The sequence below is a fragment of the Streptomyces sp. NPDC032940 genome (assembly GCF_040636935.1).
Lineage (GTDB): Bacteria > Actinomycetota > Actinomycetes > Streptomycetales > Streptomycetaceae > Streptomyces.
Genome location: NZ_JBEZVJ010000010.1, coordinates 111231 through 210613, shown reverse-complemented (window position 1 = coordinate 210613; position 99383 = coordinate 111231). Strand labels below are relative to the sequence as shown.

Here is a 99383-nt window from a genome sequence, read left to right as displayed (position 1 = left end):
AAACGCCCGGTTACATTCCGAACCCGGAAGCTAAGCCTTTCAGCGCCGATGGTACTGCAGGGGGGACCCTGTGGGAGAGTAGGACGCCGCCGAACTCCTTTTAGAGCTCTGGCTCCTGGGCATGCAGCCCAGGAGCCAGAGCTTTTTTGTGTTGAGGTAGGGTCGGGGAGCATCATTGGCTCGTTTCTTCCAGGAGGCCCCCGCGTGGAGGTCCAGGAGACCCGCGTGCAGACTGACCGGGTCCTCACCATCCCGAACATCCTCAGCATGGCGCGCCTCGCCGGCGTGCCCCTCTTCCTGTGGCTGATCCTGCGTCCCGAGTTCGGCGGGCCGCAGAGCGACGGCTGGGCGCTGTTGGTGCTGGCCCTCAGCGGAGTCAGTGACTACCTGGACGGAAAGCTCGCGCGGCGTTGGAACCAGATCAGCAGCCTGGGTCGGCTCCTGGATCCCGCGGCCGACCGGCTCTACATTCTGTCGACCCTGGTCGGCCTCACCTGGCGGGAGATCCTTCCGCTCTGGTTGACCCTTGTACTGCTCGCTCGTGAAACGGTCCTGCTGGTGATGGTGGGCATCCTCCGGCGCCACGGCTATCCGCCGCCGCAGGTGAACTTCCTGGGGAAGGCCGCCACGTTCAACCTCATGTACGCCTTCCCTCTGCTGCTGCTCAGCGACGGCAGCGGGTGGATCGCGTCACTGGCCGCAGTTTTCGGATGGGCGTTCGCAGGATGGGGTACAACCCTCTACTGGTGGGCAGGTGTTCTCTACGTGGTTCAGGTGCGCCGCTTGGTCCGTGCGGACACCATGGCCGATTGAACTCGCCCTTTGCACGGCCGCTCCGGCCGGATGGCCCGCGCTGCAAAAGTGCGCGACCCTGGACGGGTGAAGTCGGCTTAACCGTCGTCTCTTAGAGGAGGACGCTTCCGACATGAAGGCCGTCGTGATGGCCGGAGGCGAAGGCACGCGCCTTCGCCCGATGACCTCGAGCATGCCCAAGCCGCTCCTGCCGGTGGCCAACCGGCCGATCATGGAGCACGTTCTGAGGCTGCTCAAAAGGCATGGGCTCAACGAGACCGTCGTCACCGTGCAGTTCCTGGCTTCCCTGGTCAAGAACTACTTCGGTGACGGTGAGGAGCTCGGAATGGAGCTCACCTATGCCAATGAGGAGAAGCCACTCGGTACTGCCGGAAGCGTGAAGAACGCCGAGGAGGCGTTGAAGGACGATGCCTTCCTCGTCATTTCCGGCGACGCCCTGACCGACTTCGACCTCACCGACCTGATCAACTTCCACAAGGAAAAGGGCGCGCTCGTCACCGTGTGTCTGACACGCGTGCCCAACCCCCTGGAATTCGGCATCACCATCGTCGACGAAGAGGGCAAGGTCGAGCGCTTCCTCGAGAAGCCGACCTGGGGCCAGGTCTTCTCGGACACCGTGAACACCGGCATCTACGTCATGGAGCCCGAGGTCTTCGACTACGTCGACCCCGATGTGCCCGTCGACTGGTCCGGCGACGTCTTTCCGCAGCTGATGAAGGAAGGCAAGCCGGTCTACGGCTATGTCGCCGAAGGCTACTGGGAGGACGTCGGCACGCACGAGAGCTACGTCAAGGCCCAGGCCGACGTCCTCGAAGGCAAGGTCGACGTCGACATCGACGGATTCGAGATCTCTCCCGGCGTGTGGGTCGCGGAGGGCGCCGAGGTGCACCCCGACGCCGTGCTGCGCGGACCGCTCTACATCGGCGACTACGCCAAGGTCGAAGCCGGCGCCGAGATCCGTGAACACACCGTCGTGGGATCCAACGTCGTCGTCAAGAGCGGCGCTTTCCTGCACAAGGCCGTCGTCCACGACAACGTGTACGTCGGGCCGCACAGCAATCTGCGGGGCTGCGTCGTCGGCAAGAACACCGACATCATGCGCGCCGCGCGGATCGAGGACGGCGCGGTCATCGGCGACGAGTGCCTGGTCGGTGAAGAATCGATCGTCCAGGGCAATGTGCGGGTGTACCCGTTCAAGACGATCGAGGCCGGTGCCTTCGTCAACACCTCCGTCATCTGGGAGTCGAGAGGACAGGCCCACCTCTTCGGTGCCCGCGGGGTGTCCGGCATCCTCAACGTGGAGATCACACCGGAGCTGGCCGTGCGGTTGGCCGGTGCCTACGCGACCACGCTGAAGAAGGGCTCCACCGTCACCACGGCCCGCGACCACTCCCGCGGCGCCCGCGCGCTGAAGCGGGCGGTGATCTCCGCGCTGCAGGCCAGCGCCATCGACGTACGCGACCTGGAGAACGTGCCGCTGCCCGTGGCACGGCAGCAGACCGCGCGCGGCAGCGCCGGCGGCATCATGATCCGGACCACGCCCGGGGTGCCCGACTCGGTGGACATCATGTTCTTCGACGGGCAGGGCGCCGACCTCTCACAGGGCAGTCAGCGGAAGCTGGACCGGGTGTTCGCGCGGCAGGAGTACCGGCGCGCGTTCCCCGGCGAGATCGGAGACCTGCACTTCCCGTCCAGCGTCTTCGACTCGTACACCGGGTCGCTGTTGCGGAACGTCGACACCACCGGGATCGCCGAGTCCGGGCTCAAGGTTGTCGTGGACGCCTCCAACGGAAGTTCGGGGCTCGTCCTGCCCAGCCTGCTCGGGAAGCTCGGCGTCGACTCGCTGACCATCAACCCCGGTCTCGACGAGTCCAGGCCGACAGAGTCGGCGGACATGCGGCGGTCGGGCCTGGTACGCCTCGGGGAGATCGTGGCGTCCTCGCGGGCCGCGTTCGGCGTGCGCTTCGACCCGGTCGGCGAGCGGCTGTCGCTCGTGGACGAGAAGGGCCGCATCATCGAGGACGACCGGGCACTGCTGGTCATGCTCGACCTCATCGCGGCCGAGCGGCGCAGCGGGCGGGTCGCGCTGCCGGTGACGACCACCCGGATCGCCGAGCAGGTGGCGGCGTACCACGGCACCCAGGTCGAGTGGACGACGACCTCGCCGGACGACCTCACCCGGGTCGGCGGTGAGGAAGGCACGATCTTCGGCGGTGACGGCAAGGGCGGTTTCATCGTCCCGGAGTTCAGCAGCGTCTACGACGGCACGGCGGCGTTCGTGCGGCTCATCGGACTGGTGGCGCGGACGCAGCTCACGCTCAGCCAGATCGACGCGCGGATTCCGCGGGCGCACGTCCTCAAGCGGGACCTGGCCACCCCGTGGGCCGTCAAGGGACTGGTGATGCGGCGGGTCGTCGAAGCGGCCGGAGACCGCTTCGTGGACACCACCGACGGCGTGCGCGTGGTGGAGACCGACGGGCGCTGGGTGATGGTGCTTCCCGACCCGGCCGAAGCCGTCACCCACCTGTGGGCCGAAGGACCCGACGACGCCTCCGCGCAGGCCCTGCTCGACGAGTGGTCCGCCGTGGTGGACAGCGCGGGCCGGTAAAACACACCGCACGCGCGCGTGCCGGACAAGTGCCCCCAAGGGGGCCTGTCCGGCACGCCGGTGGGGCCGTTCGGAGGTAGCGGCCGGGGCGTGCGACGATGTGCGGCATGCCGCAGCAACCCCCCGTTCGGAGCACGTCCACGCGGCCCGCACGCCCGGACGCGTCCATGTCGTTGCTCACCAACGTGATGGACCACAGCCTCGACGACGGTTACGCCGAGGCCGCCGCGCGGAAGAAGGCCGAGGGCGCCGGTGGGATGCCCCGCACCCTGCGCGCCAAGCTCGCCCTGGCGGCGGGACTGGTGCTCGCCGCCCTCGTGGTCACGGTCGGAGCGGCGCAGGCACGCGTCGCGGCGCCCGTCGTCGCCAAGGAGCGCGAGGAGCTGATCGACCGCATCGAGGACGAGACCTCGGCGGCCGACAAGCTCGAGAAGAGCGTCGACGAACTCCGCGACGAGGTGAGCGCGCGACAGCGCGAGGCGCTGGACCAGAGCGGCGACGGTGAGCGGGCCGACCTGGTGGGCGTGCTGGCCGGGGCCGTCGAGGTGCACGGACCCGGCGTGAAGCTCGTGGTGGACGACGCCAAGGACGCCGGCACCGGCAGCGACGGCCGGCCGCGCGGCACCTCCGGCTTCTCCGACACCGGCCGGGTGCGTGACCGGGACATGCAGCGCGTGGTCAACGGGCTGTGGGAGTCGGGGGCCGAGGCGGTCTCCATCAACGGGCAGCGGCTGACCGCGCTGTCGGCGATCCGTGCCGCGGGGGACGCGATACTGGTCGACAACAGGCCGCTCGTGCCGCCGTACACGGTGCTCGCGGTGGGGGACGGCAAGCAGCTCGGCAGCAGGTTCCAGGACAGCGCGGACGGGCTGTATCTGCACGCCCTGCAAGAGAGCTACGGCATCCGGACCGCCCTCTCCACGGAGGACGACCTCCGGGTTCCGGCCGCACCGAGTGTGATCGTACGAACCGCACAACCGATATCCGAGAAGGGCACATCGTGATCGCCGTACTGGGCCTCGTCGTGGGAGTCGTGGCCGGAATCCTGGTCCGGCCCGAGGTGCCGGCGGCCGTCGAGCCGTATCTGCCGATCGCCGTCGTGGCGGCGCTCGACGCCGTCTTCGGCGGGCTGCGCGCCATGCTCGACGGCATCTTCGACGACAAGGTCTTCGTGGTGTCGTTCCTGTCGAACGTCGTCGTGGCCGCACTGATCGTGTTCCTCGGCGACAAGCTGGGCGTGGGCGCCCAGCTGTCCACCGGTGTCGTCGTCGTCCTCGGCATCCGCATCTTCTCCAATGCCGCGGCCATCCGCCGGCACGTGTTCCGGGCGTGAGGCCGATGAGCGACCACGAGGAGCAGTCCGCGAACAGGCTGCGCAGGGAACTGCCCGAGGAGGTGCCGCCGGCCCACCCGTCCGCCGCGGACGCGTCCCAGGCGGAGCGGACGCAACCGGGAAACGGGCTCACCGGTCGGCAGCGGCTGGTGAAGGGGCTGTGGCCACCGCGCGTCACCCGGGCACAACTCATCGTCGCGCTGCTGCTGTTCGGCCTGGGTTTCGGCCTCGCCGTCCAGGTCGCGTCGAACAGCGACAGCGACAGCGCGCTGCGCGGCGCCCGGCAGGAGGATCTCGTCCGCATCCTCGATGAACTGGACGACCGTACTCAGCGTCTTGAAGACGAGAAGCAGGGCCTCGAGAAGCAGCGCGACGAGCTGGAGAACAGCTCCGACCAGGCCGAGGAGGCCCGCAAGCAGACGCTGGAGAAGGAGCGGCAACTCGGCATCCTGGCGGGCACGGTGGCCGCGCAGGGACCGGGCATCACGATGACGATCGAGGACACGAAGGGGACGGTCGAGGCGGACATGCTGCTCGACGCGATCCAGGAGCTGCGCGCGGCGGGGGCGGAGGCGATTCAGGTCAACGGAGTCCGGGTCGTCGCGGGCACCTATCTCTCCGACGCCGACAAGAGCGTGAGCGTCGACGGGAACAAGATCAACGCGCCCTATCGTTTCCAGGTCATCGGCAAGCCGCAGGACCTCGAACCGGCGCTCAACATCCCTGGGGGCGTGGTGCAGACTCTGGAGAAGGAACAGGCCACCGTTACTGTTGAGCGGTCGAGCAAGATCGTCGTCGACGCCTTGCGAGCGGCGAAGCGGCCTGACTACGCTCGGTCGTCCTCCCGGTGAACCGGCGGTGCATGGGGGGCGTCCGGCGAGGGCATGAGGTTGCGGGGGGTCGGCGCACCGATTGGGTGGTGCGTGGTGGAAACTGTCCGGTGGAGACGGACGTTGTAAAGGTGTCCGGGTCGGCCAGTAGGTTCAGTCAGGGTTCGTCCTGCCCCACGGGCGGGTCTGTTTCGGTCAAGGGGAATCGCCCGTGAAGTTGTTTGCGAAGTTGTTCGGCAAGAGCGCGCGAGAGGGCAGCGACAACGCGACCGCTCGCCATCGCGCCCAGCCCGACGCAGAGGGCCAGCGCCCGATGTTCCGGGACCAGGTGGCTGGTCCGGGCGGTGACATTTCCGGTGGCCAGGGCGCGCCGTCTGTTGACCCTGCGCAGTCCGGCGGCATAGGTTTCGGCCAACCCTCAGCCTCAGGTGCAGGTGGAGGGTTCAACCCCGGCCCGTACGCGTCGAACGCCCCGGCGGGGCAGCCGCGGCAGGAGGATCCGTCCATGTCGGCCCTGGTGTGTACGAGGTGCGGCAACCGCAACGCGGAGAACAGCCGCTTCTGCTCCAACTGCGGTGCCCCCCTGCGTCCCGGGGCGGTCCCGGAGCGTGCCTCCGAGACGACCTCGACGATCTCCATCTCCGGCCTGGAGGCGTACGACGCCGAGATGACCGGCCAGACGGCGGTGCCCGCGCTCTCCCCGGAGGCGCAGGCGGCCGTGGATGCGCTGCCGCTGGGCTCGGCGCTGCTGGTCGTGCGCCGTGGCCCGAACTCCGGCAGCCGCTTCCTGCTGGACGGTGAGCTGACCACGGCCGGACGTCACCCGCAGAGCGACATCTTCCTGGACGACGTGACGGTCTCGCGCCGGCACGTGGAGTTCCGCCGCAGCCCGGACGGCTCGTTCACGGTGGCCGACGTCGGCAGCCTGAACGGCACGTACGTCAACCGCGAGCGGATCGACCAGGTCGCACTGTCGAACGGCGACGAGGTGCAGATCGGCAAGTACCGGCTGGTCTTCTACGCGAGCCAGCGGGGCTACTGACCGTCCCCGGACTCGTTCCGGGGGAGTCCCAGGGAAGGTCCATGCTTCGAACACCGAGCGGCGGTGCCGTGCCCGGCACCGCCGCCGCGGACAGTCGGCTGATGAGCATCGGCTCGGTGCTGAACACGCTGCGCGACGAGTTCCCCGACATCACCATCTCCAAGATCCGCTTCCTGGAGTCGGAGGGCCTGGTCGAGCCACGGCGTACCCCGGCGGGGTACCGCAAGTTCAGTACGGACGACGTCGAGCGTCTCGGTCACGTGCTGCGCATGCAGAGGGACCACTATCTGCCGCTGAAGGTGATCCGGGAGCATCTGGACGCCATGGAGCGCGGTGAGGCGGTGCGTCTGCCGACCGTGGGCCGGCAGCGCGACGGGCAGGCCGTGCCGGAGGCCGACGAGGGACCCACGGCGGCCCGGATCGGCCGGGACGAGCTGCTCGCCGCCGCCGGCATCGGCGAGCAGGAGCTCACGGAGTGGGAGTCGTACGGGCTCGTCACTCCCCTGGCCGACGGGGTCTACGACGCCGAGGCGGTCACCGTCGCCTCGCTCGTGGTCGAGCTGGGGCGGTTCGGGATCGAGCCGCGGCATCTGCGGCTGATGAAGGCCGCCGCCGACCGGGAGGCCGGGCTGGTGGACCAGGTGGTCGCTCCGCTCAGGCGCCACCGCAACCCGCAGACCAGAGCGCACGCCGAAGCCCGCACCAAGGAGCTGGCCGCACTGGCGGTGAAGCTTCACGCGGCACTGGTGCAGACCGCCCTCGGGGTGCGGCTGCCCTGAAAGGGCCCGGCCGGGAACCCGTATCGCCCACCCGTTCCCGGCCCGACTACCCAAACGTCCCGGGCACGGCCTAGGGTTGCTGTGTGAACGAGCTCGATGTCGTAGGTGTCCGGGTCGAGATGCCCTCCAACCAACCGATCGTGCTGCTGCGCGAAGTGGGAGGCGACCGCTACCTCCCCATCTGGATCGGGCCGGGGGAGGCGACGGCGATCGCCTTCGCCCAGCAGGGCATGGCTCCCGCGCGGCCGCTGACCCACGACCTGTTCAAGGACGTGCTGGAGGCCGTCGGCCAGGAGCTCACGGAAGTACGCATCACGGACCTGCGTGAAGGGGTCTTCTACGCCGAGCTGGTCTTCGCCAGCGGCGTCGAGGTGAGCGCCCGGCCGTCCGACGCCATAGCGCTCGCGTTGCGCACCGGAACGCCGATCTACGGCAGCGACACGGTGCTCGACGACGCGGGCATCGCCATTCCCGACGAGCAGGAGGACGAGGTGGAGAAGTTCCGCGAGTTCCTCGACCAGATCTCGCCCGAGGACTTCGGCACCAGCAACCAGTAGTCACATCCACGGGCCGGGACGGGAGGCGCCGTCGCACGGTCCCGTCCGAGCGCATTCGGCTAGCCTTTCCCCGCGACGGGGCACGCGAAACCACTCTTAGGGTGATTATCACTCGGCGTGCCGAGTGTGGCGATCGTTGACGCACCGTTGGTGACTGCCTACCGTCGAGGAGGCAGGTCAAGGACGGAGGTCGGCGTGAGAATGAGCGGCGACGGTACGGCCGGGGGTGGCCCCGGACGCGGCCTCGGGGTGGGCGGCTCGCACCCTTCCCCGGGCTCTCGGTTCCGCTCGAGCGGGGGCTACCCCCAGCACGGCAGCGCGGCCGATCATGCTCCGCAGCGGCCGGCGGCCGTGCCGAGCAGCGGAGGGGCGACGTCCATGGCGTCCGAGCAGATCGGCTACCGCGGGCCGACGGCCTGCGCCGCCGCCGGCATCACCTACCGGCAGCTCGACTACTGGGCCCGTACGGGTCTGGTCGAGCCCAGTGTGCGGCCCGCCCACGGGTCCGGCACCCAGCGCCTCTACAGCTTCCGCGACGTCGTCGTGCTGAAGATCGTCAAGCGGTTCCTCGACACCGGGGTGTCGCTGCAGAACATCCGCACCGCCGTCCAGCACCTCAGGGAACGCGGCTTTCGCGACCTGGAGCGCATGACGCTGATGAGCGACGGCGCCACGGTCTACGAGTGCACCTCGCCCGACGAGGTCCACGCCCTGCTCCAGGGCGGCCAGGGCATCTTCGGCATCGCCGTCGGCGTGGTGTGGCGGGACGTCGAGAGCGCGCTGTCCCAACTGCACGGGGAGCGGATCGACACGGGGGAGACCCTGGTCGGACCCAACCCCGCGGACGAACTGGCGCGGCGCCGCAACCGGGCGGTCTGAGACACCGACCGGACCCACGGGGCACGGGCGGCGCATTGTCAGTGGCGTAGGGCAGCATCGGAGATGTGAGAACCGCGCCCACGATCCTGCATCTCGACATGGATGCCTTCTTCGCCTCGGTGGAGCAGGCGTCCAAGCCGAGCCTGCGCGGGAAGGCCGTCGTCGTGGGCGGCCTCGGACCGCGGGGCGTGGTCGCCACGGCCTCCTACGAGGCGCGGGTCTTCGGTGTCCACTCGGCCATGCCCATGGGCCAGGCCCGCCGGCTCGCGCCCAACGCCGCCTATCTCGTCCCGCGCTTCGAGCTGTACCGGTCGATCAGCGAGCAGGTGATGCGGCTGCTGCGGGCCCTGTCGCCGCTGGTGGAGCCGCTGAGCCTGGACGAGGCGTTCGTGGACCTGGAGGCCGGCGGGGCGGCCTGGGACGCGGACTCGGCGCGGCTGGCGGGAGCGAAGCTGCGCGCGGACATCCGGGCCGTCACCGGCCTCACGGGTTCGGTGGGGCTCGCCGCGTCCAAGATGCTCGCCAAGATCGCCTCGGAGGAGGCCAAGCCGGACGGGATGGTGCTCATCGAGCCCGGGACCGAGCGGGCCATGCTCGGCCCGAAGTCCGTCCGGATCCTCCCCGGAGTGGGACCGGCGACGGGCGACCATCTGCGCAGGGCCGGGATCACCACGGTCGAGGAGCTCGCCGAGGCGGGCGAGGACGAGCTGGTGCGGCTGCTCGGCAAGGCGCACGGACACGCCCTGTACGCGATGGCGCTGGCACGCGACGAGCGTTCCGTGGTGGCCGAGCGGGAGACCAAGTCGGTGTCGGTCGAGGACACCTACGACGTGGACATCCACGACCGGGTGCGGGTGGGCGTGGAAGTGGCGCGGCTGGCCGACCGGTGCGTGCGGCGGCTGCGGGGGTCGGGGCTGTCCGGCCGGACCATCGTGCTCAAGGTGCGGCGGTACGACTTCTCCACGCTGACCCGCTCGGAGACCCTGCGGGGACCCACGGACGACCCGGCGGTGGTGCGGGAGGCGGCGGCCCGGCTGCTCGACTCGGTGGACACCACGGGCGGTGTGCGGCTGCTCGGGGTCGGCGTCAGCGGGCTCGCCGACTACACGCAGGAGGACCTTTTCGCGCAGGCCGCCGGGGAACCGGCCGAGGAGCACGCGGAGGAGCCGGCGGGCGAGGAGCCCGCCGAGGAGTACCGGCCCGGTCCGGTCGGGCGCCGCTGGCCCTCCGGGCACGACGTGCGGCACGCGGAGCTGGGGCACGGGTGGGTGCAGGGCAGCGGCCTGGGGCGGGTCACGGTGCGCTTCGAGACGCCGTACTCCGGGCCGGGCCGGGTGCGGACCTTTCCGGTGGACGACCCGCAGCTGACGCCGGCCGATCCGCTGCCGCTGGTCGAGGCGCCACGAAGACCCGGGGAGGGCGGGGCGCCGGCGGCCTCCGCCGGGGCGGGGGTCGCGGAACCGCCGGCGGGTGCCGAGGGCGTCCCCCCGGCCTCCGCCGTCCCTTCGGCTGCCGGGGTCGCCGAGCAGGAGCAGGAGCAGGAGCAGGAGCCGGGGAGTGCGGGTGCGGCGACGCCCTGACCCGCGGCCGTCAGGGACGGCGGGTCTCGTGTACGAGGTGCCCTGAGCCGGCGTTCGCCTCAGCTCTCCTCGTTGCCCGTGCCCGCCAGCTTGCCGAAGTCGTGGTCGGGAAGCGGTGGAGCGGCGGCCACATCGAGACCGTAGTGGTGGTAGAGCTGGAGCTCCTGTTCCGGCGAGAGGTGACGGCCGACGCCGAAGTCGGGGGCCTCCTTGATCAGGGACCGGTCGAAGGGGACGCGCAGGGTGCCGTCGACCAGCTCGCTGGGCTCCAGGGGCACGAAGGCGTCCCTGCTGAACAGGCCGGTGCGTATGGCGGCCCACTCGGGGACGCCGGTGGCATCGTCGAGGTAGACCTCGTCCACGGTGCCGATCCTCGTGCCGTTACGGTCGAACGCCTTGCGGCCTATCAGATTGCGCGGATCGATGTCGGTACGCACGGGCCCTCCACTTGGTCGCACTCCGGTCGCAAACCAGCCGGCGAATCATCCGTCAGTACTACAAAAAGGCACATCGGGGAGAGCGGCCACTCGAAGGTGCGCTCAGTCACTCGAAGACCTGTGCGCCCGCCTCGCTGGTAGGCTGGCAAACGGCTGCTGACCCCGTGCGGGAGAGTCCTCCAGACGTCATCGCAGACATCATCGGAGGCGCCGAAGGAGCAAATCCTCCCCGGAATCTCTCAGGCACACGTACCGCACGGACGAGGTCACTCTGGAAAGCAGAGCGGGTGCCGACGGCCCCTGCTCTCACCGACGGTGAAAGCCGGCAGCTCTCGGGCGGCCCGGTGAAGCTCTCAGGTCGAGATGACAGAGGGGGAGGCCGTCCGGGCACCCGCGCCGTGGTGCCCCTCGAAGGTCGTCAGACCAGGAGGCCTCCGCAATGACCGCCCATCGCATTCCGCTCTCCGAGCTCGAACAGGCAGCACCCTTCGAGCAGCGCCACATCGGCCCCGACCGCGAGGCCCAGGCCAAGATGCTCGCGCAGGTCGGCTACGGCTCGCTCGACGAACTGACGGCCGCCGCGGTACCGGATGTGATCAAGAACGCCGACGCCCTGGACCTGCCGGGCGCCCGCTCCGAGGCCGAGGTACTGGCCGAGCTGCGCTCGCTGGCCGACCGCAACCAGGTCCTCGACTCCATGATCGGCCTGGGCTACTACGGCACCTTCACCCCGCCGGTCATCCTGCGCAACGTCATGGAGAACCCGGCCTGGTACACCGCGTACACGCCGTATCAGCCGGAGATCTCCCAGGGCCGTCTGGAGGCCCTGCTGAACTTCCAGACCATGGTCGCCGACCTCACCGGCCTGCCGACCTCCGGCGCCTCGCTGCTCGACGAGGGCACCGCCGCCGCCGAGGCGATGGCCCTGTCCCGGCGCATGGGCAAGAACAAGAAGGGCCTCTTCCTGGTCGACGCGGACGCGCTGCCGCAGACCATCGCCGTGATCCAGACCCGCGCCGAGCCGACCGGCGTCGAGGTCGTCGTCGCCGATCTGAGCGACGGCATCCCGGCCGAGGTCGCCGAGCGGGAGATCAACGGCGTACTGATCCAGTACCCGGGCGCCTCCGGTGCCGTCCGCGACATCAAGCCGGTCATCGACCGGGCGCACGAGCTCGGCGCGCTCGTCACCGTCGCCGCCGACCTGCTCGCCCTCACGCTGCTCGCCTCGCCCGGCGCGCTCGGCGCGGACATCGCCATCGGCACCACCCAGCGCTTCGGCGTGCCGATGGGCTTCGGCGGGCCGCACGCCGGCTACATGGCCGTGCACGAGAAGTTCGCGCGCAGCCTGCCCGGCCGCCTCGTGGGCGTCTCCGTGGACGCCGACGGCAACAAGGCCTACCGCCTCGCCCTGCAGACCCGCGAGCAGCACATCCGCCGCGAGAAGGCGACCAGCAACATCTGCACCGCGCAGGTGCTGCTCGCCGTCATGGCCGGTATGTACGCCGTGTACCACGGGCCGGACGGGCTGCGGGCCATCGCCCGGCGCACCCACCGGTACGCCTCCGTCACCGCCGCGGGCCTCGCGGCCGGCGGCGTCGAGATCGTCCACGGCGCCTACTTCGACACGGTCACCGCACGGGTGCCGGGCCGGGCCGGCGAGATCGTGCACGCCGCCCGCGGCAACGGCATCAACCTGCGTCTCGTCGACGCCGACCACGTGTCGTTCGCCTGCGACGAGACCACCACGCGGGCCCAGGTCAGCGGCGTGTGGAACGCGTTCGGCGTCGCGGGCGACATCGAGGCCCTGGACGCGAGCGCCGAGGAGACGCTGCCCGAGGCGCTGCTGCGCACCGACGACTTCCTGACCCACCCGGTCTTCCACCAGCACCGCTCCGAGACCGCGATGCTGCGCTACCTGCGCCGCCTCGCCGACCGCGACTACGCGCTGGACCGCGGCATGATCCCGCTGGGCTCCTGCACCATGAAGCTCAACGCGACCACCGAGATGGAGCCGGTCACCTGGCCCGAGTTCGGCGCGCTGCACCCCTTCGCGCCCGCCGAGCAGGCGCAGGGCTACCTCACCCTCATCCGTGAGCTGGAGGAGCGGCTCGCCGAGGTCACCGGGTACGACAAGGTCTCGCTCCAGCCGAACGCCGGCTCGCAGGGCGAGTTCGCCGGTCTGCTCGCCGTCCGCGGCTACCACCGTGCCAACGGCGACGACCAGCGCACCGTCTGCCTCATCCCGTCCTCCGCGCACGGCACCAACGCGGCGAGCGCCGTCATGGCCGGCATGAAGGTCGTCGTCGTCAAGACCGCCGAGGACGGCGAGGTCGACGTCGAGGACCTGCGCGCCAAGATCGAGAAGCACCGCGACGAGCTGGCCGTGCTGATGATCACGTACCCCTCGACGCACGGCGTCTTCGAGGAGCACGTCGCCGACATCTGTGCCCAGGTGCACGACGCGGGCGGCCAGGTCTACGTGGACGGTGCGAACCTCAACGCCCTGGTCGGCCTCGCCAAGCCGGGCCACTTCGGCGGCGACGTCTCCCACCTGAACCTGCACAAGACCTTCTGCATCCCGCACGGCGGCGGCGGGCCCGGCGTGGGCCCGGTGGCCGTGCGGTCGCACCTCGCGCCGTACCTGCCTAACCACCCGCTGCAGCCCGCGGCCGGTCCGAAGACCGGTGTCGGCCCGATCTCGGCGGCGCCGTGGGGCTCGGCCGGCATCCTGCCGATCTCCTGGTCGTACGTCCGCCTCATGGGCGGCGAGGGCCTCAAGCGCGCCACCCAGGTGGCCGTGCTGTCCGCCAACTACATCGCCAAGCGCCTGGAGCCGCACTTCCCGGTGCTGTACACCGGCCCGGCCGGGCTGGTCGCGCACGAGTGCATCGTCGACCTGCGTCCGCTGACCAAGGCGACCGGTGTGAGCGTGGACGACGTCGCCAAGCGGCTGATCGACTACGGCTTCCACGCGCCGACGATGTCCTTCCCGGTGGCCGGCACGCTGATGATCGAGCCGACCGAGTCCGAGGACCTGACCGAGCTGGACCGGTTCTGCGACGCGATGATCGCCATCCGCGCGGAGATCGAGAAGGTCGGCTCCGGCGACTGGTCCGCGCAGGACAACCCGCTGAGCGGCGCCCCGCACACCGCCGGTGCGCTGGGCGGCGAGTGGGACCACGCGTACACGCGCGAGGAGGCCGTGTTCCCGGCCGGGGTGTCGGTGGCCGACAAGTACTGGCCGCCGGTGCGCCGCATCGACCAGGCCTTCGGTGACCGGAACCTCGTGTGCTCCTGCCCGCCGCTGGACGCCTACGAGGACTGAGCGGGTCACGAGGACCGGGCAGGCCCGAGTGGAGGCCCCGCCCCCTTTCCGACAAGAGGGGGGCGGGGCCTTCGCCCTCGCTATGCGGTGGCGAGCGAGACCTCGGTCGCCTTGATCAGGGCGACCACGTCGGACCCCACGAAGAGGCCCAGCTCCTCGGCCGCCTCCTTCGTGATCACGGCGGTGAGTTCGGCGTCCTTCATGGTGACGTGCACGAGGGCCATCGCCTCGCCGGGCACGAGCCGGGTGACCGTGCCGGGCAGCCGGTTGCGGATCGACAGGCCGTCGGTCAAGCCGGTGGCGAGGGAGACCTCCGTCGACTTCACCAGGGCGCGGACGGCCGCCCCGGTGCCCAGACCGAGGTCGTCGGCGGCCTCCCGGGTGATGGCCGCGGTGACCTCCTGGCCCCCGGCCAGGCGGACCTTGACCGTCGCCATGGCCTCGCCCGGGGTGACGCCGGTGACGGTGCCGGGGAGCTGGTTGCGGATGCTCAGGCTCATGCAGGCACCGTAGCCCGGCGACGCCGTCACGCCGGGTATGCGTGGGTCTGCGTCGCCTTGACCGTCGCCCAGACCGGTGCGCCCGGATGCAGGCCCAGCTCGGCCGCGGCCACCGTCGTGAGGTCGGCGGCGAGGGCCAGTTCGCCGGTCAGGTCGACGCGGATCTGGTCGCCGTGGGTCTCCAGGCCCGCGACCTCGCACCGCCACAGGTTGCGTGCGCTGGAGCCGGCCGGGCGCTCCCCGTACAGGGTCACGGCGCTCGGCGGGAACGCCACGAAGACCGGTCCGGAGAGGTCCTCCGTGGTCGTGACGGCCGGGCCGGCGCCGAGCCGGACGGTATGGCCCTCGGCCCGCCCCCGGTAGAGGTTCAGGCCGACCAGCTGCGCGATGTAGTCGGTGCGGGGCCGGCGGGCGATGTCGGCGGGGCTGCCCTCCTGGACGACCGTGCCGTGCTCGACGACCACCAGCCGGTCGGCCAGCACCATGGCGTCCAGCGGGTCATGGGTGACCAGGACCGCGACGGCCTCGAAGCCGGCCAGATGACGGCGGAGCTGGGCGCGCACCTCGAGCCGGGTGCGGGCGTCCAGCGCGGCGAGCGGCTCGTCGAGGAGCAGCAGCCGGGGATCGGTCGCCAGGGCGCGGGCGAGGGCGACGCGCTGCGCCTGGCCGCCGGAGAGACGGCGGGGCTTGGCGCCGGCGTGGCCGGCCAGGCCCATGCGGTCCAGCCACCCGGCGGCCAGGGCTCTGGCCTCGGCCTTGGTCGCGCCCCGGCAGCGCGGGCCGAAGGCCACGTTGTCGAGGGCGGTCAGGTGCGGGAAGAGCAGGTAGTCCTGGAAGACGACGCCCACCGGCCGGGACTCGGGCGGCGTACGGTCCAGCGCGATGCCGTCGAGACGCAGATGACCGCCGGTGGGCGGCAGCAGGCCGGCGAGCGCGCGCAGCGCGGTGGTCTTGCCGGCGCCGTTGGGGCCCAGCAGGGCGAGGACCTCGCCGGGCGCGGCGGTCAGTGACACGTCCAGGCGGAAGTCGCCGCGGTCCACGACGAGCCGTGCGTCGAGGCCGCCTCCGGGCACGGTGCGGGTGGCGGTGGGCTCGGGTGACTTCATGCCGTCCTCATCCATCGGTCACGCAGTCCGGCCAGTACGGCGATGGAGACGGCCAGCAGCACCAGGCTGAGGGCGATCGCCGCCGCCGGATCGGTCTGCAGCGCGAGATAGACCGCGAGCGGCATGGTCTGGGTCCGGCCGGGGAAGTTGCCCGCGAACGTGATGGTCGCCCCGAACTCGCCCAGCGCCCGCGCCCACGCCAGGACGGAGCCCGCCGCGATGCCCGGTGCTATCAGCGGCAGCGTGACCCGGCGGAAGGCGGTGAAGCGGGAGGCGCCCAGCGTCGTGGCGGCCTCCTCGTACCGGGGGTCGGCGGCCCGCAGGGTGCCCTCCACGCTGATGACCAGGAAGGGCATCGCCACGAACGTCTCCGCGAGGACGACGCCCGTCGTGGTGAACGGCAGCGTGATCCCGAACCACGCGTCGAGCCACTGCCCGATCACCCCGTTGCGGCCGAACGCCAGCAGCAGGGCCACGCCGCCCACCACCGGGGGCAGCACCAGCGGCAGCGTCACCAGCGCCCGCACCAGGCCGCGGCCGGGGAAGTCCGTGCGCGCCAGCAGCCAGGCCAGCGGGACGCCGATCAGCAGGCTCAGCAGGGTGGCCGAGGTGGCGCACACCAGCGACAGCCGCAGCGCCTGCCAGACCTCGGCGCTGGTCAGCTGATCGGGCAGGCTCCGCCAGGGCGCCCGCACCAGCAGGGCGACCAGCGGGAGCAGCAGGAACGCCAGGCCGACGAGGGCGGGCACGAGAAGGGGGACCGGCACGATACGCGCGGACCTGCGGGAGCGCTCGCGGCGCTGCCCGCCCGCCGCGGTGTCCGCCCCGGACCCCGGGGACTTGGTCGTCACGGGCCGCTCCCTCGGTCACGGTCGGGAGCCGGACGGGCCCGGCCGCCGGGCGCGCGTCGGGGCTCCCCGAATGCGCCGATCATACTTCCGCACCTGCGAGGCGTGAGTCTCCTGTCTCATCGCATGAGCGGGCCCCTGTGATCACAGGGCTTGCATGTGCGTTCGTACGGGGGCCGGGGCGTCCCGCCCGGGGTGGGGTCACGCCTTGTCGATATGCACATTCGTCGACTTCACGCGGGCGGTCGCCTCCATCCCGACCTCCAGGCCGAGTTCCTCGACCGCCTCGCGGGTGAGCAGGGAGACCAGCCGGTGCGGGCCGGCCTGGATCTCGACCTGGGCGGCGATGTCGCCGAGCTTGATCGCGGTCACGATGCCCGGGAAGGCGTTGCGGGCCGAGGTGTAAGCGGTGTCGTCGTCGGCGCCGGCCGACCGGGCCAGGTCGACCGAGAACGCGGCCAGGTCGCGGCCGTCGACGAGCCGCCGTCCGCCCTCGTCGCGGTGGGTGGTGATCCGGCCCGCGTCGGCCCAGCGGCGGGCGGTGTCGGGGCTGACGCCGAGCAGCCGCGCCGCCTGGCCGATCGTGTAGGACTGCATGCCGGTCACGATAGGCGGCGGCGGATGACCGGTGCGTGCAGGGGGCTCGCGGGGAGCCGCGTCGGACCGGACGGGGCGCGTCCCTGGGTCCGGCGAACGTTCGCAGCGACAGTCGAATGTTTCGGCCATTTCCCCTGCTTCGGATGATCTCAGCGGTGTCCGCAGCGGGACCTGGCGCAGATTCCTTCGGTACAAGGGCTTGCCACCGTTTATGGGCTGTCTCTAGGGTGCGGCATCAACGCAGCTTTCTGGATTCTGTCCGAAACTTTCGGAAAACACTCGAGGAGCGCAAGATGGGCGACCCGGCACTGTCCCGCCGCGGCTTCATGGCGGCCTCCGCCGCGGCCGGTCTGGGAATGACGGCACTGAGCGGCTGTGGCGGCGACTCCGAGGAAGGGTCCTCGGGAACGACCACGATCGAGTGGTGGAACATTTCCACCACCCAGCCGACGAAGGACGTCTGGGCGGCGCTCGCGAAGCAGTTCGAGGCGCAGAACCCCCAGGTGAAGGTGAAGATCGTCCAGCTGGAGAACGACGCCTACAAGTCCAAGATGACGGCGCTCACCGCCTCCGGGAAGCTCCCCGACATCTTCCACACCTGGGGCGGCGGCGTCCTCGAGCAACAGGTCGAGGCCGGTCTCGTCGAGGACCTCACGGACCGGACGAAGGAGTGGAGCGACGGCCTGCTGCCGGTCGCCAAGGAGCCGTACCTCATCGACGACAAGATGTACGGCATCCCGTTCGACATCGGCATGGTCGGCTTCTGGTACAACAAGGCGCACTTCAAGGCGGCGGGCATCGCCGCGCCGCCGACCACCTGGAGCGGCTTCCTCGACGCCGTGCGCGCGCTGAAGGCCGCGAAGATCACGCCCCTCGCCCTGGCGGGCAAGGAGAAGTGGCCCGGGATGTACTACTGGGCGTACCTGGCGATGCGCACCGCCGGTGCCGATGCCCTGGAGAAGGCCAACGACGACAAGGACTTCACCGGGGACGAGTTCGTCCAGGCCGGGCAGCACCTGCAGGAGCTGGTGGACCTCCAGCCGTTCCAGAAGGGCTTCCTCGGCGCCGCCTACTCCACCCCCAGCGGCCAGGCCGCGGCCGTCGGCAACGGCAAGGCCGCGATGGAACTGATGGGCCAGTGGGCCCCGGTGGTGGAGGCCGACGCGGGCAAGGGCCTCGGGAAGGACCTCGGCTTCTTCCCGTTCCCGGCCGTCGAGGGCGGCAAGGGCACGATCACCGAGGTGTTCGGCGGCGGCGGCGCACACGCGCTGCGCCGGGACGCCCCGCAGGCCGCCGTGGACTTCCTGAAGTTCTTCGCCTCGGCCGCCACCGACCGCGAACTGGTCAAGAAGACCGGCGTCCTGCCGGTGGTCCCCGCCGCCGAGGACGCCCTGGCCGACCCCAATCTGCAGGCCGTGCAGAAGCAGCTCAAGGAAACCACCGGCTTCCAGCTCTACCTCGACCAGGCCTACGCGCCCGCCCTCGGCCAGGAGATCAACGACAGCGTCGCCGCGCTCGTCGCCGGCTCCAAGTCGCCGCAGCAGGTCGCCGAGTCGATCACGAAGACCGCGAAGGAAGAGCAGTAGGCCCCGATGACCTCCACGTTTCTGCCGGACAAGCGGACCGGCCCCGACGCCGACCGCCCGCCCCCGCCCGCCGGCGCGGCCCGGGGCCGGGCCCGGCGCCGTACGTACCACTGGCTCACCGCGGTGGGCTTCCAGGTGCCCGCGCTGGTGCTGTTCATCGTCCTGGTGCTGCTGCCCATCCTGTTCGCGCTGTACGCCGCCTTCTTCCGCTGGGGCGGCTTCGGGATGCCCTCGGAGTACATCGGCACCGAGAACTTCACCCGCGCCTTCGACGACCCCGTATTCCTCGGCGACCTGTGGCGCTGCCTGTTCCTGGTCGTGCTCTCCCTCGTGGTGCAGCTTCCGTTCGCGCTCGCCATGGCGGTGCTGCTGAACCAGAGGATGCGCGGCCGGGCCGTGTACCGGATGCTCTTCTTCGCGCCGTACGTGCTCTCCGAGGCCATCACCGGCGTGCTGTTCGCGATGATCTTCGCCCCCGGCGACGGCCTCGCCGACCGCATCCTGGGCGGCATCGGCCTGGAAGGGCTCGGCGGGGAGTGGTTCGCCGATCCGTCGATGGTCATGGCGACCCTCTTCCTGGTGATGACCTGGAAGTACTTCGGCTTCCACATGATGCTCTACCTGGCCGGGCTCCAGTCGATCCCCAAGGAGCTGAACGAGGCGGCGCTCATCGACGGCGCGAACGCCTGGCAGCGCTTCCGAAGCGTCACCCTGCCGCTGCTCGCCCCCACGCTGCGCATCAGCGTCTTCCTGTCGGTGATCGGCGCGATCCAGCTGTTCGACCTGGTGTGGGTGATCACCCAGGGCGGGCCGGACCACCACTCCGAGACCATGGCCGTGACCATGTTCCAGTTCGGCTTCAAGCGCTACCAGGTCGGCTACGCCAGCGCGATCAGCGTGGTCATGTTCGGCATCAGCCTCGTCTTCGCCCTCGCCTACCAGCGGTTCGTGCTCCGGCGCGATCTGGAGGGAGCCACCACGACCATGCGAGGAGGCGGGAAGTGACCGTCCGTTCCAAGACCCGTGCGCGGCGGGCCCTTCCCGTGCACGCCGTCCTGATCGCCGTCGGCGCGGTGATGGCCGTACCGCTGCTGTACGCGGTGCTGTCCGGCTTCAAGTCCACCGACCAGCTGTCCAGGAACCCGGTCGGGCTGCCCGACCCGTGGGTGACCTCCAACTACACCGGCATCCTGGGGTCCGGTTCCTTCTGGCGGCTGGTCGGCAGCAGCACGCTGATCGCGGTGGCGACGACGGTCCTGGTGGTCGCGGTGTCCGCGCTGGCCGCGTTCTCCTTCGCCCGGTTCGCCTTCCGCGGGCGGGAGTTGCTGTTCACCCTGTTCACCGTGGGGCTGATGTTCCCCTTCGCGGTCGCCGCCCTGCCGCTGTTCCTGCTGCTGCGCTCGCTGGGGCTGCTCGACAATCCGCTGGGCGTCATCCTGCCGCAGGCGGCCTTCGGACTGCCGATGACGATCATCATCCTGCGCGGCTTCTTCCGGGAGATCCCCGGGGAGCTGGAGGAGGCGGCCACGCTCGACGGCTGCGGTCCGTTCGGCTTCTTCTGGCGGGTGCTGCTGCCGATGGCCCGGCCCGCGCTGGGCACCGTCTCGGTCCTGGCGGTGGTGACCAGCTGGAACAACTTCTTCCTGCCGCTGCTGGTGTTCACCGACTCCACGTGGTGGACGATCCCGATCGGCGTGCAACAGTTCCAGGGGCAGTACTCGGCCGACACGGCCCGTGTCTTCGCCTACCTGGTCCTCGCGATGGTGCCGGCGCTCGCCTTCTACTCCGTCGCCGAACGTCAGCTCGTCGGCGGGCTGACCGCGGGCGCCACGAAGGGGTGACCGGCGCCGGGCCGGTGCGCGGGAGCGTCCGCGGGCCGGCCCGGTGTGCCGGGCGGAGCGGTGCGTACCGCCCGGCGGGTGGTCAGGCGGCGGTCATCAGCCCCGCGCCGAGCGGACGGTGCGGAGCGATGACGCGGCCGTCCGGCAGCAGTTCACCGGTGTCCTCGAACAGGACGACGCCGTTGCACAGCAGGCTCCACCCCTGCTCCGGGTGGTGCGCCACGAGACGGGCGGATTCCCGGTCGGCGGAGTCGGCTGGTGGGCACGGTGGCTGGTGCTGGCACATGAGTGGGGTCTCTCGGTCCGTCGTGATGGATGAGTGCGCTGTCTTGTCTGTCCCGCGGCGTGAAACGTCGTCCATGGCCGCCCCCCGTTGCTAAGTCGGTCCGAACCCAGTGTTGCCCCACGGGCGTCGATCCGCAGGGATTTCGCAGCACCGCTTCTCATCGGTTGGAGACGCGTCACTCGCGCGGACGGTTCAGCGTCATCGCACTGTCACTTCGGGTGATTCGCATGGCCGGATGGGACTAGTCCGCCCGGGCCGGGGCCCGGGCGGAGGAGCCGTCAGACGGGGGAGCGGAGCAGTGGCGCGGGCGTCACCCGGTGGGTCAGCACCGGGAGCAACTCGGCGACCTGGTGCGGCCGGTGGGCCGCGATGCCGGGCGGGGCCGGCGCGAGCGGCACCAGCAGGTCGCTTCCGTCGGGGTACCCCTCGGCCGGGTCCGCGGCGCAGTCCCCGTGCAGCCACAGCGTGAGCATGTAGAGGCCGGGCACCGACAGCAGCCGCGGCTGGTAGGCCCCGGGCAGCGCCTCGGCCTGGCGCAGGGCCCGTTCGGTCGAGGCGATGTAGGGGCCCTCGAAGAAGCGGGAGAAGGTCCACCCGTCCGGGGTCGGCATGGTCTCCGCCGCCGCCACCGCCCGCTCGCCGGAGCGGATCAGGAACCGCCAGCCGGTCAGCCGGGTGGCCGTCACGCCCTCGGCGGACACTCCCTCCAGCACGTGCACGGGCAGGGGCAGTTCGGGTGTGGTGGGCCCCTGGGCGACGAGCAGGGACGGGGTCCTGGCCTCGCGGACCGCAGTGGGGGACGAGAGTGCGGTCAGGACGGAGCGCAGGGCGGGCGCGGGAGCCGGGGGGACATGCAGCGGCATGGTGGACGCCTCTCATTCGAAGGCACGGTGGCGCGAGGGCGGTGCGACAGGGCGGGGCGGGGCGTGCGGGGCGGACGACGCTGTCAGCTCACGGGGTGGGAAGGCAGGGGCCGGGGTCCGGAACCGAGAAGTGGGGTGAGGCCTGCCGTGCGTCAGCTCGGCGGCAGGATCCATCGACCGTGGGCGCCGGTCATCTGCCTTGTGGGCGGAGTTTATACGACATGTGTTCAGACTGTGTTTCAACTAGCCGCTCGCGGCAGGCGAAACAAGGGCGCATTCGGTCGCGTATATGCGAGAATCCTCCGCATTTCACGCCCGGCGCACGCCCCTGACCTCCGGGGGTTCTCACCGAGCGGTCGGCCAATTCTCGTCGGCGTTTTTCACGACGCGCCGGGCCCTGAATCTGCTGGAGGCACCATGCCCGGTGAATGTGCCACCGGTCACAGCGCTTCAGCGTAGCGGGTGCCGGGGTCGCGCGGGGACGTTATCGATCGCTTCCGCGGGGCATCATCCCACCTGACCGGCACACCGGCTGCCGGATCTTCCACCCACCGCCCCGAGAAGGGACTCTTCCATGGGGGAGAAGGTCGTGGCAGGTCAGTTCGACCTGTCCGATCGCCAGCGCTACCGCGACAAGCTCCAGCGGTGCCTGACGGGACTGGAGCGACTGCTGGCGGAGAAGCGGTTCGACCGTCCGAAGAACCTGATGGGGCTGGAGATCGAATTGAATCTCGTCGGTGCCGACGGGATGCCGAAAATGTTGAATGCGCAAGTCCTGGAGCGCATCGCGAGCCGCGATTTCCAAACAGAACTCGCCATGTTCAACCTGGAAGTCAACATCGCGCCGCACCGGCTGGGCGGCCGGGTATTCGACCGGCTCGCCGAGGAGATCCGCACGTCCTTGGCATATGCGGACCGGAAGGCCGGAGAGGTCGACGCGGGAATCGCGATGATCGGAATTCTGCCGACCCTCGACCGGGACGACCTGGTCTCGTCCAACCTCTCGGCCGTCGACCGCTACGCGCTGCTCAACGAACAGATCGTGGCGGCCCGCGGCGAGGACTTCACCCTCGACATCGAAGGCGTCGAGCGCCTCACGTGCACGTCCAAGTCCATCGCCCCGGAGGCCGCCTGCACCTCGGTGCAGCTGCACCTCCAGGTCACCCCGGACCGCTTCGCCGACGTGTGGAACGCCGCCCAGGCGGTCACCGCCGCGCAGATCGCCCTCGGCGCCAACGCGCCGTTCCTGTTCGGCCGCGAGCTGTGGCGCGAGTCCCGGCCCCCGCTGTTCCAGCAGTCGACCGACACCCGCCCGCCCGAGCTCCAGGCCCAGGGGGTGCGCCCGCGCACCTGGTTCGGGGAACGGTGGGTGACCTCGGCGTACGACCTGTTCGAGGAGAACCGGCGCTACTTCCCGGCGCTGCTGCCGATCTGCGACGACGAGGACCCGCTGGAGGTCCTGGACGAGGGCGGCGTGCCCAGGCTCGCGGAACTCGTCCTGCACAACGGCACCGTCTACCGCTGGAACCGCCCCGTCTACGACATCGCCGACGGCGTCCCGCACCTGCGGGTGGAGAACCGTGTCCTGCCCGCCGGCCCGACCGTCGTCGACGTCATCGCCAACGCGGCCTTCTACTACGGTGTCGTCCGCGCGCTCGCCGAGGAGCCCCGGCCGGTGTGGACCCGGCTGCCCTTCGAGGCCGCGGCCGCCAACTTCGAGGCCGCGTGCCGCCACGGCATCGACGCCCGCTTCGAGTGGCCCCGGCGCGGCAGGCTCGGCGGCACCGCCGAGGTCGACGCCGCCGTCCTCGTGCGCGACGAACTGCTGCCGCTCGCCGAGGCCGGGCTGGACGCGTGGGGCGTGGAGCCCGCCGACCGGGACTTCTATCTCGGGGTGATCGAGGAGCGGTGCCGCCGCCGGGTCAACGGAGCTTCCTGGCAGGCTGCCACCTTCCACCGGGCACTGGAGGCGGGGGCGTCGCGGGAGGCGGCGCTGGCCGCGACGACCAGGCGCTACGTCGAGCTCATGCGCCAGGGTGACCCCGTGCACCTGTGGCCGGTGGGCCTGCCGGAGCCGGCGCCGCTGGGCTGACACGCACCGGATCCGCCCCGCCGCGCGCACCGTCCACCGGGACCGCCCCCGCCGCGCGCCGCCTCATACTGATCGGGCAAGCTGTGACGTCCCAGCTGGAGGCAGGTGTGCATGGCGGAGGCGGGCCCGGTGGACGATGCGTTCCCTCAGCAGCCACTCGGCGAGGAACCCCCTCGCGAGCGGCGGCTCACGCGACGGATCCTGCGTGACGAGACGCTGCTCGTCCTGGCGCTGTCGTTGGGGGCCAGCGGGGTGTCGGCCCTCATCAGCTTCATCGGCTCGCTCACCCGCCCCGGTGGCCTCAAGGACCAGGCGGCCACCCTCAACGCCTCCGCCGCGCCCGGCCGCCCCTGGCTGGACCTGGCCTGGCAGCTCTTCGGCATCGCCACCGCACTGGTCCCGGTCGCCCTGGTCGCGCACCTCCTGCTGCGCGAGGGCAGCGGCCTGCGCGCCCTCGGCTTCGACCGCAGCCGTCCCTGGCCGGACCTGGGACGCGGGGCCGCCGTCGCCGCCGTCATCGGCAGCAGCGGCATCGCCTTCTACCTGGCCGCCAGGGGGCTCGGCTTCAATCTGACGGTGGTGCCCGAGGCGTTGCCCGAGGTGTGGTGGAAGTACCCCGTGCTCATCCTCTCGGCGGTGCAGAACGCCGTCCTGGAGGAGGTCGTCGTCGTCGGCTATCTGCTGCGCCGGCTCGACCAGCTGGGCTGGAGCCGGGGCGCCTCGATGGCGGGCAGCGGGGTGCTGCGCGGTTCGTACCACCTGTACCAGGGCGTCGGCGGCTTCGTCGGCAACATGGTGATGGGAGTGGTGTTCGTGTACCTGTACCGCCGCTGGGGCCGGGTCGGTCCCCTCGTGGTGGCGCACTCGCTGCTCGACATCGGCGCCTTCGTGGGTTACGCGCTGCTGGCCGGGAAGGTCGGCTGGCTGCCGACGGCGTGACGGGGACCCGGGCGGCCCCCGTGCCCCCGTCGGACCCGGCCTAGGCCAGCAGCTCGCCCTCGATCACCGTCACCGCGCGCCCGCTCAGCAGCGTGCGGTCGCCGCGCAGCTCCGTGCGGACGCGGCCGGAGCGCGGCGAGGCCTGGAGTCCGGTGAGGTCGGGGCGGCCCAGGCGTCCGGCCCAGTACGGCGCGAGAGCCGTGTGCGCGCTGCCGGTGACCGGGTCCTCGTCGATGCCGACGTTCGGGAAGAAGCAGCGGGATACGTAGTCGTAGCCGCGGGCGGGGTCCTCCGCGCGGGCCGTGGCGATGATGCCGCGCCGCGAGTGGGCGGCCAGGGCCTTGTGGTCCGGGGACAGGCCGTGGACGGTCATCTCGTCGGCGACCTCCACCAGCAGGTCACCGACGTGGGGACCGGTGTCGAGGGCCGCGTGCGGCGTCGCGCCCAGCGCGTCGGCGAGGCCCGCGGGGACCTCGGCCGGCGTGAGCGGGGCGGTCGGGAAGTCCAGGGTGATCGAGCCGTCCTCGCGGGGCACGGCGATCAGGACGCCGCTGCGGGTGGCGAAGCGCACGGGACCCTCGTGAGCGCCCGTGGTGTGCAGGACGTGGGCCGTGGCGAGCGTCGCGTGGCCGCACATCGCGACCTCGGTGGCCGGCGTGAACCAGCGCAGCGCCCAGTCGGCCTCGCCGCCCGCGGGCAGCGGGTGGGCGAACGCGGTCTCCGCGTGGTTGACCTCCAGGGCGATCTTCTGGAGCCGGTCGTCCTCAGGGAAGGCGTCGAGGAGCAGTACCCCGGCGGGGTTGCCGGCGAAGGGCCGGTCGGTGAAGGCGTCGACGATTCGGATGCGCATGTCCCTGACGTTAGGCGCCCGGCGAATCCGCGGACCAAGGCCAATCCGCGAGCCCTGGCCCCACTTCCGGCGGAACCGGACGGGTCCGGTCAGGTCAGGTAGTCCGCATGCCCCTCGTCGTCGAGCTCGAAGGGGCCGTCGGGGATGATGCAGAACTCGTTGCCCTCGGGGTCCGCCATCACCAGGAACCCGCCGGAGTCGTACTCCCGCAGCCGGCGACCGCCGAGCGCCTCGACGCGTGCCTGCTCCGCGAGCGGATCGGGGGCGGTGACGTCGACGTGCATCCGGTTCTTGCCCGCCCGGGGCTCACCGGTGTGCTGGAAGCCCAGGCCCAGGCCGTTCTCGCGCCGCAGCCACACATAGGGCCCCGTGCGGCCCACGACGGGCCGGCCGAGTACCTCGGACCAGAACGCGGCGAGCCGCTCGGGGTCAGCGGCGTCGACGATCAGGGCGTTGATCTGCACAGGTGAGTCCGCCATGCCCCGATCCTCTCAGGAAGTCCTCCCCAGGCTTGCCGTCCGACACGTTCCGATATATCGTTGAGGTATCGCGACAGATCAACGACTGAATGGAGTGATGGCGATGCGTACCCACGGATACGAGCGTGGACATGGTGGACACGGACGCGGCGAGGGCGGTCCCTTCGGGCGCGGCGGCTTCGACGGCCGGCGTGCGGCGTTCGGACCCTTCGGGCCGGGTGGCCCCGGCGGCCCCGGCGGTCCTTTCGGGCCGGGCTTCGGTCCCGGGCCGTGGGGTGGCCGAGGACGGGGTGGCCCCAGGGGGAGGGCGCGGCGCGGCGACGTGCGGGCGTCGATCCTCGCCCTGCTCAAGGAGCGCCCGATGCACGGCTACGAGATGATCCAGGAGATCGCCGAGCGCAGCGGCGGGGCGTGGAAGCCCAGCCCCGGCTCGGTGTACCCCACCCTCCAGCTGCTGGAGGACGAGGGCCTGATCGCGAGCGAGAGCGAGGGCGGCAAGAAGCTCTTCTCGCTCACCGACGCGGGCCGTACCGCGGCCGAGGACGGTCCCGAGGCGCCCTGGGAGGAAGCGTCCCGAGGCGTCGACTGGGAGGCGCTGAACGACATCCGGCAGGCCGGCTTCGGGCTGATGGAGGCCTTCGGCCAGGTCTGGAAGACCGGCAGCAAGGAGCAGCGGGAGAAGGCGCTCGCCGTCATCGGCGACGCCCGCAAGAAGCTGTACCTGATCCTCGCCGACGAGGACTGACCGGTACGGCACGGGGAGGCGCCCCGCGGAGTGGTCCGCGGGGCGCCTCCCCGTGCGTGGCGGTCAGTCCATCCGTCGTACGACCGCGGCGTCGAAGAGGTCCCACGCACGCGGGAGCGCGCTCTCGTCGTGGCAGTGCCAGGCCTCCCAGAACAGGTCGGCGGCCAGCGCCTCCTCGGGCGCGTACACCCGGTACACGTACTGCCGGCCGTCGACCGCCGGCAGCTCCACCAGCCAGCACTCGAACCTGGTCCTCATGTCCGTGTCGGACCCGCGACGGCCCGCCGGGGTTGTACCGGGGGGCGCACCGCAAGGCGGCGCGCGCCGGGTGGGGAGGAACGGCGTGATCTCATCCGTAAGGAGGAGATTCCGGCCCGCCGGGTCCACTCTGCGCGGGACGCCGAAATGCTTCCCGCCGGGGATGCCCCGGGTCGGAAGGGCTGATGTGCTGGGCGGTGTGCAACCCCGTATCCCCCGGCAGTCGGCCGGTGAGCAAGGCGACCGGCGCCCGGACGGTGCCGACGTCGGCACCGGCCTCGGCGCGCACCTGACGCCGGTGGTCTCCGGTGCCCGCCGCAGGGCGGTACGGGACGGGGACCGGCAGATCGACACGGCCCATCTGCTGCACTCGCTCCTGGAGTACGACCCCGATGCGCGGGCCGTCCTCGGCGAGGGGCCGCGCCTGGCCCGTCTGCTCGGCTACCTCGTGCAGCGCAGCATCGGATACGGCCTGCGCTGGCAGAGCACCGTCGAGGACTCCGGCGCCGTGCCCGAGGTGACCGGGGCCGCAGGGTTCTCGCCGCTGGCCGCGACGGCGATGGCAAACGCCCGTGCCCGCGCCGCCCGACGGGGAGCGGCCGAGGCCTGCGGGATCGACCTGCTCGCCGCCCTCGTCGCGGATCCCGGGGCCAGGGCCGTCGAGGTGCTCGGCCGGGCCGCCGTCGACCCCCGGGAGGTCCTCGCCCGGGTGGAGAACCACTTCGAGCCGACGCCCTGACCCGGCACCCCGCCCTCACTCCGGGGGCGGATCCGGTGTCCAACCGATGAGACAGGTGTCATCGGGGGTGACGGTCATGTCGTCCCCTGTCATCATGTGCCGGTGCACACGACTGACAGCCCTCGCGGCAGCCATGGCAAGGGTGCCGGGCTCGGACTGGCGCTCGCCTCGGCGGTCGCCTTCGGAGGTTCCGGTGTCGCGGCGAAGCCGCTGATCGAGGCGGGTCTCGACCCGCTCCACGTGGTCTGGCTGCGGGTGGCCGGCGCGGCCCTGGTGATGCTGCCGCTCGCCGTCCGGCACCGCGCGCTGCTGCGCCGCCGCCCCGGACTGCTCGCCGGCTTCGGCCTCTTCGCCGTCGCGGGCGTGCAGGCCTGCTACTTCGCCGCGCTCTCCCGCATCCCCGTCGGCGTCGCCCTGCTCGTCGAGTACCTGGCGCCCGCCCTGGTCCTCGGCTGGGTGCGGTTCGTGCAGCGCCGGCCGGTGACGCGGGCGGCCGCGCTCGGCGTGGTCCTCGCGGTCGGCGGGCTGGCCTGCGTCGTGGAGGTCTGGTCCGGCCTCGGCTTCGACGCCCTCGGGCTGCTGCTGGCGCTCGGCGCGGCCTGCTGCCAGGTCGGCTACTTCGTCCTGTCCGACCAGGGCAGCGACGCCGGCGACGACGCGCCCGACCCGCTGGGCGTCATCGCGTACGGGCTGCTCGTCGGGGCCGCGGTGCTCACCGTGATCGCCCGTCCCTGGAACATGGACTGGTCGCTCCTCGCGGACACCGCCCCGATGAACGGCACCCCCGTCGCCGCCGCCCTGCTGCTGGCCTGGATCGTCCTGATCGCCACCGTCCTCGCCTACGTCACCGGCGTGCTCTCCGTGCGCCGGCTGTCACCGCAGGTCGCGGGCGTCGTCGCGTGCCTCGAGGCGGTCATCGCGACCGTGCTGGCCTGGATCCTGCTCGGTGAACACCTCTCGGCACCGCAGATCCTCGGGGGCGTGGTCGTCCTCGTGGGCGCCTTCATCGCCCAGTCCTCGGCGCCCGCCAAGGGCTCCGCGGACCCCGTGGCGAGCGGCGGGCCCGAAAGGGAGTTGTCCACCCGGGGCACGGCGGCCTAAGGTGCCGATCATGCACGCGACCGCACTCGTCCTTCCGCCTCCGGCCGCCTGAGGCGGGCCCCCGGAAGCCGTCCGGCGCACGTCGCCGGGCCGGTGGGTGCTGCCCGCAGACGCCGTCCTGACCACCCCCCGTCCGAGGGGGTGGCCCCCGACGTCCGCGCCCTGTGCGCGTCTGCGGAGAGAAAACGTGTCGAAAGCCGTCTCCGGCCTGCCCGTCGGGCGTGGCCTCCTCTATCTGATCGTCGCCGGTGCCGCCTGGGGCACCGCCGGTGCCGCCGCCTCACTGGTCTACCGGACCAGTGACATGGGGCCGGTGGCCCTGTCCTTCTGGCGCTGCGCCGCCGGTCTCGTCCTGCTGCTCGCGGCCCGCCCGCTGGGCCCGCGGGTGCGGCCCGCCGTACCGGAGCCGCTGCGCCGCAAGGTGGTGCGGGCCGTGCTCACCGGTCTCGGCCTCGCGGTGTTCCAGACCGCCTACTTCGCCGCGGTGCAGGCGACCGGGCTCGCCGTGGCCACCGTCGTCACCCTCGGCGCCGGCCCGGTGCTCATCGCGCTCGGTGCGCGTCAGGCGCTCGGGGAGCGGCTCGGCCGGGGCGGGGCGGCGGCCGTCGTCGGTGCCCTCGCCGGGCTCGGGGTGCTCGTCCTCGGCGACGGCAGGACGTCCGTCGAACCGCTGGGCGTGCTGCTCGCCCTGGTGTCGGCTGCCGGATACTCCGTGATGACCCTCCTCACCCGCTGGTGGGGGCGCGACGGATCGGCGGACGCGGCCAGTACGTCCGTCGGGGCGTTCGCCGTCACGAGCCTCGGCCTGCTGCCCTTCGCCCTCGCCGAGGGGCTGGTGCCGCACACCGGCGAGCCGGTCCGGCTGCTGGGGCTCCTGGCGTACGTCGCCGCCGTCCCGACCGCTCTCGCCTACGGCCTCTACTTCGCCGGGGCGGCCGTCGTCCGGTCGGCCACGGTGTCCGTGATCATGCTGCTCGAGCCGGTCAGCGCGGCGGCGCTCGCCGTCGTCCTCCTCGGTGAGCACCTCACCGCGGCGACCCTGGCCGGCACCGTGCTGATGCTCGGCTCGGTCGCGGGGCTCGCGGTCGCGGAGGCACGCCAGGCGCGGACACCGGCGGCGCCGGCCTGACGGCCAGGTCACCCGCGCGGGGGCGCCCCCTCAGGCGTCCCCGCGCGGCGTGTCACATCGGCGGGCCGGCGTCACCGCGCGGCCAGGTAGTCGGGCAGCCCGGTGCCCGGTGCCAGGCCGGGGTCGGCCACCGGAGCGTCGTAGCCCTTGCGCAGCGGCAGGAGGCCGGCCCAGTGGGGGAGGGCGAGGTCCTCCGGCTCGTCGTTCACGCCACCGGTGCGGAGCTTGGCGGAGACCTCGTCCAGGTCGAGGCGGATCACGGCGGTGGCGGCCAGTTCCTTCTTGTCGGCGGGCCGCGAGTCGCGGGAGCGGCCGGGGACGACGTGGTCGACCAGGGCGTCCAGGGCCGTGCGCTTCTCCTCCGGATCCGTCACGTCGTACGCCGTGCCGTGCACCACGACCGACCGGTAGTTGATCGAGTGGTGGAAGGCCGAGCGGGCCAGCACCAGCGCGTCCACGTGCGTCACCGTCAGGCACACGGGCAGCCCCGGGTCCGCCTTGCCGGTCATCCGCAGCGGGCGCGAGCCCGTGGAGCCGTGCACGTAGAGACGCTCGCCGACCCGGCCGTACAGCGTCGGCAGCACGACGGGGGCACCGTCGCGGACGAAACCGAGGTGGCAGACGTAGCCCTCGTCGAGTATCGCGTGCACCAGTTCCCTGTCGTACGAGGCCCGGTCGGCGGAGCGGGTGGGGACCGTGCGGTCGGTGGGCGTGTAGGCGGTGGCGGGCTGCGACGGCGTCTGCGTGGTCCCCTGCATGGCGCTCTCCATTGCACTAGTGCATAATCATGTTTGTGCTAGGAGAGTATCGGATCACGGGACGCGGCGCAGCGGAGATTTCCGCGAGCGTCGAACGCGCGGTGGGTGCGGGCGAGCTGCAACCGGGCCAACCCCTGCCTCCGATGCGGGAGTTGGCCGAGCGGCTGGGGGTGAATCCCAACACCGTCGCCGCGGCCTACCGCACACTGCGGGAGCGCGGTGTCATCGAGACCGCCGGGCGCCGGGGCAGCCGCGTGCGGGCGAAACCCGCCACCACGGGGCGCGAGTTCATCGGCGTCGAGGTGCCCGAGGGCGTGCGCGACGTGTCCGGCGGCAATCCGGATCCGGCGCTGCTGCCCGCGCTCGCCCCCGTGTTCGCCGCGGCAGCCGGACAGGGCGACCGGGAGCCGGTGCTGTACGGGCACGAGCCCGTGGAACCGGAGCTGGCGCGGCTCGCGCGTGCCGAACTGGACGCCGACGGGGTGCCGGACGGGCCCGTGGCGGTCACGTCCGGCTCGCTGGACGCGATGGAACGGGTGCTCGCGGCCCATCTGCGGCCCGGCGACGCGGTCGCCGTCGAGGACCCCGGCTGGGGCAGCCTGCTCGACCTCGTGCCCGCGCTCGGCCTGCGCACGGTCCCCGTCGGCGTCGACGACGAGGGCCCGCTGCCCGACGACGTGCGCCGCGCCCTGTCCGCCGGTGCCCGCGCCCTGGTCGTCACGGACCGCGCGCAGAACCCGACGGGCGCCGCCCTGAGCGCCACGCGCGCGCGTGCCCTGCGGTCCGTCCTGCGGGAGCACCCTCAGACGCTGCTCATCGAGGACGACCACGGCCACCGCATCGTCGATTTGCCGCTGCACCCGCTCGCCGGGACGACGCACAGCTGGGCCTTCGTCCGCTCGGCGGCCAAGGCCTACGGGCCCGACCTGCGGCTCGCCGTGCTGACCGGCGACGCCGTCACGCTCGACCGGGTCCGCGGCCGGCAGCGGCTGGGTCCCGGCTGGGTCAGCCGCATCACCCAGCGGGCCGTGGCGCTGCTGTGGACCGAGGACGCGGTGGACCCGCGGGCGGTGGCGGCGGCGTACGGGCGGCGCCGGGAAGCGCTGCTCGGCGCGCTCGGACGGCGCGGGGTCGCGGCGCACGGACGCAGCGGCATGAACGTGTGGATCCCCGTGCCGGACGAGACCGGCGCCGTCGCCCGCCTGCTGGGCGCCGGCTGGGCCGTGGCACCCGGCGCCCGCTTCCGGGTCGCCGCCCCGCCCGGCATCCGGATCACCGTGTCGACCCTGGCCGAGGGCGAGGAAGGACCTCTGGCGGACGCGGTCGCGACGGCGCTGGGGCCGGGGCCGGGGCGGCGTTACGTCTGACGTGTCCGGACCGTTGCGGAACGGCGAAGGGCTGCGTCGCCCCGCGCGGCCAGACCGTCGCCCTTCGCGGCTCCGCGGCCGGACGGGCCGGCTCGGCGGGGCGGGGGGTCCGGGGCCGTGCCTGGGTCAGTGCCGCGCCGGCGAGGATGACCACCGCCCCGACCGGGGTCGACCAGGACAGCGACTCGCCCAGCAGCGTGACGCCCGCGGCCGTGGAGACGACCGGGGTGAAGTACGTGACCATCTGGGCCGTCGTCGGGCCCACCTCGGCGACCAGGTCGTACTGGATCAGGAAGGCGAGCCCGGTGCCGAGCGCGCCCAGTGCCGCGACCGCCAGCACGGGCAGCACCGGGAAGTGCGCAGGCACCGAGGTGAACAGCGGGGTGACGACCGCCAGTTGCACCGTCGCCAGCAGCAGCTGCGCACCCGTCAGGGACACGTGCGAGTGGCTGGACCCGGCCAGGGTGCGGCGGACGTAGATCCAGCCGACCGGATAGCTGAGCGAGGCGAGCAGGGCCAGCGCCGTGCCCGTGACGTCGAGGCCGTGGAAGCCCTGCCAGACGCCCAGCACCGTCAGGACCCCGAGGAAGCCGACACCGAGGCCGGCCACCCTCACCCGGGTCGGCCGGTCCTCGGACAGGGCGACCAGTGACAGGGCCATGCCCCACAGCGGCGAGGTCGCGTTGCAGATGCCCGCCAGGGACGACGGGATGGTCAGCTCGGAGTAGGCGAACAGGGAGAACGGCAGCGCGTTGAGCAGGAAGCCGGCGACCGCCAGGTGCGTCCACGTCCGCGCCCCGCGCGGCAGCCGCTCCCGCTTCACCGCCATCACCACGGCGAGCACCGCCGTACCGAACGCCAGCCGGCCCAGCGTGACCTGGAAGGGGGCGAAGCTCTCCGTCCCCACCTTCATGAAGAGGAAGCTGAAGCCCCAGATCAGGGCGAGGCCCCCGAACCGCAGCCGCCAGTCGAGGACACGGCGGACCCGGCCGGGTGCGGGGGAGGAGGTGACGCTGCTCATGGCTCAACGATGCGGCACCTTTTCTCGTAGCACAATCGAGAATTCGCGGCCGGTATCTCGTAGCATCGCTTACATGTTGAACCTGGAGCGCCTGCGCACCCTCGACGCCCTCGCCCGGCACGGCTCGGTCAGCGGCGCAGCCGAGGGCCTGCACATCACCACCTCGGCCGTCTCCCAGCAGATGTCCAAGCTGGAGCGCGAGGTCGGCCAGCAGCTCCTGGCCAAGAACGGCCGGGGCGTGCGGTTGACCGACGCCGGCCGCCTCCTCGCCGAGCACGCGGCGCGCATCCTCTCCCAGGTCGAGCTCGCCCAGTCCGATCTCGAGGCCCACCGCGGACAGGTGGTGGGCGAGCTGCGGCTCTCGGCGTTCCCGACCGCCGCCCGCGGGCTGTTCCCCGGCGCCCTGTCCGCCCTGCGCGCCGAGCACCCCGCGCTGCGCATCCGCTCCAGCGAACTGGAACCGGAACGCGGCATCCGCGGGGTGGTCCGCGGCGACCTCGACCTCGCCGTCGTGCTCGACTGGTACAACAAGCCGATGCCGCTGCCCGACGGCCTGGTCAAGGCACCCCTCCTGGACGACCCCGCGGACGTGGCCATGCCGGCCGGCCACCGGCTCGCCGGGCGGGACGAGGTGGACCTCACCGAGTTCGCCGAGGACGAGTGGATCACCTGGGCCGAGGGCGAGTTCTGCCACGAGTGGCTGATGTTCACCCTGCGTTCGAAGGGCATCGAACCGATCATCGGGCACCGCGCCGCCGAGACCCACACCCAGCTCGGCCTGGTCGCCGCGGGGCTCGGCGTGTGCATCGCGCCGCTGCTCGGCCGTGATCCGATGCCCTCCGGGGTCGTCACCGTGCCACTGCGCCAGCGGGCCCGCCGGCACGTGTACGTCGTCTGGCGCGCGGACGCCGACCGCCGTCCGTCGATCCGGGCGGCGGTGGGGGCGCTGCGGGCGACGGCGGGCCGGCTCGGCTGACCCCGCCGTGCGCCCTCAGCGGGACGACAGTTTGCGGAAGTCCCAGGAGACGACCTTCTCCGGCGTCAGCCGCAGCCAGGCGTGCCGCCCGTCGTGCGGCAGCTCGTCCAGGCCGAAGTTCTTCCGCGCGAACAGCGTCTCGGGAAGGTCCAGTTCGGCACAGAGTTCGCCGGTGCGCGGCGCCTCGCCCACGAACTCGGCGCGGCCGGACAGCTCCACGCCCCGCAGCTCCTCGTACTCCTCCCCGGTGTCGACCACGACCGCCACCCGGGGGTCGCGCCGCAGGTCCGCCCAGCGTCTGCTGCGCACGACCGAGTACAGCCACATCGACGAGCCGTCCCAGGCGAACCAGAGCGTGCTCACGTGCGGCGCGCCGTCCGCCGAAACCGTGGCCACCCGGCAGGTGCGCTGGACGGTGAGGAACGCGTCCAGCTCGCCGGGCGTCATCATGATCTTCCGGCCCCGGCGTTGAGCGACGGTCATGCGGCCCCTTCTCCCCACGTCATGCCGGTCGGCCGTGTCCTCCCCGCTTCCCTCCCACGAGTCACGCGAGCTCGATCGAGTCCCCGCTGACCGTGATCTGCACGGCGGGCAGCGGCTTGGGGGCCGGACCGCCCTGCACGCTGCCGTCGGTGATCGAGAACGTGCTGTTGTGACAGGGACAGTGGATGACGCCGTCGGCCACGTCCTTCACGGCGCACCCCTGATGGGTGCAGGTGGCCGAGAAGGCCTTGAACTCGCCCGCCGTGGGCTGGGTCACCACGACCTTCCGGTCGGCGAAGACCTTCCCGCCCCCTTCGGGGATGTCCGCGGTCGCCGCGAGCGCGCCCCCGGCGTCCTGCGGCGCGGCGGCGGACCCGCTCGACGCGCCGTCGTCCGAACCGCCGCACGCCGTCAGGGCGCCGGCGAGCCCGGCGGCTCCGGCCGCCGCCACGACCGTACGACGAGCCGGTCCCGACGTGGGGTGAAACGATGCGCTGGTCATGCTGATGGCGTTCCTTTCGGGGGCTGGATTCATGATCTGCCGAGAGGTACGGCCGCGGGGCGCGCGCCGTTCAGCGGACCGGTGCCGAGGGCAGGTAGCGGGGCGCCCGCCAGGCGTCCAGCCGGTGCTCCACCGCCGCACCCAGGGACAGCAGCTCGTCGTCCTCGTGGTCGCCGGCCATCAGCAGCAGCCCGACCGGCAGCTCGTCGACGAACCCGGCGGGTACGGACAGCGAGGGGTACCCGGCGACGGCCGCCGGGGTCGAGGAGGGGATCACGTCGTTGTCGCCGCGCGCGCAGTCCGTGGTCCACGCGGGCGGATTCGCCGGGGAGGCGATGGCGTCCAGGCCGTGCGCGTCCATCGTCTCGTCGATGGACCGCCGGGACAGGTCCCGCAGCTCGGCGCGCATGGCCCGGTAGCGCGGGTCGGTGGTCGGCGGTGCGGCCAGCGCCTGCTCGAACAGCTCCTGGCCCGCGAAGCAGCTCCGCTCGGCCTGGTGCGTGCGGTTGAACTCGATCAGCCCGGCGAGGTCGCGAGGCCCGCTGCGGGTGGCGAGATAGGCGTCGATGTCCCGGTGGAACTCGCTGAGCAGCGCCGGGAACTCGAGCGCGGCGAGCCGGTCCTGGTACGGGGGCGTCACCTCGACGACCTGGGCCCCCGCCGCACGCAGCTCGGCCGCGGTGCGGGTCATCAGGGCGTCCACCCCGGCGCCGAGCGACGGCAGCCGCCACAGCCCGATCCGCTTGCCGCGCAGGGCGCCGGGGCGCGCTGCCCCCTCCGCGAGGCCCGGGGTGCCGGCGCTGCGGCGGCCGCTGAGCACCGAGAAGGTGAGCGCGGTGTCGGTCACGTTCCGCGCCATGGGGCCCGCCGTGTCCTGCTCGGCGGAGATCGGGACCATGCCCGACTGGCTGACCAGGCCGAGGCTCGGCTTGTGGCCGACCACGCCGTTCATCCCGGCCGGGCACACGATGGAGCCGTCCGTCTCGGTGCCGATCGCCACCTGCGCCAAAGACGCGGCGAGCGCGGCGGCCGAGCCGGAGGACGATCCGCACGGATTGCGGTCCAGGACGTACGGGTTGTTCGTCTGGCCGCCCACGGCCGACCAGCCCGAGGTCGGCTTCGCCGCGCGGAAGTTGGCCCACTCGGACAGGTTGGCCTTCCCGAGGACCACCGCGCCCGCCTTCCGCAGCCGCACGACCAGCTCCGCGTCCGAGTCCGGCGGACTCCCGGCGAGCGCCGTCGACCCGGCCGTCGTCGGCATGTCGCGGGTGTTCACGTTGTCCTTCAGCAGGACGGGGATGCCGTCGAGCGGGCCGAGGGTCCTGCCGAGCCGGTGCCGGACGTCACTGGCGGCCGCCTGACGCAGGGCCGTCGGACTCGTGCGCAGCACCGCGTTGATCTTCGGGTCGACGGCCTTGATCCGTCGGAGATACTCCGCGGTCAGCGCCGTCGAGGTCAGTGATCCGCGCTTCATGCGCACCTGTAACTCGGGAATGGTGACCGTGTCGAGGTCCACTCCGCGGAGCAGGGGCGGTGCGGTGGTTTCCGGGGAGTCGGCGGCCGCCGGTCGGGCGGCTTCGGCACGGTGTCCGGGCGCACCCGCCACCAGGGCGGGCATCAGCAGGGCAGTGGTGAGTAGCGCGAGGCTTCTTCTGCTCATGGGGGACAGCCCACTGCATGGGTTCGTCGTGGCGCAAGAGGCCGCCACGGTGGCGGGGTTGCGCCGTGGCGGGCCGGTCAGCGGGTCCGGCGCCCGCGCACCGCCCTTGTCGGTGATCACCCTCGGCTACTCTTTTCACCTCCGGCCGAGGCCGGAAGCAAGGGGCCGACGGCCCGTGACGGCGGCACGGCTGAAGAGACGGATGGTCCGGGGACATGCTGGAAGAGGTCACCGCGACCCGCTACATCACGCCCCTGCGTGAGGGGGGTTCGCTGCCGGGACTCGTCGAGGCCGACGACCTCGGGACGTACGTCCTGAAGTTCACCGGCGCCGGGCAGGGCCGCAAGACGCTCGTCGCCGAGGTGGTCTGCGGCGAACTCGCCCGCCGCATCGGCTTCCGGGTGCCCCGGTTGGTGACCGTCCGACTCGACCCGGTGCTGGGGCTCGGCGAGCCCGATCAGCAGGTGCAGGAACTCCTCAAGTCCAGCGGCGGCACCAACCTCGGCATGGAGTTCCTCTCCGGCGCGCTCGGTTTCGACCCGCTGGCCTTCGAGGTGAGCCCCGAGGAGGCCGGGCGGATCGTCTGGTTCGACGCGCTCGTCAACAACGTCGACCGGTCCTGGCGCAATCCCAACCTGCTGCGCTGGCGGGGCGACGTGTGGCTCGTCGACCACGGCGCCACGATGATCTGGCACCACAACTGGCCCGGCGCCGAGGCCTCGGCCGCCCGCCCCTACGACGCGCGCGACCACGCCCTCGCCCCGTTCGCGCCCGATGTCCGCTCGGCGGCCGCCGCGCTCGCGCCCCTCGTCACCGAGGAACTCCTCGCCGAGGTCACCGCCGAGATCCCGGACGTCTGGCTGACGGACGAGCCCGGCTTCGCGACGCCCGACGACGTGAGGCGTGCCTACTCCCGGCCGCTGCTCGCGCGGGCCGCCACGATCCACGACCGCATCGAGGGGGCCCGGTGAACGACCGCCACGTCCACGAGTGCCGGGCCGGCGACCGGCACGTCTACGAGTACGCGCTGCTGCGCGTCGTGCCGCGGATCGAGCGCGGGGAGTGCGTCAACGCCGGGGTGCTCGTGTACTGCCGGGCCGCGTCCTACGTCGGCGCCCGCACCCATCTCGACGAGGGACGGCTGCTCGCCCTCGACCCGCACGTGGACCTGCCCGGCGTGCGTGCCGCGCTGCGTGCGGTCGAGGGCGTGTGCGCGGGCGGGACGGCGGCGGGGCAGGCGGCCCCCGACGACGCCGGCCGCCGCTTCCGCTGGCTGATCGCACCCCGCTCCACGATCGTCCAGCCGGGCCCCGTGCACACCGGCCTCACGGCCGACCCGGCTGCCGAGACGGAACGGCTCCTCGAGCTGCTGGTGCGGTAGGCCCGCCCGCTCGGGCGTCAGGCGCGTCGGCGGCGCCTGAGCAGATAGGCGCCGGCGAGTGCGGCGCTCGCCACGCAGCCCACGCCGATGCCGACGTCCCAGCCGCTCGGTCCGGTGCCCCAGGCACCGCCCAGCCCACCCTGCGTGCCACGCGTCGGCGTGACGGCCGGGGAGGTCGAGGGACCCGGCACGGCGGTGGTCGGCCGGACCGTGGGCGTGGGGGCCGGGGTCCGTGCGGGGGCGGGACGCGGCTTGGAGGTCGCGGAGAGCGTCGGCGGCGGGTCCCGTCGCGGCGGTGCTCCGACTCCGCCGACGGGTTCCCGTCCGGCGCCGATCCCGCCTTGACCGTCGCCGCCCTGGCCGGTCCCGTTCTGGCCGTTGCCACCCTGGCCGTTCTCGCCCTGACCGTGACCGTTCTGGCCGTTGCCGCCTTGGCCGTCGCCGCCGGGGTCGAGCCGTCCGTCGTCGGGACTGCCCGGGTCGAATCCGCCCTGGCCGTCCCCGCCTTGGCCGTCTCCGCCCTGGCCGCTTCCGTTCGGGTCGGTTCCGCTCTGGCCGTTGCCGTTGCCGTTGCCGTTGCCGTTGCCGTTCTGGTCCGGGCGGTGCTCCTGGAGTCCGCCCTCGTCGGGCCGGCCCGTGCCGTTGCCGCTCTCGTCGGGCGGGTCGTCGCCCGGTGCTCCCGGATCGAGTCCGTCCGGGGAGTAGGGCGCCGGGGCGAACGGGTCCTGCTCGCCCGGGTCGTCGGTGAGGACGGACTGGGCCGTCCGGTGAGGGGTGAGGGCCCAGGAATCCAGCTCCTGGGGATGTGCGGGGTCGGCCAGCGGCACGATCGCGGCGATCGCGACGGATATGCCGGCGACTCCGGTACGACGGCGCATGGACGCCTCCTTTCCGGCCACGAGGGGCTCGGGCTTCGACGCTAGGGGCCCGGCGCCGCGCGGGCCCGCAGCGCTGGGCCGTCCGGGGGAGTCCGGGGCGCCGGTGCGCCGGGGAACCCAGGTAATGGATCACACCGCCCCGGTGTCCCGTTGACACCGAGTGCCAGGGCTTCTAGCGTCACGTCTGCGGGAGGTACTAAGCGGTCGCTCACCCATGGGCGTGCCGAGGGGCCCCGCACGGGCCGCATTCCCAGGACGAGGAGAAGCAGCAATGTCCAGCAACGATCAGCGGGTCGCCGTCGTCACCGGAGCCGCGCGCGGCATCGGCGCCGCCACCGCCGTACGCCTGGCCGCCGAGGGCCGCGCCGTCGCCGTCATCGACCTCGACGAGGCGGCCTGCAAGGACACCGTCGAGAAGATCACCGCGGCCGGCGGCAAGGCGATCGCGGTCGGCTGCGACGTCTCCGACGAGGCGCAGGTCGAGGCGGCCGTCGCCCGGATCGCCGAGGAGCTGGGCGCGCCCACGATCCTCGTCAACAACGCCGGCGTGCTGCGCGACAACCTGCTCTTCAAGATGAGCGTCTCCGACTGGGACACCGTCATGAACGTGCACCTGCGCGGCGCCTTCCTGATGTCGAAGGCCTGTCAGAAGCACATGGTGGACGCCGGCTTCGGCCGTATCGTCAACCTGTCGTCCTCCTCCGCGCTCGGCAACCGCGGTCAGGTCAACTACTCCGCCGCCAAGGCCGGTCTGCAGGGCTTCACCAAGACCCTCGCCAAGGAACTCGGCAAGTTCGGCGTCACCGCCAACGCCGTGGCCCCCGGCTTCATCGCCACCGAGATGACCAAGGCCACCGCCGACCGCGTCGGCATGGGCTTCGAGGACTTCAAGGCCGCCGCGGCCACCCAGATCCCGGTCGCGCGCGTCGGCGAGCCCGAGGACATCGCCAACGCGATCGCCTTCTTCACCGGCGAGGCCGCCGGCTTCGTCTCCGGCCAGGTGCTGTACGTGGCCGGCGGACCGCTCGACTAGGGAACACGGACATGACTGAACTCCCCGCACTCTCCGGCAGGGCCGCGATCGTCACGGGCGCCAGCCGGGGCATCGGTTACGGCGTCGCCGAGGCGCTCGTCGCGCGCGGCGACCGCGTCTGCATCACCGGCCGCAACGAGGACGCCCTGAAGGAGGCCGTCGAGAAGCTCGGCGCCGACCGCGTCATCGGTGTCGCCGGCAAGGCGCACGACGAGGCCCACCAGGCCGTCACCGTCGAGCGCACGATGGAGGCCTTCGGCCGCGTCGACTTCCTGGTCAACAACGCGGGCACCAACCCGGTGTTCGGACCGCTCGCCGACCTCGACCTGAACGTGGCGCGCAAGGTCTTCGAGACCAACGTGATCTCCGCGCTCGGCTTCGCCCAGCGCACCTGGCACGCCTGGCAGAAGGAGAACGGCGGCGCGATCGTCAACATCGCCTCCGTCGCGGGCCTGGCGCCCTCGCCCTTCATCGCCGCGTACGGCGTCAGCAAGGCCGCGCTGATCAACCTCACCGCGCAGATGGCGCACGAGTTCGCGCCGGGCGTGCGGGTCAACGCGATCGCCCCGGCCGTCGTGAAGACCAAGTTCGCCGCCGCCCTGTACGAGGGGCGCGAGGAGGAGGCCGCCGCGGGCTACCCGCTGGGCCGGCTCGGCGTGCCCTCGGACATCGGCGGTGCCGCCGCCTTCCTGACCTCGGAGCAGTCCGCCTGGATCACCGGCCAGACCCTCGTGGTCGACGGCGGCGTCTTCCTCAACGCCGGCGTGGGCTGACACCACCAGGAGCACGACCACCGGGCAACCCGGCCACAGCACGGGCGCCGTCGACGGGACGGCGCCCGTGTCCGCGTACTGAGATCATCCGGGTCATGACAACGTAGTCATCGGGAGAATGATCAAAACCCCTGTTCACAGGGGAGTTCAGGGAGGCCGCTGCTGCGGTATGGTCTGCCGACCCTTGGTACGGCGGATCGAGGAGCGTGCGCGTGTTCAACCGGAACCGATGCCTGCGGACTGTCGCGGCCATCGCGTCCATATCTTCGCTGGTCACCGGATGCGGCATCCTGTCGTCCGACAGCTCCGAGGACGAAGGACCGATCGTCGTGGGTACGACCAGCGCGCCCAGCACGCTGGATCCGGCGGCCTCGTGGGACGGCTCCTGGGAGCTGTTCCGCAACATCTACCAGACGCTGCTCAGCTACCCCAACGGCGCGACCACGCCCCAGCCCGACGCCGCCAAGAGCTGCGCGTTCACCGACGCGGCGAACCAGGTGTTCCGGTGCGAGCTGCGCGACGGCCTGACCTTCTCCAACGGGCACCCGCTGGACGCGCAGGCGGTCAAGCACTCCATCGACCGGATCAAGCAGATCAACGTCAACGGCGGCCCCGCCGGTCTGCTGGGCAGCCTCGACCGGGTCCAGGCGACCAGCGAGCACGAGGTGGTCTTCCACCTCAACAAGCCCGATGCGACCTTCCCGTTCGTGCTCGCCACGCCGGCCATGTCCATCGTCGACCCCGCCGAGTATCCGGCCGACGAGCTGCGCAAGGGCGACGGGATCGCCGGCTCCGGTCCGTACGCGCTCCAGTCGTACGAGGACGGGGAGCGGGCCGAACTCGTCGGCAACGACCGCTACAAGGGCTTCGCGGAGCGCCACAACGACGCGGTGACGATCCGGTACTTCAAGGACTCCGCCGGCATGGTGAAGGCGCTGCGCGCCCACGAGATCCAGGTCACCTACCGGGGCCTCGCGGCCGACGACATCGTCACGCTCCAGGGCAAGGCCGCCAAGGAGGAGGAGCTCCAGCTCGTCGAGGGCACCGGTGCGGAGATCAGCTACCTGGTGTTCAACCCGCAGGACCCGTGGGCCGGCCGCAAGGCCGTGCGCCAGGCCGTCGCCCAGGTGATCGACCGCGCGGCGATCGCGCACAAGGTCTACCAGGACACCGTCGACCCGCTGTACTCGATGGTCCCCAAGGGGCTGACGGGCCACACCACGGGCTTCTTCGACGACTACGGCGACCCCAGCGTCTCCAAGGCCCGCGAGATCCTCTCCGACGCCGGCATCAGCGAGCCCGTCCCGCTCACCCTCTGGTACACGTCCGACCGCTACGGCTCGGAGACCGGGGCGGAGTTCGAGGAGCTCAAGCGCCAGCTCGAGGACTCCGGCCTGTTCGCGGTGACCCTCAAGAGCCGGCCCTGGAAGACGTACGTCGAGGGGTACCAGAAGGGCGAGTACCCGGTGTTCGGCCGCGGCTGGTCCCCGGACTTCCCGGACGCCGAGAACTTCATCGCCCCCTTCGTCGGCGAGCAGAACGCGCTCGGCACGCCGTACCCGGCCCCCGAGATCACCGGCGAGCTGCTGCCCCGGTCCCGGCGCGAGAGCGACCGCGCCAACGTGGAGAAGGACTTCGAGCGGGCGCAGCAGATCCTCGTGAACGACGCGCGGCTGCTGCCGCTGTGGCAGGGCAAGCAGTACGTGGCCGCGAGCGTCGACATCTCGGGCGCGGAGCGGGCGCTGGACCCCTCCACGATCATGATGATGTGGCAGCTGTCGCGGAAGACCAGCTGGTAGGCGGTCCGCTCCCGGGGGCTGTCCCCGGGCCCGCCCCCGGTCCGGCCGGGCGCCCCAGGGAGTGGATTGTCAGTGGTCGCCGGTAGGTTCTGTGGGACCGGAAGCGACCGCACAGCGTAAGGAAGTTGACGTGACCGACATCGCCATGCTGCCCGAGTCCTGGCGCGAGGTGCTGGGCGACGAGCTGCAGAAGCCCTACTTCAAGGAGCTGATGGAGTTCGTCGAGGAGGAGCGGGCGAACGGCCCCGTCTACCCCCCGCGCGAGGAGGTCTTCGCCGCGCTGGAGGCCACGCCCTACGACCAGGTGAAGGTGCTGATCCTCGGACAGGATCCGTACCACGGCGAGGGCCAGGGGCACGGCCTGTGCTTCTCGGTCCGGCCGGGGGTGAAGGTGCCGCCGTCGCTGCGCAACATCTACAAGGAGATGCACGCCGAGCTGGACGTCCCGATCCCGGACAACGGCTATCTGATGCCCTGGGCGGAGCAGGGCGTCCTGCTGCTCAACGCGGTGCTCACGGTCCGGGCCGGCGAGGCGAACTCGCACAAGTCCCGGGGCTGGGAGCTGTTCACCGACGCGGTGATCCGCGCGGTGGCCGGCCGCCCCGACCCGGCGGTGTTCGTGCTGTGGGGGAACTACGCGCAGAAGAAGCTGCCGCTGATCGACGAGACGCGGCACGTGGTGGTGAAGGGCGCGCACCCCTCACCGCTGTCGGCGAAGAAGTTCTTCGGTTCCCGTCCGTTCACGCAGATCAACGCGGCGGTCGCCGAGCAGGGGCACGAGCCGATCGACTGGACCGTCCCCGACCTGGGCTGATCCGCCGGGCGGCCCGCGCGTCACGGGCCGCCTGACCTGGAAGTCCGGTGCCTGCGGTTAGCGTCGTCCGGGACAGCCGACGAGGGCACGGAGGACGTGGTGGCCAAGGGACAGGAGCAGACGGCTCCGGACGCCGTACCGACACGGATCGGGCAGGTCGTCATGCTGCACCACGCGGGCGACCGCGAGGAGGCCCGGCACCGCTATCTCGACCTGTGGGCGGAGATCGGCGAGCACGGCGACCCGCTCCTCCGCTGCACCCTCGCCCATTACCTGGCCGACACCCAGGACGACCCGGCGGACGAACTGGCGTGGGACCTCAGGGCCTTGTCCGCCGCAGAGGAACTCGCCCAGGACCGGGCCCACGGGCAGCACGACGGTGTGTACGCCGCCCGTGCCCTGTATCCCTCGCTGCACCTGAATCTGGCGGCCGACTACGACCGTCTCGGCCACCGCGAGGCCGCCCGGCTGCATCTGCGGCGGGCCCGCGGCGCGGCCGTGGCGCTGGCCGACGACCGCTACGGCGAGGGCGTGCGGGCGGCCATCCGCCGGCTGGAGGCGCGATTCGGTGACGGCGGCTCCGCGACGGACGGCCCGTGGGGGCCACCGCGCCGCCGGCCGTAGGCAGCGCGGGCGACGGGGCTCAGCGGCCGTACGTCTGCTCGCAGATGACCGCCTCCGGGCTGCCCGGCTGCCAGCCGCCGTACTGCCTGCCCAGGGAGCACAGGCCCGCCCCCGTGCCGGTGCTCCCGCCGGCCGGCCCGCCGAGGCCGGGCACGTCGACGCGCGGCGCCTGGGTGGTCCTGCCCGGCCGCCGGGGCGCCTGGGGACGTGCGGGCCGTGGCCGCGGCTCAGGGCGGGCGGCCGGGGGCGTGCGCGACGCCGTGGGCGTGGGGCGTGCCGTACGGCGCGGTTGCTCCGTGGCGCGGTCGGCGGGCGGGGAGGGGATCATCTCCAGCGCCTCACGGGCCGGGGCCTGCACCACTCGCGGTGCGGCCGGGCCGTCCGGGTGGGGTGCGGACGGGCGGGCGCCGGCCGCCGGGCCGGACGCGGGCTGGACCGTCGTACAGCCGGACAGGGCCGACACGGCCACGGTCAGCAGAAGCGTTGCGGTGGTCGTCGTTCGATGCACCCGCGCCACTCTGTCGGGTCCGGCCCGATCCGCGACGGCGGACGGGCGCAGGTTGCCCCGTGCGGGTGATCTCCACCCCCGTACGGAGGCTCCGCGTCCACGGCGGCTGACGTCAGTCGCCGGTGGCGCCGTCGAGGCACTCGCGGATCAGGTCGGCGTGGCCGTTGTGCCGGGCGTACTCCTCGATCATGTGGGTGTGCACCCAGCGGAGGTTGTACCGCTCGCCGGTGCGCCGGTGCCTGCCCCGGGACGTCTCGTCGAGGTGGAAGCCGGCCGCGATGCGCCGGGCGGCCTCGATCTCGGCCTGCCAGGTGGCGTACGCCTCCTGCCAGGTGTCCGCCTCGGTCACGTGGAAGTCACCGTCCGGGTCCTCGTCGCCGTAGTAGACCGGCTCGGCGTCCTCGGCCGCCATCACCCTGCGGTACCAGCTGCGCTCCACCTCGGCCATGTGCCGCACCAGCCCCATCAGGGTCAGCGTGGAGGGGGCGACGGCGGCGGTCCGGAGCTGGGCGTCGGTCAGGCCCTCGCATTTCCAGGCGAGCGTCTGCCGGTGGTAGTCCAGCCAGCCGTCCAGCATGGTGCGTTCGTCGGCATCGGTCGCGGGTTCCCGGCGGTCGGTGGTCATGTCCGCATCCTGGCCCAACCCCGCGTGATCCACCAGGGAATTGTGCCCGTCACCGGCCCAGCATCCCGCCGATCAGCTCCCGCAGGTCCGCCCGTACGTCGTCCAGCGGCGGCACCTCGGCGTGGAACGACCCCGCCACGCACGAGAACATCAGCCCGTCCGCCCAGGCGACGAGCGACAGCACATGGCGGGCCGGGGCGGCCGAGCCCATCGCCGTGACGAGGGTGCCGAGCTGCTCGCGGAAGCGGGCGCCGGCGGCGTCGAAGTAGGCCCGCAGCTCGGGCCGGCGCGTGGCCTCCAGCGCCAGTTCGTAGCGGGCCAGGGTGAGTTCGCGGTTGCGGGTCAGCGCACGGTGCGTCGCCAGCGCCAGCGCGTCCACCAGGGCGTCGAGGCCGGCGCGCGGGTCCGGCATCTCGTGCAGGGCCAGGACCCGCGCCTCCCGCTCGGCGAGCCGCCGCACCGCCAGTTCCAGCAGGGCCTGCCGGGTCCGCGCGAGGTTGGACGTGGAGCCCTGGGGGAGTCCGGCCGCCTCGTCGACCGCGCGATGCGTGAGGCCGCGCATCCCGCGCTCGGCGAGCAGGGCGAGCGCGGCGTCGGCGACGAGGCCGGCGCGGGCGGCGCCGGTGGCGGATGCGGTGCGGGCGGACATGCGGCCAACCTACCTGGCGCACTACGGCTGTAGTACAGTCGAGGCGTGAGGTCACTACAGATGTAGTGACGAGGGTGGACGCGAGGAGGAGCCATGGGCCGGACCGGGCAGGCCGTCGTGATCGGCGGCGGGATCGGGGGACTCGCCGCCGCGGCGGCCCTGCACGGTGCCGGCCTGCGGGTGACCGTCCTGGAGCGGTCCCCGACCCTGGAACCCGTCGGCGCAGGCATCTCCCTGTCGCCCAACGCGCTGCGTGCCCTGGACGTCATCGGCCTCGGCGACGAGATCCGCGGCCTCGCGGCCTGGCAGGGCGACGGGGGCCTGCGCACCCCCGGCGGGCGCTGGCTCTCCCGGTCCAGCGCCGAGGCCGCGGCGGCCCGCTTCGGCGGCCCGCTCGTGCTGCTGCACCGGGCCACGCTCATCGACCGCCTCGCCGCCCGGCTGCCGGACGGCGCGATCCGCACCGGCACCGCCGCGACCCTCGCCCACCCCGGCGACGCCGACCGGCCGGCCCGCGTGCGCACACCCGACGGCGAGCTGGAGGCGGACCTGGTCGTGGCCGCCGACGGCATCCGCTCCGCCGTACGCCGGGAGCTGTTCCCGGACCACCCCGGACCCGTCTACTCCGGCTTCACCACCTGGCGGCTGGTCATCCCGCTGCCCGGCGTCGCCTTCGCCTCGCACGAGACCTGGGGCCGGGGCCGCATCTGGGGCACGCACCCGCTCAAGGACGGCCGCATCTACGCCTACGCCGCCGCCGTCACCGCGGCCGGCGGGCACGCGGCGGACGAGCGGGCGGAGCTGCTGCGCCTGTACGGCGACTGGCACCAGCCGATCCCCGCCGTCCTCGCCGCGGCCCGCCCCGAGGACGTCCTGCGCCACGACGTGCACCACATCGCGGAACCGCTGCCCGCCCACCACCGTGGCAGGGTCGCCCTCCTCGGGGACGCGGCCCACGCGATGCCGCCGACCCTCGGCCAGGGCGGCAACCAGGCGATCGAGGACGCGGTCGTGCTCGCCCACCACCGGGACGACCTCGCCGCCTACACGGCGGCCCGCCTGCCCCGGACGACCGCCGTCGCACGGCAGGCCGTCAAGGTCGCCCGGCTCAACATGGCGGGCAACCGCGCCGTGACCGCCCTACGCGACGCCGCGATCACCGTGCTGTCGAAGGCCGGTCCCGCCCTGTTCCTGCGGAGCTTCGACGGCATCGCCGACTGGCGGCCCCCGCAGGCGCCGTATGCTTCGCAGCGGACCAGGTCAGGCGAGCGATAGAGGAGTACACCCCGTGAAGGTCGGTTGCATCGGACTCGGCGACATCGCGCAGAAGGCCTACCTGCCGGTGCTCTCCGTCCTGCCCGGTGCCGAGCTGCACCTGCAGACCCGCACCCCCGCGACCCTCGGCCGCGTCGCCGACGGCCTGCGGATCCCCGAGGGGCAGCGTCACACCGACCTCGACTCCCTCCTCGCCCAGGATCTCGACGCCGCCTTCGTCCACGCGCCGACGGCGGTCCACCCCGAGATCGTGACGAGGCTCCTGGAAGCGGGCGTACCGACCTACGTCGACAAGCCGCTCGCCTACGAACTCGCCGACTCCGAGCGGCTGGTGGAGCTCGCCGAGCGGCGCGGCACGAGCCTCGCCGTCGGCTTCAACCGGCGCCACGCCCCCGGGTACGCGCAGTGCGCCGAGCACCCGCGCGAGCTGATCCTCATGCAGAAGAACCGCACGGGGCTCCCCGAGGAGCCGCGCACGATGATCCTCGACGACTTCATCCACGTCGTCGACACCCTGCGCTTCCTGGTGCCGGGCCCGGTCGACGACGTCACCGTGCGCTTCCGCGCCGAGGACGGCCTGCTCCACCACGTCGTGCTCCAGCTCGCCGGGGACGGCTTCACCGCGCTCGGCGTGATGAACCGGCTCAGCGGCTCGTCCGAGGAGGTCCTCGAGGTCTCCGGCCAGGACACCAAGCGCCAGGTGGTCAACCTCGCCGAGGTGATCGACCACAAGGGCCAGCCGACCGTGCGGCGTCGCGGCGACTGGGTGCCGGTGGCCCGGCAGCGCGGCATCGAGCAGGCCGTGCTCGCCTTCCTCGACGCCGTGCGCGCGGGCGAGGTGCTCAGTGCCCGGGACGCGCTGGCGACCCATGAGCTGTGCGAGCGGGTGGTACGCGCGGTGACGGATCCGACCGCCTGAGCCGCAGCGTCCGCACCCCGTCGACGGCGGCCCAGGCCGCCAGGACCAGCAGCGCCCCGTGCACCGTCCAGTCGCCGAAGCGGACGTACGGGGTGGTGCCGTGCGCGAGCGGCACGTCGTACACCCGCGCCTCGCTCGCGTCGGTGCCCAGCCAGGCGCCGATCCGCGCACCCGTCGCGTCATGGACGGCGGAGACCCCGGTCAGCGTCGCGTGGACCATCGGCCGGCCGGTCTCGGCGGCGCGCAGCGCGGCCAGCGAGGCATGCTGCGCGGGCGCCCAGGTGTCCTGGAACGTCGACGTGGACGACTGGGCGAGCAGCACCTCGGCACCGTCGGCGGCCAGATGCCGGCTCATGTCGGGGAAGGCGCTCTCGAAGCACACCATCGGACCGACCCGCAGCCCCTTGCCGACGTCCATCACGACCTGCTCCGAGCCGCGCCGGCGGTCCTCGCCCGCCGCCTTGCCGACGGAGGTGGCCCAGCCGAGCAGTGAGCGCGCCGGCACGTACTCCCCGAAGGGGACCAGCCGCATCTTGTCGTACCGGTCGCCGGTCGGGCCGTCCGGGCCGACGAGCACCGAGCTCTTGTAGATGCCGGGCTTGTCCGAGCGCCGCGCGTCCACGTTGACCAGGATGTCCGCGCCGGTCTCCCGGGTCAGGGCGGCCAGCCGCCGCGCCAGGTCCGGCCGGTCGTCCAGGTCGAAGCCGACGCTGCTCTCACCCCAGACGATCAGGTCGACGCCCCGGCCCGCCAGTTCGCGGGTGAGCTGTTCCTCCCGGTCGAAGCGCCGGTCGGCGCTGTCGCGGCCGGCCACGACGCCGGGCTGCACCACGGCGACGGCGACGTGCTCGCCGGTGTCGGGGCGCGGCGCCCACACCCAGGCGGCGGACGTGGCGGCGGCGGTGGCGACGAGCCCGGCCACGGCGGGCACGCGCGCCCGGCGGACGGCGATCAGGACGGCGAGCGCCACGTTGACGGCCACCACCAGGAAGCTGAGCAGCCACACCCCGCCGACCGAGGCGAGCCGCAGCGCCGGGGCGACCTGCCACTGGCTCGCGCCGATCATGCCCCAGGGACCGCCGAGTCCCTGCCAGGACCGGACCAGCTCCACGGCCAGCCAGCCCGACGGCAGCACCAGGAGCGCCGCCGCGACGCCCCGGCCCGACGGGGCCCCGCCCAGCAGCCGCCGCACCATCCAGCCCCACGGCGCCCAGAGCACGCCGAGCAGCGCGGCGATGACGAACGTGAACACGTGCAGGCTGGGCAGCAGCCAGTGGTGCATGGCCAGCATGAACCCGAACCCCGCGCACCAGCCGTCGTACACCGCCCGCCGCCCCGTCGGCGCACCGCGCGCCAGCAGCAGCCAGGGGACGAGGGCCACCCAGGCCCACCACCACAGGGCGGGGCCGGGGAAGGCGAGGACGGGCAGCGCGCCGGCGAGCACGGCGACGGCCGAGCGCCGCCAGGGGGAGGTGAGCCAGTGGCCGAGCGACTTCATGGGCGGCTCCCTACCCGGTGGTGCTTTCAGTGTGCGCTCTCGGCGCGGACCCGTTCAGTTGATCACACCGGCGGCGCGCCGACCGGGCAGGCGCCGCACCGGGGCGATATTCGGTGGCCGCGGACGGGTGCGGACGCCGATTCTTTCCGGCATGAACGAGCAGAACGATCACAACGATCAGCCGGAACCCCGGTTCCGCGTACGTGCCCGCCACACCGACTCCACGGTCACCGTGTACCAGGCCTACCGCCCGGAAATCGGCCGCGCGGCGGCCCGCGACGGGCATTTCCCGTCCTCCTGGAAGCGCGACCGCATGACCTGGATCAAGCCCTCGTTCCTGTGGATGATGTACCGCTGCGGATGGGGCACCAAGGAGAACCAGGAGACGGTCCTATCCGTCGAGATCGACCGGGAGGGCTTCGTCTGGGCGCTGCACAACGCCTGTCTGTCCCACTACGTCCCCGATCTGCACGGCGACAAGGAGACCTGGCAGCGGCAGCTCTGCCGGGCGCCCGCGCGCGTGCAGTGGGACCCCGAACGCGATCTGCGCCTCGCCCCGCTGCCGTACCGGTCGCTGCAGCTGGGCCTGGCCGGGGAGGCGGCGGCGCGGTACGCCGACGAGTGGATCGTGGGCATCGAGGACGTGACGCCGCTCGCCGCCGAGATCCACGGGCTCGTCAAGGCCGGCGAGAACGAGCGGGCCACCGCGCTGCTGCCGGTGGAACGGCCGCTGCCGCTGGAGGACGGCGCCCTGGAGCACCTCTGCCGGTGAGCCGGGCACGGAGCCTGGGCAGGCGGGCGATCCCCGCCTAGGATGATCGATGATCGATCAAAAACGCTCGCGCAGGAGGTTGGACCATGACCCGTCCCGTCACCGTCGTCACCGGAGGCAGCCGGGGGATCGGCGCCGCGACCTGCCTGCGTCTCGCCTCCGACGGACACGACGTCGTCGTCGGCTACGTTCGCGACCGGGCGGCCGCCGACGCGGTCGCGGCCGGGGTGCGGGAGACGGGCGGCCGTGCCCTCACGGTGCGGGCCGACACCTCGGTCGAGGCCGACGTCGATCACCTCTTCGACACGGCGGAGCGTGAACTCGGCCCGGTGACCGGCCTCGTGAACAACGCGGCGGTGACCGGCCCGCTGGGGCGCCTCGCCGACAGCGACACCGCGGACCTGCGCCGGGTCGTCGACGTCAACCTGCTGGGCGCGCTGCTGTGTGCCCGCCGCGCCGCACAACTGATGACGTCGCGGGGGAGCGGGGCGATCGTCAACGTGTCGTCGGGCGCCGCGACCCTCGGCAGCCCGGGGGAGTACGTCCACTACGCGGCGTCCAAGGCGGGCGTCGACGCCCTCACCGTGGGCCTGTCCAAAGAGCTCGGCCCGGCCGGGGTCCGCGTCAACGCCGTCGCGCCGGGCGTCGTCGACACCGACATGCATGCCGCCATGGGCGACCCGGACCGGGCCCGGAGGATGGGTGCGGCCGTACCGCTGGGGCGTGCGGGCCGGGCCGAGGAGATCGCGGCGGCCGTCGCCTGGCTGATGTCACCGGACGCGTCCTACACGACGGGGACGGTCCTGCGGGTCGCGGGCGGACGCTGAGGCGCACGCTACGCCGCGCCAGACCCTAGGCGGCCTCGATGATCTCGCAGCGGATCGCGGCGGCCCACTCGACGACCAGCAGCTCGTACTCCACTCGCTCCTGAGCCGACAGGGATCCGCCCGCACGTCGCCACAGGGAGCGGATCTGGTCGTTCAGCTCCGCGGCGGAACGCACGGAACCAGGGGTCACGTAATCGGGGGACATGCGGACAAGCCTAGGGGCAAGCACTGACACTGCGCTACCGGACGGCTACGCAGGCATATGCCCGTCAGCCGGCGGACTCGGCGGCGTGCGGGCTGAGCACCCCGGCCGCGACCAGGCCGATGATGAGGATGCCGAGCGCGATGCGGTACCAGACGAACGGCATGAAGCTCTTGGTGGAGATGAACTTCATGAACCACGCGATCACGACATATCCCGTGCCGAAGGCGATGACCGTCGCGAACAGCGTCGGGCCCCAGGAGACGTGGTCGCTCTCCATGGCGTCCTTGAGCTCGAACAGGCCGGAGGCGAGCACCGCGGGGACCGCGAGCAGGAACGAGTACCGGGCCGCGGCCTCGCGCCGGTAGCCCATGAAGAGACCGCCGCTGATGGTCGCGCCGGAGCGGGAGACGCCCGGGACGAGGGCCATGGCCTGGCAGAGGCCGTAGATCAGGCCGTCCCGGACGCCCAGGTTGTCCAGATCCTTGCGCTGCTTCGGCGCCCGGTGCCGGCCGCCCTGCTCGTCCCGGGCCGCCAGCCGGTCCGCGATGCCGATGATCACGCCGACGACGATCAGCATGGTCGCGGTGATGCGCAGGTCGCGGAACGGCCCCTCGATCTGGTCCTTCAGCGTCAGGCCGAGCACGCCGATCGGGACCGAGCCGATGATCACCAGCCACCCCATGCGGGCGTCCGGGTCGCGGCGCATCTCCTTGTTCGTGAGCGAGCGGGTCCAGGCCGAGATGATCCGCCCGATGTCCTTGCGGAAGTAGATGAGGACGGCGGCCTCCGTGCCGATCTGGGTGATCGCCGTGAAGGCCGCCCCCGGGTCGTGCCAGCCGGAGAACGCCGCGGTCAGGCGCAGGTGCGCGCTGGAGGACACGGGGAGGAACTCGGTCAGCCCCTGGACGAGTCCGAGGATGAGGGATTCAAACCAAGACATGAAGTTACGGAGTCCAAGTGCCGATCGAGGAACGGTCGATGGACACACCGAGCCACCGTCCGCGGTGATCAGGATCAGGCGTGTCGAGGGGCAGCGTAGCGCCCCGAAATGACGGGCGGACGACAGGGGGGACGGCCCCCGCCGCTGTCCGCGTCGGCGGTCCGCGGGCAGGCGGCCGTCAGTGCCCGCGCAGCCGGTGTCGCCTGCGCCAGGCCACCACCGCGCCGGCCAGCCCCGGCAGGGCGATGCAGGCCATGGCGATCAGGAAGGCCGGCGAGGTCGGCGTCGAGGCGCGCGCGCCGGCGACGGCGTAGGCGGCGGTGTTCGGGATCGAGCCGAGGCCCGTCGCCAGCAGGAAGGGCAGCAGGCCCATGCGGGAGACGGCCGCGCAGTAGTTGGCGGCGGCGAACGGCACCCCCGGGAACAGCCGCGCCGCCAGCATCGAGCGGAAGCCGTGCCGGCTCAGCTGCCCGTCCGCCGCCTTCAGCCACTTGCCCCGCAGCAGCGGACGCAGCGCCTCCTGGCCCAGCACCCGGCCGAGACAGAAGGCTATGCCCGCGCCCAGCACCGTCCCCGCCAGGGCGGAGGCGAGGCCCAGCTGCGAGCCGAAGAGGGCACCCGCGGCCAGGTTGAGCAGCGGACGCGGTACGAAGGCGACGGTGCACAGCCCGTACGCCACCGCGTAGGCGAGCGCCGCCGCGGCGCCCCCGAGCTGTGGCGGCCAGCCGTTCGTCAGCAGCCGCTGCGGCTGGAACAGCACCACCGCCGTCCCGGCCGACGCCAGCAGGGCGACGAGCAGCGAGAAGCGGGACCACGGGGAGAGCAGGACTCTCGTCGCGCGGGCGGCGAGACCGGGCGGTGCGACGGGCCCGGCGGCCGTGGCGACGGCGACCTCCGTCGCGGCGGCCCGGGGAGAGGCCGTGATGGTGCCCCCAGAGCGGGTGGTGGCATCGAGCATCCGGCGACACTAACCGACATATGTGTGTGATCGCCGTAGGGTGCGTCTCATGAGCGTCACAGACGCGGGAATTCCGGACGTGCCGCACAGCCCTCTCGCCGACACCGTGATGGAGCGGCTCACCGCCGTGTACACCGGTGCCGCCGACCCCGAGCGGGCCGTGGCGATGCAGGCGTACATGAAGCACGTGGCCCCTTTCCTGGGCCTGACCACGCCTGTTCGCCGTGCCCTGTCCCGCACGGTCCTGGACGGTCTGCCCCGCCCGGACGAGGCGGACCGCACCGCGATCGCGCTGCGCTGCTGGCGGCTGCCCGAGCGCGAGTACCACTACTTCGCCGTCGACCTCCTGCGCCGTCATGTGACGTACTGCTCCTCGGATTTCCTGCCGGTGGTCCGGCATCTGCTCACCACCGTCCCCTGGTGGGACACCGTCGACCTGCTCGCCGCGCACGTCGTCGGCGGGCTGGTCGCGGCCGACCGCGGTCTGACGGCCGACATGGACGCCTGGATCGCGGACGACGACCGCTGGCTGGTCCGCGCCGCCCTCCTCCACCAACTGCGCTACCGGGAACGCACCGACAGCGACCGTCTCTTCGGCTACTGCCGGCGCCGGTCGGGACACCCCGACTTCTTCGTCCGCAAGGCCATCGGCTGGTGCCTGCGCGAGTACGCGAAGACCGACCCCGGCGCCGTACGCGCCTTCGTGGCCGCGCACGAGCGGGCCCTCGCCCCACTGTCCGTGCGAGAGGCGCTGCGGAACATCGGTCCCTAGCGCCGGGCGGGCAGGCGTCCTCGGGGCGGACCGTCCCGCCGGGAAAAGCATTCGACGTGGGACGACGCCTCGGCGATGATCGGCGTCATGTTCCGGTACGCCTTCCACCTCGCAGCATCCGCGGTCGCGGATGCCCCGAAGGCTGCCGTTCCCCACTTCACCGCCGCAGTCGACGGCGCCCGAAGCTGACCCTCCCCGGATCGTCCGGCGGACCCCGCAGGGGGAGGGTCGGCCGGCCCCAGGGGTCCCCACCACCGCCACGAGGCTTCGAGGTACCGCCATGTCCAAGACGGCGTACGTCCGCACCAAACCGCATCTGAACATCGGCACGATGGGCCATGTCGACCACGGCAAGACCACCCTGACCGCCGCCATCACCAAGGTGCTCGCCGAGCGCGGCGCCGACAGCAGCACCCGGTATGTCTCGTTCGACCGCATCGACCGCGCCCCGGAGGAGGCGGCGCGCGGCATCACCATCAACATCGCGCACGTCGAGTACGAGACCGACACCCGGCACTACGCGCACGTCGACATGCCCGGCCACGCCGACTACGTGAAGAACATGGTCACCGGCGCCGCCCAGCTCGACGGCGCGATCCTCGTCGTCTCGGCGCTGGACGGGATCATGCCCCAGACCGCCGAACACGTGCTGCTCGCCCGGCAGGTGGGCGTCGACCACATCGTGGTCGCGCTCAACAAGGCCGACGCGGGCGACGAGGAGCTGACCGACCTCGTCGAGCTGGAGGTCCGCGAGCTGCTGACCGCGCACGGCTACGGCGGCGACGCCGTGCCCGTCGTACGGGTCTCCGGACTGAAGGCCCTGGAGGGCGACCCGCGGTGGACGGCGTCCGTCGAGGCGCTGCTCGACGCCGTGGACACCTATGTGCCCGTGCCCGAGCGGTATCTCGACGCGCCGTTCCTGCTGCCGGTGGAGAACGTCCTCACCATCACCGGCCGCGGCACCGTCGTCACCGGTGCCGTCGAGCGCGGCACGATCCGGGTCGGCGACCGGGTCGAGGTGCCCGGCGCCTCCGTCGAGACGGTCGTCACCGGGCTGGAGACCTTCGGCAAGCCCATGGAGGAGGCGCAGGCCGGGGACAACGTGGCGCTGCTGCTGCGCGGGGTCGCCCGCGACACGGTGCGACGGGGGCACGTGGTCGCCGCGCCCGGCAGCGTGGTGCCCGCGCGGCGCTTCACCGCCCAGGTGTACGTGCTGTCGGCGCGCGAGGGCGGGCGCACCACGCCGGTCGCGACCGGGTACCGGCCGCAGTTCTACCTCCGCACCGCGGACGTGGTCGGGGACGTCGACCTCGGCGAGACGGCCGTCGCCCGACCCGGGGACACCGTCACGATGACGGTGGAGCTGGGGCGGGACATGCCGCTCGAGACCGGCCTCGGGTTCGCCGTCCGCGAGGGCGGGCGGACGGTGGGTGCGGGGACGGTGACGTCCGTCGGGTGAGAACCCGTGCCCTCCGGCGCGGCCGGCCGGGGGGCGGGACCGTCGTGGACGGTCCCGCCCCCGCGGCGGCTTCGCCCGGCCCGCACAATGGAGAGGTGAACCACGAGGGACCGGACGAAGCCATACCCGTCAGCCGCGTCACCGGCCACGGCACCGTGAAGCTCATGCCGGACGTCGACCGGCCACGGGCCTGGCTGCTCACCGTCGACGGGGCGCCGCAGTCCTACGTCGACCTGGACGAGCCGGCCCACCTGGAGTTCGAGTACACGCGGCGGCTCGGCCACGCCCTGGACACCGTGGCGGAGCCGGGCCGTCCGCTGGACGTGCTGCACCTCGGCGGGGGCGCGTTCACCTTGCCCCGGTACGTGCACGTGACGCGGCCCGGGTCGCGGCAGGACGTCGTGGAGGCCGACCTCGGTCTGCTGGACCTGGTCGCAGGGCACCTGCCGCTGCCGGACGGCGCCGGCATCACCGCGCACGGCGCCGACGCGCGGGCCTGGCTGGAGGCGGCACCCGCGGACTCGTTCGACGTGATCGTCGCCGACGTCTTCGGCGGCTCCCGCGTGCCCGCGCACCTGACGACCCTGTCCTGGGCCCGGGAGGCCGAGCGGGTCCTGCGGGGCGACGGCGTCTATCTGGCCAACCTCGCCGACGCGGCGCCGTTCGCCTTCCTGCGCTCGCAACTCGCCGCCTTCGCCGCGCTCTTCGAGGAGCTGGCGCTGGTGGCCGAACCGGGCGTGCTGCGCGGACGCCGCTTCGGCAACGCCGTCCTCGTCGCCGCGCACCGGCCCCTCGACACGGCGGAGCTGGCCCGGCGCACCGCCGCCGACGCCTTCCCGGCCCGCGTCGCGCACGGCCCCGCGCTGCGGGACTTCATCGGCGACGCGCGGCCGGTGCGGGACGAGGACGCCCAGCCGTCGCCCGAGCCTCCCGCAGGGGCGTTCGGCATCGGCTGAGCGACGGCGTGACGGACGGCAGGCTCAGCTCTCGGTCGGCGGGGCCTCGGTCAGGCGCACGGTGGACAGGATCTTCTGGATCGTCGCCTCGGGGATCTCGTCCTTGACGCCCTTGGCTCCGTAGAGGTTCCAGGTGACGAAGTTGCCCGCGCCGTTCTTGAAGGCGAACGTGATCGCCTTGCCCTCGCTGTCGCACTTCCCCTTCTGCGGGGTGCCCTCGGAGTGGGCCGTGGCGACGCTGCCCTTGATGCCGGAGGCCGTGGTGTAGTCCTTCGGCTTGTCGTACTTGACGCTCTTGCGGTCCGGCTCCGTGTAGCCGCCGTAGATCCACCACGGCACCCGGGTCTCGGCCGCCTCGGCGGTGGTCTTGGCGCCGTCCTCACCGCGGGTGCCGGCGGTGGCGAGGGCGGTGCTCTCCTTGCGGCCGTCCTTGTTGGAGTCCTCGGTGCACCACTCGGACTTGAGGTAGGCCGGGGCGGTGACGGTGGTGCGTTCCGTCTTGCCCTTCTCCTCCCACTCGAACCCGACGCTCGTGTCGGTGCTCTCGATCTCCCAGTCGGCCGGCACGTCGAACATGGTGCCGAAGCGCGGGTTGGCGACGACCTTCCAGCCCTCGACGGTCGGCTTCAGCTCGCCGCCGCCGCGCGGGTTGTCGTCGCCGGACGCGCTCGGATCGACCGTCGGGGACGCGGACTTGGTGGCGGTCGCGGTCGGCTTCGCGTCCTTGCCGCCGTCGGCCTCGTCGTCCTTGTCGCCGCCCAGCACCAGGAATCCGGTCACGCCGGCGGCCACCACCACGGCGAGCGACGCGACGATCGCGACCAGCTTCGTCCGGTTGCCGCCACCGCCACCGCCACCGCCGCTCCCGCCGACGACGGTCGGCGGCTCGGGCGGGCCGGGGGGCTGGTGGGCGCCCCACTGCGGCTGCTGTCCGTACGGACCGGGCTGCTGCTGGTAGCCGGGCTGCTGATACGGATTCGGCTGCTGGTACCCCGGCTGCTGGTACGGGTTGTTCTGCGGATTCTGCTCGCCCCCGGGCGGCTGCTGTCCTGGCCACATGTGCAGTCACCCTAGTGCGGTGCAGGACACGTTTCGGTCACTGCCCCTTGTCAGGGACGTACCGAAGCGGACGGCCGGCGGGCGGCGCGCGGGCGGCGGTGCCGCGTTCCTCAGGAGTCCGACGGCGTGAACTGCCGGACGGTGCCGGCGATCTGCCGGACCATGGCGTCCGGCACCTCGTCACCGACGCGCGCGGCACCGACGAACGACCAGGACACCAGGTCGCCGTCGGCGGACTTGAAGGCGAAGGTCGTGGCCTTGCCGTCGATGTCGCACTTGCCCCGCTTCACCACTCCGGCCGACCGGGAGGTGGTCAGGCTGCCGGTGATGCCGGAGGCGGTGGTGAAGGAGACCACCGGCTCCGTCCTGATCGCCTTCCGGTCGGGCTGGGTGAACGCCCCGTACACCCACTCCGCCGAGTCGGCCCGGGCGATCTCCTCGGTGCTCCGCGCCCCGTCGTTGCCCCGGGTCCCGGCGGAGGCGAGGGGCGTGTGGTCCACCGAGCCGTCCTTGTCGTCGTCCGAGGAGCACCACTCCTCCTGGAGCACGGCCGGGGCCCTCATGGCGATCAGCGGCTTGTCGTCGGGGTCCGCGTCGTCCGTGACGAAGCTGACCCAGTCGGGCGACTGCCGCTTCCAGGAGGCCGGTACGTCGAAGGCGATGTCGAGGTCCGTGTTCACCACGGTGTTCCAGCCGGAGACGGTCGGCTGGGGGGCGTCGTCCGCGTTCCGCGGGTCGCCGGAGGGTGAGGGGGCGGACGCCGACGACGCGACCGGGTCAGGCTCGGCCCGGTCGTCCTCGCCGCCGCCGAGCAGGACCACTCCGGCCACGGCGGCGGTCACCACGACGGCCGTCGCCGCGACGATCGCCACCACCTTCGTGCGGCGTCCGTCCGGCCCGCCGCCCGGCGGCGGACCCGCCGTGACCGTGGGTGCGTTCCACGGGACGGGCGGCTGCTGACCGGGGTGCGCGGTGTGCTGCTGGTAGCCGGGCTGCTGATACGGATTCGGCTGCCCGGAGTGCGGACCCCCGGCGGATGACTGCTCTCCTGGCCACATGGCCGGCAAGCATAAGGCGATCACCGCGGGTGTCCGGCTCTGGCCCCCGGATGCTACTCATGGGTAACCTACCGCCATGAGCGCAGATCAGATGTCGATCGGCGAGTTGCTCGCCGCCACGGTGCCGATGGTCAGGACCCTGAACCTCGAGTACCTGGAGACCACCCCCGAGAAGGCGGTCCTGGCCCTGCCGGACCAGAGCGAGTACCGCAACCACGTCGGCGGACCGCACGCCGGAGCCATGTTCACACTGGGCGAGTCGGCCAGCGGGGCGATCGTCCTGGCCGCCTTCGGCGACCAGCTCTCCCGCGCCGTGCCGCTGCCGGTCACCGCCGAGATCGCGTTCAAGAAGATCGCCCTGGGCCCGGTCACCGCCACCGCCACCCTCGGCCGGCCGATCGCCGAGGTCGTCGCGGAACTGGACGAGGGCAAGCGCCCCGAGTTCCCGGTGAGCGTCGCCATCCGGCGCGAGGACGGTGCCGTGACCGGGGAGATGACCGTGGTGTGGACCCTGCGGCCCAACGGCTGAGGCCGGTGATCCCGGCCGAGGCCCGGGCCGGGCACGACCGCGCGGACCGGTAGGCTTCCCGGGTGCGCCTCCACCGAGGCGCACCCGGGAAGCGGCGGGGCAGGCACCCGCGCACGGCAGGGACGCGAATCGGAGGATGTGGCGTTGCACGTCCAGGAGTGGCTCGACACGGTGCCCGCGGCGGCCGTCTACGCCGTCGTCGGACTGGTCATCGGTCTGGAGAGCCTCGGCATCCCGTTGCCCGGCGAGATCATCCTGGTCTCGGCGGCCCTGCTCTCCTCCCAGCACGGCGGTGTCGACCCGCTGATCCTCGGCGCCTGCGCCAGCGCGGGCGCGGTGATCGGCGACTCCATCGGCTACGCCATCGGCCGCAAGGGCGGCAGGCCCCTGCTGGCCTGGCTGGGCCGGAAGTTCCCGAAGCACTTCAGCGAGGGGCACATCGCCACCGCCGAGCGGTCCTTCCAGAAGTGGGGCATGTGGGCCGTGTTCTTCGGCCGCTTCGTCGCCCTGCTGCGCATCTTCGCCGGCCCGCTGGCGGGCGTGCTGCGGATGCCGTACTGGAAGTTCCTGATCGCCAACGTCCTGGGCGGCATCGTCTGGGCGGGCGGGACCACCGCCGTCATCTACTACGTCGGCGTCGTCGCCGAGTCCTGGCTGAAGCGCTTCTCGTGGCTGGGCCTGGTCGCCGCCGTCCTCATCGGCGTCGCCTCCATGCTCGTCGTCCGGCGCAAGGCGGCGAAGGCCCGGCCGGAACCGGAGCCCGTCACCGCCGGCGACTGACGCACCCGCCCGCGCCGGGCGTCCCCGCGCCCTGCCGTGCCGCTCAGTCGTGGATGCCGTCGTGGGCCTTCGCCAGTTCCGCGTACATCGTGCCGTTGAGGGTAACGCCCTGACGCTCCTCCTCCGTCAGCTCGCGCCGCACCTTCGCCGGGACGCCGGCGACCAGGGAGCCCGGGGGCACGACCATGCCCTGCGGGACGAGTGCCTGGGCGGCCACCAGGGAACCGGCGCCGATCACCGCTCCGTTGAGGACGGTGGCGCCCATGCCGATCAGGCAGTCGTCCTCGACGGTCGCCCCGTGCACCACCGCGTTGTGCCCGATGGAGACGCGCTCGCCGACCGTGACGGGGAAGCCGGGGTCGGCGTGGAGCGTGCAGTTGTCCTGGACGTTGCTGCTCGCCCCGACGGTGATCCGCTCGACGTCGCCGCGCAGCACCGCGCCGTACCAGACGCTCGCCCCCGCGTGCAGCGTCACGTCCCCGATGACCGTGGACGTCGGGGCCACGAAGGCCTCGGCGTCCACCTTCGGGTCCTTGCCGCCGATGCCCTTGATCAGCGCCCTGTGCGTCATCGTCGCCTCCTGCTCGGGTGTGGTGCAGTGCACCGTACGCCACCCGGTGGGGTGAAGATCACAGGCCTCCGGCGCCTTGCCGGCGCCGCGCGCTGAGTACCGTGAGCGGGTGCCGAAGCGCAAGAACACGTTCTCGTCCTGGTCCACCCGCCTCGCGCAGCGCGCCGTCCACGCGGGGTGGGCCTGGATACAGCGCACCGGCTCCGTCACCGCCGCGCACCCCGGGCGCTTCCGCTTCGGCGCCCTGGGCACGGGCACCCGGCTCGCCTTCCCGCTCGGCACGGTCTTCGGCGAGCCCTGGATCCACGTCGGCGCCCACTGCATCATCGGCGAGCAGGTCACCCTGACCGCCGGGCTCATGCCCGACCTCGACCTCGGTCCCGAGCCCATCCTGCGCATCGGCGACGGGGTCGTCCTCGGCCGCGGCAGCCACGTCATCGCGGACACCACCGTCACCATCGGCAGCGACTGCTACTTCGGCCCGTACGTCTACGTCACCTCCACCAACCACTCCTACGACGACCCGCACCAGCCCATCGGCAAGCAGTGGCCCCGGATGGAGCCGGTGGAGATCGGCCCCGGCTGCTGGATCGGCACCGGCGCGGTGATCCTGCCCGGCGCGCGGATCGGACGGAACGTGGTGGTCGCCGCCGGTGCCGTGGTCCGGGGCGCGGTCCCCGACCACGCCGTGGTGGCGGGCGCCCCCGCCCGCGTCGTACGGCGCTGGACGCCGGCGGAGGGCTGGCAGCCGCCCCTGCGGACCCCGGCTCCCGTGCCGGTGCCCGACGGGGTGACACCGGAGCAACTGCGGGCGCTGGCCCGGCTGGACGAGGATGCGGTGGCCCGGCTGGCCGAGCTGGACGGCCCCGCTCCCGAGAAGCTCGCGGAGCCCGCCGCGGAGGCCTGAGCCCCGGGCACCGCCCGCCTCAGCCCGCCGCCAGCAGCAGCGTGCCCACCAGGGCCAGGCCCGCGCCGGCCGCCTGGACGCCGCGCAGCCGTTCGCTCAGGAGACCGCGGGCCGCCAGCGCCGTCACCACCGGGTAGAGCGAGGCGAGCACCGCGGCCACCGTGACGGGGCCGTGCTGGGCGGCGACCGAGTAGGTGCCGTTCGCGGCGACGTCGGCGAGGCCGACGAAGGCCAGCGCCGGCAGCGCCCTCCAGACGAAGCCGCCCGGCGGCAGCGCGGGTGCACCACGCCGGACGGACGCCCACAGTGCGAGGCCGCCCGCGGCGACATTGGTGACGCGCTGCACGAACAGGGCGAGGAAGAGACCGGTGAGCGTGGTCGACGCCTCGGCGATCAGGGACATCACCGCGCCGAACCCGAAGGCCGCGACCAGTGTGAGCAGGACCGCCCGGCGCTGCACCGGAGCGCCCCGCAGCTGGGGACCGCCGGCGAGCACGACCCCGGCGACGGCGGTCAGGATGCCGGCGAACTGCGGCAGCCCGGGGCGCTCGCCCAGGACCAGTCCCACGGTGACCGGGACGGCCACGCCGATCGAGCCGAGCGGTGAGACGACACCCATCGGACCGAGCGCCAGGGCCTTGTAGAAGGCGAGCATCGCCACCGGCCCGACCAGCCCCGCGGCGACGGCGAACCACAGGTGCGGCGACGCCTCGCTCCAGGCGCCGGTGACCGCGACGATCGTGCCGAGCACGGCGACGGCGATCGACTGCGACACGACGACCACCGTGAGCGCGGGCGTGCGCCGGGTCAGCGTGCCGCCGCCGAAGTCGGCCAGGCCCCACAGGAGGCTGGTGGCCAGGGCGAAGAGCGCTGTCATGATCCAGTCGCCTCGCAGTACAGTTCGATGAACGATCAGGTGCCATCAGGTGCAGTCCACGGTAGTTCAGTGCACTGCACCACGTCATCCAAAATAATGGACGGAATGTGTCGGACCTCGACCTGCTGACCCAGTCCCTGGCGCGGAACGTCAAGCGCTGGCGCACCGAGCGCGGCTTCACGCTGGACGCGCTGGCCGCGCGGGCCGGTGTCAGCCGCGGCATGCTCATCCAGATCGAGCAGGCCCGCACCAACCCCAGCCTCGGCACGGTCGTCAAGATCGGTGACGCGCTCGGCGTCAGCATCACCACCCTGCTCGACTACGAACAGGGCCCGGCGGTCCGCATCGTCCCCGCCGAGCAGGCCGTACGGCTCTGGCACACCGGCGGCGGCAGCTACAACCGGCTGCTCGCCGGAGCCGAGGCCCCCGGCCCCCTGGAGATGTGGGACTGGCGGCTGATGCCGGGCGAGAGCAGCCCCTCCGACCCGCACCCCGCCGGCACGGTCGAGCTCGTCCACGTCACGTCCGGGGAGCTGACGCTCACCGTGGACGGCGTCGCCCACCGCGTCCCCACGGGCGCGAGCGCCTCCTTCGAGGCGGCCACCCCGCACACGTACGGCAACGAGGGCGAGGAACCCATGGAGATGATCATGGCCGTGTCGGTGCCGCCCGTCCGGTGAGACGACCGGCCGCCGGGCGGCCCGGAGTTGTTAGCGTGCGGCCATGCACGCACCCATCGGACACTTCGACAGCGCCACGCCCGCGCCGGACTGCCTCGACGAACTGACCGCCCCGGTCGCCGACGCCGTGCGCACCTGGCGCGGCAGCGTCCCCGCCGAGCAGATCGTCTACGTCGACACCGACCCGCAGTGGGCCGACACCGCCGTCTTCGTCGAGCACTACGGCCGCGACCTGCTGGAGCGGTCCGCGAACTGCGTCGTGGTCACCGGCAAGCGGGGCGGCGAGACCACGCTCGCCGCGTGCGTGGTGCTCTCCACGACCCGGGTCGACGTCAACGGGGCCGTGCGCCGTCAGCTCGGCGCCCGCAAGGCGTCGTTCGCCCCGATGGACACGGCGACGGGCGCGAGCGGCATGGAGTACGGCGGGATCACCCCGGTCGGCCTGCCCGCCGACTGGCCGGTGCTGGTCGACTCGGCCGTCGTCGACCTGCCCTACGTCCTCGTCGGCAGCGGACGCCGGCGCGGCAAGCTGCTGGTCCCGGGCAAGGCCCTCGCGGAGCTGCCCGGCGCCGTGGTGCTGGACGGCCTGGGCGTCGCCTGACGTCCCGGCCCGGTCATGCGGGGGCGTGGTGGGCCAGCGCCAGATGCGGGTCGCTCTCGCCAGGCGCCGGCGCCGGGTCGGCGTGGACGAGGGCGGCGGTGAGCCGCGGCACGGCGTGCAGCAGGGCGTGCTCGGCCTCGACGGCGATGCGGTGGGCCGCACGGACCGTCGCCCCGCCGTCCACGACGACCGCCACCTCGGCGCGCAGCCGGTGCCCGATCCAGCGCAGCCGCAGCTCACCCACCGCGCGCACGCCGGGCACCTCGGCCAGGGCCCGCTCCGCCCGGTCCACCAGCGCCGGGTCGACGGCGTCCATCAGCCGCCCGCACACCTCACGGGCCGCCTTCCCCAGGACGAGTACGATCGCCGCCGTGATCGCCAGCCCCACGACCGGGTCGGCGAGCCGCCACCCCAGGGCCGCGCCCCCGGCGCCGAGCAGCACGGCCAGGGACGTGAAGCCGTCCGTGCGGGCGTGCAGTCCGTCGGCCACCAGCGCGGCGGAGCCGATCTCCCGGCCGACGCGGATGCGGTAGCGGGCCACCCACTCGTTGCCGGCGAAACCCGCCAGCGCTGCCGCCGCCACCACCGGGAGGTGCGCGACCGGGCGCGGGTCCAGCAGTCGGTCCACCGCCGTCCACGCCGCGAGCGCGGCGGACGCGGCGATCGTCAGCACGATCACGACCCCCGCCAGGTCCTCCGCGCGCCCGTAGCCGTACGTGAAGCGGCGGGTGGCCGCCCGCCGGCCCAGGACGAAGGCGATGCCCAGGGGGACGGCGGTCAGGGCGTCCGCCGTGTTGTGCACGGTGTCCCCGAGCAGGGCCACCGACCCGGAGACGGCCACCACGACCGCCTGGGCCAGCGCCGTCGCGCCGAGCGCCGCGAGCGACACCCACAGCGCGCGCAGACCGCGGGCCGAGGACTCCAGGGCGGGATCGATCCGGTCGGCGCTCTCGTGGGAGTGCGGGGCGAGGAGGTGCGCGAGGCGGTGGCGCCGGGAGGCTTCGGGGTGACGGTGCGGGTCGCTCACGGGGTTCCCCTTCCGGTGGGCCCGGTGGATCCGGTGCGGTCGGGTGGACGGGTGACCGCCCACGGCGCCATTATGTGCGTATGAGCGCACGCACGCACCTGTCAGCTGCGCAGGATGCGCATCCGCACACCCCGGGCGAGGAACAGTTCGCCCTCGCCGCCGAACTCCTCGCCCTGCTGGGCGACCGTACCCGGCTCACCCTGCTGCACGCCCTGTCCGGCGGCGAGGCCGACGTGGGCACGCTCACCGAGGCGTGCGGTGCCGCCCGGCCCGCGGTCAGCCAGCACCTCGCCAGGCTGCGGCTGGCCGGTCTGGTCGACACCCGCAAGGAGGGCCGCCGCGTCGTCTACTCGCTCCGGGACGGACACCTGCGCCGCCTGGTCGGCGAGGCGCTGAACGTCGCCGACCACCGGCTCGGCGACCGGCCGCCCCACGGCTGAGACGCGCGGAGGCCCGCCGCCCGGGGCCGCGGGGTCAGCCGGTCGCCGCCGTGCCGAGATACTGCTCGGCGAACGCCGTCGCCGCGGTCCGGGAGGCGAACAGCCGGCGGAGCCGGGCCTGGGTGAGGCCCGCGCGGTACGGGTCGCCCGACGCCGTGCCGTGGTACACCTCCGAGAGCCACTGCGAGAACTCCTGGCAGTCCCACACCCGGGCGAGACAGGCGGCCGAGTAGCCCGCCAGCCCCCTCTCGTCGCCCTCGGTGAGCCGGGCCACCAGCGCGTCGCCGAGCAGGAAGGCGTCGTGCAGCGCGAGATTCATGCCCTTGGCGGCGATGGGCGCGGTCAGATGGGCGGCGTCACCGGCGAGACAGAGCCGTCCGGACACCATGGACGTGACGACGTAGCCGTGCATGCCGAGGACGCGCTTCTCGATCAGCCGCCCCTCCCGCAGCGGCGGTGCGCCCCGCGCGCCGAGGCGCTCCCGCAGCTCCGTCCAGACCCGGTCGTGCGGCCAGTCCGCCGGGTCGTCGCCCGGCGGGCACTGCAGGTAGTAGCGGGTCACGTCGGGGCCGCGCTGCATATGACCCGCGAAGCCGCGCGGATGCATGCCGAAGACGACGCAGTCGCAGGACGGCGGCGCCTCGGCGAGAAGCGCCAGCCAGCCGACGCCGTAGTCGTACCGCGAGAGCCCGGCTCGTCCCGCCGGCAGCGCCGTACGCGTCACGCCGTGCGCGCCGTCGCAGCCGGCGACGAACTCGCACTCCACCACGCGGCGCTCACCGGACTCCGGGCAGAGGTACGACACCGAGGGCCGGTCCGACTCCAGGTCGTTCAGCCGGACGTCCCGCACCCCGAACCGGATCGCGCCGCCGCGCACGTCCGCGTACTCCCGCACCAGGTCCGTCACCAGGAACTGCTGCGGATAGACGTAATGGTGCTGCCCCGTCAGCTCGGTGTACCGCAGCCGGTGCCGTTCCCCGGCGAAGCGGAACTCGCACTCCGTGTGCCGCTGGGCGCGGGCCGGCAGGTTCCGCGTGAGCCCGCGCCGTTCCAGCCCGCGCACGGCCCACTCCTCGAGGACCCCGGCCCGGGGCCGCCGCTCGATGAACTCGCGGCTCTCGGTCTCCAGTACCAGGCAGTCGACGCCGGCGGCGCGCAGGACGGCGCCTACGGTGAGCCCGGCGGGGCCGGCGCCCACGACCACGACCCGACGACGTCCTCGGGCACCGGAACCGGGGTGGGGGGAGGCGGCGGTCACAGGGGCATTATGTCGGCGCCCCACGCCGGCGGGAACGCCCGTGACGGCCGCGGGTCCGCCTATCCGAGCCGCGGGATCTCGATCGCCGGGCAGCGGTCCATGACCATCTCCAGGCCCGCGGTGCGGGTCCGCCCGTACGCCGCCTCGTCGATCACGCCGAGCTGGAACCAGACCCCGCGGGCCCCCTTGGCGACGGCCTCGTCGGCCACCGCGCCGGCGAGGTCGCTGTTGACGAACACGTCGACCACGTCCACGTCGAACGGGATGTCGGCGAGGGAGGCGTACCCCTGCTCGCCGTGCACCGTCTCCGCCTTGGGGTGCACCGGCACCACCCGTTTGCCGAAGCGCTGGAGCACCCGGGCGACGCCGTACGCGGCGCGCTGCCGGTTCGACGACAGGCCGACCACCGCCCAGGTGTCGCCCAGCTCGGTGAGGATCTTGCGGACGGTTGCCTCGTCGCCGTACACCGGCGGCCTCCTCGGACTCCTGAAACGACGGTCTTCAGTCTCTGGGAGGAACGGAGGGCGGAGGGCGATGATTCCCGGGGCATCCCCCCGGCGTGCCCACGGTCCCCCCGGCGTGCCCACGGTCCCCCCGGCGCGCGTCCACGGTGCGGTGCGGTCGCGGCCCGCCTACGCTCACCCCGTGCTGCGCATCCTCGACGCCCGGACCGGCGAACCGGTCCCCGCCGCCCCCGTCCGGCGCGGCTTCACCCGTGTCGAGGCGCACGTGCCGGGCCGGGACACCACCGGCCTGCGCGTGCTCCTCGTCGCCGACGTCCTCGTCCGCGCGCTGGAACTCGACGGCACGCCCGTGTGGGCTCTGCTGACCGGCGCGGGGGAGCGGGACGGGCTGCGGGTGGAGGCCGCCGCCCTCGGCATCCGGCCTTTCGAGGACGGGCCGGGCGGCCCCGGCGGCCCGGCCGCGTCCCAGGCCCTCCACGTCGTGCCCGAGGGGGCCGTGGTGAGCGAGGGGGCGACGGTCGCCGTCGCCCCCGCCGACCCGGCCGGGCCGGACACCCTGGCCGGCGCCGACCCCTACGCCCTGCGCCTGGCCCTGCTGGAACGGCACCGGAGCACGCCCGTGCACCTCGACGCGGGCGTGCTGGACGACGCCGGAGCCACCCTCGTCCGGCTGCGCCGCGCGGTCGCCGCCTGGGCGCGGCAGCCCTCCCGCCCCGTCCCCGGCGAGGTGCGCGACCGGCTCCGGGCCGCCTGGGAGGACGACCTGGACACCCCCGCCCTCCTCCGGGTGCTCCACGGGACCGAGACCGACCCGGGCATCCCCGACGGCGCCCGCTTCGAGACCTTCGCCCACGCCGACCGGCTCCTCGGCCTCGACCTCACCCGTGAGGTGGGATCCGCGGCCTGACCCCTTCCCGGGCGCGTCCACCGCGCCCACGGCCACGGATTAGGCTGGCCGGATGCAGGACGAGTACCGCACGGTCCCCCGCGCGGGCGTGCACGAAACCGAGGTCAACCGCTCGCGCTTCCTGTGCGCCCTCGCCCCGGCGGCCACCGAGGAGGAGGCCCAGGCGTTCATCGCCTCCGTGCGCAAGGAGCACGCCGACGCCAACCACAACTGCTGGGCGTACGTCATCGGCGCCGACGCCGCCGTGCAGAAGGCGAGCGACGACGGGGAGCCCGGCGGCACCGCGGGCGTCCCGATGCTCCAGATGCTGCTGCGCCGCGACATGCGCTACGTCGTCGCCGTCGTCACCCGCTACTTCGGCGGAGTCAAGCTCGGCGCGGGCGGCCTCATCCGCGCCTACGGCGGAGCGGTCGGTGAGGCCCTGGACGACCTGGGCACGCTCACCCGCCGCCGGTTCCGCCTGGCCACGGTGACCGTCGACCACCAGCGGGCCGGCAAGCTCCAGAACGAGTTGCGCGCGACCGGGCGGGAGGTGCGCGACGTGCGGTACGCCGAGGCCGTGACCCTCGAGATCGGCCTGCCGGACGCCGACGTGGACGCCTTCCGGGGCTGGCTGGCGGACGCCACGGCGGGGACGGCCCGGTTCGAGCTCGGCGGCGAGGCGTACGGGGACGCCTGAGTCGGACACCCCACACTCCGCCCGGCCAGCACGGCGGGCAAAATCCCCTGTTCCTGAACAATTCGGGCGTGGATCCGCGGGGTGGGCGGACGTTCGCGGGAGGAGTGGTGCGCGGACGTACTAGCGTGGTCGGGGCCGGCCACGGTCAGGTGGTCGTTCGAACCGGTCGTGAGGTGCGGTGGGAGTGGGCGTGCGGGGCGGAGCTGACGCGTGAGACTGCTGCACACCTCCGACTGGCATCTCGGCCGGGCGTTCCACCGGGTGAACATGCTCGACGCCCAGTCCGCCTTCATCGGGCACCTCGTCGAGACGGTGCGTGAGCGCGACGTCGACGCCGTGGTCGTGTCGGGCGACGTGTACGACCGGGCCGTGCCGCCGCTCGCCGCCGTCGAGCTGTTCGACGACACACTGCACCGTCTCGCCCGCCTCGGGGTGCCGACGGTGATGATCTCCGGCAACCACGACTCGGCCCGCCGCCTCGGCGTCGGCGCCGGACTCATCGACCGCGCCGGCATCCACCTGCGCACCGACCCGGCGGGCTGCGGCACCCCGGTCGTGCTCGCCGACGCGCACGGGGACGTGGCCTTCTACGGACTGCCCTACCTCGAACCCGCCCTGGTGAAGGCCGAGTTCGCGGTGGACAAGGCCGGGCACGAGAGCGTGCTCGCCGCCGCCATGGACCGGGTCCGCGCCGACCTCGCCGGCCGTGCGCCGGGCACCCGCTCCGTCGTCCTCGCGCACGCCTTCGTCACCGGCGGCGAGCCGAGCGACAGCGAGCGGGACATCACCGTCGGCGGAGTCGCCGCCGTGCCCGCCGGGGTCTTCGACGGCGTCGACTACGTGGCGCTGGGGCACCTGCACGGCTGCCAGACCATCACCGAGCGCGTCCGCTACTCGGGCTCCCCGCTGCCGTACTCCTTCTCGGAGGCCGCCCACCGCAAGAGCATGTGGCTCGTCGACCTGGACGCCGCCGGCTCGGTCACCGCCGAACGCGTCGACTGCCCCGTGCCGCGCCCGCTGGCCCGGCTGCGCGGCACCCTGGAGGGACTGCTCGCCGACCCGGAGCTGACCCGGCACGAGGACGCGTGGGTCGAGGCGACCCTCACCGACCCCGTACGGCCGGCCGACCCCATGGCCCGGCTCTCCGAGCGCTTCCCGCACACCCTCAGCCTCGTCTTCGACCCCGACCGGGCCCCGGACGACCCGGCCGTGTCCTACGCCCGGCGCCTCGCCGGCCGCAGCGACCGGCAGATCGCGGAGGACTTCGTGGCGCACGTGCGCGGCGTCGGACCCGACGGGAGTGAACAGAGCGTGCTGCGGGACGCCTTCGACGCGGTGCGCGCCGACGAGACGGCGCGGGAGGTGGCCCGGTGAGGCTGCACCGGCTCGACATCACGGCGTTCGGACCCTTCGGCGGCTCGCAGAGCGTCGACTTCGACGACCTCTCCGCGGCAGGACTGTTCCTGCTGCACGGACCGACCGGCGCCGGCAAGACGTCCGTCCTCGACGCCGTCTGCTACGCGCTGTACGGCTCCGTCCCCGGCGCCCGGCAGAGCGGTCAGGGCATGACCCTGCGCAGCGACCACGCCGCCGCCGGCACCCGCACCGAGGTGCGCCTCGAACTCACCGTCGCAGGACGGCGGCTGGAGATCACCCGGCAGCCGCCCTGGGAGCGGGCCAAGCTGCGCGGCAGGGGCACCACCGTCGACAAGGCCCAGACCTGGCTGCGCGAGTACGACGCGACGGCCGGGACCTGGAAGGACCTCAGCCGCTCCCACCAGGAGATCGGCGAGGAGATCACCCAGCTGCTCGGCATGAGCCGCGAGCAGTTCTGCCAGGTCGTGCTGCTGCCCCAGGGCGACTTCGCCCGCTTCCTGCGCGCCGACGCCGAGGCGCGCGGCAAGCTGCTCGGCCGCCTCTTCGACACCCACCGCTTCGCCGAGGTCGAGAAGCGCCTCGCGGAGCGCCGCCGCACGACCGAGGCGCGGGTCCGGGAAGGGGACGCGGCGCTGCTCGCGGACGCCCACCGGATGCAGCAGGCCGCCGGCGACGCCATGGTCCTGCCCGAGCTCGGCCCCGGCGACCCGGGCCTCGCCGAGGCCGTGCTGGCCGCCGCCGCCGTCGCCCGCAGCACCGCCCGGGAGCTGCTGGCCGTGGCCGACTGCCGGCTCACCGCCGCCGAGTCCGCGCAGGCCGCGGCCGAACGCGAGCTGGCCGGGACGCGTGAACGGGACCGGCTGCAACGGCGCCACGCCGAGGCACGACTGCGGGCCGAGCGGCTGGCGGAGCGGGCCGACGCCCACCGCGCCGCGCGGCGGCGCATGGAGCGCGCCCGCAAGGCCGAGGCGGTCGCCCCCGCCCTGGAGCTGCGGGACGCCGCCGACGCCGAACACCGCCGGGCGGCCGGCGCGGAGGCACGGGTGCGCACCCGGCTGCCCGAGGCCCTCGCCGACGCCGGCGCCGCCGGACTGGCCGCCGCGGCCCGCCGGTCCGCCGAGGAACTGGGCTCGCTGGAGTCGGCCCGGCGGGCGGAAGGGCGCCTCGCCGAACTCGCCGCGGAACGCGCCGGCCTGGACCGGCAGGAACGCGCCGACGAGGACGTCGCCCACGAGGCGGAGAGCTGGCTGGCCGACTGGGAGACGCGCCGCACCGGCCTCCGGGCCCGCGTCGACGCCGCACAGGAGGCCGCCACCCACGCCGAGCAGCTCGGCGTGCAGCGCGACCCGGCACGGCGGCGGCTGGACGCGGCCCGGGAACGGGACCGGCTCGCCGTCGCCGCGGACGCCGCCGAGCGAGGGGCACTGGCCTCGGCACAGGAGGCCGTCGAGGCCCGCGACCACTGGCTCGACCTCAAGGAACAGCGGCTGAACGGCATCGCCGCCGAACTCGCCGCCCACCTCACCGACGGCGAGCCCTGCGTCGTGTGCGGGGCCACCGAACACCCCGCCCCCGCGCGCCGGATCGCCGGGCACGTCGACCGGGAGGCCGAGGACGAGGCACTCGCCCGGCACCAGGAGGCGGAGGAGCGGCGGGCCGCCGCCGAACGGCACTTCGCCTCGGTACGAGAGGCGCTCGCCGCCGCCACGGCGGAGGCCGGGGACACCCCCGCGGAGCAACTGGCCGAGGAGGCCGCGGAGCTGGAGCGCCGGTACACGCGTGCGCGAGCCCTCGCCTCCGGGCTGCACGCCGCCCAGGAGGAGCTGCGTCGGGCGGAGCGGGAGCGGGAACAGCGCGTCGCGGCCCGCCAGGAGGCCGCCGTCCGGGCCGCCTCCCGCGTGGCCCACCGGGAACGTCTCCAGCGCGAACAGACGGCCCTGGAAGGCGAGTTGGCGCAGGCGCGCGGCACGGCCGACAGCGTCGCCGCGCGAGCCGGCCAGCTGGAGCGGCGGGCCGCCCTGCTCACCGAGGCCGCCGACGCCGTGCGCGCCGCCGAGGACGCCGCCCAGCGGCTCAAGGACGCCGACGCCCGTCTCGCGGACGCCGCCTTCCGGGCCGGCTTCGACACCCCGCGGGAGGCCGCCGACGCGCTCCTCGACGACGCCGCGCATCGCGACCTCCAGCACCGGCTGGACGCCTGGGCGACCGAGGAGGCCGCCGTCCGCGCGATCCTCGCCGAAGCCGACACCGCAGCCGCCGCCCAGCAGCCCGCTGCCGACCTCGGCCGGGCGGAGCGCGAAGCGGCCGACGCGGGACGGAGGCTGCGCGACGCCGCCTCCGCGCGCGACGCCGCCGCCCGGCGCTGCGCCGAACTCGCCCGGCTGTCCGCGCACGCCACCACCTCGGTGCGCGGGCTCGCCCCCCTGCGCGAGGAGTACGACCGCGTCGCCCGCCTCGCGTCCCTCGCCGCCGGCACCTCGGCGGACAACGAACGCCGGATGCGCCTGGAGTCGTACGTGCTGGCGGCACGTCTGGAGCAGGTCGCCGCCGCCGCGACCGCGCGGCTGCAGCGGATGTCCTCGGGCCGCTACACCCTCGTCCACTCCGACGACCGCACCGGCCGTGGACGCAGCGGCCTCGGACTGCACGTCGTCGACGCCTGGACGGGCCGGGAGCGGGACACGGCGACGCTGTCCGGAGGGGAGACCTTCTTCGCCTCCCTCGCCCTGGCGCTCGGCCTCGCCGACGTCGTGACCGACGAGGCCGGCGGGGTCCGCCTGGACACCCTCTTCATCGACGAAGGGTTCGGCAGCCTGGACGACCAGACCCTCGACGAGGTCCTCGACGTCCTGGACTCGCTGCGGGAACGGGACCGCAGTGTCGGCATCGTCAGCCACGTCGCCGACCTGCGGCGCCGGATCCACGCCCAACTGGAGGTCGTCAAGGGCAGGTCGGGATCCGCGCTGCGGCAGCGGGGCCTCGGCTGAGCCGGTCTCAGCGGCCCAGGGGACGACGGGGCAGCGGCGAGGAGTACACGACGCTCGTCGTCACCGAGCCCAGCGCGCCGATCCGGCCGGACACCTCCTCCAGATGCCGCATCGACCGGGCCGCGACCTTGATCACGAAACAGTCGTCGCCCGTGACGTGGTGCGCCTCGAGGATCTCCGGCGTGACGGCCACCAGGTCGTGGAACGGCTTGTAGTTGCCGGTCGGATACCTCAGCCGCACGAACGCCAGGATCGGCATCCCCAGCCGTTCCGGGTCCACGACGGCCGCGTACCCCCGGATGATCCCTGCCTCCTCCATGCGGCGCACCCGCTCGGTCACCGCGCTCGCCGACATGGAGACGGTCCGGGCCAGCTCGGCGAAGCCGGTCCGCCCGTCCCGCTGGAGGACGTCCAGGATGAGCCAGTCGGTGGCGTCCGGGGAATACGTGGTCATGCCGCAGGGATAGCAGGGGAATCCCCGGCGGATCAAGGGGAGCGCCGGGGATCGTCACTTCTGAGGAGTGCGCGGCGCCCGTAGATTTCCGGTCAGGAGATCCATCGAGGAGAGGCCGGACCATGATCACCACCAACCCCGTGCTGCGCGTCGCCCCCGCCGCCCCCGCCGACGCCGCCGCGTACTTCCGGGCGAGCCTCGCCTTCCACGCCGACGTCTCCGACGTCGCCGCCGCGCTGACGGCCGGCGGCGACCCGGGGTTCGCCGTCGTGGACTCCCGCTCCACCGCGTCCTGGGACCAGGGCCACGTCCCCGGCGCCGTCCACCTGCCGACCGCGCTCATCGCCGAACAGGCCGCGCACCTCCTCGATCCCGCCGTGCCGGTCGTCACCTACTGCTGGGGACCCGGATGCAACGGCGCCACCCGCGCCGCACTCGCCCTCGCCGAACTCGGCTACCAGGTCAAGGAGATGCTCGGCGGCTTCGAGTACTGGGTGCGCGAGGGCTTCGCGTACGAGACCTGGCAGGGCACCGAGCGCCACCCCGCCGACCGGCTGACCGCCCCGGTGGACGCGGCCGACTGCGGCTGCTGACGGCCGTGTAGGTTCTGCCGCATGGTGCGATACGCGGAGCCGGGCGCGGTGCAGTGGGTCGAGTCGGGCGGCGGTCCGCTCATAGCGGTGCCGGAGACGGTCCTGCCGTTCTGGACCGGCGCCGACGGCGAGGAGACGGCCTCCGACTACGACCGGGCCTGCGAGGTCGACGGCCAGGTCGGCCTCCTGCCGGTCGGCGACTCGGCGGCCCTGGTCCTCGGCGACGAACCCGCCTCCACCGCCTATCTGCCGGGGCACGGCGCCTTCGTCCGCTGGTGCGCCGCCGACTCCGAGGACGAGGTGCTGGCCGGCGTGCCCGGCGCCCTCGACACCGCCGACTGGCAGCCCGAGGTGACCTGGCAGGTGCCCGGCCCGGTGGTCCTGTTCGACGCCGCCTGGCCCGGCACCGCCTGCGACCGGGCCGGCCATGCGCGCGTCGCCCTGGAACCCGGCCGGTACGCGGTCCGCGCGGCCGACGTCCGGCCCGGCCCCGAGACCTGGCTGAACGTCGTCCAACTGCGGCGGCTCACCGACTGAACCGGCCCCGCGAAAACGGTGTGCGGCTGCGTGGCGGGCCGCCCGTCATGGGCGCCCATGCCCCGGTGCCGAACACCCCGCACCCGAAGACCTGTGCCGCGCAGCCCTGCCGTTGTGCGGCCGGACCGCCCTGTGGCCTGTCTGACAATTCCCGTCTGCCGCCCTCCGGGAGACGGGAATTGTCAGACAGCCCCTGGTCACCGGCGCGCGCCGGCATCGGCCACGCCGTGGCCCGGCGGCCCGCCTCATCGCGTGGCTCGCCACCGACGAGGCGATAGGGGTCTCCCCGGCGCGAACGCAGTTGAGAGCTGGGGAAGGGGCACCGGGCAGGTCGTGGACTCCGAGGGCGGCTTCCGGCGCTGATCCCGCTCAGAGCCGGGACAGCTCGTCCACCAGGTCGTCCAGGCCCAGCGAGCCCTGGGAGAGCGCCGCCATGTGCCACGCCTTCGCGTCGAAGGCGTCACCGTGCCGCTTGCGGGCGTTCTCCCGGCCCAGCAGCCACGCCCGCTCCCCGAGCTTGTAGCCGATCGCCTGGCCCGGAATGGTCAGGTACCGGGTCAGCTCGCTCTCCACGAAGTCCGCCGGGCGGCTGCTGTGCGCGCCGAAGAACTCCTGCGCCAGCTCCGGCGTCCACCGCTCACCCGGGTGGAACGGGGAGTCCGCCGGGATCTCCAGCCCCAGATGCATGCCGATGTCCACGATGACCCGGGCCGCCCGCATCATCTGCGCGTCCAGGTACCCGAGCCGCTGCTCGGCGTCCGTCAGGAAGCCCAGCTCGTCCATCAGCCGCTCCGCGTACAGCGCCCAGCCCTCGGCGTTGGCGCTGACCATGCCGACCGAGGCCTGGTAGCGGGAGAGGTTCTCGGCGACGTGCGCCCACTGCGCGAGCTGGAGGTGGTGGCCCGGGACGCCCTCGTGGTACCAGGTCGACACCAGGTCGTAGACCGGGAAGCGGGTCAGGCCCATCGTCGGCAGCCAGGTGCGGCCGGGCCGCGAGAAGTCCTCCGACGGGGGCGTGTAGTACGGGGCCGCGGCGCTTCCGGGCGGGGCGATGCGGGACTCCACCTTCCGTACCCGCTCGGCGAGTTCGAAGTGGGTGCCGTCCAGCGCGTCGATCGCCTGGTCCATCAGGCCCTGGAGCCAGTCGCGGACCTCGTCCACGCCCTCGATGTGCTTGCCGTGCTCGTCCAGGTGCGCCAGCGCCACCCAGGGCGTCTCGGCGCCCGGCAGGATCTTCTCCGCCTCCTGCTTCATCTCGCCGAGCAGCCGGTGGTACTCGGCCCAGCCGTACGCGTACGCCTCGTCCAGGTCGAGGTCGGTGCCGTTGTAGTAGCGCGACCAGCGGGCGTAGCGCTCGCGGCCCACCGTGTCCGGGGCGCCCTCGATCGCGGGCGCGTACACGTCGCGCATCCAGTCCCGCAGCTCAGCCACGGCCGCGGTCGCGCCCCGCGCCGCCCCGTCCAGCTCCGTGCGCAGCGCGTCGGGGCCGGCGGCGGCGAAGTCCTCGAACCAGCCGCGCCCCTCGCCCGTGTCCGCCCACTCGCCGAGCTGCTCGACGAAGGTCGCCGTCGGGCGCGGCCCCGCGTACAGCTTGCGCTCGAGGCCCAGCGCGAGGGACTCGCGGTACCCGGCCAGCGCGGCCGGCACCGCGCGCAGCCGCTCGGCGATCCGCGCCCAGTCCTCGTCCGTACCCGTGGGCGTCACCGTGAAGACCTCGCGCACCGAGTGCGCGGCCGTGCCCATGTTGCCGACCGAGCGCAGACCCTCCTCGGCCTCGTGCACGGCGAGTTCGGCGGTGAGGCGCTCCCGCAGCAGCCGGGCGCAGCGCCGCTCCACGTCGCTGTCGCCGCCGGGCCGGCGCTCCGCCTCGTCCAGGCGGGCGAGCGTGGCCCGCGCCAGCTCCGCGAGGGCCTCCTGCCCCGCCGGGGAGAAGTCGGGCAGACGGCTGGAACTCTCGGCCACACCGAGATACGTACCCGTGACCGGGTCGAGGGCGATGAGCTCGTCGACATAGGCGTCGGCGACCTCGCGGGGCAGCGGGCTCTTGGTCTCTGACATGCGGACATCCTCATACGGATACCGGTGCCGCGTCAGCCCGCTTCGCCCGGCCCGGTGCCGCGGGCGGCCGGATTTCGCTCAGGGCGTGCCGGTGCCGGGGGAGACGGGCGGCAGCAGGGGGCCGCACTCCCACTGCTGGAAGATCAGCCGCGTCTCGACGCGCGCCACCTCCTTGCGGGACGTGAACTCGTCCAGGACCAGCCGTTGCAGGTCCGCCATGTCCGCGACCGCGACATGCACGAGGTAGTCGTCCGGGCCGGTCAGATGGAAGACGGTGCGCGACTCCGGCAGCGCCCGGATCCGCTCCACGAACGGTCCGACCAGCTCCCGCCGGTGCGGGCGCACCTGCACCGACAGCAGCGCCTGGAGACCCCGCCCCAGCTTCGCCGGGTCCAGCTCCAGCCGGTGGCCGAGGATCACCCCCGCCCGCCGCAGCCGGGTCACCCGGTCCAGACAGGTCGACGGCGCGACCCCGACCTGCGCGGCCAGGTCCCGGTAGGTGGCCCGGGCGTCGTTCTGCAGCAGCCGCAGCAGATGGAGATCCACCGGATCCAGTACGACAGATTCGGCCATGCGCCGAACGTAGCACGGAGGCAGGCCCTGGTGACCCGTTCGGTGTTCACCCTTCCCTCCATGGACTCTGCGCGCATGCCCACGTCACCATCCGACGACGTACGCACCACCGCACCCGGGAGCAGGGCACTGGCCACCGAGGCCGTGCACGCCGGCCGCGACGACCTCGCCCGCCAGGGACTGCACGCCCCGCCCATCGACCTGTCCACGACCTACCCGTCGTACGACAGCCGCGGTGAGGCCGCCCGCATCGACACCTTCGCCGCCACCGGCGCCGACCCGGACGGCCCGCCGGTCTACGGCCGCCTCGGCAATCCGACCGTCGCCCGCTTCGAGACCGCGCTGGCCCGGCTGGAGGGCACCGAGTCCGCGGTCGCCTTCGCCAGCGGCATGGCCGCCCTGAGCGCCGTGCTGCTGGCGCGCGCCTCCATGGGCCTGCGGCACGTCGTCGCCGTGCGGCCCCTGTACGGGTGCAGCGACCATCTGCTGACCGCCGGGCTGCTCGGCTCGGAGGTCACCTGGACCGACCCGGCCGGCATCGCGGACGCCCTGCGCCCGGACACCGGCCTGGTGATCGTGGAGTCCCCGGCCAACCCCACGCTGGCCGAGGTCGACCTGCGGGCCGTGGCCCACGCCTGCGGGTCCGTCCCCCTGCTCGTGGACAACACCTTCGCCACGCCCGTGCTCCAGCGGCCCGCCGAGCAGGGTGCCCGGCTGGTGCTGCACAGCGCGACCAAGTACCTCGGCGGGCACGGGGACGTGCTGGCCGGCGTGGTGGCCTGCGACGAGGAGTTCGCGGGACGGCTGCGGCAGGTCCGCTTCGCCACCGGCGGCGTCCTGCACCCGCTGGCCGGCTATCTGCTGCTGCGCGGCCTGTCCACCCTGCCGGTGCGGGTGCGCGCGGCCTCCGCGAACGCCGCCGAGCTGGCCCGGCGCCTCGCCGCCGACCCGCGCGTGGCCCGCGTCCACTATCCGCGCATCGGCGGCGCGATGGTCTCCTTCGAGGTGCACGGCGACCCGCACGACGTCATCGCCCGCGTCCGCCTGATCACCCCGGCCGTCAGCCTCGGCAGCGTCGACACGCTCATCCAGCACCCGGCGTCCATCAGCCACCGCATCGTGGACGCCGACGACCGGCGCGGCGCCGGGGTCGGCGACCGGCTGCTGCGGCTGTCGGCCGGTCTGGAGGACGTCGAGGACCTGTGGGCCGACCTGGACGCGGCACTGGGCGAGCCGGTGGCGGCGGTCCCGCTGCGCGAGGCGCTGTCACGGACCGAGTGACGGCGCCCCCTCCGCGGTCCGGACGGCTACTCCCTGCCGACGCGCTCCCCGCGCGGCAGCTCCGCCGCCCCGGCCGCCACGTCCAGCCGCGCGGTGATCACCAGGGTCCCCTCCTCGATCTGGTAGTCGAGGGGGAGGCCCAGGCCGCGCATCGCCGCGACCATGCCGGTGTTCGACGCCTGCGTGACCGCGTACACGCTCGCGCAGCCCGTCTCCGCCGCCATCGCCACGAGCCGCCCCAGCAGCTCGCCGCCGATGCCCCGGCGCTGCCAGGCGTCCTCGACGAGCAGGGCGACCTCCGTCTCGTCCCCGTCCCACAGCAGATGACCGAGCCCGACGATCCGGCCCGACGCGGTCTGCACGGCGAGGGTCCGTCCGTGGCGGGGGCTGAGCAGGTGGTTCAGATAGCGGTCGGCGTTCCCGACCGGGCCGTGGTAGCGCATCCCGAGGGTCCGGTCCGAGCACCGCTCGTGCATCGCCTTCGCCGCCCGCACGTCACGGGTGTCGGCGCGGCGGACGGTGATGTCGTGCCCCTCGGGCAGCGTCAGCACGTCCCGGCCGCGCGGCAGCCGCGGCCCGAGCCGGGCGTCCAGCTCGGCCAGCGCCCGCGCCCGGGCGAACTCGGCGGGCGTGAACGGCAGATACGCCCGCTCCACGCTGATCACCCCGCCCTCCGGGGCGCGCAGCCGCAGCACGGTGCCGTCGAGGGCGCCCTCCGCCGGGACGTCGTCCCGCGGGTGCGCGCCGGCCGGCAGCGACCGGATCGTGCACCGGCCCAGCAACTGGCGCAGCGCCAACGGCAGTTCCGCGGCGTCCAGGGCCGTACGGGCCGCCAGTTGCAGCACCCGGGTCGGCGCGTCGACCAGGTCGTGGGCGTCCGCCCGCTCGGTCCACGTGTCGGCGCCGCCCGCCGCCTCCACCACCGCGGCCAGCTCGGACCCGCTCAGCCCGCCGGGGGCGCGCAGCAGGAACTCGTCCACCGTGCCGTCGGCCAGCGGATGCGTCTGGAGGCTCAGGATGTCCACCCGCCGGTCGGCGAGCGCCGCGCACAGGGCCGCCAGCGAACCCGGCGCGTCCCGCACCGTCGTCCGCATCCGCCACAGCGCGCTGCCCCCGGACCCGGCCTCCGCCGTCCCGTCCGGTCCCGGCTCCGCCCCGGCCCGGTCCGCCGGCCCGGCCCGCAGCCCGGCCGACGGCGGCCGGGCGCCGGTATCCTCCGCCGGCGGGGCGTGTCCGTGGCGCCGTAGCCGCCAGGTGTGGAAGCCCGCCGTGGCGAGCAGGGCGGCCATCGAGGCCACGATCATGAGACCCGGTGTCCCGAGCCCGTGCCCGGCCGTCTGTGCCAGCGACCCGGTCACTTCCGACATGTATCGACTCATGCGTCCACTGTGAAGGAACCGTGTTGCGTGATCACGAACGCCCTGTGACCGCTGGGTAAAGAGCCCCGGCGCCGTGCCGCGCACCGAGGGATGACGCCGATGCGCGGCACGACGACAGGCTACGTGACCTACTGGCCGACGAGCCCCGGCCGGAGCACCTTGGTGAACAGCACCGTGCCGTCCTGCTCGCGCAGCCGCACCGTCAACTCGGCGCTGTCGCCGTCGATGTCGACCTCGCCGAAGAACTGGTAGCCGCCGGCGGGCGAGACGTTCGAGGCGGTCGGCGCCTTCACGAACACCCGCTCCGGACCGAAGGTGCCGTCGAGGCGGCTGGCCGGGAACGCGCCCGCGTTGAGCGGCCCGGACACGAACTCCCAGAACGGCTCGAAGTCGGTGAACGCTGCCCGCGAGGGCTGGTACTGCTGGGCCGAGGTGTGGTGCACGTCGGCCGTCAGCCACACGGTGCCGGTGATCCGGCGGTGCTTGACGAACCGCAGCAGCTCGGCGATCTGCAGCTCGCGGCCCAGTGGCGCGCCCGGGTCGCCCTGCGCCACGGCCTCGATGTTCGCGCTCCCCTCGGTGGCGTCGGGCACGACCAGCCCGATCGGCATGTCGGCGGCGATCACCTTCCACACCGCCCGCGAGCGCGACAGCTCCCGCTTGAGCCACTCCAGTTGCTCGCGGCCCAGGATGCCCTGCGGGTCCACGGCCTGGTCGTCGGGCGAGTTGGCGTTGCGGTAGGTGCGCATGTCCAGCACGAACACGTCCAGCAGCGGGCCCTGGCGCAGCACCCGGTGGACACGGCCCTCGCGCACCCCGGGACGCAGCGTGGAGACCGGGAAGTACTCGGAGAACGCGCGCCGCGCCCGGGACGCCAGCACGTCCACGCTCCTGACCGTGTACCGGGCGTCCGTCTCCGCGATCGTCTGGCCCGGGTACCAGTTGTTGCGCACCTCGTGGTCGTCCCACTGGACGATAGAGGGGACCTGCGCGTTGAAGCGCCGCAGGTTCTCGTCCAGGAGGTTGTAGCGGAAGTTGCCTCGGAACTCGGCGAGGGTCTCGGCGACCTTGGACTTCTCCTCGGTGGTGACGTTCCGCCAGGTGGAGCCGTCGGGCAGGGCGGCCGTCGGGGCGATGGGGCCGTCGGCGTACATGCTGTCGCCGCTGCACAGGAAGAAGTCCGGGTCCAGGGAGCGCATCGCGTCGTAGATGCGGTAGCCGCCGAGGTCCGGGTTGATGCCCCAGCCCTGGCCCGCCAGGTCGCCGGACCACACGAAGCGGACGCCGTCGCGGCGGCGGACCGGCACCGTGCGGAAGGTGCCGGTGACCGGCTCTCCCGTGCGGCGCGGGTCGTCCGGGTCGGCGAGCAGCACGCGGTAGTGGATCTGCTCGCCCGGCGGCAGCCCGCGCAGCCGGGTGGTGCCGGTGAAGTCCGTGTCCCGGCCGAGCAGCGGCCCGTGCCGGCGGTGCGGGTTGCGGAACGACTCGGTCGCGGACGTCTCGACGATCATCCGGGCCGGCCGGTCGGAGCGCACCCACACCAGCCCGGAGTGCGCCGTCACGTCGCCCGTCTGCACGCCCCAGCCCGCGGCGGGCCGGCCGGAACGGGCGAACGCCGGTGCCGCCCCGAGGGCGGTGGGCAGGGTCAGGGCGGCCGACGCGGCGAGGGAGCCGCGCAGCACGCTGCGGCGCCCGGGGAACGGACGATGGGACATGGATGCGCCTCCAGGGACGGGATCCGGCCGGTGTGTGCGCAGCAAGACCTACTGGGACGGCACGGCGCGCACACGAACCCCGGGTGAACAACCGGCCGCCCGGCGCCCGGGTGAGGACCGTGCCCCTCACCCGCCCGCGGGAAGCACCGCCCCGGCCATCAGCCGCACGCCCTCGTGGATCCGGGCCGGCGGCAGATGCGCGTACCCCAGCACCAGCCGCACCCCGGGCCCCGTCCCGGCGCCGGGGCCGTCCGGGTGCCCGTACGCCGTCAGGGGCCGCACCGTGACGCCGGCCTCGGCGACGGCCGCGAGGAAACGCTCCCGGGGTCCGTGCCGCCCGGGCAGGGCGGCGATGGCGTGCAGGCCGGCGGCGATCCCGGAGACCCGCGTCCCGGGGAAGTGCTCCTCCAGCGCGGCCACCAGCGCGTCCCGTCGCTCACGGTAGACGCGCTGGCACAGCCGCAGCTGACGGTCGTAGTCGCCGCGCTCCAGGAACCGGGCGAACACCGCCTGGTCGAGGGACGGATGCCCGAGGTCCGTGGTCCGCTTGCGCTCGACCACCTCGTCCACGAGGGCCCCCGGCACCAGCAGCCAGCCCAGCCGCAGGCCCGGCGCGAGCGACTTGCTCACCGAGCCCGTGTAGGCGACGTGTTCCGCGTCGAGCCCCTGGAGCGCGCCCACGGGAGCCCGGTCGTAGCGGAAGTCCCCGTCGTAGTCGTCCTCCAGGACGAGCCCGTCCACGGACCGCGCCCAGTCCAGCAGTTCGGCGCGCCGCCGCGCGGAGTAGGCGATTCCGGTGGGGAACTGGTGGGCCGGTGTCGTCACCACCGCGCGGACGCCCGAGGCGTGCAGCGGGCCGACGGCGAGCCCCTCCTCGTCCAGGGGCAGCGGCACGGTCCCGACGCCCGCCGACGCGTACAGGGCGGAGTGCTGCGGGCTCCCGGGGTCCTCCACGCCGATGGTGCGCGTCCCGCGCGCGTGGAGGACGCCGCCGAGCAGCGCCGAGGCCTGCGCCACCCCGGAGACCACCACGATCCGCTCCGGGTCCGCCACCACGCCCCGGCGTCGCGTGAGCAGTTCGGCCAGCGCGATCCGCAGCCGTGGGAGTCCGCGCGGGTCCGGATAGCCGAGGCCCTCGTGCGGCAGCTCCGTCAGCACGTGCCGCTGCGCGGCCGCCCAGGCCGAGCGCGGGAAGAGCGCCAGGTCCGGCGTACCCGGCACGAAGTCGACGCGGGCGCCGGGGGAGCGCGGGGCGAGATCACGCGCGGGCGGGCGGGCGGCCCGCACGGCGTCGCCCACCCAGGTCCCCGCACCCCGCCCGCTGCGCAGATAGCCCTCGGCGGTCAGCTGCTCGTACGCTTCCGTGACCAGCCCTCGCGACACCCCGAGGTCGGCCGCGAGGTCCCGGCTCGACGGAAGGCGGGTGCCCTGGGCCAGCCGGCCCGAGCGGACCGCGTCACGCAGCGCCGCCTGGAGGGAACGACCCCGTGAGCGGGCCGGTGCCGAGGCGGCGGGCAGCAGCAACTCCCAGGCGGCGCTGCGGCCTTCGGAATCCGGCCGGCCGCCCGGAGCGGTCGACGACGTCATGCGGCAGCCCCCGTACCTCACGTCCTGGTCGGGGCCCACTGTACGAGGGACGGGGCCGGACGCCTTACGAACCGGCCGTGCTCGACGAAGGCCCCGGGGCGCCCGACTCCCGGGCGCGGCTGCCGTCCAGGATCACCCGCGCGACCGTCGCCGGGTCGTCGTTCATCGGGACGTGACCGCAGCCGCGCAGCCGCACCAGCCGGGCCCGCGGGATGATCTGCTTGGCGCGTACGCCCTGCCGGGGCAGGAGCAGCCGGTCCCGGTCGCCCCACGCCACGGTGACGGGGATGCCGGCGACGTCGTCGGTGAACCTGACGGTCCGTCCGGCTCGCAGCGTCTCGGCGAACCCCTCGGCGCGGGCGAGGGCCAGCGTCTCGGCGACCACGGCCTCGGGGGAGCGGCGGCCGGGACGGGCGTAGATCGTGCTGGTCAGGACGGTGCGGCCGGCCGCCGTGCGGGACAGCCGCTCGACCAGGGGCAGCGGCAGGCTGCGCGCGGTGCGGCGCATCCCCTGCAGCACGGTGAAGGCGTAGCGCCGCTCGGCCTGCGTCCAGAAGCCGGCCGGGGACAGGGCCGTCACCGAGCGCACCAGTTTCTCCCGCCCGAGCTCCAGGGCCAGCAGACCGCCCAGGGAGTTGCCCGCGACGTGCGGCCGGTCCAGCCCCATGGCGGCGCAGAAGGCGCCGAGCACCGCGTTCGTCGTCGCCAGGTCGTGCGGCAGCCCGTGCGGCAGCGCCGGTGACCGTCCGAACCCCGGCAGGTCCACGGCCGTCACCTCCCGCTCGGTCGCGAGGATGTCGACCACCGGGTCCCAGGCCTGCCGGTGGTGACCGATGCCGTGCAGCAGGAGCAGGGGCTCGCCGGTGCCCACGCGCGCGTAGGCGAGGGTGATGTCCTGCGGACCGTGCGGGGTGGGGGCCGTGAAGGAGAGCGTCGCGGACATGGGGCTCCTTGTCGGTCGGGGACACGCGGTGCCGGCGGCGCGTGAACGTGCCGGCGCTGCACGACAGCCTGTCAGTAGGGGCTACCGACCGGTAGCCCCCCGGTCGCCGCCGTGCCGGTCGGGCCCCGTGACGTCGGCGGCTCCTCCTGGACACGGCCGGACGCATCCGCTGGGATGGGACGGTGACCACCGACATCTCGACCGACGTCTTCGAAGAGCACCGGCCCGTCCTGCTGGGCGTCGCCTACCGCATGCTGGGCCGCCGCGCCGACGCGGAGGACGTGGTCCAGGAGGCCTGGCTGCGCTGGTCCCGGGCCGACCGGAGCGACGTCCGAGAGCCGCGCGGCTACCTGGTCCGCGTCACCACCCGCCTCGCCGTCGACCGGCTGCGCCAGATCAAGTCGCGGGGCGAGACGTACGTCGGCCCGTGGCTGCCCGAGCCCTACGTCACCGACTTCGGCGACGTGGTGCAGGACACCGCCGAGCGGGCCGTGCTCGCCGACTCCGTCTCGCTGGCCGTCCTCGTCGTCCTGGAGTCGCTGTCGCCCCTGGAACGGGCGGTGTTCGTGCTGCGCGAGGCGTTCGGCTACCCGTACGCCGAGATCGCCGCCGTGCTGGAACGCGAGGAGCCCGCCGTGCGCCAGCTCGCCGGACGCGCCCGCAAACACGTCGACGAACGCCGGCCCCGCTACGACGTCGATCCCGCCCAGCGCCGCGACCTCACCGAGCGGTTCCTCGCCGCGGCGGCCGAGGGCGACCTCGAAGGGCTGATGGCGCTGCTCGCCCCCGGCGTCCGGCTGGTCGGCGACAGCGGCGGCAAGTCGAAGGCACCGCTGCGCGTGCTGCAGACCCCCGACAAGGTGGCGCGCTTCCTCATCGGCGCCGCCCGCAAGAACGACCCGGACGCCACGCTGCGCTTCCTGGAGGTCAACGGCGGCCCCGCCGTGCTGGTGCTGGTGGGGGGCAGGCCCGACTTCGTCCTCCAGGTGGACATCGCCGACGGGCGCGTCCAGTCGGTGTACATCGTCCGCAACCCCGACAAGCTGCGGTACCTGCCGGTCGACTGAGGTTCCGACGCCCGGCCCGGCCGAAGCCCCCGTCCGCGCGACGGGGGCTTCGGCGTCGTGTCGTCCGTACGGCCCCGTACGAACACCCCGTGAACACCGGCCCGCTCCGCGCCCCTGCCGGGCGCAGGGGATCGAGGATTGGTCTTGACCAAGGGGGTGCGTCGCCCTATCGTCGCTGAGAACTGCAACAACCTTTAATAAACAAGGGCGCCAAAACGCCGCCGGACCACGGCGATTGCGGAGGACAGGGTGGGGACCACGCAGTTGGAATCGGTACCGGAGCCGAAGTACTGGCATCTCAGGACCCTGCTCAGCGAGGCCCTGGACTCGGAGTTCTCGGTGGGCGAGATCCTGCCCAACGAGCGCGACCTCGCCGCGCGCTTCGGCGTCGCCCGTGCCACGCTCCGGCAGGCCCTGGAGCAGCTCGAGCTGGAGGGCAGGCTGCAGCGCCGCCGCGGCGTCGGCACGACCGTCGCGCCACCGCGCGTGGGCGTCGCCGTCGGCCCCCGGCAGCACGCGTGGCCCGGCACCGGCGACGACGGCTGGCAGCCGGCCGACTGCGTCGCCGCGGCGCCGCCCGCGGCCGTCGCCGACGCCCTGGGGGCCGGCCGCGACGAGCCCGTGCACACCGTCCGCCGCTCCCGCGTCACGCACGGCCGGCCCGTCGCGACGGAGCTGCTGTACATCCCGTCGGCGTCGGTGCCCGACCTGACCGCCATCGACGCCCCGTCCGGTGCGGCACGCGCGCGTGCCGTGCTGCGCGAGCTGCAGCGGCTGGAGCTGGAGCACCGGGAGAACGCCGTCGAGCTGGGCTCGGCCGGCGCGGAGGACGCCAAGGAGCTCGACCGTCTCCCCGGGGCGCCGGTCCTGGTCGTCACCACCCGCTATCTCGCCGGCGGCCGCACCGCGGCGCTCTCCGTCGCCACCTACCGCGCGGACACCTGCCGGCTGACCTTCGGCGACTCGGGCGACATGGAGATCCACCACGGCCCGGAGACCCGGGCGTCCTGACGCGAGGCCGGCGCCCCGGGGCGGCTTCGGGCTCCCCGCCTGGTGGGCCGGCGCCGGGCCGCGCGCAGGGACACGCGTGGGCTTCCCGCCGGCCGTCGGCGCGTCCGCGTCGGGCCCGCGCCGGCCGTCGGCGCGCCCGCGTGGGCCTTCCGCACAGAGCGCCGGTCTGCCGCACGGGGCTCCCGGCCAAGGCCGCGGAGGGCGCGCGCCGTGATCGGCCGTCCGTACCGGGCCGATGCCGGCCCGTCACCGGGCGCGCGGGTCCGCCGGGCTCGCGACGACCCCGCGGGGACCCGCACCGGTATCCGTTTCGCCCCGCACCCGGGGCGTGACCGTGCTGCGCGTGGCCCCGTCGACCGCCGTGCCCGCACACCGGCGGACGGAACCCGGCCCACCGGACCCGACGCGGGCGCACCTGTGCCGAACGGGACCGGCGGCCCGGCCCGCCGCAGACCCCCGCGGCCGGCGTTCAGCGGCGCGCCGTCGCCCCCTCCACCGCGAACAGCTGCTCCTCCACATGGTCGAGGGCCAGCCGCAGCGCCCCGGTCGCCACGGCGGCCTCGCCGAGCAGCGACAGGGCCACCCTCGGCGGCCGCAGGCAGTAGCGGGCCAGCTCCCGCCGCAGCGGTTCCAGGACGCCGTCGAGGCCCGCCGCCCAGCCGCCGATGACGACCAGCTCCGGGTCCAGCGCCAGCACCAGCGCCGCCACGTCGTGCACCAGCCGCTGGATGAACCGCTCGACGGCCGCGCGGGCCCGCTGGTCGCCGTCCCGCGCCTCGGCGAACACCTTGGCGACCGCCTGCTCGTCCAGCGGATGCAGCGGCTGGTCGGTGGTGGACAGCAACGTCTCCGGCGTCACGTCCCGGCCCAGCAGATGCAGCGCGCCGATCTCGCCCGCCGCCCCGCCGTACCCCCGGTGCAGCCGCCCGCCGATCAGCGCACCGGCCCCGGGACTCAGCCCGGCCAGCACGAACACCACGTCGTCGGACTCGGTGGCGGCACCCTTCCAGTGCTCGGCGACCGCCGCCGCGTTGGCGTCGTTCTCCACCAGCACCGGGCACTTGAAGGAACGGCGCAGCCGCTCGCCCAGACGCAGCCCCGTCCACTCGGGCAGCGCGGTGCCCAGCCGCACCGTGCCGTCCGCCTCGACGATCCCGGGCGAGGCCGCCCCCACGGCCCGCAGGGACCCGCGCGCCACCCCGGCCCGGCGCAGCAGTTCGGCGACAGCGGTGCGCAGCCGCTCCAGGCGCTCGTCGGCCGGAGCGGTCTCCTCGACGTCCTTCGCCTGGGCGCCGATCACCCGCCCGTCCAGGTCGGCGAGGAGCGCGGCGACGCGGTGCGGGCCGATCTCGAGACCCAGCAGGTGCCCCGCCTCCGCCCGGAACCGGAAGCGACGCGCCGGCCGCCCCTGCCGTCGGGCCATGCCGTCGTCGGCGGCCGTCTCGACGACCAGACCGGCCTCGATGAGCCCCTCGACGACGCCTTCGACGGTCGGCCGGGACAGCCCCGTCACCCGGGTGATCTCGGTCAGGGTCGCGGAGTCCGTGGCACGCAGCGCGTGCAGCACCACCGCGGAGTTGATCCTCCGCAGCAGCGACGGATCCCCGCCGGTCAGCCCGCCCAACGTCCGTCCTCCCAGCTCGTGCGCGTGTTGGCCGGATCGTACTCGGCCCGCTCCCCGCGGGCGAGCACCGGTCCGCCCCGCCCCGGCTCCGGGGGACGCCTCAGCCCGGGGCCACGAACCCGGACTCGTACGCCGTGATCACCGCCTGCGTGCGGTCCCGCGCCCCCAGCTTCGCCAGCACCCCGCTCACATGCGACTTGACCGTCTCCGTGCCGACGACCAGCCGGGCGGCGATCTCCGCGTTCGACAGCCCGCGCGCCATCAGCCGCAGGACCTCTCCCTCCCGCTCGGTCAGCCGCGCCCGCTCCAGCGCCGCGCGGGCCGCGCGGTTCCCGCCGCCGTCGCCGTACTCGGCGGCCAGCTGCCGCACCGAGGCGGGGAACAGCAGCGAATCGCCCTCGGCGATCAGCCGCACCGCGTGCACGATCTCGGCCGGCCGGGCCCGCTTCAGCAGGAACCCGTCGGCGCCCGCACGCAGCGCCTCGTACACGTACTCGTCGTTCTCGAAGGTCGTCACCACGAGGATCTTGGGCGGGTCGGGCATCGTCCGCAGCAGCATGCGCGTCGCCTCGATGCCGTCCAGCAGCGGCATGCGGACGTCCATGGCGACCACGTCCGGCCGCAGCTGCCGCACCAGCGGGACGACCGCCGCCCCGTCGGCCGCCTCCCCGGCCACCTCGATGTCGGGCTGCGCCTCCAACACGGCGCGCAGACCCGCGCGTACGAGGGGCTCGTCGTCGACGAGGAGAACTCTGACCGGCATGCGGTCAGCGTAGATCAGCCCACCGGCAGCTCGACGTGGACCTGCCAGTCACCGGCGTCGGGTCCCGTGTGCGCCCGCCCGCCCAGCAGCGCGGCCCGTTCGCGTATGCCGCGCAGGCCGCTGCCGCGCTCCGGTGCCGCTCTCCCGTCCGGCAGGGGGTTGCGCACGTCGAGAGCGAGGCTGCCGTCCACGACCCGGACGCGGACCCGCACGGGGACCGAGCCCGCGTGCCGCAGCACATTGGTCAGCGCCTCCTGGAGGATCCGGTAGCCCTCCCGCGAGACGGGGCCCGGCACGGTCTCCAGAGGCCCCGTCAGTTCGGCGTCGACCTTCGCCCCGGACGCGCGGGCGGACTCCAGCAGCCGGTCGGCGTCCACGAGCGTCGGCCGGCCGCTCACCGGCCGCTCCGCCTCCCGCAGCACGCCGAGCACCCGCTCCAGATCCTCCAGGGCCGCCCGGCCGGTCTCCTCGATCGCGGTCAGCGCCCGGTCGGTGAAGTCGGGGCTGTTCGCCGCGCGGGCGGCCCCCGCCTGGACGACGGCGACGGTCAGGGCGTGGCCGATGGAGTCGTGCAGCTCGCGGGCGATGCGGGTGCGCTCCAGAAGCTGTTCGGTGCGCTCCTCGAGGGCCGTGAGGCGCTCGGCGGCGGACGGGCCGAGCAGCCCGCGCGCGAGGAAGGTGGCCAGCTCGCCGAGGCCGACCACCGTGCCGTACAGGAGCAGCAGCGGGACAGGGACGAGCAGGGCGTAGGCCCAGTGCGGTTCCGTACCGGCCACCACCGGCATGTCCTCGGGCACACGGCCGACGACGGACGCGGCGGCCGTGTACGACAGGATCGGCAGCCAGACCGTGGCGAAGCCCACGACGAACGCCAGGACCATGCGTGCCTCCAGCCACAGCACGGTCCGCCAACGGTCCCGCCAGCCCGTGGCCGGCCGCACGGAGAACTCGGGCTTTGTCTCCCCCGGTGTCAGCATGTACCGCGCCTGCACGCCTTCGCCCACCCGCACGACCGGGATCAGGCCGACCGGAACGAGCACGAGCGCCGGCACCCACGGCAGCTCCGGCGCCACCCACATCCACACGCTGAACGCCGCCGCCGGCACCCACAGGTGCAGCAGGCGTGTGTATGTCGCCCCGCGAGACAGCGGGCGCCAGAACCGTGCCATGGCGCCATCGTGCCAGCGCCCACTGACAACGAGATCCCCCGTGCGGGGGAGACACCGCCCCCCGACGGGGGAGGACCGGCCCCCGTACGCGAGGCCACGCTGCTGTCATGACCAGCATCGACGTCCAGAACCTCACCAAGGAGTACGGCACCAGACGAGCCGTCGACGACCTCACCTTCACCGTGCGCCCCGGCCGCGTCACCGGCTTCCTCGGCCCCAACGGCGCGGGAAAGTCCACCACCATGCGGCTGGTGCTCGGCCTGGACCGGCCCACCTCCGGAACCGCGACCGTCGGCGGGCGTCCCTACGCCGCGCTCCACGAGCCGCTGCGCCACGTCGGCGCCCTGCTCGACGCGCACGCGGCGCACGGCTCGCGCACCGCCCGGGACCACTTGCGCGTCCTGGCGGCGAGCAACCGCCTGCCCGCGCGCCGGGTCGACGAGGTGCTGGAGGAGACGGGCATCGCCTCGGCGGCCCGCCGCCGGGTGCGGACGTACTCCCTGGGCATGCGCCAGCGGCTGGGCATCGCCGCCGCGCTGCTCGGCGACCCCGAGGTGGTGCTGCTGGACGAGCCCTCCAACGGGCTCGACCCCGAGGGCATCATCTGGATCCGGGAGCTGCTGCGGCGGCTCGCGGCCGAGGGCCGCACGGTGCTGGTCTCCAGCCACCTGATGAACGAGACCGCGTCCTTCGCCGACCACCTGGTGGTCCTGGGCCGGGGCCGCCTGCTGGCCGACACCCCGATGCGGGAGTTCATCGACGCGCGCGTGCAGCCGCGTGTCCGCGTCCGCACCTCGGACGTCACCGCGTTGAAGGCGGCCCTCGCCCGGTACGGCCACGACGCCGTGGAGCACGCGGACGGGTACTGGACCGTGCACCACGCGCGCGTGGACGACATCGGCCGTGCCCTGTCCGGAGCCGGTGTGCCCGTCCTGGAACTGGCCCCCGAGGAAGGCACCTTGGAACAGGCCTACCTCGGCCTGACCGCCGCCGAGACAGAGTTCGCCGCCCAGCCCCAGGAGGCCCGGCCATGACCACCTTCACGCCCGTCCTGCGCGCGGAGGCCCTCAAGGTGCTCTCCCTGCGCTCCCTGTGCGGCACCCTGCTCGCCGTGTTCGCGGTCACTACGGCGTTCTCCGCGCTGGCCGGCAACTCCGGCACGTCCGAACCCGGCTTCGACCCCCTGTTCACGGCCCTGTCCGGCGTCTGGCCGGGGCAGATCGCCGCGATCGCCTACGGGGCCCTGGCCGTGTCCTCGGAGTACCGGGGGAACGGAATCCGGCTCTCGCTGGCCGCGGTCCCGCGGCGCGGCCGGTGGTTCGCGGCGAAGCTCGTGGTCGTGGCCGCACCGGTGCTGGCCGTGGGCCTGCTCACCGCCTGCGCCGCACTCGTCGCGGCCCGGGCGGGCCTCGGCGCCGCGGCGGACGGACTCACGGCCGGCGAGCAGGCGCGCGGCGTCGTGGGCTGCGGGATCTACCTGACGCTGATGGCACTGTTCGCAGCCGGTCTCACTGCCCTGTTCCGCAGCGGCACGGCCACCCTGTCCACCGTCGTCCCGTTCATCCTCGTCGTCGCCTTCGTGATCGGGGACGCGGCCGGCGGCGCCACCGACTTCCTGCCGGACCAGGCGGGCCAAGTCGCCCTGCACCAGACGCACGACGGGCCCCTCGGACCCTGGACGGGGCTCGCGGTGACCGCGCTGTGGGCGGCCGCCGCCGTCCTCGCGGGGGCCTGGCGGCTGCACCGCCGGGACGCCTGAGCCGCGGACGGCTGACGCCCCGCCAATTGTCAGTGGCGGCCGGTTTACTGGAGGGCATGGACATCGCACGGCAGCTCGCCCTCATCGACGAGCTGTGCTTCCGGCCCTTCCCGGCGGAGCACGGCCCGTCGTGCCCCGGTCACCTCACGGCCGTGCTGGCGAGCAGCCACGGCCTGCGCGGCGGCGACCCGGGGGAGCGGGCGGTGACGGTGGAGGACTACGAGAAGGAGCGCGACGCCCTGTGCGAGCGCCTCGCCGAGCGCTGGGGGGAGCCCGACCTGTGGAATCTCCAGACGGTCCTGCTGCGGACCGAGCGCGAGGAGATACCCGAGCCGTGGGCCGGCCTCAGCGCCCGCGCCCGCGTGGCGTACCTCTGGGACGCGCAGGGCACGGGCCGCCGGCTCGCGGTGGCCGTCGCCGACCGGGACGAGGCGGACGAAGTGCAGCTGCTGGCCGTGGTCACGGAGGAGGCCCTGCCATGACCACGGCCTACGCCTCCGGTTCTGCCTCCGCGGCGATCCGCAGCCGGGCGAACTCCTCGGCCATCGTCTGCGCGGTCCAATGGGCGTTCAGACCACTCGGGTTGGGCAGCACCCAGATCCGGGTGCCCCCGATCGTCCGCTCCTGCGGACCCACCTGAGCCCCGCGGTCGTCGAAGGCCGCCCGGTAGGCGGTCACGCCCACCACGGCAAGCCAACGGGGCCGCAGGCGTGCCACCTTCAGCGCCAGCAGCCGCCCGCCCTCCCGGTACTCGTCGGCGCTCAGCTCGTCCGCCCGCGCGCTGGCCCGCGCGACGACGTTGGTGATGCCGAGCCCGTACGAGGGCAACAGGTCCTGCTCCGAGGGCTTGAGCAGCCTCGGCGTGAAGCCGGACAGATGCAGCACCGGCCAGAAGCGGTTGCCGGGGCGGGCGAAGTGGTGTCCCGTGGCCGCCGACAACAGGCCGGGGTTGATGCCGCAGAAGAGCACACGGAGGCCGTCCGCGACGACGTCCGGTACGAGACGGTCGCGGGCGGCCTCCAGTTCGGCCCGGCTGAAGCGGGTCAGAGGATCGCCCCGGGGGTGTAGCCCGCGGCGGCCGGGTGCTGCTTGACGATCTCCTCGATCCGGCCGACGACGACGCCGACCTGGCCGGCCGCGGCGCCGGTGAAGGAGAGCTTGTCGGCCATCAGGGCGTCGAGCTGGGCGCGGTCGAGCGGGATGCGCTCGTCGGCGGCCAGCTTGTCCAGCAGCTCGTTGCGCTCGGCGCCCTGCTCGCGCATCGCCAGCGCGGAGGCGACGGCGTTCTCCTTGATCGCCTCGTGCGCGACCTCGCGGCCCACCCCGGCCCGCACCGCGCCCATCAGCACCTTGGTGGTGGCGAGGAAGGGCAGGTAGCGGTCGAGCTCGCGGGCGACGACGGCCGGGAAGGCGCCGAACTCGTCGAGCACGGTCAGGAAGGTCTCCAGCAGTCCGTCCAGCGCGAAGAACGCGTCCGGCAGGGCCACCCGGCGCACCACGGAGCAGGACACGTCGCCCTCGTTCCACTGGTCGCCCGCCAGTTCGCCGGTCATCGACGCGTAGCCGCGCAGGATCACCATGAGGCCGTTGACGCGCTCGCAGGAGCGGGTGTTCATCTTGTGCGGCATCGCGGAGGAGCCGACCTGGCCGGGCTTGAAGCCCTCGGTGACCAGCTCGTGCCCGGCCATCAGCCGGATCGTCCTGGCCAGCGAGGACGGCGCCGCCGCCAGCTGCACCAGCGCGGTGACGACCTCGTAGTCCAGCGAGCGCGGGTAGACCTGGCCGACGGAGGTGAAGGCCTGCGAGAAGCCGAGGTGCCCGGCGATCCGCTGCTCCAGCTCCGCGAGCTTGCCGGCGTCCCCGCCGAGCAGGTCCAGCATGTCCTGGGCGGTGCCGACCGGTCCCTTGATGCCGCGCAGCGGATAGCGGCCCAGCAGCTCCTCCACCCGGCCGTAGGCGACGAGCAGCTCGTCGGCGGCGGTCGCGAACCGCTTGCCCAGCGTGGTCGCCTGCGCGGCCACGTTGTGCGAGCGGCCGGCCATGACCAGCTCGGCGTACTCGCCGGCCAGCTTGCCGAGGCGGGCCAGGACGGCCACCGAACGGTCGCGGATCAGCTCGAGCGACAGCCGGATCTGGAGCTGCTCGACGTTCTCCGTCAGGTCGCGGGAGGTCATCCCCTTGTGCACGTGCTCGTGGCCGGCGAGGTCGTTGAACTCCTCGATCCGCGCCTTCACGTCGTGCCGCGTGACCTTCTCGCGCTCGGCGATGGAGGCCAGGTCGACCTGGTCGAGCACACGCTCGTAGTCGGCGATCGCGGCGTCGGGCACCTCGATGCCCAGGTCCTTCTGGGCCCGCAGCACGGCGAGCCAGAGCTGCCGCTCGAGCCTCACCTTCTGCTCGGGCGACCAGAGCGTGGCGAGCTCGGCGGAGGCGTAGCGTCCGGCGAGGACGTTCGGGATGCGGGGCTTGGCGGGAGCGGAAGTCACGTAAACGGATTCTACTGGCGATTCGTGCAGGCCAGCGCCGCGGGGTTGTTCGTCGGAAGCTACGAAGGGAGGGCCGCTCCGGGAACGATCAGGCCAGGTCCTCGTACGGCAGCAGCTCCGGGCGCTTGGGCGGCAGTCCGTCGCCGGACGAGCGGCCCGTCAGCCTGCGGCCTATCCAGGGCAGCAGGTGCTGCCGGGCGAAGCGGACGTCCTCCGCGCGGCGCGTGAGCCAGCCCGGGGGCGGCGTCGCCGGGACCGGCGCGTGCCAGTCGGGGTCCTCGGGTGCGTAGCCCAGTGTCTGCCACACGGCCTCCGCGACCCGGCGGTGGCCCTCGGCGGTCAGGTGCAGCCGGTCCACGTCCCACAGCCGCGGGTCGGCCAGCGACCGGGCCCCGTACAGGTCGACGACCACGGCGCCGTGCCGTGCGGACAGGTCGTCGATGATCGCGAACAGCGCCTCCATGCGCGGCCGGAACCGCTCCAGCACCGGGCCCTGCCGGCCGGGGCTGCGCATCAGCACCAGCTGCTTGCAGTTCGGGGCCAGCCGCTCCACCGCCTGCGTCAGCAGATCCCGCACCCGGGCCATGTCGCACTTGGGCCGCAAGGTGTCGTTGAGCCCGCCGACCAGCGTGATCACATCGGCGCCCATGGCCGCGGCGACGTCCACCTGCTCGTCGACGATCTGGCCGATCAGCTTCCCGCGCACGGCGAGGTTCGCGTACCGGAAACCGGGGGTGCGGGCGGCCATCCGCGCCGCGAGCAGGTCGGCCCAGCCCCGGTAGGAACCGTCGGGCAGCAGGTCGGACATGCCCTCGGTGAAGGAGTCGCCGACGGCGACGAGGCTGGTGTGGGTGGGGTTCGTCTGCATGGCGACAGAAATGGTAGCCCCTGCACATACCCGCCGGTCGGTCGCCCCGTGCCAGAGGCCTTCAGTTCCGCTGCCCGAACAGCTCCCGCAGCACGTCCTCCATGGTCACGAGCCCGGCCAGCCGCCCGTCGGAGCCCAGGACCGCCGCAACATGCGTACGGCTGCGGCGCATCGCCGTGAGCACGTCGTCCAGCGGGGTGACCTCCCGCACCCGGGCGATGGGCCGCATGTCCCGCAGCCGGAACGGCTGGTCCCGGGGGGAGGCGTCCAGGGCGTCCTTGACGTGCAGGTAGCCGACGATGCGCCGCCCGTCGTCGACCACGGGGAAGCGGGAGAACCCGGACTCGGCCGACAACCGCTCCAACTGCTCCGGCGTGATGCCCACGCGCGCGTGCACGACGCGTTCCAGGGGCAGCACGACGTCCCGCACCGGCCTGCGCCCCAGCTCCAGGGCGTCGTGCAGCCGCTCCTGGGCGCGGTCGTCGATCAGCCCCGCCTCGCCGGCGTCCTTGACGATCTCGGCCAGCTCGGTGTCCGTGAACGTCGCCGAGACCTCGTCCTTCGCGTCCACCCGGAGCAGCTTGAGCAGCCCGTTCGCGAAGGCGTTCACCGTGAAGATCACCGGGCGCAGCGCACGGGACAGTCCCACCAGCGGCGGCCCCAGCAGCAGCGCGCTGCGCACCGGCTCGGCCAGCGCGACGTTCTTCGGGACCATCTCGCCGAGCAGCATGTGCAGATACGTCGCGAGGGCCAGGGCGATCACGAAGGACACCGCGTGTCCCGCCCCCGACGGCACGCCCACCGCGTGGAACACCGGCTCCAGCAGATGCGCGATGGCCGGTTCCGCGACGATGCCGAGGACCAGCGTGCACAGCGTGATGCCGAGCTGCGCCGCCGCGAGCAGTGCGGAGACGTGCTCCAGCCCCCACAGCACGCTCCGGGCCCGCCGGTCGCCCTCCTCGGCGTACGGCTCCACCTGGCTGCGGCGCACCGAGATCAGCGCGAACTCGGCACCGACGAAGAAGGCGTTGACGACGAGCGTCGCCAGACCGATCAGCAGTTGCACCGCGGTCACCGTCCGGCCTCCCCGTCACCGTGTCCGTGTCCGCCGTCGCCGGACGGGTCGTCGGCGAGCGGCGCGTGCAGCAGCACCCGGGCCGCCCGGCGCCCCGTCGCGTCCACGACGTCCAGCCGCCAGCCCTCGAGGTCGACGGTGTCGCCGACCTCGGGGATATGGCCCAGCCGGGCCGCGACCAGCCCCGCGACCGTTTCGTACGGGCCCTCCGGAACCCGCAGGCCGAGGCGGGCGAGCCGGTCCACCCGGGCCGCGCCGTCGGCCCGGTACAGGGCGCGGCCCTGCTCGTCGGTGCCGGCCGCGTCCAGCTCGGGGGTCTCGTGCGGATCGTGCTCGTCGCGCACCTCGCCGACGACCTCCTCGACGATGTCCTCCAGCGTGGCGACCCCCGCCGTCCCGCCGTACTCGTCGATGACGACGGCCATCGTGCGCCGTCCGGAAAGCCGGTCCAGGAGCCGGTCGACGGTCAGCGTCTCCGGGACGAGCAACGGCTCCCGCATGAGCTCGGCGACGGGCACCCGGGGCCGGCGCTCGGCGGGCACCGCCAGCACGTCCTTCACATGGGCCGTCCCCACCACCGTGTCCAGGCTGTCCCGGAAGACCGGGAACCGGGACAACCCCGTCGCCCGCGTCGCGTTCGCCACGTCCTCGCAGGTCGCCCGCCAGTCCAGGGCGATCACCTGGACGCGCGGGGTCATCACGTTCTCCGCCGTCAGGTCGGCGAGGTTCAGGGTCCGCACGAACAGCTCGGCGGTGTCCGGTTCCAGGGCGCCCTCCTTGGCGGAGTGCCGGGCGAGCGCCGCCAGCTCCTGCGGGCCGCGTGCGGACGCCAGCTCCTCCGCGGGCTCCACGCCGAGCCGGCGCACGACACGGTTGGCCGTGTTGTTCAGATGGGTGATGAAGGGCCGGAAGGCCATGCTGAACCAGCGCTGCGGACCGCCCACCCGCTTGGCCACGGCCAGCGGCGAGGAGATCGCCCAGTTCTTCGGCACCAGCTCACCGACGATCATCAGGAAGACCGTGGACAGGGCCGTGCCCAGCACCAGCGCCAGCGACGAGGCCGTCGAGCGGGACATCCCGGCGTCCTCCAGCGGCCCCGAGATGAGTGCCGCGACCGACGGCTCGGCGAGCATGCCGACCACCAGGTTGGTGACCGTGATGCCGAGCTGCGCCCCGGACAGCTGGAACGTCAGGTTCCGTACGCCCTTCAAGGCGCTCGCCGCGCCCCGCTCGCCCCGCTCTACGGCGCGCTCCAGCTCGCCGCGCTCGACGGTCGTCAGGGAGAACTCGGCCGCGACGAAGGCGCCGCACGCGAGCGAGAGCAGGATCGCCACCAGCAGCAGGAGCACTTCGGTCATCGGGTCACCTCGGCTCCATGATCGGGCAGGACGCGGAGGTTCGCGCGATGTCGTGCGCCGGGACGCTCGCTCATGTGCCGGTGCTCACTGCCTTTCCCTCGGTGCGGGGCCTTCGGCCGGTGGGGGGACCTCCGTCGGTCAAGCTCCTCAGCCGGTCAGGGGCTTGACCCAGCGTCGCCACTTCTCCTCAGGCGCGTACCCGGCGGCCCGCCACGCATGCTGGGCCCGCTCGTTGCGCACCAGCACCATCGCGTCCGCGCGCCGCCCGCCGAGCCCTGCGAACCGTTCCGCCGCGGCGTCCAGCAGGGCCGAGCCGACGCCCTGGCGGCGGTGGTCCGGGTGCACCGCCAGCCGGTACAGATGGCAGCGCCAGCCGTCGAAGCCGGCGATCACCGTGCCCAGCAGCGTGCCGTCGCGCTCGGCCAGGATCAGCGCCTCGGGGTCGCGGGCGACCAGCCGCTCCACGCCGGCCCGGTCGTCGCTGATGCTCGTCCCCTCCGCGGCCGTCTTCCAGAAGGCCAGCACGGAATCGAGGTCCTCGGGCCCGGCGGCCCGTATCCGGAGATCAGTCATGGCGTGATCACACCACCCGTGGCGCACAGCCGCCGTGAATTCCGGCATGCGGACGGCGGCCGCCCTTGCCCCTGCTAGCGTTCCGGCGCTAGCTTCGAGGTATGGCGAAGACCCAGAAGGCCCAGCTGAACGTGCGGGTGGACGAGGGCACCGCCCGGGCCGCCCGCGAACGGGCCCTGGCCCGGGGGATGAGCGTCAACCGCTACATCGAGGAACTGGTCCGGCAGGACACCGGCGAGGCCGGCCGCACCTTCGTGGAGGCCGCCGCCGACTTCATGCAGCAGTACGAGAAGGTCTTCGCGGAGGAGGTCGGCGAGCGCCGCCGCTGAGCCGTTGAACGATCTCACCATCGACCTCGCCTGGCTGCTGATGCTCGCCGAACAGCGCACCCCGGGAGACCCCCAGGTCACCGACTGGGGCGCCCTCGTCGCCGCCGTCGCCCGCCACAGCGCCGAGATATTCGACGTCCCCGTCTACGAGGGCCCGCACGCCCGCGCCGCGGCCCTGCTCCAGCTCCTGATCCACGTGCCCGCGCTGGAGCGCTCCAACGCCCTCTTCGCCTCCGCGGTCGCCTACGCCTATCTGGTCGCCAGCGGCGTCAAGGTCGCCACCACCCCCGAGCAGGTGCGCGACCTCGCCCTGCTGGTCAAGAGCGGCGACGCGTCGGTCGAGGACATCGCGCACGAGCTGCGCCAGTGGACGGTGTGACGGCCGCGCGCGGCGCCTGAGGCCTGTCTGACGACTCCCGTCTGCCGTGCGACGCCATGCACGCTCCCCCGGAGGGGGCACCCCCACTCGCCCACCGGCCCCGGACCCGGGTACGTCTGGTACGCGGGTCTCGGGCCGGCACGCCGAGAGCACGCGCCTGACGCCGCGCGGCCGCCCTTCGGGCGACGACGGGAAGGGTCAGACAGTCCTAGGCGCCGTCCCCCGGCGGGCGCCAGGCCGTGCCGAGGACGCAGTACGACATCGGCAGCGCCGGTCCGTTCTCCGGCATCAGCATCCGCCGGTAGGGGCCCAGGGTGAACCCGGCGTCCCGCAGCGCGGCGACCGGGTCGCGGGAGACGTGGCAGCCGCCGGCCAGCGGCGGCCACACCGTGCGGTCCAGCGCGCGCTGGGTGAGCGTCATCATGCGTCCGCCGCCCCGCCCGTGCTCGAAGAACCGCAGCTCGCCGCCGGGCCGCAGCACGCGCCGCAGCTCCCCGAGCGCCCGCGGCACGTCCCGCACGCTGCACAGCACCAGCGACACGACGGCCGCGTCGAACGCCTCGCTCTTGACCGGCAGCGCCTCCGCCGCGCCCGGCGCCACGTCGACCGGTACCTGGGCGCGCAGCGCCGCGTCCACGGCCAGCTGCCGCAGGGAACGCTCCGGTTCGATGGCGACGACCTCCGAGACGGCGCCCGGATAGTGCGCGAAGTTCAGCCCGTTGCCCGCGCCGACCTCGAGCACCCGCCCCGACAGCCCGGCGAGCAGCCGCTCGCGCACCCGTGCCATGCCCAGCCGGGTCTCGGCGCTCACGCTGGCCCGGGCGTAGTAGCGGGCGAAGAGCGGATGGTGCACGGCGTCCGGGGGCACGGAGCGGGCACGGGCGGATCGCTGCGGCATGGGACCTCCCTCACGAGGTGGCGCCTTACCGCGATTGTCCCCCGCACGGGCACCGCGCACCCGCCCGCCGACGCGCTGACAACACGGGCCTCTGCGCCGCAGCCGTCGCTCCCGCCCCGGAAGCCGCCG

General features: G+C 73.4%; 103 protein-coding genes, 1 rRNA gene and 1 riboswitch. Of the genes, 57 read left to right on the top strand and 47 right to left on the bottom strand.

Annotated elements, in window-relative coordinates; genetic code table 11:
- The 11 genes from rrf to AB0E77_RS16080 all read left to right on the top strand — a co-directional run.
- Nucleotides 1-95: ribosomal RNA gene (gene rrf / locus AB0E77_RS16130) — 5S ribosomal RNA — on the top strand; the annotation flags it as partial.
- A 109-nt stretch (nt 96-204) separates the two neighbouring features.
- Entirely contained in the window at nt 205-813 is a 609-nt protein-coding gene (locus AB0E77_RS16125) for a CDP-alcohol phosphatidyltransferase family protein (protein WP_361570335.1), read from the top strand.
- Between the two features lie 112 nt (nt 814-925).
- On the top strand, nt 926-3421 hold the full coding sequence (locus tag AB0E77_RS16120; protein WP_361570332.1) for a mannose-1-phosphate guanyltransferase: 2496 nt from the start codon (nt 926-928) through the stop codon (nt 3419-3421).
- A 167-nt stretch (nt 3422-3588) separates the two neighbouring features.
- The gene (locus AB0E77_RS16115; RefSeq protein ID WP_361570377.1) at nt 3589-4425 is read left to right on the top strand and encodes a DUF881 domain-containing protein; all 837 of its coding nucleotides are present in this window, start codon (nt 3589-3591) and stop codon (nt 4423-4425) included.
- The gene (locus AB0E77_RS16110; RefSeq protein WP_361570329.1) at nt 4422-4754 is read left to right on the top strand and encodes a small basic family protein; all 333 of its coding nucleotides are present in this window, start codon (nt 4422-4424) and stop codon (nt 4752-4754) included. The genes AB0E77_RS16115 and AB0E77_RS16110 overlap by 4 nt, the downstream gene beginning before the upstream one ends.
- 5 nt (nt 4755-4759) lie before the next feature.
- Nucleotides 4760-5605, top strand: coding sequence for a DUF881 domain-containing protein (locus AB0E77_RS16105; protein ID WP_361570326.1), 846 nt, complete (start codon nt 4760-4762; stop codon nt 5603-5605).
- Nucleotides 5606-6089: 484 nt separating this feature from the next.
- Nucleotides 6090-6626: an FHA domain-containing protein gene (locus tag AB0E77_RS16100; RefSeq protein WP_302898902.1), complete on the top strand. Its 537-nt coding sequence runs from the start codon at nt 6090-6092 to the stop codon at nt 6624-6626.
- Nucleotides 6627-6667: 41 nt separating this feature from the next.
- Nucleotides 6668-7405, top strand: a complete 738-nt coding sequence (locus AB0E77_RS16095) for a MerR family transcriptional regulator (protein WP_361570323.1) — start codon at nt 6668-6670, stop codon at nt 7403-7405.
- Between the two features lie 83 nt (nt 7406-7488).
- Complete coding sequence (locus AB0E77_RS16090; protein ID WP_004934251.1) at nt 7489-7962, top strand: bifunctional nuclease family protein; 474 nt, start codon at nt 7489-7491, stop codon at nt 7960-7962.
- A 195-nt stretch (nt 7963-8157) separates the two neighbouring features.
- Complete coding sequence (locus tag AB0E77_RS16085) at nt 8158-8841, top strand: MerR family transcriptional regulator (protein ID WP_361570320.1); 684 nt, start codon at nt 8158-8160, stop codon at nt 8839-8841.
- 65 nt (nt 8842-8906) lie between these two features.
- Nucleotides 8907-10421 (top strand): DNA polymerase IV, encoded by a 1515-nt coding sequence (locus AB0E77_RS16080; RefSeq protein WP_361570317.1) that lies wholly within the window; start codon nt 8907-8909, stop codon nt 10419-10421.
- A gap of 59 nt (nt 10422-10480) precedes the next feature.
- On the opposite strand, the gene AB0E77_RS16075 is transcribed toward AB0E77_RS16080, so the two are convergent.
- Nucleotides 10481-10858 carry a PRC-barrel domain-containing protein gene (locus AB0E77_RS16075; protein ID WP_361570314.1) on the bottom strand — a complete coding sequence of 126 codons (378 nt, stop codon included), beginning with the start codon at nt 10856-10858 and terminating at the stop codon, nt 10481-10483.
- Nucleotides 10859-11015: 157 nt separating this feature from the next.
- Nucleotides 11016-11123, top strand: a riboswitch (glycine riboswitch).
- Between the two features lie 174 nt (nt 11124-11297).
- Here AB0E77_RS16075 and gcvP point away from each other — a divergent pair.
- Nucleotides 11298-14183, top strand: a complete 2886-nt coding sequence (gene gcvP / locus AB0E77_RS16070) for an aminomethyl-transferring glycine dehydrogenase (protein WP_361570311.1) — start codon at nt 11298-11300, stop codon at nt 14181-14183.
- A gap of 80 nt (nt 14184-14263) precedes the next feature.
- Here gcvP and AB0E77_RS16065 read toward each other — a convergent pair whose 3' ends face one another.
- The 4 genes from AB0E77_RS16065 to AB0E77_RS16050 form a co-directional block, all read right to left on the bottom strand.
- Nucleotides 14264-14683: a TOBE domain-containing protein gene (locus AB0E77_RS16065; RefSeq protein ID WP_361570308.1), complete on the bottom strand. Its 420-nt coding sequence runs from the start codon at nt 14681-14683 to the stop codon at nt 14264-14266.
- Between the two features lie 26 nt (nt 14684-14709).
- Nucleotides 14710-15789: an ABC transporter ATP-binding protein gene (locus AB0E77_RS16060; protein WP_361570306.1), complete on the bottom strand. Its 1080-nt coding sequence runs from the start codon at nt 15787-15789 to the stop codon at nt 14710-14712.
- A complete protein-coding gene (locus AB0E77_RS16055; protein WP_361570374.1) occupies nt 15786-16559 on the bottom strand; it encodes an ABC transporter permease in 774 nt (257 codons plus the stop codon). Before AB0E77_RS16055 ends, AB0E77_RS16060 begins: the two co-directional genes overlap by 4 nt.
- 279 nt (nt 16560-16838) lie before the next feature.
- Nucleotides 16839-17234: a helix-turn-helix transcriptional regulator gene (locus AB0E77_RS16050; RefSeq protein WP_361570303.1), complete on the bottom strand. Its 396-nt coding sequence runs from the start codon at nt 17232-17234 to the stop codon at nt 16839-16841.
- A 293-nt stretch (nt 17235-17527) separates the two neighbouring features.
- On the opposite strand from AB0E77_RS16050, the gene AB0E77_RS16045 reads away from it, so the two are divergent.
- The 3 genes from AB0E77_RS16045 (at nt 17528) to AB0E77_RS16035 (ending at nt 20661) form a co-directional block, all read left to right on the top strand.
- Nucleotides 17528-18820: an extracellular solute-binding protein gene (locus AB0E77_RS16045; protein ID WP_361570300.1), complete on the top strand. Its 1293-nt coding sequence runs from the start codon at nt 17528-17530 to the stop codon at nt 18818-18820.
- A 6-nt stretch (nt 18821-18826) separates the two neighbouring features.
- The gene (locus AB0E77_RS16040) at nt 18827-19825 is read left to right on the top strand and encodes a sugar ABC transporter permease (protein WP_361570298.1); all 999 of its coding nucleotides are present in this window, start codon (nt 18827-18829) and stop codon (nt 19823-19825) included.
- 71 nt (nt 19826-19896) lie between these two features.
- Nucleotides 19897-20661: a carbohydrate ABC transporter permease gene (locus tag AB0E77_RS16035; protein ID WP_361570372.1), complete on the top strand. Its 765-nt coding sequence runs from the start codon at nt 19897-19899 to the stop codon at nt 20659-20661.
- Nucleotides 20662-20743: 82 nt separating this feature from the next.
- Here AB0E77_RS16035 and AB0E77_RS16030 read toward each other — a convergent pair whose 3' ends face one another.
- Together AB0E77_RS16030 and AB0E77_RS16025 are read right to left on the bottom strand one after the other, a co-directional pair.
- Nucleotides 20744-20947 carry a DUF5999 family protein gene (locus AB0E77_RS16030; protein ID WP_077800961.1) on the bottom strand — a complete coding sequence of 68 codons (204 nt, stop codon included), beginning with the start codon at nt 20945-20947 and terminating at the stop codon, nt 20744-20746.
- A 278-nt stretch (nt 20948-21225) separates the two neighbouring features.
- Nucleotides 21226-21810 carry a hypothetical protein gene (locus AB0E77_RS16025; RefSeq protein ID WP_361570295.1) on the bottom strand — a complete coding sequence of 195 codons (585 nt, stop codon included), beginning with the start codon at nt 21808-21810 and terminating at the stop codon, nt 21226-21228.
- Between the two features lie 574 nt (nt 21811-22384).
- Between AB0E77_RS16025 and AB0E77_RS16020 the strand changes: the two genes are divergently transcribed.
- Together AB0E77_RS16020 and AB0E77_RS16015 are read left to right on the top strand one after the other, a co-directional pair.
- Nucleotides 22385-23902 carry a glutamate--cysteine ligase gene (locus AB0E77_RS16020; RefSeq protein WP_361570292.1) on the top strand — a complete coding sequence of 506 codons (1518 nt, stop codon included), beginning with the start codon at nt 22385-22387 and terminating at the stop codon, nt 23900-23902.
- 111 nt (nt 23903-24013) lie between these two features.
- Nucleotides 24014-24841 carry a type II CAAX endopeptidase family protein gene (locus AB0E77_RS16015; protein ID WP_361570289.1) on the top strand — a complete coding sequence of 276 codons (828 nt, stop codon included), beginning with the start codon at nt 24014-24016 and terminating at the stop codon, nt 24839-24841.
- Between the two features lie 40 nt (nt 24842-24881).
- Here the strand turns inward: AB0E77_RS16015 and AB0E77_RS16010 are convergent, their stop codons facing one another.
- Nucleotides 24882-25691 carry a PhzF family phenazine biosynthesis protein gene (locus AB0E77_RS16010; protein WP_361570286.1) on the bottom strand — a complete coding sequence of 270 codons (810 nt, stop codon included), beginning with the start codon at nt 25689-25691 and terminating at the stop codon, nt 24882-24884.
- 89 nt (nt 25692-25780) lie between these two features.
- Nucleotides 25781-26170: a VOC family protein gene (locus tag AB0E77_RS16005; RefSeq protein ID WP_361570283.1), complete on the bottom strand. Its 390-nt coding sequence runs from the start codon at nt 26168-26170 to the stop codon at nt 25781-25783.
- A gap of 103 nt (nt 26171-26273) precedes the next feature.
- Between AB0E77_RS16005 and AB0E77_RS16000 the strand changes: the two genes are divergently transcribed.
- The gene (locus AB0E77_RS16000) at nt 26274-26915 is read left to right on the top strand and encodes a PadR family transcriptional regulator (RefSeq protein ID WP_361570280.1); all 642 of its coding nucleotides are present in this window, start codon (nt 26274-26276) and stop codon (nt 26913-26915) included.
- 63 nt (nt 26916-26978) lie between these two features.
- Here the strand turns inward: AB0E77_RS16000 and AB0E77_RS15995 are convergent, their stop codons facing one another.
- Nucleotides 26979-27173: a hypothetical protein gene (locus AB0E77_RS15995; RefSeq protein WP_361570380.1), complete on the bottom strand. Its 195-nt coding sequence runs from the start codon at nt 27171-27173 to the stop codon at nt 26979-26981.
- A 199-nt stretch (nt 27174-27372) separates the two neighbouring features.
- Here AB0E77_RS15995 and AB0E77_RS15990 point away from each other — a divergent pair, with 199 nt between their 5' ends.
- The 3 genes from AB0E77_RS15990 (at nt 27373) to AB0E77_RS15980 (ending at nt 30142) form a co-directional block, all read left to right on the top strand.
- Complete coding sequence (locus AB0E77_RS15990) at nt 27373-27912, top strand: Clp protease N-terminal domain-containing protein (protein ID WP_361570277.1); 540 nt, start codon at nt 27373-27375, stop codon at nt 27910-27912.
- Nucleotides 27913-28008: 96 nt separating this feature from the next.
- Entirely contained in the window at nt 28009-29013 is a 1005-nt protein-coding gene (locus AB0E77_RS15985) for an EamA family transporter (RefSeq protein ID WP_361570274.1), read from the top strand.
- 187 nt (nt 29014-29200) lie between these two features.
- A complete protein-coding gene (locus AB0E77_RS15980) occupies nt 29201-30142 on the top strand; it encodes an EamA family transporter (RefSeq protein ID WP_361570271.1) in 942 nt (313 codons plus the stop codon).
- Nucleotides 30143-30213: 71 nt separating this feature from the next.
- Here AB0E77_RS15980 and AB0E77_RS15975 read toward each other — a convergent pair whose 3' ends face one another.
- Nucleotides 30214-30900, bottom strand: a complete 687-nt coding sequence (locus AB0E77_RS15975) for a pyridoxamine 5'-phosphate oxidase family protein (protein WP_361570268.1) — start codon at nt 30898-30900, stop codon at nt 30214-30216.
- A 35-nt stretch (nt 30901-30935) separates the two neighbouring features.
- Here AB0E77_RS15975 and AB0E77_RS15970 point away from each other — a divergent pair, with 35 nt between their 5' ends.
- Complete coding sequence (locus tag AB0E77_RS15970) at nt 30936-32267, top strand: aminotransferase class I/II-fold pyridoxal phosphate-dependent enzyme (RefSeq protein ID WP_361570265.1); 1332 nt, start codon at nt 30936-30938, stop codon at nt 32265-32267.
- Here the strand turns inward: AB0E77_RS15970 and AB0E77_RS15965 are convergent.
- On the bottom strand, nt 32173-33288 hold the full coding sequence (locus AB0E77_RS15965) for a DMT family transporter (RefSeq protein ID WP_361570262.1): 1116 nt from the start codon (nt 33286-33288) through the stop codon (nt 32173-32175). The two genes, AB0E77_RS15970 and AB0E77_RS15965, sit on opposite strands and share 95 nt — an antisense overlap.
- 73 nt (nt 33289-33361) lie before the next feature.
- Between AB0E77_RS15965 and AB0E77_RS15960 the strand changes: the two genes are divergently transcribed.
- Nucleotides 33362-34264 (top strand): LysR family transcriptional regulator, encoded by a 903-nt coding sequence (locus AB0E77_RS15960; RefSeq protein WP_361570259.1) that lies wholly within the window; start codon nt 33362-33364, stop codon nt 34262-34264.
- Nucleotides 34265-34279: 15 nt separating this feature from the next.
- On the opposite strand, the gene AB0E77_RS15955 is transcribed toward AB0E77_RS15960, so the two are convergent.
- The 3 genes from AB0E77_RS15955 to AB0E77_RS15945 form a co-directional block, all read right to left on the bottom strand.
- Nucleotides 34280-34747, bottom strand: a complete 468-nt coding sequence (locus tag AB0E77_RS15955) for a pyridoxamine 5'-phosphate oxidase family protein (protein WP_361570256.1) — start codon at nt 34745-34747, stop codon at nt 34280-34282.
- 61 nt (nt 34748-34808) lie between these two features.
- Nucleotides 34809-35249: a Rieske (2Fe-2S) protein gene (locus tag AB0E77_RS15950; RefSeq protein WP_361570253.1), complete on the bottom strand. Its 441-nt coding sequence runs from the start codon at nt 35247-35249 to the stop codon at nt 34809-34811.
- A 70-nt stretch (nt 35250-35319) separates the two neighbouring features.
- Entirely contained in the window at nt 35320-36909 is a 1590-nt protein-coding gene (locus tag AB0E77_RS15945) for an amidase family protein (protein ID WP_361570250.1), read from the bottom strand.
- 215 nt (nt 36910-37124) lie between these two features.
- On the opposite strand from AB0E77_RS15945, the gene AB0E77_RS15940 reads away from it, so the two are divergent.
- Together AB0E77_RS15940 and AB0E77_RS15935 are read left to right on the top strand one after the other, a co-directional pair.
- Nucleotides 37125-37880, top strand: coding sequence for a HipA family kinase (locus tag AB0E77_RS15940; RefSeq protein ID WP_361570248.1), 756 nt, complete (start codon nt 37125-37127; stop codon nt 37878-37880).
- Nucleotides 37877-38290 carry a DUF3037 domain-containing protein gene (locus AB0E77_RS15935; RefSeq protein ID WP_361570244.1) on the top strand — a complete coding sequence of 138 codons (414 nt, stop codon included), beginning with the start codon at nt 37877-37879 and terminating at the stop codon, nt 38288-38290. Before AB0E77_RS15940 ends, AB0E77_RS15935 begins: the two co-directional genes overlap by 4 nt.
- 17 nt (nt 38291-38307) lie before the next feature.
- On the opposite strand, the gene AB0E77_RS15930 is transcribed toward AB0E77_RS15935, so the two are convergent.
- Nucleotides 38308-39168 carry a hypothetical protein gene (locus tag AB0E77_RS15930; RefSeq protein WP_361570241.1) on the bottom strand — a complete coding sequence of 287 codons (861 nt, stop codon included), beginning with the start codon at nt 39166-39168 and terminating at the stop codon, nt 38308-38310.
- 271 nt (nt 39169-39439) lie between these two features.
- Here AB0E77_RS15930 and fabG point away from each other — a divergent pair, with 271 nt between their 5' ends.
- From fabG to AB0E77_RS15905, 5 genes are all read left to right on the top strand, one after another.
- A complete protein-coding gene (gene fabG, locus AB0E77_RS15925; protein ID WP_361570239.1) occupies nt 39440-40201 on the top strand; it encodes a 3-oxoacyl-ACP reductase FabG in 762 nt (253 codons plus the stop codon).
- Nucleotides 40202-40212: 11 nt separating this feature from the next.
- Nucleotides 40213-40974: an SDR family oxidoreductase gene (locus tag AB0E77_RS15920; protein WP_361570236.1), complete on the top strand. Its 762-nt coding sequence runs from the start codon at nt 40213-40215 to the stop codon at nt 40972-40974.
- Between the two features lie 212 nt (nt 40975-41186).
- Complete coding sequence (locus AB0E77_RS15915; RefSeq protein WP_361570233.1) at nt 41187-42773, top strand: ABC transporter substrate-binding protein; 1587 nt, start codon at nt 41187-41189, stop codon at nt 42771-42773.
- Nucleotides 42774-42903: 130 nt separating this feature from the next.
- A complete protein-coding gene (gene ung / locus AB0E77_RS15910; RefSeq protein ID WP_361570230.1) occupies nt 42904-43587 on the top strand; it encodes a uracil-DNA glycosylase in 684 nt (227 codons plus the stop codon).
- Between the two features lie 99 nt (nt 43588-43686).
- On the top strand, nt 43687-44211 hold the full coding sequence (locus AB0E77_RS15905) for a hypothetical protein (RefSeq protein WP_361570227.1): 525 nt from the start codon (nt 43687-43689) through the stop codon (nt 44209-44211).
- Nucleotides 44212-44230: 19 nt separating this feature from the next.
- Here AB0E77_RS15905 and AB0E77_RS15900 read toward each other — a convergent pair whose 3' ends face one another.
- The 3 genes from AB0E77_RS15900 to AB0E77_RS15890 form a co-directional block, all read right to left on the bottom strand.
- Nucleotides 44231-44719, bottom strand: coding sequence for a hypothetical protein (locus AB0E77_RS15900; protein WP_361570224.1), 489 nt, complete (start codon nt 44717-44719; stop codon nt 44231-44233).
- 112 nt (nt 44720-44831) lie between these two features.
- Nucleotides 44832-45344, bottom strand: a complete 513-nt coding sequence (locus AB0E77_RS15895; protein WP_361570221.1) for a DinB family protein — start codon at nt 45342-45344, stop codon at nt 44832-44834.
- 49 nt (nt 45345-45393) lie between these two features.
- Nucleotides 45394-45993, bottom strand: a complete 600-nt coding sequence (locus tag AB0E77_RS15890; RefSeq protein ID WP_361570218.1) for a TetR/AcrR family transcriptional regulator — start codon at nt 45991-45993, stop codon at nt 45394-45396.
- A gap of 93 nt (nt 45994-46086) precedes the next feature.
- On the opposite strand from AB0E77_RS15890, the gene AB0E77_RS15885 reads away from it, so the two are divergent.
- Together AB0E77_RS15885 and AB0E77_RS15880 are read left to right on the top strand one after the other, a co-directional pair.
- A complete protein-coding gene (locus AB0E77_RS15885; protein WP_361570215.1) occupies nt 46087-47268 on the top strand; it encodes an FAD-dependent monooxygenase in 1182 nt (393 codons plus the stop codon).
- A gap of 13 nt (nt 47269-47281) precedes the next feature.
- Entirely contained in the window at nt 47282-48187 is a 906-nt protein-coding gene (locus AB0E77_RS15880; RefSeq protein WP_361570212.1) for a Gfo/Idh/MocA family oxidoreductase, read from the top strand.
- Here AB0E77_RS15880 and lnt read toward each other — a convergent pair.
- Nucleotides 48111-49685: an apolipoprotein N-acyltransferase gene (lnt, locus tag AB0E77_RS15875; protein ID WP_361570209.1), complete on the bottom strand. Its 1575-nt coding sequence runs from the start codon at nt 49683-49685 to the stop codon at nt 48111-48113. The two genes, AB0E77_RS15880 and lnt, sit on opposite strands and share 77 nt — an antisense overlap.
- 151 nt (nt 49686-49836) lie before the next feature.
- Here lnt and AB0E77_RS15870 point away from each other — a divergent pair, with 151 nt between their 5' ends.
- Together AB0E77_RS15870 and AB0E77_RS15865 are read left to right on the top strand one after the other, a co-directional pair.
- The gene (locus AB0E77_RS15870) at nt 49837-50457 is read left to right on the top strand and encodes a DUF4291 domain-containing protein (RefSeq protein WP_361570207.1); all 621 of its coding nucleotides are present in this window, start codon (nt 49837-49839) and stop codon (nt 50455-50457) included.
- 86 nt (nt 50458-50543) lie between these two features.
- Nucleotides 50544-51284, top strand: coding sequence for an SDR family oxidoreductase (locus AB0E77_RS15865; protein ID WP_361570205.1), 741 nt, complete (start codon nt 50544-50546; stop codon nt 51282-51284).
- 25 nt (nt 51285-51309) lie between these two features.
- On the opposite strand, the gene AB0E77_RS15860 is transcribed toward AB0E77_RS15865, so the two are convergent.
- The 3 genes from AB0E77_RS15860 to AB0E77_RS15850 form a co-directional block, all read right to left on the bottom strand.
- Nucleotides 51310-51489, bottom strand: coding sequence for a hypothetical protein (locus tag AB0E77_RS15860; RefSeq protein ID WP_361570203.1), 180 nt, complete (start codon nt 51487-51489; stop codon nt 51310-51312).
- Between the two features lie 64 nt (nt 51490-51553).
- Nucleotides 51554-52429 (bottom strand): undecaprenyl-diphosphate phosphatase, encoded by an 876-nt coding sequence (locus AB0E77_RS15855; RefSeq protein WP_361570201.1) that lies wholly within the window; start codon nt 52427-52429, stop codon nt 51554-51556.
- A 178-nt stretch (nt 52430-52607) separates the two neighbouring features.
- Nucleotides 52608-53387 carry a VTT domain-containing protein gene (locus tag AB0E77_RS15850; RefSeq protein WP_361570198.1) on the bottom strand — a complete coding sequence of 260 codons (780 nt, stop codon included), beginning with the start codon at nt 53385-53387 and terminating at the stop codon, nt 52608-52610.
- A 49-nt stretch (nt 53388-53436) separates the two neighbouring features.
- On the opposite strand from AB0E77_RS15850, the gene AB0E77_RS15845 reads away from it, so the two are divergent.
- From AB0E77_RS15845 to AB0E77_RS15835, 3 genes are all read left to right on the top strand, one after another.
- Complete coding sequence (locus tag AB0E77_RS15845) at nt 53437-54159, top strand: DNA alkylation repair protein (protein ID WP_361570196.1); 723 nt, start codon at nt 53437-53439, stop codon at nt 54157-54159.
- Nucleotides 54160-54439: 280 nt separating this feature from the next.
- Entirely contained in the window at nt 54440-55618 is a 1179-nt protein-coding gene (gene tuf / locus AB0E77_RS15840; RefSeq protein WP_361570194.1) for an elongation factor Tu, read from the top strand.
- Between the two features lie 164 nt (nt 55619-55782).
- Nucleotides 55783-56574 (top strand): fused MFS/spermidine synthase, encoded by a 792-nt coding sequence (locus AB0E77_RS15835; protein WP_361570369.1) that lies wholly within the window; start codon nt 55783-55785, stop codon nt 56572-56574.
- A gap of 24 nt (nt 56575-56598) precedes the next feature.
- Here AB0E77_RS15835 and AB0E77_RS15830 read toward each other — a convergent pair whose 3' ends face one another.
- A complete protein-coding gene (locus tag AB0E77_RS15830) occupies nt 56599-57633 on the bottom strand; it encodes a hypothetical protein (RefSeq protein ID WP_361570192.1) in 1035 nt (344 codons plus the stop codon).
- 110 nt (nt 57634-57743) lie between these two features.
- Entirely contained in the window at nt 57744-58691 is a 948-nt protein-coding gene (locus tag AB0E77_RS15825; RefSeq protein WP_361570190.1) for a hypothetical protein, read from the bottom strand.
- Between the two features lie 91 nt (nt 58692-58782).
- Between AB0E77_RS15825 and AB0E77_RS15820 the strand changes: the two genes are divergently transcribed.
- Together AB0E77_RS15820 and AB0E77_RS15815 are read left to right on the top strand one after the other, a co-directional pair.
- Complete coding sequence (locus AB0E77_RS15820; protein ID WP_077799663.1) at nt 58783-59220, top strand: DUF4442 domain-containing protein; 438 nt, start codon at nt 58783-58785, stop codon at nt 59218-59220.
- A gap of 144 nt (nt 59221-59364) precedes the next feature.
- Complete coding sequence (locus AB0E77_RS15815; RefSeq protein ID WP_361570188.1) at nt 59365-60000, top strand: DedA family protein; 636 nt, start codon at nt 59365-59367, stop codon at nt 59998-60000.
- Nucleotides 60001-60043: 43 nt separating this feature from the next.
- On the opposite strand, the gene AB0E77_RS15810 is transcribed toward AB0E77_RS15815, so the two are convergent.
- Nucleotides 60044-60571 carry a gamma carbonic anhydrase family protein gene (locus tag AB0E77_RS15810; RefSeq protein WP_361570186.1) on the bottom strand — a complete coding sequence of 176 codons (528 nt, stop codon included), beginning with the start codon at nt 60569-60571 and terminating at the stop codon, nt 60044-60046.
- A 109-nt stretch (nt 60572-60680) separates the two neighbouring features.
- On the opposite strand from AB0E77_RS15810, the gene AB0E77_RS15805 reads away from it, so the two are divergent.
- Entirely contained in the window at nt 60681-61478 is a 798-nt protein-coding gene (locus AB0E77_RS15805; RefSeq protein ID WP_361570184.1) for an acyltransferase, read from the top strand.
- Between the two features lie 19 nt (nt 61479-61497).
- Here the strand turns inward: AB0E77_RS15805 and AB0E77_RS15800 are convergent, their stop codons facing one another.
- Entirely contained in the window at nt 61498-62355 is an 858-nt protein-coding gene (locus tag AB0E77_RS15800) for a DMT family transporter (RefSeq protein WP_361570182.1), read from the bottom strand.
- Between the two features lie 107 nt (nt 62356-62462).
- On the opposite strand from AB0E77_RS15800, the gene AB0E77_RS15795 reads away from it, so the two are divergent.
- Entirely contained in the window at nt 62463-63035 is a 573-nt protein-coding gene (locus tag AB0E77_RS15795) for an XRE family transcriptional regulator (protein WP_361570180.1), read from the top strand.
- Between the two features lie 43 nt (nt 63036-63078).
- Nucleotides 63079-63636, top strand: a complete 558-nt coding sequence (locus tag AB0E77_RS15790; RefSeq protein WP_361570178.1) for a YbaK/EbsC family protein — start codon at nt 63079-63081, stop codon at nt 63634-63636.
- 13 nt (nt 63637-63649) lie between these two features.
- Here the strand turns inward: AB0E77_RS15790 and AB0E77_RS15785 are convergent, their stop codons facing one another.
- Nucleotides 63650-64663: a cation diffusion facilitator family transporter gene (locus AB0E77_RS15785; RefSeq protein WP_361570176.1), complete on the bottom strand. Its 1014-nt coding sequence runs from the start codon at nt 64661-64663 to the stop codon at nt 63650-63652.
- An 80-nt stretch (nt 64664-64743) separates the two neighbouring features.
- Between AB0E77_RS15785 and AB0E77_RS15780 the strand changes: the two genes are divergently transcribed.
- Complete coding sequence (locus AB0E77_RS15780; protein ID WP_361570174.1) at nt 64744-65103, top strand: metalloregulator ArsR/SmtB family transcription factor; 360 nt, start codon at nt 64744-64746, stop codon at nt 65101-65103.
- Between the two features lie 34 nt (nt 65104-65137).
- On the opposite strand, the gene AB0E77_RS15775 is transcribed toward AB0E77_RS15780, so the two are convergent.
- Nucleotides 65138-66361 carry a 4-hydroxybenzoate 3-monooxygenase gene (locus AB0E77_RS15775; protein ID WP_361570172.1) on the bottom strand — a complete coding sequence of 408 codons (1224 nt, stop codon included), beginning with the start codon at nt 66359-66361 and terminating at the stop codon, nt 65138-65140.
- A gap of 59 nt (nt 66362-66420) precedes the next feature.
- A complete protein-coding gene (locus tag AB0E77_RS15770) occupies nt 66421-66828 on the bottom strand; it encodes a CoA-binding protein (RefSeq protein ID WP_361570170.1) in 408 nt (135 codons plus the stop codon).
- Between the two features lie 178 nt (nt 66829-67006).
- Here AB0E77_RS15770 and AB0E77_RS15765 point away from each other — a divergent pair, with 178 nt between their 5' ends.
- From AB0E77_RS15765 to AB0E77_RS15750, 4 genes are all read left to right on the top strand, one after another.
- Nucleotides 67007-67732: a hypothetical protein gene (locus AB0E77_RS15765; RefSeq protein WP_361570168.1), complete on the top strand. Its 726-nt coding sequence runs from the start codon at nt 67007-67009 to the stop codon at nt 67730-67732.
- A 52-nt stretch (nt 67733-67784) separates the two neighbouring features.
- Entirely contained in the window at nt 67785-68411 is a 627-nt protein-coding gene (locus AB0E77_RS15760) for a YigZ family protein (protein WP_361570166.1), read from the top strand.
- A gap of 210 nt (nt 68412-68621) precedes the next feature.
- A complete protein-coding gene (locus AB0E77_RS15755; protein WP_361570164.1) occupies nt 68622-69785 on the top strand; it encodes an exonuclease SbcCD subunit D in 1164 nt (387 codons plus the stop codon).
- Entirely contained in the window at nt 69782-72775 is a 2994-nt protein-coding gene (locus AB0E77_RS15750; RefSeq protein WP_361570162.1) for an SMC family ATPase, read from the top strand. Before AB0E77_RS15755 ends, AB0E77_RS15750 begins: the two co-directional genes overlap by 4 nt.
- 7 nt (nt 72776-72782) lie before the next feature.
- Here the strand turns inward: AB0E77_RS15750 and AB0E77_RS15745 are convergent, their stop codons facing one another.
- Entirely contained in the window at nt 72783-73229 is a 447-nt protein-coding gene (locus AB0E77_RS15745) for an Lrp/AsnC family transcriptional regulator (protein WP_077799653.1), read from the bottom strand.
- Nucleotides 73230-73351: 122 nt separating this feature from the next.
- On the opposite strand from AB0E77_RS15745, the gene AB0E77_RS15740 reads away from it, so the two are divergent.
- Together AB0E77_RS15740 and AB0E77_RS15735 are read left to right on the top strand one after the other, a co-directional pair.
- Entirely contained in the window at nt 73352-73822 is a 471-nt protein-coding gene (locus AB0E77_RS15740) for a rhodanese-like domain-containing protein (protein WP_361570160.1), read from the top strand.
- A 21-nt stretch (nt 73823-73843) separates the two neighbouring features.
- A complete protein-coding gene (locus AB0E77_RS15735; protein ID WP_361570158.1) occupies nt 73844-74359 on the top strand; it encodes an immunity 21 family protein in 516 nt (171 codons plus the stop codon).
- 369 nt (nt 74360-74728) lie between these two features.
- On the opposite strand, the gene AB0E77_RS15730 is transcribed toward AB0E77_RS15735, so the two are convergent.
- Nucleotides 74729-76417, bottom strand: a complete 1689-nt coding sequence (locus AB0E77_RS15730; RefSeq protein ID WP_361570156.1) for a DUF885 domain-containing protein — start codon at nt 76415-76417, stop codon at nt 74729-74731.
- Nucleotides 76418-76495: 78 nt separating this feature from the next.
- Nucleotides 76496-76990, bottom strand: a complete 495-nt coding sequence (locus AB0E77_RS15725; RefSeq protein WP_361570154.1) for an Lrp/AsnC family transcriptional regulator — start codon at nt 76988-76990, stop codon at nt 76496-76498.
- 60 nt (nt 76991-77050) lie between these two features.
- Between AB0E77_RS15725 and AB0E77_RS15720 the strand changes: the two genes are divergently transcribed.
- Nucleotides 77051-78271 carry a PLP-dependent transferase gene (locus AB0E77_RS15720; RefSeq protein ID WP_361570152.1) on the top strand — a complete coding sequence of 407 codons (1221 nt, stop codon included), beginning with the start codon at nt 77051-77053 and terminating at the stop codon, nt 78269-78271.
- Nucleotides 78272-78297: 26 nt separating this feature from the next.
- Here the strand turns inward: AB0E77_RS15720 and AB0E77_RS15715 are convergent, their stop codons facing one another.
- The 4 genes from AB0E77_RS15715 to AB0E77_RS15700 all read right to left on the bottom strand — a co-directional run bounded on the left by AB0E77_RS15715 (nt 78298) and on the right by AB0E77_RS15700 (nt 83895).
- Nucleotides 78298-79638, bottom strand: coding sequence for a GNAT family N-acetyltransferase (locus tag AB0E77_RS15715; RefSeq protein WP_361570366.1), 1341 nt, complete (start codon nt 79636-79638; stop codon nt 78298-78300).
- Nucleotides 79639-79778: 140 nt separating this feature from the next.
- On the bottom strand, nt 79779-81365 hold the full coding sequence (locus AB0E77_RS15710; protein ID WP_361570150.1) for an alkaline phosphatase D family protein: 1587 nt from the start codon (nt 81363-81365) through the stop codon (nt 79779-79781).
- A 126-nt stretch (nt 81366-81491) separates the two neighbouring features.
- Nucleotides 81492-82952, bottom strand: coding sequence for a PLP-dependent aminotransferase family protein (locus AB0E77_RS15705; protein ID WP_361570148.1), 1461 nt, complete (start codon nt 82950-82952; stop codon nt 81492-81494).
- A 64-nt stretch (nt 82953-83016) separates the two neighbouring features.
- A complete protein-coding gene (locus AB0E77_RS15700; RefSeq protein ID WP_361570146.1) occupies nt 83017-83895 on the bottom strand; it encodes an alpha/beta fold hydrolase in 879 nt (292 codons plus the stop codon).
- Nucleotides 83896-84077: 182 nt separating this feature from the next.
- Here AB0E77_RS15700 and AB0E77_RS15695 point away from each other — a divergent pair, with 182 nt between their 5' ends.
- On the top strand, nt 84078-84962 hold the full coding sequence (locus tag AB0E77_RS15695) for an RNA polymerase sigma-70 factor (protein WP_361570144.1): 885 nt from the start codon (nt 84078-84080) through the stop codon (nt 84960-84962).
- Between the two features lie 249 nt (nt 84963-85211).
- Nucleotides 85212-85973 carry a GntR family transcriptional regulator gene (locus AB0E77_RS15690; RefSeq protein WP_361570142.1) on the top strand — a complete coding sequence of 254 codons (762 nt, stop codon included), beginning with the start codon at nt 85212-85214 and terminating at the stop codon, nt 85971-85973.
- A 469-nt stretch (nt 85974-86442) separates the two neighbouring features.
- On the opposite strand, the gene AB0E77_RS15685 is transcribed toward AB0E77_RS15690, so the two are convergent.
- From AB0E77_RS15685 to AB0E77_RS15675, 3 genes are all read right to left on the bottom strand, one after another.
- On the bottom strand, nt 86443-87597 hold the full coding sequence (locus AB0E77_RS15685; protein ID WP_361570140.1) for an ROK family protein: 1155 nt from the start codon (nt 87595-87597) through the stop codon (nt 86443-86445).
- 100 nt (nt 87598-87697) lie between these two features.
- Nucleotides 87698-88360 (bottom strand): response regulator transcription factor, encoded by a 663-nt coding sequence (locus AB0E77_RS15680; protein ID WP_361570138.1) that lies wholly within the window; start codon nt 88358-88360, stop codon nt 87698-87700.
- A gap of 14 nt (nt 88361-88374) precedes the next feature.
- On the bottom strand, nt 88375-89529 hold the full coding sequence (locus tag AB0E77_RS15675) for a histidine kinase (RefSeq protein WP_361570136.1): 1155 nt from the start codon (nt 89527-89529) through the stop codon (nt 88375-88377).
- Nucleotides 89530-89636: 107 nt separating this feature from the next.
- Here AB0E77_RS15675 and AB0E77_RS15670 point away from each other — a divergent pair, with 107 nt between their 5' ends.
- From AB0E77_RS15670 to AB0E77_RS15660, 3 genes are read left to right on the top strand one after another with little or no spacing between them, the layout of a single operon-like run.
- Nucleotides 89637-90563 carry an ABC transporter ATP-binding protein gene (locus tag AB0E77_RS15670; RefSeq protein ID WP_361570134.1) on the top strand — a complete coding sequence of 309 codons (927 nt, stop codon included), beginning with the start codon at nt 89637-89639 and terminating at the stop codon, nt 90561-90563.
- Entirely contained in the window at nt 90560-91288 is a 729-nt protein-coding gene (locus AB0E77_RS15665) for an ABC transporter permease (protein WP_361570132.1), read from the top strand. Before AB0E77_RS15670 ends, AB0E77_RS15665 begins: the two co-directional genes overlap by 4 nt.
- A gap of 56 nt (nt 91289-91344) precedes the next feature.
- Nucleotides 91345-91770 carry a hypothetical protein gene (locus AB0E77_RS15660; RefSeq protein ID WP_361570130.1) on the top strand — a complete coding sequence of 142 codons (426 nt, stop codon included), beginning with the start codon at nt 91345-91347 and terminating at the stop codon, nt 91768-91770.
- A 7-nt stretch (nt 91771-91777) separates the two neighbouring features.
- On the opposite strand, the gene mug is transcribed toward AB0E77_RS15660, so the two are convergent.
- The 6 genes from mug to AB0E77_RS15630 all read right to left on the bottom strand — a co-directional run bounded on the left by mug (nt 91778) and on the right by AB0E77_RS15630 (nt 97648).
- Nucleotides 91778-92335 (bottom strand): G/U mismatch-specific DNA glycosylase, encoded by a 558-nt coding sequence (gene mug / locus AB0E77_RS15655; protein WP_361570363.1) that lies wholly within the window; start codon nt 92333-92335, stop codon nt 91778-91780.
- A complete protein-coding gene (gene purB / locus AB0E77_RS15650) occupies nt 92332-93774 on the bottom strand; it encodes an adenylosuccinate lyase (RefSeq protein ID WP_361570128.1) in 1443 nt (480 codons plus the stop codon). Before purB ends, mug begins: the two co-directional genes overlap by 4 nt.
- A gap of 88 nt (nt 93775-93862) precedes the next feature.
- Nucleotides 93863-94642, bottom strand: coding sequence for an SGNH/GDSL hydrolase family protein (locus tag AB0E77_RS15645; protein ID WP_361570126.1), 780 nt, complete (start codon nt 94640-94642; stop codon nt 93863-93865).
- Between the two features lie 61 nt (nt 94643-94703).
- Nucleotides 94704-95717 (bottom strand): hemolysin family protein, encoded by a 1014-nt coding sequence (locus tag AB0E77_RS15640; protein ID WP_361570124.1) that lies wholly within the window; start codon nt 95715-95717, stop codon nt 94704-94706.
- Nucleotides 95714-97075, bottom strand: coding sequence for a hemolysin family protein (locus AB0E77_RS15635; protein WP_361570122.1), 1362 nt, complete (start codon nt 97073-97075; stop codon nt 95714-95716). The genes AB0E77_RS15640 and AB0E77_RS15635 overlap by 4 nt, the downstream gene beginning before the upstream one ends.
- 147 nt (nt 97076-97222) lie before the next feature.
- Complete coding sequence (locus AB0E77_RS15630) at nt 97223-97648, bottom strand: GNAT family N-acetyltransferase (protein ID WP_361570120.1); 426 nt, start codon at nt 97646-97648, stop codon at nt 97223-97225.
- A gap of 101 nt (nt 97649-97749) precedes the next feature.
- Here AB0E77_RS15630 and AB0E77_RS15625 point away from each other — a divergent pair, with 101 nt between their 5' ends.
- Nucleotides 97750-97977, top strand: coding sequence for a toxin-antitoxin system HicB family antitoxin (locus tag AB0E77_RS15625; protein ID WP_361570118.1), 228 nt, complete (start codon nt 97750-97752; stop codon nt 97975-97977).
- A 4-nt stretch (nt 97978-97981) separates the two neighbouring features.
- On the top strand, nt 97982-98356 hold the full coding sequence (locus tag AB0E77_RS15620) for a fic family toxin-antitoxin system, toxin component (RefSeq protein ID WP_361570116.1): 375 nt from the start codon (nt 97982-97984) through the stop codon (nt 98354-98356).
- Nucleotides 98357-98564: 208 nt separating this feature from the next.
- Here AB0E77_RS15620 and AB0E77_RS15615 read toward each other — a convergent pair whose 3' ends face one another.
- Nucleotides 98565-99254, bottom strand: coding sequence for a class I SAM-dependent methyltransferase (locus tag AB0E77_RS15615; RefSeq protein WP_361570114.1), 690 nt, complete (start codon nt 99252-99254; stop codon nt 98565-98567).
- Nucleotides 99255-99383 lie beyond the last annotated feature (129 nt).

Bases quoted from the DNA above. Each gene is read 5' to 3' on its own strand.
- AB0E77_RS16120 (WP_361570332.1), top strand. From the start codon at position 926: ATGAAGGCCGTCGTGATGGCCGGAGGCGAAGGCACGCGCCTTCGCCCG.
- AB0E77_RS16115 (WP_361570377.1), top strand. From the start codon at position 3,589: ATGTCGTTGCTCACCAACGTGATGGACCACAGCCTCGACGACGGTTAC.
- AB0E77_RS16105 (WP_361570326.1), top strand. From the start codon at position 4,760: ATGAGCGACCACGAGGAGCAGTCCGCGAACAGGCTGCGCAGGGAACTG.
- AB0E77_RS16100 (WP_302898902.1), top strand. From the start codon at position 6,090: ATGTCGGCCCTGGTGTGTACGAGGTGCGGCAACCGCAACGCGGAGAAC.
- AB0E77_RS16095 (WP_361570323.1), top strand. From the start codon at position 6,668: ATGCTTCGAACACCGAGCGGCGGTGCCGTGCCCGGCACCGCCGCCGCG.
- gcvP (WP_361570311.1), top strand. From the start codon at position 11,298: ATGACCGCCCATCGCATTCCGCTCTCCGAGCTCGAACAGGCAGCACCC.
- AB0E77_RS16065 (WP_361570308.1), bottom strand. From the start codon at position 14,683: ATGAGCCTGAGCATCCGCAACCAGCTCCCCGGCACCGTCACCGGCGTC.
- AB0E77_RS16060 (WP_361570306.1), bottom strand. From the start codon at position 15,789: ATGAAGTCACCCGAGCCCACCGCCACCCGCACCGTGCCCGGAGGCGGC.
- AB0E77_RS16050 (WP_361570303.1), bottom strand. From the start codon at position 17,234: ATGCAGTCCTACACGATCGGCCAGGCGGCGCGGCTGCTCGGCGTCAGC.
- AB0E77_RS16045 (WP_361570300.1), top strand. From the start codon at position 17,528: ATGGGCGACCCGGCACTGTCCCGCCGCGGCTTCATGGCGGCCTCCGCC.
- AB0E77_RS16040 (WP_361570298.1), top strand. From the start codon at position 18,827: ATGACCTCCACGTTTCTGCCGGACAAGCGGACCGGCCCCGACGCCGAC.
- AB0E77_RS16035 (WP_361570372.1), top strand. From the start codon at position 19,897: ATGGCCGTACCGCTGCTGTACGCGGTGCTGTCCGGCTTCAAGTCCACC.
- AB0E77_RS16030 (WP_077800961.1), bottom strand. From the start codon at position 20,947: ATGTGCCAGCACCAGCCACCGTGCCCACCAGCCGACTCCGCCGACCGG.
- AB0E77_RS16025 (WP_361570295.1), bottom strand. From the start codon at position 21,810: ATGCCGCTGCATGTCCCCCCGGCTCCCGCGCCCGCCCTGCGCTCCGTC.
- AB0E77_RS16020 (WP_361570292.1), top strand. From the start codon at position 22,385: ATGGGGGAGAAGGTCGTGGCAGGTCAGTTCGACCTGTCCGATCGCCAG.
- AB0E77_RS16015 (WP_361570289.1), top strand. From the start codon at position 24,014: ATGGCGGAGGCGGGCCCGGTGGACGATGCGTTCCCTCAGCAGCCACTC.
- AB0E77_RS16010 (WP_361570286.1), bottom strand. From the start codon at position 25,691: ATGCGCATCCGAATCGTCGACGCCTTCACCGACCGGCCCTTCGCCGGC.
- AB0E77_RS16005 (WP_361570283.1), bottom strand. From the start codon at position 26,170: ATGGCGGACTCACCTGTGCAGATCAACGCCCTGATCGTCGACGCCGCT.
- AB0E77_RS16000 (WP_361570280.1), top strand. From the start codon at position 26,274: ATGCGTACCCACGGATACGAGCGTGGACATGGTGGACACGGACGCGGC.
- AB0E77_RS15995 (WP_361570380.1), bottom strand. From the start codon at position 27,173: ATGAGGACCAGGTTCGAGTGCTGGCTGGTGGAGCTGCCGGCGGTCGAC.
- AB0E77_RS15975 (WP_361570268.1), bottom strand. From the start codon at position 30,900: ATGCAGGGGACCACGCAGACGCCGTCGCAGCCCGCCACCGCCTACACG.
- AB0E77_RS15965 (WP_361570262.1), bottom strand. From the start codon at position 33,288: ATGAGCAGCGTCACCTCCTCCCCCGCACCCGGCCGGGTCCGCCGTGTC.
- AB0E77_RS15960 (WP_361570259.1), top strand. From the start codon at position 33,362: ATGTTGAACCTGGAGCGCCTGCGCACCCTCGACGCCCTCGCCCGGCAC.
- AB0E77_RS15955 (WP_361570256.1), bottom strand. From the start codon at position 34,747: ATGACCGTCGCTCAACGCCGGGGCCGGAAGATCATGATGACGCCCGGC.
- AB0E77_RS15950 (WP_361570253.1), bottom strand. From the start codon at position 35,249: ATGACCAGCGCATCGTTTCACCCCACGTCGGGACCGGCTCGTCGTACG.
- AB0E77_RS15945 (WP_361570250.1), bottom strand. From the start codon at position 36,909: ATGAGCAGAAGAAGCCTCGCGCTACTCACCACTGCCCTGCTGATGCCC.
- AB0E77_RS15940 (WP_361570248.1), top strand. From the start codon at position 37,125: ATGCTGGAAGAGGTCACCGCGACCCGCTACATCACGCCCCTGCGTGAG.
- AB0E77_RS15930 (WP_361570241.1), bottom strand. From the start codon at position 39,168: ATGCGCCGTCGTACCGGAGTCGCCGGCATATCCGTCGCGATCGCCGCG.
- fabG (WP_361570239.1), top strand. From the start codon at position 39,440: ATGTCCAGCAACGATCAGCGGGTCGCCGTCGTCACCGGAGCCGCGCGC.
- AB0E77_RS15920 (WP_361570236.1), top strand. From the start codon at position 40,213: ATGACTGAACTCCCCGCACTCTCCGGCAGGGCCGCGATCGTCACGGGC.
- AB0E77_RS15895 (WP_361570221.1), bottom strand. From the start codon at position 45,344: ATGACCACCGACCGCCGGGAACCCGCGACCGATGCCGACGAACGCACC.
- AB0E77_RS15890 (WP_361570218.1), bottom strand. From the start codon at position 45,993: ATGTCCGCCCGCACCGCATCCGCCACCGGCGCCGCCCGCGCCGGCCTC.
- AB0E77_RS15885 (WP_361570215.1), top strand. From the start codon at position 46,087: ATGGGCCGGACCGGGCAGGCCGTCGTGATCGGCGGCGGGATCGGGGGA.
- lnt (WP_361570209.1), bottom strand. From the start codon at position 49,685: ATGAAGTCGCTCGGCCACTGGCTCACCTCCCCCTGGCGGCGCTCGGCC.
- AB0E77_RS15870 (WP_361570207.1), top strand. From the start codon at position 49,837: ATGAACGAGCAGAACGATCACAACGATCAGCCGGAACCCCGGTTCCGC.
- AB0E77_RS15865 (WP_361570205.1), top strand. From the start codon at position 50,544: ATGACCCGTCCCGTCACCGTCGTCACCGGAGGCAGCCGGGGGATCGGC.
- AB0E77_RS15860 (WP_361570203.1), bottom strand. From the start codon at position 51,489: ATGTCCCCCGATTACGTGACCCCTGGTTCCGTGCGTTCCGCCGCGGAG.
- AB0E77_RS15855 (WP_361570201.1), bottom strand. From the start codon at position 52,429: ATGTCTTGGTTTGAATCCCTCATCCTCGGACTCGTCCAGGGGCTGACC.
- AB0E77_RS15850 (WP_361570198.1), bottom strand. From the start codon at position 53,387: ATGCTCGATGCCACCACCCGCTCTGGGGGCACCATCACGGCCTCTCCC.
- AB0E77_RS15845 (WP_361570196.1), top strand. From the start codon at position 53,437: ATGAGCGTCACAGACGCGGGAATTCCGGACGTGCCGCACAGCCCTCTC.
- tuf (WP_361570194.1), top strand. From the start codon at position 54,440: ATGTCCAAGACGGCGTACGTCCGCACCAAACCGCATCTGAACATCGGC.
- AB0E77_RS15835 (WP_361570369.1), top strand. From the start codon at position 55,783: ATGCCGGACGTCGACCGGCCACGGGCCTGGCTGCTCACCGTCGACGGG.
- AB0E77_RS15830 (WP_361570192.1), bottom strand. From the start codon at position 57,633: ATGTGGCCAGGACAGCAGCCGCCCGGGGGCGAGCAGAATCCGCAGAAC.
- AB0E77_RS15825 (WP_361570190.1), bottom strand. From the start codon at position 58,691: ATGTGGCCAGGAGAGCAGTCATCCGCCGGGGGTCCGCACTCCGGGCAG.
- AB0E77_RS15820 (WP_077799663.1), top strand. From the start codon at position 58,783: ATGTCGATCGGCGAGTTGCTCGCCGCCACGGTGCCGATGGTCAGGACC.
- AB0E77_RS15810 (WP_361570186.1), bottom strand. From the start codon at position 60,571: ATGACGCACAGGGCGCTGATCAAGGGCATCGGCGGCAAGGACCCGAAG.
- AB0E77_RS15800 (WP_361570182.1), bottom strand. From the start codon at position 62,355: ATGACAGCGCTCTTCGCCCTGGCCACCAGCCTCCTGTGGGGCCTGGCC.
- AB0E77_RS15790 (WP_361570178.1), top strand. From the start codon at position 63,079: ATGCACGCACCCATCGGACACTTCGACAGCGCCACGCCCGCGCCGGAC.
- AB0E77_RS15780 (WP_361570174.1), top strand. From the start codon at position 64,744: ATGAGCGCACGCACGCACCTGTCAGCTGCGCAGGATGCGCATCCGCAC.
- AB0E77_RS15760 (WP_361570166.1), top strand. From the start codon at position 67,785: ATGCAGGACGAGTACCGCACGGTCCCCCGCGCGGGCGTGCACGAAACC.
- AB0E77_RS15745 (WP_077799653.1), bottom strand. From the start codon at position 73,229: ATGACCACGTATTCCCCGGACGCCACCGACTGGCTCATCCTGGACGTC.
- AB0E77_RS15740 (WP_361570160.1), top strand. From the start codon at position 73,352: ATGATCACCACCAACCCCGTGCTGCGCGTCGCCCCCGCCGCCCCCGCC.
- AB0E77_RS15735 (WP_361570158.1), top strand. From the start codon at position 73,844: ATGGTGCGATACGCGGAGCCGGGCGCGGTGCAGTGGGTCGAGTCGGGC.
- AB0E77_RS15730 (WP_361570156.1), bottom strand. From the start codon at position 76,417: ATGTCAGAGACCAAGAGCCCGCTGCCCCGCGAGGTCGCCGACGCCTAT.
- AB0E77_RS15725 (WP_361570154.1), bottom strand. From the start codon at position 76,990: ATGGCCGAATCTGTCGTACTGGATCCGGTGGATCTCCATCTGCTGCGG.
- AB0E77_RS15720 (WP_361570152.1), top strand. From the start codon at position 77,051: ATGGACTCTGCGCGCATGCCCACGTCACCATCCGACGACGTACGCACC.
- AB0E77_RS15715 (WP_361570366.1), bottom strand. From the start codon at position 79,638: ATGTCGGAAGTGACCGGGTCGCTGGCACAGACGGCCGGGCACGGGCTC.
- AB0E77_RS15710 (WP_361570150.1), bottom strand. From the start codon at position 81,365: ATGTCCCATCGTCCGTTCCCCGGGCGCCGCAGCGTGCTGCGCGGCTCC.
- AB0E77_RS15705 (WP_361570148.1), bottom strand. From the start codon at position 82,952: ATGACGTCGTCGACCGCTCCGGGCGGCCGGCCGGATTCCGAAGGCCGC.
- AB0E77_RS15700 (WP_361570146.1), bottom strand. From the start codon at position 83,895: ATGTCCGCGACGCTCTCCTTCACGGCCCCCACCCCGCACGGTCCGCAG.
- AB0E77_RS15680 (WP_361570138.1), bottom strand. From the start codon at position 88,360: ATGCCGGTCAGAGTTCTCCTCGTCGACGACGAGCCCCTCGTACGCGCG.
- AB0E77_RS15675 (WP_361570136.1), bottom strand. From the start codon at position 89,529: ATGGCACGGTTCTGGCGCCCGCTGTCTCGCGGGGCGACATACACACGC.
- AB0E77_RS15670 (WP_361570134.1), top strand. From the start codon at position 89,637: ATGACCAGCATCGACGTCCAGAACCTCACCAAGGAGTACGGCACCAGA.
- AB0E77_RS15665 (WP_361570132.1), top strand. From the start codon at position 90,560: ATGACCACCTTCACGCCCGTCCTGCGCGCGGAGGCCCTCAAGGTGCTC.
- AB0E77_RS15660 (WP_361570130.1), top strand. From the start codon at position 91,345: ATGGACATCGCACGGCAGCTCGCCCTCATCGACGAGCTGTGCTTCCGG.
- AB0E77_RS15645 (WP_361570126.1), bottom strand. From the start codon at position 94,642: ATGCAGACGAACCCCACCCACACCAGCCTCGTCGCCGTCGGCGACTCC.
- AB0E77_RS15635 (WP_361570122.1), bottom strand. From the start codon at position 97,075: ATGACCGAAGTGCTCCTGCTGCTGGTGGCGATCCTGCTCTCGCTCGCG.
- AB0E77_RS15630 (WP_361570120.1), bottom strand. From the start codon at position 97,648: ATGACTGATCTCCGGATACGGGCCGCCGGGCCCGAGGACCTCGATTCC.
- AB0E77_RS15625 (WP_361570118.1), top strand. From the start codon at position 97,750: ATGGCGAAGACCCAGAAGGCCCAGCTGAACGTGCGGGTGGACGAGGGC.
- AB0E77_RS15615 (WP_361570114.1), bottom strand. From the start codon at position 99,254: ATGCCGCAGCGATCCGCCCGTGCCCGCTCCGTGCCCCCGGACGCCGTG.